The following is a 99,752-nucleotide window of genomic DNA, read 5'->3' as shown; positions in this document are numbered from 1 at the left end:
CCTGCATATGCCGGGCCGCCGGGACTTCCTAGTGAACCGTCTGCCGACTCGGTTCGGTTCACTCCTGGGCGGGCGCCGGTGGCGTCCCGCCCGGGCCGGGCGGTTGTTGCAGAACTGTCGAACAACCGGGCCGCTTCACGGCCCCGTCGACGCGCCGGGCGGCCCTCAGGCGTCGACGGTCTGCGGCTCCTCGGCCTCGGCCGGCGGGGTCGCCTTGACCGAGTCGAGCAGCAGCTGGGCGACGTCGACGACCTTCAGGTGCTCCTTGGCCGCGCCCTCGTTCTTCTTGCCGTTGACCGAGTCGGAGAGCATGACCAGGCAGAACGGGCAGGCGGTGGAGACGATGTCCGGGTTGAGGGACAGCGCCTCGTCGACGCGCTCGGTGTTGATCCGCTTGCCGATGCGCTCCTCCATCCACATCCGCGCGCCGCCGGCGCCGCAGCAGAAGCCGCGCTCCTTGTGGCGGTGCATCTCCTGCTGGCGCAGCCCCGGGACCTTGTCCATGATCTCGCGCGGCGGGCTGTAGACCTTGTTGTGGCGGCCCAGGTAGCAGGGGTCGTGGTAGGTGATGAGGCCCTCGACCGGGTTGACCGGCACGAGCTTGCCCTCGTCGATGAGGTGCTGCAGCAGCTGGGTGTGGTGGATGACCTCGAAGTGGCCGCCCAGCTGCGGGTACTCGTTGGCGATGGTGTTGAAGCAGTGCGGGCAGGTCGCCACGATCCGCTTGACCGGGGCGTCCTCCAGCGCCGCGTTCAGGGTCTCGACGTTCTGCGCGCCGAGCATCTGGAAGAGGAACTCGTTGCCCAGGCGGCGGGCGGAGTCACCGGTGCAGGACTCCTCCTTGCCGAGGATCGCGAACCGCACGCCGGCGGTGTGCAGCAGCTCGGCGAAGGCCTTGGTGGTCTTCTTCGCGCGGTCCTCCAGGGCACCGGCGCAGCCCACCCAGTACAGGTACTCGACCTCGGCGGGGTCGATGTCCTCGCCGATCACCGGCACCTCGATGCCGGTCTCCTTCTTGAGCTCCTTGACCCAGTCCAGGCGGGCCTTGGTGGCCATGCCCCAGGGGTTGCCCTTGTTCTCCAGGTTCTTGAGCATGGTGCCGGCCTCGGTGGGGAACGAGGACTCGATCATCACCTGGTAGCGGCGCATGTCGACGATGTGGTCGATGTGCTCGATGTCGACGGGGCACTGCTCGACGCAGGCGCCGCAGGTGGTGCAGGACCACAGCACGTCGGGGTCGATGACGCCGTTCTCCTCGGCGGTACCGATCAGCGGGCGCTCGGCCTCGGCCAGGGCGGCCGCGGGGACGTCCTTCAGCTGCTCGGCGGTGGCCCGCTCGGTGCCCTCCATGTCCTTGCCGCCGCCGGCGAGCAGGTAGGGGGCCTTGCCGAAGGCGTGCTCGCGCAGGCTCATGATCAGCAGCTTCGGGGAGAGCGGCTTGCCGGTGTTCCAGGCCGGGCACTGCGACTGGCAGCGGCCGCACTCGGTGCAGGTGGAGAAGTCGAGGATGCCCTTCCAGGAGAAGTGCTCGACCTGGGAGACGCCGAAGACGGCGTCGTCGGCCGGGTCCTCGAAGTCGATCGGCCGGCCGCCGCTGGTCATCGGGCGCAGTTCGCCGAGCGCGGTGGAGCCGTCCTCCTCGCGCTTGAAGTAGATGTTGAAGAAGCCCAGGAAGCGGTGCCAGGCGACACCCATCGAGGGGTTGACGCCGATGGTGATCGCCCACGCGAAGGAGATGCAGATCTTCAGCATCGCGAAGAGGTAGACCAGGTTCTCCAGGGTGCCGTGGGACAGCCCGCGGAAGGCCGCCACCAGCGGGTAGGAGATCAGGTACTTGGCCTCGTAGGAGCCGACGTGCTCCAGCGCGCCCTCCAGGCCGCGCAGGACCATGATGCAGAGGCCGATGCCGAGGATCGTGTACTCGACGTAGAAGGCCTGCCAGGCGATCGAGCCGGCGAAGCGGGACTTGCGGCCCGCCCGGCCGGGCAGGCTGAGCAGGCGGATCACGATCAGCGTCGCGATGCCCAGCGTGGTGAGGGTGCCGACCAGTTCGGTGAACAGCTCGTACGGCAGCCAGCCGCCGAGCACCGGCAGCACGAACTCGGCGTCGAACAGCTGGAAGAACGCGGTCAGCAGGGTCAGGCCCAGGGTGAAGAAGCCGACCGCGACGAACCAGTGGGCGATGCCGACGATCCCCCAGCGGTTCATCCGGGTGTGGCCGACGAACTCCACGGCCACGGTCTTCACCCGCTGCGCGGGCTGCCCGAAGCGGGTGGCGTCCGGCTGGCCGGTCCGCACCACCCGGTAGATGTACAGCGCCGCACGAGCGGCGAGCGCGGTGCCGACCACGAATGTGACCAGCGAGATGACGATCGCTGCTAGCTGCATCGGCTCTCCGTCTCCTGCGGCTTGCGTGTTGCGGGTGTTCAGTGTCCCCGGGGGCATTGTACTCGTCGGTAACTTCCAGGGCCGACGGCCCGGACATTACCGTTCGCCAACACTTCCCCTGAAGATGCTCAAGGTATGGCGGCAGTCACGCGCGTGCACGTCCGGCACGGCCCGGCCGTCGCGCCCCGGAGAACGGCTCAGCAAAGTTGAGCGACTCCGACTCATCCCTGTTGACGCCCTCCGCATCGTCATGCATCCTTGAGCCCGTAAAGCTCAACTCTTCCCTGGAGGTATCTACGATGGCACGCGCGGTCGGCATCGACCTCGGCACGACGAACTCGGTCGTCAGCGTTCTGGAGGGTGGCGAGCCCACCGTCATCACGAACGCCGAGGGCGCGCGGACCACGCCGTCCGTCGTCGCCTTCGCGAAGAACGGCGAGGTGCTCGTCGGCGAGGTGGCCAAGCGCCAGGCGGTCACCAACGTCGACCGCACCATCCGCTCGGTCAAGCGCCACATGGGCACCAGCTGGAAGATCGGGCTGGACGGCAAGGACTTCAACCCCCAGCAGATCAGCGCCTTCGTGCTGCAGAAGCTGAAGCGCGACGCCGAGGCCTACCTGGGCGAGCAGGTCACCGACGCCGTCATCACCGTCCCGGCGTACTTCTCCGACTCCGAGCGCCAGGCCACCAAGGAGGCCGGTGAGATCGCGGGCCTCAACGTCCTGCGCATCGTCAACGAGCCGACCGCGGCCGCCCTGGCCTACGGCCTGGACAAGGACGACCAGACCATCCTGGTCTTCGACCTCGGCGGCGGCACCTTCGACGTCTCCCTGCTGGAGATCGGCGACGGGGTCGTCGAGGTGAAGGCCACCAACGGTGACAACCACCTCGGCGGCGACGACTGGGACCAGAAGATCGTCGACCACCTGGTCAAGGTCTTCCAGGCCGGCCACGGCGTCGACCTGTCCAAGGACAAGATGGCCCTGCAGCGTCTGCGCGAGGCCGCCGAGAAGGCCAAGATCGAGCTGTCCTCGTCCTCCGAGACCTCGATCAACCTGCCCTACATCACGGCCTCCGCCGAGGGCCCGCTGCACCTGGACGAGAAGCTCACCCGCGCCCAGTTCCAGCAGCTCACCTCGGACCTGCTGGAGCGCTGCAAGATCCCGTTCCACAACGTGATCAAGGACGCCGGCATCGCGCTGTCCGAGATCGACCACGTGGTCCTCGTCGGCGGCTCCACCCGCATGCCGGCCGTCGCCGAGCTCGTCCGCGAGCTGACCGGCGGCAAGGACGCCAACAAGGGCGTCAACCCGGACGAGGTCGTCGCCATCGGCGCCGCGCTCCAGGCCGGTGTCCTCAAGGGCGAGGTCAAGGACGTCCTGCTGCTCGACGTCACCCCGCTGTCCCTCGGCATCGAGACCAAGGGCGGCATCATGACCAAGCTGATCGAGCGCAACACCACGATCCCGACCAAGCGCTCGGAGATCTTCACCACGGCCGAGGACAACCAGCCGTCCGTGCAGATCCAGGTCTACCAGGGCGAGCGCGAGATCGCGGCGTACAACAAGAAGCTCGGCATGTTCGAGCTGACCGGCCTGCCGCCGGCCCCGCGCGGCCTGCCCCAGATCGAGGTCACCTTCGACATCGACGCCAACGGCATCATGCACGTCGGCGCCAAGGACCTCGGCACCGGCAAGGAGCAGAAGATGACCGTCACCGGCGGCTCCGCGCTGCCGAAGGACGACATCGAGCGCATGATGCGCGAGGCCGAGCAGTACGCGGAGGAGGACCACAAGCGCCGCGAGGCCGTGGAGACCCGCAACCAGGCCGAGCAGCTCGTCTACTCCACCGAGAAGTTCATCGCCGACAACGCCGACAAGCTGCCGGCCGACGTCAAGACCGAGGTCGAGACCGCCATCGGCGAGCTCAAGGAGGCCCTGAAGGGCGAGGACATCGCGAAGATCCGCGAAGCCTCGGAGAAGGTCTCCACCACCGCCCAGAAGCTCGGCCAGGCGCTGTACGCCAACGCCGACGCCGCCGGTGCCGCCGGTGCGGCCGGTGCGGGTGCGGCCGGCGACGCCGGTGCCAAGGACGACGACGTCGTCGACGCCGAGATCGTGGACGACGAGAAGCCCAAGGGCGGTGCGGCATGACGGAGAAGCCGCAGGGTGCCGAGCCCGGCGACGACTCCGCCGCCGAGGAGGCCGTGATCAAGGCGGCCGAGGAGGCCGCCGCGGCCGGGGCCGAGGGCTCCGGCGCGGAGGGGGTCGCCGCGGCCAAGCGCGAGCTCGCCGAGCGCACCGCCGACCTCCAGCGCCTCCAGGCCGAGTACCAGAACTACCGCAAGCGGGTCGAGCGCGACCGGCTGACGGTCCGCGAGATCGCCGTCTCCAACATCCTGGAGTCGCTGATCCCGGTGCTGGACGACATCGGCCGCGCCCGCGACCACGGCGAGGTGACGGGCGGCTTCAAGTCCGTCGCGGAGTCGCTGGAGACGGTCGTCGCCAAGCTGGGCCTGCAGCAGTTCGGCAAGGAGGGCGAGCCCTTCGACCCGACCATGCACGAGGCGCTGATGCACAGCTACTCCTCGGAGGTCACCGAGGACACCTGCGTCCAGATCCTCCAGCCCGGCTACCGGATCGGCGAGCGGATCATCCGCCCGGCGATGGTCGCGGTCGCGGAGCCCCAGCCGGGCACCCAGACCACGTCCGGCCCGGACGCCGACGCCGCCAAGGGCGGGGAGAAGAAGGACCAGGCCGACGGTGGCTCGGACAGCTGACCACCGGTGACAGCTGACAACCCCTGCGCTGCGGAGTCGTACGCCGGCCAGTACGGCGGCCGGCTCCGCAGCGCGTTGTCGACGTGTCCGGGCACCGACGGCCGTGCCCGGACCGTTGACAGCACAGTGACGATGGACCTCGGGAGGTGGCGCCGGCCATGAGCGGCAAGGACTACGTGGAGAAGGACTACTACAAGGTCCTCGGCGTGCCCAAGGACGCCAGCGCCACGGAGATCAAGAAGACCTACCGCAAGCTGGCGCGCGAGTTCCACCCCGACGCCAACAAGGGCGACACCAAGGCCGAGGAGCGGTTCAAGGACATCTCCGAGGCGTACGACGTCCTCTCCGACGAGAAGCGCCGCAAGGAGTACGACGAGGCCCGCAGCCTCTTCGCCAACGGCGGCTTCCGGCCCGGCGGCCCGGGCGGCACCGGCAGCTACAGCTTCGACTTCGGCGACCTGTTCAGCGGCAGCCAGGGCGGCAACGCCGGCGGCGGCCTCGGCGACGTCTTCGGCGGCCTGTTCAACCGCGGCGGCCGGCAGGCCCAGCCGCGGCGCGGCGCCGACGTCGAGACCGAGGTGACGCTCTCCTTCGAGGAGGCCGTGGACGGCGCGACCGTCCCGCTGCGGATGACCAGTCAGGCCCCCTGCCGGCTCTGCAACGGCACCGGCGCCAAGTCGGGCACCACCCCGCGGGTCTGTCCGACCTGCGTCGGCTCCGGCACGGTCAGCCGCGGCCAGGGCGCCTTCGCGCTCTCCGAGCCCTGCCGGGACTGCCGCGGCCGCGGCATGATCGTCGACGACCCGTGCCCCGACTGCCACGGCAGCGGCCGCGCCAGCTCCGCCCGCACCATGCAGGTCCGGATCCCGGCCGGCGTCCAGGACGCCCAGCGGATCCGCCTCAAGGGCAAGGGCGCCCAGGGCGAGCGCGGCGGCCAGCCCGGCGACCTGTACGTCACCGTCCACGTCGACCCGCACCCGGTCTTCGGGCGCAAGGCCGACAACCTGACGGTGACCGTCCCGGTGACCTTCCCCGAGGCCGCGCTCGGCGGCACCATCGAGGTGCCGACCCTGAACGGCCCCTCGGTGAAGCTCAAGCTGCCCCCGGGCAGCGCCAACGGCCTCACCCTGCGGGCCCGCGGCAAGGGCGCCACCCGCAAGGACGGCACCCGTGGCGACCTCCTGGTCACCATGGAGGTCGTGGTTCCCCAGCACGTCACCGGCGACGCGCTGACCGCTCTGGAGCAGTACCGCGAGGCGACCGCCTCCGACGACCCACGAGCCGCCCTCTTCCGAGCGGCGAAGGGAGCGTGACGACCAGATGACCCCCGACGACCCCATCGGCCCCGGCCTGGGCGACGGCCTGCCCGGCGGCGCCCGCCGCACCACCCGCCGGACCGCCCCGCAGCCCCAGTACGTGCTCACCGAGGAGACCCCGGTCTACGTGATCTCGGTGGCCGCCGAGCTCTCCGGCCTGCACCCGCAGACCCTCCGTCAGTACGACCGGCTCGGCCTGGTCTGCCCGGACCGCACCGCCGGGCGCGGCCGCCGCTACTCCGCGCGCGACATCCAGCAGCTGCGCGAGGTCCAGCGGCTCTCCCAGGACGAGGGCATCAACCTGGCCGGCATCAAGCGGATCATCGAGCTGGAGAACCAGGTCGCCGCCCTGCAGTCCCGGATCGCCGAACTGGCCGACTCCCTGGAGGGGGCCGCCACCGCGCTCCAGCAGCGCGAGGCCACCATCCACGCCTCCTACCGGCGCGACCTCGTCCCCTACCAGCCGCCGACCCCGCACTCCAGCGCCCTCGTCGTCTGGCGCCCCAAGCGCTGACCCCCTGGGACCACCACGACCCGCCCGTGCCCGACCGTCGGCACCCCACCATCGGAGGGGTGCCGACAGCTACGGGTCATGCGTAGAGTGCTCCCCGGTGAACTCGCGCCCGACTGCGGCCATCGAACACAGGATCCTGGCGATCCCCTGCCACGGGGAATCGTCGCCGTCGGGCCGGGACGGTTGAAAGGTCGCAGATGAACGCTACGAGTGGGACGGAGCCGGGGGGAGCGTTTACCGGCATCCTCTCCGAGGAGGCACGGGCGCTCTACCTCAGAGCGGTGGCGAACGGCGGCCGGACGGCCTCGACCGGTCCCGGCGTCGCCCGACCATGCGCCGAGCTCCTCGAACTCGGTCTGCTCATTCCCGATGTCGACGACCCGTCGACGATGACGGTCGCCGATCCCTCCCGGATAGCGGGACGACTGGCCGGCCAGTGGCAGGAACAGGCCCTGAGCCTGCTGATGAAGTCCTCGTCCGCTCCGAAGGCGTTGCAGGATCTCTCGCACGCCTACGGCTCGATGAACCACAGAACCGAGCCGGGCGGCCTCATCGAATACGCGCTCGGTGTGCCGGAAATCAACCAGCAGATCGAATCCCTGGTGGAAGGCGCGGAAAAAGAGGTCCTCACCGCGCAGCCCGGCGGAAGCCGCCCGCTCGCCATCATCCAGCGGATCGTCGAACGCGACGTCCTCCTGCTGCGCAGAGGCGTCCAGCGGCGGACCATCTACCAGCCGAGCGCCCGCTACTCGGCCCCCACCCGCCAGTACGTCGAACGGATCACCGAGCACGGCGCGGAGGTCAGAACCCTCGCGGAGCCCTTCAAACGGCTCATCATCGTCGACCGGGAGGTCGCGGTGATCCCCGCACAGGACGACAACGCCAAGGCCGCCGTCGTCCGCGACCCCGCCGTGGTCAGTTACCTGATCGACTCCTTCGAAGGACTCTGGATACGCTCGATAGCCTTCCCGGGCGCCACCGAGGTCCCGCAGGAGGTCATCTCACGCCTGCGCACCAAGATCCTCCGCATGATGATCCAGGGCGTGGGACACCGCGTCATCGCCAGAAGTCTCGGAATCAGCGAGCGCACGCTCGCGCGGCACATCGCGGAGTTCCGGGAGGAGTACGAGTCCGAGACGCTGTTCCAGCTCGGCTGGCGGATGGCCCATCATCCGCCGCACCTCATCGCGGCGGACGACATGTCGGACGACGTGTCACTTCAGGAGCTGGAGGGGGGCGGCCCCGCTCACCAGCCCCAGTCCTGAGCGAGCAGCCGCGACTCGGCCGGCACCACCGCGGCCGTCACGTTCGGCGCGGGAGCGCTCCAGCCCCAGTCGTTGCTCAGGGTGGAGGAGGTCGCGACGGCACCGTGGGTGGAACCGTTCTCCCAGCCCCAGTCCACCGGAGACGACACCATCGGGACCGCCGCGATGATCGCGATCGCCGCCAAGGCACGGATCAAAGTGCGGTGTGCACGACGCATGTTGACGACTCCTTGTCATGAATCTGCTATAACCGACCATGCCGGCGAGTGGACCCGCGCGGTCCGGTGGCATTGCGAGCGCGGTGGGCGATGCGAAGACATCAAAGCCTGCACACCGCCGCACACGCAAACACTTGTCCACTCCGGAGAGTGTCATTCTCATGCCAGGCAGAAATATGACACTACCGATCGAAAACCCTGGCGTGAACCTGCCCGCTCAGAGCGGCCACGGTGTCATCTGTCTGCCAGACACGGAGATGACACCCTTCACACGTGGACTGCCGCCCGCTTCAGCCGAGACGATCAGTGCACACCCCATCAACCACGCGCCGGGCAGCACCAGCGTTTCCGAAATACGGCCGGGCCACTGATCAGATCGCACCGCCGTCAGCTCCAGTCGTGCGACCATCTCCACCAACACCACACCGGCCAGCGGGACTTGACTCTCCCTGGTCGGTCATTCCCCGGAGTCGACTATGACCGAGCCCTACCTGCGTCACCACGACAGCCAGGCCCACGAGGGCCGGCGTGCACGAGTCTTCCTGGCCGCGCCGCTGATGCGGTTGACCGGGCCGGCGGACAGTGTGGTGACCCTCGCCAGCCGGACGCGGCTGACGACCCTGCGCACCACCCTCCTCCGCAGTGGCGCCGCCGTGTACAGCGCCCATCACAGTGACGCCTGGACCGTCGCCGGGCGCGCCCCCGAGCCCCGGGTCCCGTCCGACTTCCGCGCGCTGCAGTCCGCGGACCTGGTCTTCGCCTACGTCGGCGCGCCGCTCTCCGCCGGCGTCAGCCTGGAGCTGGGCTGGGCGTCGGCGCTGCGCAAGCCGATCGTCCTGCTCGTGGACGAGGCCATCACCCACAACCCGCTGATCGCCACCATCGAGCAGGTCGCCCCCGTCCTGCCGCTGGTCTTCGACGACACCTGGTCCCAGGAGGCCCTCCACCACACCGTGGAGACCGCCCTCGACTGGGCCGGCATGGCGCTCTCCCTGCGCGAGGGCTTCTGGACCGCCCCCGGCGAGCAGTTCACCGTCCCCCGTCAGCAGCCCCCCGCCGTCGGCCCGTCCGGCTACTGGCCGACCGGCGCCGCCACCGGCTGACTCCGGCTCAGTCATCACGGGCTCCCCGCATCCGCCAGCCGAGCTGGAAGAGCGTCTCGGCGTCGTGCAACTCCCTCAGCCGTGCGATGTGCCCGGCCACCGACCGTTCGCTCAGGCCGAGGCGGGTGGCGATCGCGCGCTGGGTGAGGCCGCGGGCGAGCAGCCGGCCGATCCGGGTGGCCGTCGGGTGCGGGGCGCCGGCCGACCGGTCGAGCGCGCAGGCGCGGGCCCAGTCGCGCTCGAAGAGGGAGACCAGGAACGCGACGGTGGCCGGGTTGTGCACGAAGACGGCGCTGATCCCGTCGGCGGCGTCCGGAATGACGGCCACCGTACGGTCGAACACCAGCATCCGCGGGTACGGCTCGTGCAGCACCCTGATCTGCGAGCCGTACCCGGCCATCAGCGCGGCGTGCCCGGCGACCGCGCGGTCCGCCAGGGCGACCGGCTGGTAGAGCGTGCGGATCGCCCCGCCGCGGCGCAGCAGCGCGAGGTCCTGGACGGAGGCCATCCGCAGGCCCTCGATCGGCCGGCGGCCGGGCTGGGCGGCGAGCAGTTCGTCGCCGCAGTCGGAGATGAGCTCCGAGATGCGCTGCCGGATGCCGGCGCGCCCCTCGACCCGGCTGGACCCGTTGACGGCGGGAGCCGGGCGGTGGGCGTCGTCGTAGGCGGCGGTGAGCGGTGCGAGGACCTCCGGGAGGTGCTCGGCGCGGAGCAGCAGGCCGGTGGCCTCGGTGCACAGCTCGGCGGTGAGCCGGTCGCCGGCCGTACGCGGGTCGACGGCGGTGCAGCCGTTCGCGGTGCGGGCGAGCAGACCCCGGCCGACCAGGCCGGCCAGGGCCGCCGGGTCGGCGGTGGGCGGCGGGGCGAGGCGGCCGCCGCCGGCCAGGGCGCTCAGGTAGAGGTTCCGCTCGGCGGGGGTGGGCTCATCCGCCGTCACGGCCGCCCCTCATCAGCCAGCCGAGCTGGAACAGGGTCTGGGCGCCGTAGCGGTCGCGCAGCCGGGAGATGTGGGCGGCGACGGTGCGTTCGCTCAGGCCCAGGCGGGTGGCGACGGCGCGCTGGGTCAGGCCGCGGGCGAGCAGCCGGCCGACGCGTTCGGGGGCGCTGCTGTGGGCGGGGCCCTGGCTGAGGACGGCGGACCAGTCGGTGGCGTCGGCGCGGGCCCAGTCGCGTTCGAAGGCGTTGACGATGAAGGCGATCGCCGCCGAGTCGGTGATGAACGCGGCGGTGCTGTGGTCGTCGCTGGCGGGGATCACCGCCACCGAGCGGTCGAAGACCATCAGCCGCTCGAAGGGCTCGTCCAGGATCCGGATCAGCGAGCCGCGCCGGGTGACCTCCTCGACGTAGGCGAGGGCGGGCGGGTCGGCGATCGCGACCGGCTGGTAGAGGGTGCGCAGCGAGCAGCCGCGCTGGAGGAGCCGCACGTCCTGCTGGATGGCGATCTTGAGCGCGTCGGCGGGGCGGGCGCCCGGCTGGGCGGTGAGCACCTCGGTGCGGCAGTCGGCGACCAGCTGGGAGATCCGGTGCCGGATGTGGATGTGGCCCTCGATGTAGACCGCGCCGCCGGAGCGCTCCGGCGGGCGGGGCATCGCGTCGTAGGCGCGGGTGAGGGAGTCCAGGACGCCGGGGAGGTTCTCGGCGCGGACCAGCAGGCGGGTGGCCTCGCTGCGCAGTTCGGCGCCGAGGCGGTCGCTGACCGAGCGGGGGCTGACGGCGGTGTAGCAGGCGTCCATCGGATTGGTCATCAGCAGGCCGATGGCGACGAGCCGGCGCACCGGTTCCTGGTCGGCCTCGGGGACGTCGGCGATCCGTACCCGGCCGCCGTCGGCGAGGATCGCGAGGTAGAGCCGGCGCGCGGCCTCGTCGGGCTCGCCGGTGCCGGCGGCGGGGCCGACCGCGCCGCCGCCGCGGACGGCCGTCGGGTCCGCCGTCGCATCGAACGTCACGTGGAACGCTCCCTGCCGGTGCTCGCGGGTCGGTGGTGCTGCGCGCGCCGCGCGCGGGTGGGCTCGGCGGTGATCACGGTACTGGGGCCCGGCGGTCCCCCGGCCCCCGGGTGCCGTCGCACCCGGGTCCGGGGAGCCGCCGGTACGCAGGTCCCAGCGCTTCCGTCGAGGCGGAGCAGCAACGCCTCGCCGGCTCCGGTCCCGGGGGCCATCACCACACATGGCGTCCCGGCCGGCGCTCTCCCCCCCGATATGCGGGCACGTGCGGACGTACCGGTCGCATCCAGTATGAAGAGCAAGTCGCCGTCCTCGGGCTGCGGTTGCCCGGACGACCTGGCGTGGCTCCACCCTCACAGCGTGACGGCCGGTGAACAAGTGCCACCCTGCTGCATGTTCTCGCAATTGCAGGAACCTGCACCGGCGGTCCGGCGCGCCCGGTCGCGGGCCGCTTCCGGTTTCTGCGAACGTGCAGGTCAGCGAGGTGGGTTGGAGTTTATCCGACCGTCCGGCCGGTCGGCGGCGAAGTCGCGTGTTCCGGAATCCCGTCGGCCGCTCAGCGGGCCAGCAGCCGGCCGCCGGCCAGCGCGGCGGCCGTGCCGCCCGCCGCGAGCGCCCAGCCGGCCAGCAGCAGCGCGAACAGGCCGGCGGCGAGCGCGGTGAAGCCGGGGAACCCGGTGTGCCGGGCGAGCGCGGCCGCGCCGGTGACGCAGGTGCCGACCGGGAAGGTGAACGCCCACCAGGTCATCGCGAACCCCATCCCGGCGCGCCGGGCGCGCAGGTTGGCGGCGACGGCGAGCAGCAGCCAGAGCATCGCGACGCCGAGCACCGCCACCCCGAACAGCTCGGCGAGGGTGCGCAGCGCGGGCGCCGGGCCGGGGAACACCGGACCGGCGGCGTCGGCCAGCTGGTGGACGGCGGTGGTGGACTGGCCGAGCGGGCCGAGCACCAGGAAGAGCGTCGGGGTGAGCGCCAGGGCCGGCAGCTTGCTGTGCACCAGGCCGGTGAGCACCACCGGCAGCAGCGCCAGGGTGGCCAGCACGCCGATCCCGAACAGCGCGGCGCAGGCGTACAGCAGCGTCTCCCGGGCGGCGCCGGCGGGCAGGTGCGGGACCAGCGCCGGGCCGGTGGCGGAGGCGACCAGCGGGGCCACCACGGGCAGCAGCCAGGTCGGGTTGGCGGTGAGCGGGGAGACGGCGTGCCGGGTGATCATCAGGTACGGGATGCCGGCCGCGACGGCGAGCGCGAACAGGGTGCCGGCCGTCCAGAGCGCGAGGTCGATCGCGACGGCCGGGCCGGTGCCGATGACCCGGGAGCCGACGGTCAGGGTGCCGAGGCCGACCGAGAGCAGCGCCATCGGCGGGCAGCCGTAGAAGACGGCGGTGGCCGGGTCGTCCAGCAGGTGCGCGCGGGCGGCCGCGCGGTGCCGGGTGTGGTGGACGGCCCGGGCGGCGCCGAGCACCAGCAGGCCGGCCAGCGCGAGCGCCCACATCAGCTCGGCGAAGCCGGTCAGTCCGGGCCACCGGACGGGCAGGGCGGCCGCGCCGTTGGCGACGATGGCCGTTCCCATGACCGCCGCGTACCAGTTCGGGCCGAGCTGGGCGAGGTCGAGGCGGCGGGCGCGGGTGGACGCGCGGGGGCTGGGGGCGGGGCTGAGCAGGGTGGCCATGGCATCCACCGTCGCCCGGGGCGGCGGACGCCGGTAGCGCCGCGCGCTCTATGAGGGCATAGCCTGAACCTATGGCCCTCTCCCCGCGTGTCCCCGAACTCGGTGCACTGGAGCTGCTGCTCGCGGTGGCCCGGCTCGGCAGCGTCGGCCGGGCGGCCGCCGAACTCGGGGTGAGCCAGCCGACCGCCAGCGCCCGGATCAAGGGCATGGAGCGGCAGATCGGCGTCCCCCTGCTGGAGCGCTCCCCGCGCGGCTCCCGGCCCACCGAGGCGGGCCGGCTGGTGGTGGAGTGGGCGCGGCAGGTGGTGGAGGCGGCGCAGGCGCTGGACGCCGGGATCGACGCGCTGCGCGAGCGCCGGGACGCCCGGCTGACCGTGGTGGCCAGTCTGACCGTCGCCGAGTACCTGATGCCGGGCTGGCTGCTGGCGCTGCACGCGGTCAGTCCGGGCACGGCGGTGACGCTGCGCACCGCCAACTCGGCGGACGTGGCGGGCCATGTGCTGGCCGGGGACGCGGACCTCGGCTTCGTCGAGGGGCCGCTGCCCCCGGCGGGGCTGGCCGGCGCGGTGGTGGCGGCCGACCGGCTGGTGGTCGTGGTGGCGCCGGACCATCCGTGGGCGCGGCGCCGGGCGCCGCTGTCCGGCCGGGAGCTGGCGGCGACCCCGCTGGTGCTGCGCGAACCGGGGTCGGGGACCAGGGAGGTGCTGGAGATGGCGCTGGCGCCGTACGGGGGCACCGCGTCGCCGCGGCTGGAGCTGGCCTCCTCGACGGCGCTGAAGGCGGCCGCGATGACCGGGGCCGGGCCGGTCTGCCTGAGCGAGCTGGCGGTGGTGGAGGAGCTGGCGACCCGGCGGCTGGTGGCGGTGCGGCTGGTGGAGGAGCTGGACCTGCGGCGGCCGCTGCGGGCGGTCTGGCCGGCCGGGCAGCGTCCGACCGGGCCGGCCCGGGAGCTGCTGGCGCTGACCCGGCGGACGGCCGGGACCCACCAGGCGCGGATGGCGCAGGCCCGGACCCTGCCGCCGAAGACCGCCCGGGAGCCCGGCGGATCACCCGGGCGCCCCGCGCTGCGGGTCCGCCCCGACCGTTCATCCAAAAGTTGAGCGGAATAGACTCAACTTAGTGCATGCTGTAGACGTCAGACATCAGCACGACGAGGGAGGACCCCCCAGCAGTGGACGCCAGCAAGTTCACCACCAAGACGCAGGACGCCCTGTCCGCCGCGATCCGGCAGGCCGGGGCCGTCGGCAACCCGGACGTCAAGCCGGTGCACATCCTGATCGCCCTGCTGGAGCAGCCCGAGGGCATCGCCAGACCGCTGCTGGAGGCGGTCGGCGCGGACGTGTCCCGGGTCGACGCCGAGGCCCGCCGCCAGCTCACCGCGCTGCCCAGCGCGTCCGGCGCCACCGTCGCCGCGCCGCAGCTGGCCCGCGACACCCTGGCCGTGCTGACCGAGGCCGGCAAGCGCGCCGACGACCTCGACGACCAGTACGTCTCCACCGAGCACCTGCTGGTCGGCCTGGCCGCCGAGGGCGGCGCGGTCGCCGAACTGCTGGTGCGCCAGGGCGCCACCCCGAAGGCGCTGCTCGCCGCGTTCAAGGACGTCCGGGGCAGCGCCCGGGTCACCTCGCCGGACCCCGAGGGCACCTACAAGGCGCTGGAGAAGTACGGCACCGACCTCACCCAGGCCGCCCGGGACGGCAAGCTCGACCCGGTGATCGGCCGGGACCAGGAGATCCGCCGGGTGGTCCAGGTGCTCTCCCGCCGGACCAAGAACAACCCGGTGCTGATCGGCGAGCCCGGCGTCGGCAAGACCGCCGTCGTCGAGGGCCTGGCCCAGCGGATCGTGGCCGGCGACGTGCCGGAGTCGCTGCGCGGCAAGCGCCTGGTCGCCCTGGACCTCGGCGCGATGGTCGCCGGCGCCAAGTACCGCGGCGAGTTCGAGGAGCGGCTGAAGGCCGTCCTCAACGACATCAAGCAGAGCGACGGCCAGGTCGTCACCTTCATCGACGAGCTGCACACCATGGTCGGCGCGGGCGCCGGCGGCGACTCCGCGATGGACGCCGGCAACATGCTCAAGCCGATGCTGGCCCGTGGCGAGCTGCGGATGGTCGGCGCCACCACCCTGGACGAGTACCGCGAGCGGATCGAGAAGGACCCGGCCCTGGAGCGGCGCTTCCAGCAGGTGCTGGTCGGCGAGCCCAGCGTCGAGGACTCCATCGCCATCCTGCGCGGGCTCAAGGGCCGCTACGAGGCGCACCACAAGGTGCAGATCGCGGACGCCGCCCTGGTCGCCGCGGCCACCCTCTCCAACCGCTACATCACCTCCCGCTTCCTGCCCGACAAGGCGATCGACCTGGTCGACGAGGCGGCCTCCCGGCTGCGGATGGAGATCGACTCCTCCCCGGTCGAGATCGACGAACTCCAGCGCGCCGTCGACCGGCTGCGGATGGAGGAGCTGGCCCTGGAGAAGGAGTCGGACCCGGCCTCGGTCGACCGGCTGGCCCGGCTGCGCCGCGATCTCGCCGACAAGAACGAGCAGTTGAGCGTGCTCACGGCCCGCTGGGAGCAGGAGAAGAAGAGCCTGAACCGGGTCGGCGAGGTCAAGGAGCGGCTGGACGACCTGCACGGCGCGCTCGAACGCGCCCAGCGGGACGGCGACTTCGAGCGCGCGTCCAAGCTGATGTACGCCGAGATCCCGGCCGCCGAGAAGGAGCTCACCGACGCCCAGGAGCGCGCCGCCGGTGAGGACGCCTCCGCCTCGATGGTCAAGGAGGAGGTCGGCCCGGACGACGTGGCCGATGTGGTGGCCTCCTGGACGGGCATCCCGGCCGGCCGGCTGATGGAGGGCGAGAGCGCCAAACTCCTGCGCATGGAGGACGAGTTGGGCCGCCGACTGATCGGCCAGGCGGAGGCCGTGCAGGCCGTCTCGGACGCCGTGCGGCGCACCCGCTCGGGCATCGCCGACCCGGACCGCCCGACCGGCTCCTTCCTCTTCCTCGGCCCGACCGGCGTCGGCAAGACCGAACTCGCCAAGGCGCTGGCCGACTTCCTCTTCGACGACGAGCGGGCGATGGTCCGCATCGACATGAGCGAGTACGGCGAGAAGCACTCGGTCTCCCGCCTGGTCGGCGCCCCGCCCGGGTACGTCGGCTACGAGGAGGGCGGCCAGCTCACCGAGGCGGTCCGCCGGCGCCCGTACAGCGTGGTGCTGCTGGACGAGGTGGAGAAGGCCCACCCCGAGGTCTTCGACGTGCTGCTGCAGGTGCTCGACGACGGCCGGCTCACCGACGGCCAGGGCCGCACGGTGGACTTCCGCAACGCGATCCTGATCCTCACCTCCAACCTGGGCAGCCAGTTCCTGGTGGACCCGGCCACCCCGGAGGAGCGGAAGAAGGACCTCGTGCTGGAGTCGGTGCGGGCCGCCTTCAAGCCGGAGTTCCTCAACCGGCTCGACGACATCGTGGTCTTCGAGCCGCTGGGCACCGCCGAGCTGACCCGGATCGTCGACCTCCAGGTCGCCCGGCTGGGCGACCGGCTGCGCGAGCGCCGGCTCACCCTGGAGGTCTCCGAGGCCGCCCGGGACTGGCTGGCGCTCACCGGCTACGACCCGGCGTACGGCGCCCGGCCGCTGCGCCGGCTGGTGCAGTCCGCGATCGGCGACCAGCTGGCCCGGGCGATCCTGGCGGGCCAGGTGCACGACGGCGACACCGTGCTGGTCGAGCGGGACGAGGACGGCGACCGCCTCACCGTCCGTGCCCGCGGACCGCTGGAGAAGTAGCCCGCCGTCACAGCGGAAGGATCATGGTCCGGCCCCCGGCGTTTCCGGGGGGCGGACCATGATCCGGCCATGCCGGGCCGGCTTGCGGCCACCCCTGTGAGGTGGGCCCCGGATGAGGCAGGATGGACTCGGAAGGGCGGCCTCTCATTGCCGACCACCACGTGCACTGAGGAAGAGGACCCCATGAGCATCGACCCGTCGTCCATCCCGTCGTTCGGCATGCCCCAGGGTGGCCAGCCCGGAGGCCAGGGCGGGCGTCCGGCCGGCCCGCCGCCGATCATCGTCCCGGACCAGAACCTGGTGGGCCAGCTCCTCGACCAGATGCAGCTCAAGCACGGCGTCGACGAGGAGGGCGACCTCACCGCCCCCTGGGAGGGCTTCCGCGTCTACTACATGTTCCGCGGCGAGCAGAAGGAGCTCTTCGCGGTCCGGGCGTTCTACGACCGCTCGTACCCGCTGGAGAAGAAGGGCGAGGTCCTCGACCTGATCGACGAGTGGAACCGTGAGACCCTCTGGCCCAAGGTCTACACCCACACCCACGAGGACGGCGTGGTCCGCCTGATCGGCGAGGCCCAGATGATCGTCGGCACCGGCGTCAACCTGGACTACTTCGTGACCACCACCGCCAACTGGACCCAGGCCGCCGTCGGCTTCGAGCAGTGGATCGTCGAGCGCCTCGGCCTGCAGGACGACATCGAGGGCGAGGGCGGCGAGGGCAAGCCGTCCGACGGCACCGACGAGAGCTGATCACCGGGGACGCTCCCCCGTACGGCCCGCCACCGGCACCCGGTGGCGGGCCGTCTTGTCCCCGGACGCCCCCTGGCCCGAGGATGGGCCGACCACCGCCGACACGTACGAGGAGCCGTGATGGGTGCGAGGCCGCTGTTGAACCGCCGGCTGGCGGGCATGGGAACGACGATCTTCGCGGAGATGTCCGCCCTGGCCGCGGCCACCGGCTCGATCAACCTCGGCCAGGGGTTCCCGGACACCGACGGCCCCGAGGAGGTCCGCGAGGCCGCCGTCCGGGCCCTGCGCGAGGGGAACGGCAACCAGTACCCGCACGCCCTCGGCGTCCCCGAGCTGCGGACCGCGGTCGCCGCGCACCAGCGGCGCTTCTACGGGCTGTCGTACGACCCGGACACCGAGGTACTGGTCACCACCGGTGCCACCGAGGCCATCGCCGCCTCCCTGCTCGCCCTGCTGGAGCCCGGCGACGAGGTCATCGCCTTCGAGCCGTTCTACGACTCCTACGCCGCCTGCATCGCGCTGGCCGGCGCCGTCCGGGTCCCGCTCACCCTCCGCACCCCGGACTTCCGCCCGGACCTGGACGAACTGCGCGCACTGGTCACCCCGCGCACCCGGCTGCTGCTGATCAACTCCCCGCACAACCCGACCGGCCTCGTCCTCACCCCCGACGAGCTCACCGCCATCGCCGAACTCGCCGTCGAGCACGATCTGCTGGTGGTCGCCGACGAGGTCTACGAGCACCTCGTCTTCAACGGCGCCCACCACCCCGTCGCCGCCCTGCCCGGGATGCGCGAGCGCACCGTGACGATCTCCTCGGCCGGCAAGAGCTTCTCCTTCACCGGCTGGAAGATCGGCTGGGTGACCGGCGCCCCCGAACTGGTCGCCGCCGTCCGCGCCGCCAAGCAGTACCTCACCTTCGTCAGCGCCGGCCCCTTCCAGCACGCCGTCGCCGAGGCCCTGCACCTGCCCGACGGCTACTTCGAGGACTTCCGCGACGATCTGCGGCGCAAGCGCGACCTGCTCGCCGACGGCCTCGCCGCCACCGGCTTCCGGGTCTTCCGGCCCGAGGGCACCTACTTCATCACCGCCGACATCACCCCCCTGGGCGAGAAGGACGGCATCGCCTTCTGCCGCACCCTCCCCGAGCGCTGCGGCGTCGTCGCCATCCCCAACGCCGTCTTCTACGACGACGTCGAGGCCGGCCGCCCGCTGGTCCGCTTCGCCTTCTGCAAGCAGACCGCCGTCCTGGAGGAGGCGGTCGACCGCCTCTCCCGGCTGTCCCGGGTCTGACCCATCGCCGGGACCACTCGCACGCTCTGACGATTCGTCAATTCGCCCGACAGGCCGTGAGGTTGCTGCCTGTCGGGCAATTCGTTCCGGCTGCCGGACAGGGTCCGGGCGAGGAGGCGGGGCGGTGCGCCCGGGGTGAGAGGGTGGGGGCGTGCAGGACGTGCGGGCGGCGTGTGGGCAGCGCACACGGCGCGTGGACCGGGGCGAGGGGCGCGGGCTGTGCATAGTCGCACACCGGGTCGATCAGAGCAGGGAAGCAGATGTGCTCGAAACGGTGAATGCTTGACAAAGTTGGGTAAATCACCGACGGACCCGGCGTATTCGTGCTTCTCTGCTGCTGAATCTCCAGCCGGAATCCTTCCTTCCACGGTCGGCCGCGTCCTGGACCGCACAGCCACGAACAGCCTCGCCCTTGCCTAGGCCTCCTTCGCTGCTGCTCGGCGGGCGCGCACGGAGCTGAAACGCGGAGCCGAGCATGCTCACCACTTTGCAGACCTCCTACACGGACACCCGCGCGGGTGACCTGGCCTGGTGCCTGGGCGGCGATCCGCTGCCCGCCCTCGCGGTCCGCGACCTGAGACTCGACGGCCCCGGCCACCCCGGCCCGCCCGGCACCCTCCAGCTGCGCCTGCTGGGCGCCTCCCACCAGGTGGTGATCGCCGCCGGGCCGGGTCACTGCCTGGAGACCGTCGCCTGCCTGCCCGGCCGCCGCACGCCGCTGCCCGCCCGGGTGGCCAAGCAGGTGGACGGCTGGGAGTACGAGTTCGCCGCCCGGATCGAGGCCCTGCCGCCGCACGACTTCGCCGCCCGCGCCCAGGAGTTGCTGGCCCTGGTCGAGGGGCATCCGCGCGGCCTGGCCGGCGTCTTCCCCGGCGACCCCAGCGCCTTCACCGCGCTGGTCGCCCAGGGCGGCGCGGACCGGCTGCTCTGGCGCACCTGGCACGCCTATCCGCAGGAGGGGCAGCTGGTCTGCACCCGGTCCTCGCTGGTGGTCCCCCGATGAGCGACGCCGACGCCGACGAGCCGCCCATAGGCCGGCCCAGCAGCTTTCATTCGCACGCAGGAACGATTCGTCAACCTGCCATGTCACGCTGTCCGTCGAATGGGCGCAGCCGTCCGTCCCGCACGTCGCCTAGCGTTTGTTCGTGATCAATCATCCGGCCGGTCCGCCGCCCGCACAGCCGAGCCTCGACCTCGACGACGGCAGCCCGCCCCGGCCAGGACGGAACCTGGCCCCGCTGCCCGCCCGCCGCCGCTCCCGGCTGCGCGCCCACCCCGAGCTGGCCCGGCTGGTGGTCCTGCTGGCCGCGTTCGTCTGCGCGGCCTGCGGGCTCGTCTACGAGCTGGAACTCGTGGCCCTCGGCGACTATCTGCTCGGGGACTCGGTCACCCAAACCTCGGTCGTGCTCTCCGTCATGGTGTTCTCGATGGGCCTCGGCTCGCTGCTCGCCAAGCGGTTCACCCGCCGGCCGGCCACCGCCTTCGCCGTGGTCGAGTGCGCCCTCGCGCTCACCGGCGGCCTGTCCGTCCTGGCGGTCTACTCCGGCTGGGCCTGGATCGGCCACTACCAGGCCGCGATGGTCGCACTGACCGGCCTGATCGGCGTGCTCATCGGCGCCGAGATCCCGCTGCTGATGACCCTCGTCCAGCGGATCCGCCACGAGGACGCCGGACGCGCCGCCGCCGACCTGTTCGCCGCCGACTACGTGGGCGCGCTGATCGGCGGGCTCGCCTTCCCGTTCCTCATCCTGCCCGTGCTGGGCCCCGGCAGCGGCGCGCTGGTCACCGGCGCGGTCAACGCCGTCGCCGGGGCCGCCGTGGTGCTCTGGCTGTTCCGCGAGGAGCCCGCGCCCCGGGTGCGGCTGCTGCTCTGGGGCGGCTGCGGGCTCGTCCTGGCCCTGCTCGCCGCGGCCGCCGCCTGGTCCGACGCGGTCGAACGCGCCGCCCGGCAGGCCCTGTACGGCGGGCAGGTCCGCACCGTCAGCCAGAGCCGGCACCAGGAGATCGTGCTCACCGGCCCCGCCGAGGGCCCGCTGCGGCTCTACCTCGACGGCCGGCTCGCGGTCTGCGGACCCGACGAGTACCGGGGCAACGAGGGGCTCGTCCACCCCGCGATGGCCGCCGGGCCGGACGCCCGGGTGCTGCTGCTCGGCGGCGGGGACGGCCTGGCCCTGCGGGAGGTGCTGCGGCACCGCGGCGTGCGCTCCGTGCTGGTGGTCGACCGCGACCCGGCGCTCCCCCGGCTCGCCCGCACCGACCCCGGCCTCGCCGCGCTCTCCGGCCGCTCGCTGGACGACCCCCGGGTGCGCACCGCGCAGGCGGACCCGCTGGAGTGGCTGCGCACCGTCCGCCCCCGTCCCGGGGAGTCCTTCGACGTCGTCCTCGCCGACCTGCCGGCGCCCGCCGACGGCGGCCCGGTGACGTTCCACTCCCAGGAGTTCTACGGCCTCACCACCCGGCTGCTCGCGCCCGGCGGGCGGCTCGCCGTCCGCGGCGGTGACGAGCAGCACGGGTGGCAGGGCCTGTGGCAGGCGGAGTCGGGACTGCGGGCCGCCGGGCTGCGGACCGTTCCGTACGCCGTCGCGGGCAGTGCGACGGCCAGCTGCCGCCCGGGGCCGGAGGGCAGCCAGAGCTTCCTGCTCGCGGCGGCCGCCCAGCCACCGCTCACCCTCGCGCCGGACGCGCCCCCGCCGCGCGCCCTCACCCCGGACACCCTGCGCGCCTCCGCCGCCCGCCTCACCGCCCTCCGCCCCCTCCGTCCACCTGCCGCCCTCACCCTCCTCGGCCCGCACTGACGGGGGGAGAACCGGCCCCGCCGCCCGCCGGCGGGGCCGTCCCGGGGCGGGACGCGGGGGTCGGTGGGGGACAGGGCGGGGTCGGGAGGGGGTTCGGTCGGTAGGCTCCGTGGCATGGAGCATGAGGTTGTCGTCCCGATGCCGGCCGGGCAGGTCCGGCAGGCCCTGCAGGATCCCGCGCTGCTGGCGCGTTCCGTGCCGGGGCTGAGCACCGAACCGGCCGCCGTCGGCAGTGGCGCGGCGGAGGAGATCGGCGGGCGGCTGAAGCTGCGGATCGGCGCCTCCACCATCACGTTCAAGGGCGTGCTCTCGCTGATCGAGGGCCGCGAGGGCGTGCTGACCGCGTTCGCCGAGGGGCAGGAGGCGCGCGGCACCGGCGAGGCGACCGCGACCGTGCGGATCAGCGTCGCCGAGGGCGCCGGGGAGGGGACCTCGGTGGTCCGCTTCACCGGTGACCTGAGCGCCACCGGGCGGCTCGCCGAGTTCGACGACGAGACGCTCGACGCGGCCGGCCGCCGGCTGCTGGACCGCTTCACCGCCGCCCTGACCTCCCAGGACGACGCGGCCGGGGCCGCCGACGACGAGGCCGGGACCGAGGCCGACCTCGAAGGCACCGAGGGCGAGCAGGACGGCGCGGCCGCGGCGGAGGACACCGCCGAGGAGGCCACCGTGGTGTTCCTGGAGGACCGCCAGGAGGACCGCGAGGACGAGCCCGGCGACGACCTCGACGACGACCTGTCCGACCTCATCGCCTTCTCCGACGCCGACGCCGAGCGCTTCGGCCTCCCGCTCGGGAACGCCGACGCGGACGCCGACGACGTCGACGAGCCCGCCGGGGCGACCGGGTCGGCCGGGGCCGAGGAGCCCGCCGCCGAGGAGGAGGTCTCCGCCGAACTCCCCGCCGAGCTGCCGTTCGGCTACGAGCAGGAGCCGGTGCTCGGCGGCCCGGTGCGCCGCAGCATCGTCGGCCGCTCCGCCGAGGAGGTCGACCACGCCCCGCCGCGCGGCCCGTACGCACCGGCGCTGCCGGCCCGCAGCGCCCGGGCCCGGGCGGCCTCCCGCTGGGGCGGCGACGCCGGCGGCATCGTGGTGCCGGGCGTCGGCGGCCGCAACGCGGTGCCGTGGATGATCGGCGGCGGGGTCGCCCTGCTGGGCGGCGCGGTGGTGCTGGTCAGGGCCCTGCGGCGGCGCTAGCCGGCGGCACGGGGCCGGGAACAGGGCCTAGACTGGACGCTCATGAGCAACGACCGCGACGCCCTGCTGGCACAGATCAAGGACAAGGCCGTCGTCCACGGCAAGGTCACCCTTTCCTCCGGCAAGGAGGCCGACTACTACGTCGACCTGCGCCGGATCACGCTGGACGGCCAGGCCGCTCCGCTGGTCGGCCGGGTGATGCTGGACGCCACCGCCCACCTGGAGTACGACGCCGTCGGCGGGCTGACCCTGGGCGCCGACCCGGTCGCCGCCGCGATGCTGCACGCCGCCGCCGCGCGCGGCCGTGAGCTGGACGCGTTCGTGGTCCGCAAGGCCGGCAAGGCGCACGGCCTGCAGCGCCGGATCGAGGGCCCGGAGGTCAAGGGCCGCCGGGTGCTGGCCGTCGAGGACACCTCCACCACCGGCGGGTCGGTGCTGACCGCCGTCGAGGCGCTGCGCGAGGCGGGCGCCGAGGTGGTCGGCGTCGCGGTGATCGTCGAGCGCGGCGGCGCCGCCGCGGTCGAGGCCGAGGGCCTGCCGTACGTCACCGCGTACACCCTGGAGGACCTGGGCCTCTGAGCCCGCCCCCTCCCCCGCACGACGAACGGCCCGGGGCCGGTGTGTTTCACGTGAAACACACCGGCCCCGGGCCGTGGTACGAATCCGCGGGAGCGGGTCTCAGTCGCGCCGGTGCCGGCCGCCGGCCTGGACGGCCTCGCCGCCGTCGGCGGCCTGCGCACCGCCCGCCTTCTTCTTCTTGCGCTCGCGCAGCACCTCGACGATCATCGGCGAGATCGACAGCAGCACGATCAGCAGCACCGCCGGGATCAGGTACTTGTCGATCACCGGGGCGAGCGCGTCACCGAAGAAGTAGCCGATCAGCAGCATCGACTCGGTCCACAGGACGCCGCCGACCACGTTCCAGAGGAAGAAGGTCTTGGCCGGCATCTCCAGGGTGCCCGCGACCGGGTTCAGGAAGGTCCGGACGATCGGCATGAAGCGGGCGAGCACGACGGCCTTGCCGGGGCCGAAGCGGTTGAAGTACTCCTCGGCCTTCAGCACGTACTCGCGCTTGAAGATCTTCGACTCGGGCTTGTCGAACATCTTCGGTCCGACCTTCACGCCGATCTGGTGCCCGAGCTGGGCGCCGGCGATCGCCGCGATCGGGGCCCCGATCAGCAGGGTCGCGAGCGGCAGCTTCGCACCGTCGCCGAGGACCGACGAGGCGGCGCTCGACGAGGCCACACCGGCGATGATGAGCAGCGAGTCACCCGGGAAGAAGAACCCGACCAGGAGGCCGGTCTCCGCGAAGATGATCGCGATCAGCCCGATGGCACCGAGGGACGAGATCAGTGATTTGGCGTCGAGCAGATTGACGGCCAGCTGGTTGTAGTCCACACGGCGCAGGATAGCGGGCCCGTCTTCACGAGGGCTTCGCACCGGGGGTCGAGCGGGCGCTCATCCTTTCGTCGCACCCCGCCCCCCGCCTCGGGAGGACCCCGCTGGACCCCCCGGGAGGGCGCCCCGGCGGCGGCCGCGGGCCCGCCGTCCCGACTGGCGGGCCGCATGGTGGAGCCGACGGGCATTCTGGGAAGATGGCACCGGCGTCCGGCCCGCAGTGGCGAACACCCTCATCGCCGCACCGCGGCCGCTGCCTCGAACCTTGGTACCGGTCCGCCGCACCGCAGAGCCGCGCACCGGCCCCGGTACCCCGGAGTCGTCACAAGGCGTACACAGCGTCGGACAGCACCGTCCGTACGCCGCAAACCCGACAGGAGCGGATTCGCATGGCCATCGCAACTCCCGAGGTCTACAACGAGATGCTGGACCGGGCCAAGGCGGGCAAGTTCGCCTACCCGGCGATCAACGTGACCTCGTCGCAGACCCTGCACGCCGCGCTCCGCGGCTTCGCCGAGGCCGAGAGTGACGGCATCATCCAGATCTCGACCGGCGGCGCGGAGTTCCTGGGCGGCCAGCACAACAAGGACATGGTGACCGGCGCCGTCGCGCTCGCCGAGTTCGCGCACATCGTCGCCGCCAAGTACGACATCACCGTCGCGCTGCACACCGATCACTGCCCCAAGGACAAGCTGGACGGCTACGTCCGCCCGCTGCTGGCGGTCTCCGCCGAGCGCGTGGCCAAGGGGCAGAACCCGCTCTTCCAGTCGCACATGTGGGACGGCTCCGCCGAGACCCTGAGCGACAACCTGGCCATCGCCCAGGAGCTGCTCGCCCAGGCCGCCGCCGCGAAGATCATCCTTGAGGTCGAGATCACCCCGACCGGCGGCGAGGAGGACGGCGTCACCCACGAGATCAACGACGAGCTGTACACCACCGTCAACGACGCCGTCCGCACCGCCGAGGCGCTGGGCCTGGGCGAGAAGGGCCGCTACCTGCTGGCCGCCTCCTTCGGCAACGTGCACGGCGTCTACAAGCCGGGCAACGTCGTGCTGAAGCCGGAGCTGCTGCGCGAGCTGCAGGACGCGATCGGCAAGCAGTACGGCAAGACCGACCCGTTCGACTTCGTCTTCCACGGCGGCTCCGGCTCCAGCGCCGAGGAGATCGCCACCGCGCTGGAGAACGGCGTCGTGAAGATGAACCTGGACACCGACACCCAGTACGCCTTCACCCGCCCGGTCGCCGCGCACATGTTCCAGAACTACGACGGCGTGCTGAAGGTGGACGGCGAGGTCGGCCGCAAGAACACCTACGACCCGCGCACCTGGGGCAAGCTCGCCGAGGCCGGCATGGCCTCCCGCGTGGTCGAGGCCGCCCAGCAGCTGCGCTCGGCCGGCAACCGCCTGAAGTAAGGCCCGCACCGGCGCGATGCCGGCGCCCGGTACGAGGTCCTGCGTCCGTGCCCCCCGGTGGTTCACTGGGGGGCATGACCATTCACGAGAACCTCCTCGGGGGTCCGCCCCCCACGCACCTGCCCGCCGAGCCCGCTCCGCTGGAGCTGCTGGCCGGCGGTGCCTCCCCGGCCGAGGTCGCGGCGAAGTTCCCGACCTCCTCGTTGGCCTGGGCCCAGCTCGCCGACGACGCCTACGCGGCCGGCCGGGTCGTGGAGTCCTACGCCTACGCCCGCACCGGCTACCACCGCGGGCTGGACGCGCTGCGGCGCAGCGGCTGGAAGGGCCACGGTCCGGTGCCGTGGGAGCACGAGCCGAACCGCGGCTTCCTGCGGGCGCTGCACGCGCTCGGCCGGGCCGCCGCCGCGATCGAGGAGAAGGAGGAGGCGCAGCGCTGCCAGCAGTTCCTGCGGGACAGCTCGCCGACCGCCGCCGCCACCCTGGGCTGACCCTCCGGTCCCGGTGACCGGACCACCCGCCGACACCGCCCCCGCTGCCCGTCCGGGCACCGGGGGCGGTTTCCGTCCGCACCGTGCGCACGGGATCCGTGGACATCCACCGCCCCGCCGTGCCAGGGTGGGCGCGCGAGGGGGAGCGCACGTCAGTTCGAGGGTTCGCGGCCCCACCCGGTCGACAGAGAGCCCCAGCGTGCCCGCACCCAGCCCCGCCCGCCGATCCCGTACCGCAGCGCGTCCCGGGTCCGGCCCGGCACGCCGCGCGACGGGCGGAGCGGGCCGCCGGGCCCCCGCCCGCGCCCGGGCGGGCACCCGACGCCGTCGCCCGCCGCGCCGCCGGCTCGGGCCCGGCATGCTCACCGCCCTGATCGCCGCAGTGGCGATCCTGGGCGGCACGCTCTTCGTGTTGAACCGCCCCGACGCGCTGCCCGGCGCCGACCGGACCGCCCGGGCCCGGGTCGCCGCGTCCGAGGGCGCCCCGACGCCGACGGCCACCGCCCCGGCGCCGGCCACCACCGCGGCACCGCCGCCCGCCGAGACCCCGACTCCCCCGCCGGCCCCCACCCCGCAGCCGAGCGCACCGGAGAGCGCCCCCGCCCGGGGCACCGGCACCTTCACCATCGCCCCGGGCTCCGCCGACCCGGTCGGCCACGGCCGGGTCCGCCGCTACCGGGTGGAGGTCGAGGACGGCATCGGCATCGACGCGGCCGCCTCCGCCCAGCAGGTCCAGGCCGTCCTGGCCGACCGGCGCGGCTGGACCAACGACCGGAGGAACGGCTTCCAGCGGGTCTCCGAGGGCGCCTACGACTTCACCGTGAAGATCGCCTCCCCCGCCACCGTGGACCGGATCTGCGGCGCCGCCGGGCTCGACACCCGCGGCGAGGTGAACTGCAACGTCGGCAGCCAGGTACTGGTCAACGTCAAGCGCTGGACCACCGGTTCACCCCAGTTCGCCGGCCCGATCGACGAGTACCGGGCCCTGGTGATCAACCACGAGGTCGGCCACCGGATCGGCCACGGCCACGAGGGCTGCCCCGGCCCCGGCAAGCCGGCGCCCGCGATGATGCAGCAGATCTACGGGCTCAAGGGCTGCACGCCCAACGCCTGGCCCTACGGCACCGACGGCACATACCTCAGCGGACCGTCGGTCCCCTGAACCCGGCCCGGGCCGGGACGGAGTCGGGACACCTTCGGCCCCGGCCCGCGACACCGCCCGCCTACGCTGGCCGCCATGACCGCCTCGATCACCACCGCGCGCCGCCCGGAATCACACCGCCCGGCACCGGCCCGCCACCGCCGCGGGCTCGCCCTGGCCGGAGCCGCCGGGCTGCTGCTCGGGGCGGGTGCCTGCGCCGCCGACGGCGGCACCGGGACGGCCGGGACCGGCCGGATCTCCTACGAGCAGGTCCGCTCCACCGCCCGCGAACTGCCGGCGACCGGCCCCTGCCCGTTCTCGCTGGACCTCGCGGCGGCGCTCGGGGCGGCCGGCGTGGACCGCCCGGTCACCCCCGGCGCCAAGGACCGGCCGGTGGCCGAGGGCGAGGTCGGCGACGGCGTCCCCGCCCAGCCCTGGCCCACCGGCGCCACCCCGCCGCCCTCGCTGCCCTCGATGCCGGCCACGCCGCCGAGCGCCTGGGTGACCTGCCACTTCACCGTCGGGGACACCCCGGCCCGGATCGACCTGCTGGCCGTCCCCGAGAACGGCCCGGTGATCAGCATGCTGCTCCCGCACCTCCAGCGGTACGGCAACCTCGGCGTGGCCCAGCTCCAGCAGATCGGCGCCGACCAGCCGACCGCCGGGCAGACCCGGCTCACCCCGGGCGCGGGCCTGGTGGGCGTCGCCCGATCGCCGTCCGGGGCCGGGGCGACCTGGCGCTGACGCTCACCCAGGACCCCTACGAGAGCACCGTCGACCCGTCCCTGACCGGCGAGCCGCTGCGCCGGGCGACCGAGGAGCTGGCCGCCCGGCTGCGGCCGTAAGGGGTACGAGGCGCTCAGCGGAGCAGCGGCAGGTACGCCCGCAGGTCGCTGCGCTCGCCGCTGGCGGACACCGCGGCGGCGTCGACCGCCGCCGCCCAGTCGGTGCGGCCGGTGGCCAGCCGGATCCAGGTCAGCGGGTCGCTCTCGACCACGTTCGGCGGGGTGCCCCGGGTGTGCCGGGGCCCCTCGACGGCCTGCACCACCGCGTACGGCGGCACCCGCAGCTCGACCGCGCCGCCGGGGACGCGCTCGGCGAAGGCGTCGGCGAGCATCCGGGTGACGGCGGCCACCGCCTGCCGGTCGTGCGGGAACGGCTCAGGGCCGAGCGCGTCGGCCAGGTCGTCGGCGTGCACCACCGTCTCGACCAGCCGGGTCACCAGGAACTCGGTGAGCGGCATCGGGCCGAACCGCATGGCCACCGGCCGGGCGGGAGCGGCGTCCGCCACGGCGTCCAGCGCGGCCCGGGCGGCGTCCGCCGACCGGTCGAAACGGACGGCCACCGCCTCGGGCGGGCCGGCGTACTCCTCCGCCGCGAAGCCGGTCACCGAGGTGTCGACCGTCTCGGCGACCGTCCCGGTCAGCTCGGTGAACCGGGCCGGGGTGACCGGCGGCCCGTCCGGCACCGGGGCGTCCAGCTGCTCCGGCAGCCGGTCCAGCACCAGGCTCAGATGGGCCACCAGTTCGCGCACCCGCCACTCCCCCAGCCGGGTCGGCCGGTCCAGGTCGGCGGCGGTCAACCGGTGGACGGCCGCGCGCAGGGCCTCGATCTGTGCCCTCAGCGCGGCGTGCACCCTGGCGGGCTGGTACGTACGGGACTTGGCAGGCATGGGCCCCAACATACGCCCGGGGGCGGGCGGTTCCGGTCGGAACCGTCCGCCCCCGGGGCGCGCTCTGTGCGGGCTCAGCCCAGCAGGGCCTCGATGACGCCGGTGTGGGCGTCCTTCAGCTCCGCCAGCGAGACGGTGAACTGGCCCTGGACGTCCAGGGTGTCGCCGTCGACCACACCGATCCGGGTGGCCGGCAGGCCCCGCGCGGTGCACATGTCGTTGAACCGGAGCTCCTCGCTGCGCGGCACCGCCACCACGGCGCGGCCGGCCGACTCGGAGAACAGGAACACGAACGGGTCCAGGCCCTCGGGCACGACGATCCGCGCGCCGCGGCCGCCCTTGAGGCAGCTCTCCACCAGGGCCTGGCCCAGGCCGCCGTCGGAGAGGTCGTGCGCGGCGTCGATCATGCCGTCGCGCGAGCCGGAGATCAGGATCTCGCCGAGCAGCCGCTCGCGCTCCAGGTCGACCTTGGGCGGCAGGCCGCCCAGGTGCTCGTGGACCGCCTGCGACCAGGCCGAGCCGCCCAGCTCGTCCGCGGTGTCGCCGAGCAGGTAGAGCAGCTGCCCCTCCTCGGCGAAGGCCACCGGGGTGCGGCGGGTGACGTCGTCGATGACGCCGAGCACCGCGACCACCGGGGTCGGGTGGATGGCGACCTCGCCGGTCTGGTTGTACAGCGAGACGTTGCCGCCGGTCACCGGGGTGCCCAGGGTCAGGCAGGCGTCGGCCAGACCGCGGGTCGCCTCGGCGAACTGCCACATCACGTCCGGGTCCTCGGGGGAGCCGAAGTTGAGGCAGTCGGAGACGGCGAGCGGCTTGGCACCGCCGGCCGCGACGTTGCGGTACGCCTCGGCGAGGGCCAGCTGGGCGCCGGTGTACGGGTCCAGCTTGGTGAAGCGGCCGTTGCCGTCGGTGGCGACCGAGACGCCGAGGTTGGTCTCGTCGTCGATCCGGATCATGCCCGAGTCCTCGCCGTGCGAGAGCACGGTGTTGCCGAGCACGTAGCGGTCGTACTGGTCGGTGATCCAGGACTTGGAGGCCTGGTTCGGGTGCGAGGCGACCTTCAGCAGGTCGGCCTTGAGGCCCTCGCCGGTGGTCGGGCGGGCCAGCCGCTCGGCGGTCGGGGCGTCGGCCTGCAGCGCGTCCTGCCAGCTCGGGCGGGCGAACGGGCGCTGGTAGGTCGGGCCCTCGTGGGCGACGGTGCGCGGCGGCACGTCCACGACCAGCTCGCCGTGCCAGTAGATCTCCAGCCGCTCGCCGTCGGTGACCTCACCGATGACGTTGGCGATGACGTCCCACTTCTCGCAGATCTCCAGGAAGCGGGCGACCTTGTCGGGCTCGACGATGGCGCACATGCGCTCCTGCGACTCGCTCATGAGGATCTCCTCCGGCGAGAGCGTGTGGTCGCGCAGGTGCACGGTGTCGAGGTCGATCCGCATGCCGCCGGAGCCGGCCGAGGCCAGCTCGGAGGTGGCGCAGGACAGACCGGCGCCGCCGAGGTCCTGGATGCCCTTGACGAGCTTCTCGCCGAAGATCTCCAGGGTGCACTCGATGAGGAGCTTCTCCTGGAACGGGTCGCCGACCTGGACCGCCGGGCGCTTGGCCGGCTTGCTGTCGTCGAAGGTCTCGGAGGCGAGCACCGAGACGCCGCCGATGCCGTCGCCGCCGGTGCGGGCGCCGTACAGGATGACCTTGTTGCCGGCGCCGGAGGCCTGCGCGAGGTGGATGTCCTCGTGCTTCATGACACCCACGCACAGCGCGTTGACCAGCGGGTTGCCCTGGTAGCAGGAGTCGAAGACGACCTCGCCGCCGATGTTCGGCAGGCCCAGGCAGTTGCCGTAGCCGCCGATGCCCGCGACGATCCCGGGCAGCACGCGCCGGGTGTCCGGGTGGTCGGCCGCGCCGAACCGCAGCGGGTCCATCACGGCGACCGGGCGGGCGCCCATCGCCAGGATGTCGCGGACGATGCCGCCGATGCCGGTGGCCGCGCCCTGGTAGGGCTCGATGTACGACGGGTGGTTGTGCGACTCGACCTTGAAGGTGACCGCGTAACCCTGGCCGACGTCGACCACACCGGCGTTCTCGCCGATGCCGACGAGCATCGCGTCCGTCTCGGGCTTCTTCTCGCCGAACTGCTTCAGGTGGACCTTGGAGCTCTTGTACGAACAGTGCTCCGACCACATGACCGAGTACATCGCGAGTTCCGCGCCGGTCGGGCGGCGGCCGAGAATCTCCCGGATGCGCGCGTACTCGTCCTGCTTGAGGCCGAGCTCGGCCCACGGCTGGGCGGCGTCCGGGGTCTGCTCGGCGTTCTTGACGGTGTCGAGGCTCATCAGGCGTTCACCAGCTGCTTCAGGACGGAAGTGAAGAAGCCCAGGCCCTCGGTGGTGGGACCGGTGAGCGGCTCCACGGCGTGCTCGGGGTGCGGCATCAGGCCGACGACATTGCCGGCGGCGTTGGTGATCCCGGCGATGTCGCGGTACGAACCGTTGGGGTTGACGTCGAGGTAACGGGCGACCACCCGGCCCTCGGCCTCCAGCTCGTCCAGGACGCGCTCGTCGGCGACGAAGCGGCCCTCGCCGTTCTTCAGCGGGACGACGATTTCCTGGCCGGCCGCGTAATCACGGGTCCAGGCGGTGCCGTTGTTCTCGATCCGCAGCTTCTGGTCGCGGCAGATGAAGTGCAGCGAGTCGTTGCGGGTCAGCGCACCGGGCAGCAGGTGCGATTCGCACAGCACCTGGAAGCCGTTGCAGATACCGAGAACCGGCATTCCCGCCCTGGCCTGCTCGATGACGGTCTCCATCACCGGCGAGAAGCGCGAGATCGCGCCGCAGCGCAGATAGTCGCCGTAACTGAATCCGCCCGGCAGGACGACCGCGTCGACCTGGTGGAGATCCTTGTCACGGTGCCAGAGCGCGACCGGCTCGGCGCCGGCGAGGCGGACCGCGCGCCGGGCGTCGCGGTCGTCGAGGGAGCCGGGGAAAGTGACGACGCCGACGCGGGTGGTCACTTGCCCTCCTCCTCGACGCGGACCGTGAAGTCCTCGATCACGGTGTTGGCGAGAAAGGTCTCGGCGGCTTCGCGGATACGGGCGAGCGCGGCGTCGTCGACCGGGCCCTCCAGCTCCAGCTCGAAACGCTTGCCCTGGCGGACGTCGGCGATCCCGGTGAATCCGAGACGGGGCAGTGCGCGCTGCACCGCCTGTCCCTGGGGGTCGAGGATCTCCGGCTTGAGCATGACGTCGACTACGACGCGTGCCACTGGCACTCCCGGTGGTGTCTTCGTGAGGCGGGGGAACTCCAGACTACCGGGGGTTTGGGGCGGGATTGCTGGCCGGGCATGGTGACGCGCGTAGACCCACGACCCTTACCCCGCAAGGCCCCGATCCCCCCGGCACCCCCCGCCGTACGCCCCTTTTCGCCGGATTCCCCGGCCCCTCCCGGGAACGGCCGAAGAGCACCCGAATACCGGCACTCCGGACAGATCGGCCAGCCGAGTGCACCGGGTATCCGGCGTCCCGGCGAAGACACGTGAATATACGGAAAAGAAAGCCGGACTCTTCGATTTCTCCCCGCTTCGGGTGCAGAATAGGGCCACCTGCCGCGGCGAGTGCTGCGTATCCGGCACGGCCATCCGGCCTGCCCGCATGCACGTGCGCGATAGGTGCACATCAGGCCCGGGAGCGCACCCGCGCCCTTGTCGGCCGAATTGCCCGAGAGGATTGACACCCATGGCTCAGCGTGTAGTTGTCACGCTCTCCGACGACCTGGACGGCGGCGCCGCCGCGGAAACCGTCCACTTCGGCGTGGACGGGAAGTCGTACGAGATCGATTTGTCCGTGGACAACGCGGAAAAGCTGCGGGAGGCCCTCGCCCCGTTCGTCGCCGCCGGCCGCCGCCAGAGCCGCACCGGGAAGTCCTTCCGCCGCACCGCCCTCACCCCGGACCCGGCCGCCGTGCGCGCCTGGGCCCAGTCCCGCGGCATGGAGCTGCCGGCCCGCGGCCGGATCCCGAAGCACGTGTACGAGGCGTTCGCCGAGGCGAACTGAACGCCCGCAGGCACCGGTCGTCCCGCCCGCATCCGGCGGGCGGGACGACCACCCCTTCGGATGCTGTAGAGTATTCCTCGTCGCCGCAACGGAGAGATCCGGACCGGCGGCCGGTGCCCCACCAGGCACCGTGCGGACGTGGCTCAGTTGGTAGAGCATCACCTTGCCAAGGTGAGGGTCGCGAGTTCGAATCTCGTCGTCCGCTCGCAGTGCGCGAGCACAGCACAATTACATAGTTCCATCCTGCGGACGTGGCTCAGTTGGTAGAGCATCACCTTGCCAAGGTGAGGGTCGCGAGTTCGAATCTCGTCGTCCGCTCCAGTACGAAGGGTCCTCTCGGTCGAGAGGGCCCTTCGGCGTTTCCGGTTTCCGCGCCCGGTTTCCCACCCGGTTTCCCGCGCAACGCACCCATGACATTTGTCATCGCGGACTGGTGGATCCGCACCGGGTTCTCATGAGGCCGCGCACTGCCTCCGGCCCCCCGGCGACGGGAGGCTTGAGGCATGGAAACGAGCCAGCCCCACCGCCCCGGCGACCACGTGATCGAGGTCACCGACCTGCACCGCCACTACGGCGCCGGCAGCAGCCGGTACCACGCCGTCCGCGGCGTCGACCTGACCGTCGGCCGCGGCGAGCTCTTCGCGCTGCTGGGCACCAACGGGGCCGGCAAGACCTCCACCATGGAACTGATCGAGGGCCTCGCCGCCCCGACCGAGGGCCGGGTCCGGGTGCTCGGCCACGACCCGTACCGCGAGCGCGCCGCCGTCCGGCCCCGGATCGGCATCATGCTCCAGGAGGGCGGCTTCCCCGGCGACCTCACCGTCGCCGAGACCGGCCGGGCCTGGGCCGGCGCCACCAGCCACGCCCGCCCGCTGGACGAGGCGCTGGAGCTGGTCGACCTCCGCCACCGCCGCGACGTCCGGGTCAAGCAGCTCTCCGGCGGCGAGCGCCGCCGCCTCGACCTGGCGATGGCCCTGCTCGGCCGGCCCGAGGTGCTCTTCCTGGACGAGCCGAGCACCGGCCTCGACCCGGAGGCCCGCGCCGCCGTCTGGCGGCTGGTCCGCGAGCTGCGCGCCCAGGGCACCACGGTGCTGCTCACCACGCACTACCTGGAGGAGGCCGAGGAGCTCGCCGACCGGCTGGCGATCATGCACGGCGGCCGGATCGTCGCCGCCGGCACGGTGGCCGAGGTGATCGCCGGGCGGCCGTCGCAGATCTCCTTCGAGCTCCCCGAGTTCGCCGGCGCCTCGATCCCGCCGCTGGCCGGTGCCACCGTCACCGCCGACGGCCGCAAGGTCACCGTCCGCACGCCGCACCTCCAGGCGACGCTGACCGAGTTGCTCGGCTGGGCCGACCACCAGGGCATCGCCCTCGGCGCCCTCGACGCCCGCAGCGCCTCGCTGGAGCAGGCCTTCCTCGCCATCGCCGCCGAGGCCGCCCACCAGCCCCCGGCCGACTCCCCCGCCACTCCCCCCGCCCGCCGCAAGCTGATCGGACTCGCCCGATGACCACCGCCGTCACCACCGCCACCGCCACCGGGCCGAAGAGCACCTCCGTCCGCCGGCTGCTCGCCCTGGGGCGGGCCGAGGGCATCCTGCTGCTGCGCAACCGGACCGCCCTGTTCACCGCCGTGCTGCTGCCGCTCTTCCTGATCTTCGGGCTGCAGAGCGTGCTCGCCCAGCAGGCCGAGACCAACCCCGGCCTGGACGTCGACTCGCTGCTGGTCAACGGCGCGATCGGGATGGTGCTGGCCTTCGTCGTCTACTACAACCTCACCGCCGCCTACGTGGCCCGCCGTGGCGAGCTGGTGCTCAAGCGGCTGCGCACCGGCGAGGCCCGGGACCTGGAGATCCTGGCCGGCACCGCCGTCCCCTCGGTCGGCCTGGCCCTGGTGATGTGCGCCGTGATCGGTGTCGTCGGCGCCACCGCCCTGGACCTCACCGCCCCGGCCAACCCGATCCTGCTGGCCGTCGGGCTGGTCCTGGTCGTCGCGACCCTGATGGCGCTGGCCGCCGTCTCCAGCGCCTTCACCCGCACCGTGGAGAGCTCCGGCATCACCACCATGCCGGTCCTGCTGCTCACCCAGTTCGGCTCCGGCCTGTTCATCCCGCTGGAGGTCATGCCGGAGCGGCTCGCCGACATCTGCCGGCTGCTGCCCACCACCCCGGCCTTCCAGCTGGTCCGGGTCGGCTGGTTCGGCACCGACGGCTCCGCCGCCCCGACCGGCTTCGCCGGCACCTGGGCCACCGCCGCCCCGCACCTGGTCACCGGCGGCATCTGGCTCGCCCTGGCGGTCTGGGGCGCCGTCCGCTACTTCCGCTGGGAGCCGCGCCGCTGACCACCGCGCTTTTCGAACCGAAGGTCCCCTCCCCGCTCCACCTCTGATAGGAAGGCAGCAGCACGACCATGGTCGAACGGGGAGCAGAAGAGATGGGCATCGCCAATCCGGTGCGCGCGTGGAAGGGCTACTCCAAGCCCCAGCGCTCGGAGCTCTACCTCCGCTGGTCGCTCTACCTGATGGCGCTCGCCCCGCTGCCGGTCGCCCTGCTGGTCAACTCGTCCGACCCGGACTACCGCAGCCACCCGGCCGGCCGGGTCGCCCTGGTCCTCGGGCTCGCCCAGACCCTGATCACCCTGCGGGCCTACCGCACCTCGCTGGACCACTACCTGAGGCGGCCCACCGACCACCTGCGCTGGCTCGCCCTCAACGGCGGCGTCGCGGTGGCCGGTTCCTGGGCGGTGCTGCTGCTCGGCCCCCGGGTCGGCGCGGCCTCCGGCACCGAGGAGGTGGTCTTCACCCTCCCGGTCGCCAGCACCCTCCTGTTCTCCGCCTTCGGACCGGCCTCGGTCGGGCTGCCCCCTCGCCGGGCGGCGCTCGCCGGGGCCGCCGGCCTGCTGGCCGTCCTCCCCGCGATGCTGCTGACCGGCGCCACCCTGGCGACCTCCCTCGGGGTGCTGACCGGCAGCGCGCTGGTGATGCTCTGCGTCGGCTCCAGCTGCCGCAGCTTCGCCTGGCTCCAGTCGGTGGTCTGGGAGCTGGACGCCGCCCGCGAGGCCCAGTCCCGGCTGGCCGTCGCCGAGGAGCGGCTGCGGTTCTCCCGCGACCTGCACGACGTGATGGGCCGCAACCTCACCACCATCGCGCTCAAGAGCGAGCTGGCCGTCCAGCTGGCCCGGCGCGGCCGCCCGGAGGCCGCCGACCAGATGGCCGAGGTCCAGCAGATCGCCCAGGAGTCCCAGCGCGAGGTCCGCGACGTGGTCCGCGGCTACCGCACGGCGGACCTGCACGCGGAGGCGATCGGCGCCCGCGCGGTGCTCCGCTCCGCCGACGTGGCCTGCGAGATCGACCTCGGCGAGGACCCCGACCGGCTGCCGGCCCCGGTCCAGTCGGTGCTCGGCTGGGTGATCCGCGAGGCCACCACCAACGTCCTGCGGCACAGCGAGGCGGGCCGCTGCGCGATCCGGCTCCGCCAGGAGGGCGGCCGGGCCGTGCTGGAGCTGGAGAATGACGGGGTACCGGCCGTGCCGCTGCCCTCCCAGGGCAGCGGCACCGGCCTGCGCGGACTGCGTGAGCGGCTCGCCGCCCACGACGGCGAGCTGTCCCTGCCGGAGGCCGCACCCGGCAGCTTCCGGCTGCTCGCCAGCGTCCCGCTCTGAGAACCGCCGCCGCTCTGAGAACCGCCGCACGGAAGGCCCCGCCGATGACCGACACCGCGCCCGTCCGCGTCCTGCTCGCCGACGACGAGCACCTGATCCGCGGCGCGATGGCCGCGCTGCTCTCGCTGGAGGAGGACATCGCGGTGGTCGCCCAGGCCGCCTCCGGCCCGGAGGCGGTGGCGATGGCCCAGGCGCACCGGCCGGACATCGCGGTGCTCGACCTGCAGATGCCCGGGCTGGACGGCATCGAGGTGGCCACCAGCCTGCGCGCGCTGCTGCCGGACTGCCGCTGCATGATCGTCACCGGCCACGGCCGCCCGGGGTACCTCAAGCGGGCCCTGGAGGTCGGCGTCCGGGGCTTCCTGCCGAAGACCGTCTCGGCAGCCGACCTCGCCGGGATCATCCGGACCGTCCGGGCCGGCGGCCGGTACGTGGACCCGGAGCTGGCGGCGGACGCGATCGCCGCCGGGGAGAGCCCGCTGACCCCGCGCGAGACGGACGTGCTGGAGCTCGCCGCGGACGGCACCTCGATCGCCGAGATCGCCGAGCGGGCCTCGCTCTCCCAGGGCACCGTCCGCAACTACCTGTCCGCGGCCGCCGCCAAGCTGGGCGCGGAGAACCGGCACGCGGCGGTGCGGATCGCCCGCGAGCACGGCTGGATCTGACCGCCGGGCCCGCGGGCGCGCTCCGGCTCAGGCCCAGCTGAGGCCGGTCAGCCGCTCGTAGGCCTCCACGTACTTGGCGCGGACCTTCTCGACCACCTCGGCGGGCAGCTGCGGCGGCGGCTGCTCGCTACGGCGGTCCCAGCCGGAGGCCGGGGAGGTCAGCCAGTCGCGGACGATCTGCTTGTCGAACGAGGGCTGCGGGCGGCCCGGCGCCCACGCGTCGGCCGGCCAGAACCGCGAGGAGTCCGGGGTCAGCACCTCGTCGCCGATCACCAGCTCGCCGTCCAGCAGGCCGAACTCGAACTTGGTGTCGGCCAGGATGATGCCCCGCTCGCGGGCGATGTCCCGGGCCCGGGAGTAGACGGCCAGGGTGGTCTGGCGCAGCTGGGCGGCCAGATCGGCGCCGATCCGGCGGGCGGTCTCCTCGTAGGGGACGTTCTCGTCGTGCTCGCCGACCTCGGCCTTGAGCGCCGGGGTGTAGATCGGGGCGGGCAGCTCGGAGCCGTCGTCCAGGCCCTCGGGCAGCGCGATGCCGCAGACGGTGCGGGAGGCGCGGTACTCCTCCAGGCCGGAGCCGGCCAGGTAGCCGCGGGCCACGCACTCGACCGGGACCATGTCCAGGCTGCGGCAGACCAGGGTGCGGCCCTTCCAGTCGGCCGGGGCGCCGGCCGGGACCTCGGTGGAGATCACGTGGTTGGGCACGATGTCCGCGATCCGCTCGAACCACCACAGCGAGAGCTGGGTGAGGATGCGGCCCTTGTCCGGGATCTCGTTGGGCAGTACCCAGTCGTAGGCGGAGGTGCGGTCGCTGGCGACCATCACGAGGTCACCCGACTCGGCGCGGTACAGGTCGCGCACCTTGCCGGTGTGCAGGTGGACCAGGCCGGGTACCTGGACCGGCTCGGGCTTGGTGACAAATCCGCTCAAGGTCGTCTCAGTCCTCAGGGGTCGTTCGCGGTCGGTGCGGCGCGAAAGGGGAGGTCACTGGGGTCGAGTCTGTCATGACCACCCGTGCGGACCGGTCCGAGGGCCGGTCAGCCGTTCTTGCAGAGGCGGTCCAGCAGGTTGGCGGTGGCCCGCTGGATCCGCTCGTCGGTGAGGCCCGGGCGGTCCAGCGCGGGCGACCAGGCGAAGGTGCCGGAGGCGAACACGTACGCGCCGCTGGGCGCCCGGTAGAGCGAGGTCTCCTGGTAGCGGGTGCGCCCGGCCGGGTCCCGGTACGGGGAGTGGGCGAGCAGCACCCGTTCGGTGTGCCCGGGCAGGGGGACCTTGGGGTAGTAGCGGTCCGCCTCGCCGGCCACCAGCCCGGGCAGGCCGTCGCCCTCGTGGAGGCCGGTGCCGGCCCAGAACCAGTGCCCGGTGTGCCGGGCGACGAGCGGGACGGGGGTGGCGACCCGGCCGGAGTACTGGAGGCCGAGCAGCTGCTGCTCCGGCTCGCCGGCGTCGCGCCACAGCGCGCTGGCGGCGCCGGGCGCCCCGGCGGCCGGGTCGTCGGGGCGGACCTTCTGACGCTTGCGGCAGTTGAGCATCCGGTTGGGCTCGCCGGAGGGGCCGGGGCTCAGCTCGACCCGCCAGTACATGGTGTTGGCGGAGAGGAAGACCAGCGAGGTGCCGCCGTCCCGGGCCCCCTCGACGGCGCGGCGCATCGGCTCGGACCAGTACTCGTCGTGGCCGGGGAAGACCAGCGCCTTGTGCCGGGAGGCGTCGACCAGTCCGGCGTGCAGGTCGGTGGCGGTGGCGTAGGAGAGGTCGTAGCCGTAGCGCTCGGCCCAGCGGATGAAGTCGTAGGCGTGGCCGACGTGCAGGGGCAGCCCGGCGGTGGCGTGCGGGCGGTCGAAGGAGACGGTGACGGCCGCCTCGGTCTCGCCGACCAGCCGGCCGCCGTCCCAGGCGTGGTAGAGGCTGGCGCCGCTGCGGCCGTCCTCGGGGAAGAGGTTGTAGGCCTGCCAGGTGACGTCGGGGACGACCAGCAGCAGTTCGGCGGCCCGGGTCTGGTCCTCGAAGTCCCGGACGGTGAAGGGGATGTGGCTGCGGTGCAGCATGTCGGCGGTGGTGAGCACGGCGACGTAGGCGCCGGGCCGCCAGTGCTGCGGGATCTGCAGTCGCCAGGTGTGCCACCAGTGATGGCAGGAGACGGTCCGGCCGGCCACCATCGGGGCCGGCTGGACCATGCCGGCGATCAGCGGGCTGGAGGTCATGTGGTGGGCGCCGTCGCCCGCGTAGTGGCCGATCCGGTAGACGTCGACGGTGAACTCGCGGGGCGGGTTGACGGTGACCCGCAGGTCCACCGAGCCGCCGGGGCGGACCACGCCGGCCGAGGCGAAGCCCTTGATCTGCTGTTCCTCGTCGTTGGCGCTCAGCGGGGTGCCGACCGGGGGCTTGCCGCGCACCCCGGCCGCGGCGAGCGGGCGCTGTCCGGGGGCGTCCACCGAGACGTACCAGGGTACGTCGCCCTCGGCGCCGGCGAGGTACTGGTCCGGGCTGCGCAGCCAGGGCAGCGGGCCCTGGCCGAAGGGGTCGGAGACGCTGTGCGCGTGCGTCCCGGACTCCCAGCGGCGGTTGAGTTCGATCCCCACGCGCGCCCCTCCCAGGTGCACCTCCGCCGGTTGGCATGTGCCTCCCGGATGTGCGTGCGGACTAATACACCACACCGTGCTGGCGCTGCGTCACCCCACGGTAGCAACTAGTGGCGGGAATCTTGCGGTCCGTCGGAGGGAGGGCCTCCGGCCTGCGAAGACCCGGGGCGGCCGGTCCGGCCGGGGGCGCTCACGGAGGGGGTTCGCGCCCCTCCCCGGCGGTGCTCCGGCCGGACCGGTCAGAGCCGGACGGGTTTCTCCAGCCGGACGTCGGCGGCGTCCAGCCAGGCCCGCAGCGGTCCGTCCTGGCCCTGCTCGACCGCCTGGGCGACCGGTTCGGCGAGGTCGGTGCGGCGGACCCCGCCGAGCAGCAGCACCGGGCCGTCCAGCCAGTCCAGCCCGGGGACGGCGCCCGCGGTGTCCACGGCGGCGCAGCAGACCATCGCGGTGACGTGGTCGACCAGCACGTCCCGCCCGGTGCGGACGGGTTCGAGCAGCGGCGCGGGCGCGGTGGTGCGGACCGACTGGGCGGTGAGGGCGGCGGCCAGCCGCTCGCCGTCGCCGTCGGCGAGCCGGCCCAGCAGCCGGGTCAGCGTCGGGGCGCCGGGGCGGGCCTGCGGGGCGAGCAGGTCCAGGGCGGACTGCAGGGCGGCGGCGCGGGCCCGCCAGCCGGCGTCGACCACCTCGGCCGGGTAGTCGGCCCACTCCAGCTCGCGCCAGCCGCCGGAGGCGGGCGCGCCGAAGAACAGCTCGGCGGCGAGCCGGGAGACCGCGGCGTCCACCGTGCCGGGCTCCTCCAGCAGGTCGCAGGCCGGGCGGTCACCGAGCCGGCTGCCGTAGCCGTCGGCCAGCCGGTCGCGCCGGGACAGTTCGGTGAGCGCGGCGACCACGCCGGCGTTGAGGTGCGCGGGGTGCCGGCCGAGCCGCCAGGCGGGCAGCGCGACCCGGGTGAGCAGCCGGTCCCAGCCCGCGTAGGCGAGGCCGACCTGCTCCTGGGCGGCGATCCGCAGGCCGTAGTCGACGCTGCGGGCCTGTTCGGAGGCCCAGCCGGCGACGGACCGCTCCAGCTCGGCGGCGTGCTCGCGGCAGGCGCCGAGGAGGCGGCGGGTGATCCGCTCGGTGATCCGGTCGGTGATCCGGTCCGTCAGCGCGGCCGGGCCGCGCCGGGGCGGGCGCGGGGCGCCGGGGGCGCCGACCGGGCCGGGGGCGGCCCCGGCGATCGGGCCGGCGTCCAGGCTGGCGTCCAGGGAGCGCAGGAAGCGGCGGGCGGCGGCGATCTCGGGGTCGGCGGCGGCCGCGGTGCCGGCCACCACCGGGGCCAGCAGGGCGCGCAGCTCGCCGGCCCGCATCCACCAGAGGAAGGGCGAGCCGATCACCAGGACCGGCGCGGGCGGCTCCTCCCCGGCGGTGCGCACCCGCCGGCGGGGCCGGGCCGCGGGCACGTCCTCCAGCCAGCTGTCGCAGTCCGGGGTGAGCGCGACGGCGGACGGCGCGGGGACCTCCAGCCGGTCGGCCAGGTCGCCGATCAGCCGGTACAGCTCGGGGGCCTGGGCGCGCTCGAGCGGGACGGCCGGGGTCTGCGGCGGGACGGCCCGGCGGTACCGGCGGGCGGCCGCGGCGGCCACCAGCAGGGTGAGCGCGGCCACCGCGCAGACCGCCCAGCGGGCGATGTCCCAGCCGGCGGCGTCGGGGGAGCCGGGGGCGCCGATCCGGCCGGTGAACCGGCCGGCGAGCAGGACCACCGCGGCGGCGGCGGGCAGCGCGGCGGCGGCCAGGGCGAGTCCTCGGATCCGCAGGACCGCCTGGGCGTGAGCGCGCGCGGTGTCGACAGCGGCCATACGGTGCGGCACCCCCTTCGGAGCCCTCGGGTGCCCCGTCAGGGCCCCTGAGCCGATTCGAAACGATCAGTTCCGACCGGGAAACGGCGGCGGCCGAGCCCCGGTCGTCCATGCTGGTGGCGCTTCTGACATTTTCGACGCCGGTGTCCGGGTGGGTGTTCCGGATCGCCCCGGTTCCACTCGTCCCGGTGACGCCGCCCGGATTCCGGACGACCGCCCGGGGCGACGTCGGACGGCCCGGGCGTGTCCGGTCCGGCCGGACGCCGTCCAGCATCCCCCCGCGCGACCGCCGCTACCCGGCGGCGGGCGGAAGCGCCCCGAGCTGAGGCGCCGTGGTCCAGCGCACCATAAGGCCGGGCGCCCGGTTACGTCAGCCGGATGCGGCCGCTGTCACTCGATGGGCTGGATTCCGGCCGCCGAACGGTGCGCCGGGCCCGCGGACCGCTCCCGCCCCACCCGTCCCCGAAACACCGGGCGGGGCTGCGTCCATGGGGGTTGTCCACGGGGCTCGCGGGGCTCGCGGGGTGAGCCGGGGGGGGTCGCGCACCGGCCGGGGAACGCCCGGGCCCCCGGCGCGCGGATCGCTCGCCGGGGGCCCGGAGATGGAAAGGGGTGCGCGGCCGCTACTGCGCGGCCTTCAGCGCGATGTCGCCGCGGTGCTGGCCGCCGGCCAGCGAGATCCGCTCCACCGCCCGGTAGGCCCGCTCGCGCGCCTCGGCGAGCCCGGCGCCGGTCGCGGTGACCGACAGCACCCGGCCGCCGGCGCTCAGCACCCGGCCGTCCTCGTCCGCCTTCGTCCCGGCGTGCAGCACGTACGCGGTGCCGTCGGCGGCCTCCGCCTCGGCCAGGCCCCCGATCGGGTCGCCGGTGCGCGGCGCCGCCGGGTAGCCCTCGGCGGCGATCACCACGGTGACCGCGGCGCCCTCGTCCCAGCGCAGCGGCTCCAGCTGGTCCAGCGTGCCGGTCGCCGAGGCGTGCAGGACGCCGGCCAGCGGGGTGCGCAGCCGGGCCAGCACGACCTGGGTCTCCGGGTCGCCGAAGCGGGCGTTGAACTCGATCACCCGGGTACCGCGCGAGGTCAGCGCCAGGCCCGCGTAGAGCAGGCCGGAGAACGGGGTGCCGCGGCGCCGCAGCTCGTCCACGGTCGGCTGCAGGACGGTCTCCAGGACCTCCTCGACCAGGCCCTCGGGCGCCCAGGGCAGCGGCGAGTAGGCACCCATGCCGCCGGTGTTGGGACCCTGGTCGCCGTCCAGCGCGCGCTTGAAGTCCTGGGCCGGCTGGAGCGGCAGGACGGTGGCGCCGTCGGTGATCGCGAACAGCGAGACCTCGGGGCCGTCCAGGTACTCCTCGATCACCACCTGCCCGCAGGCGGCGGCGTGGGCCAGCGCCTCGTCGCGGTCCGAGGTGACCACGACGCCCTTGCCGGCGGCCAAGCCGTCGTCCTTGACCACGTACGGGGCGCCGAAGGCGTCCAGCGCCTCCGCGGCCTCCTCGGGGGTGGTGCAGACGTAGGAGCGGGCGGTGGGCACGCCGGCCGCGGCCATCACGTCCTTGGCGAAGGCCTTGGAGCCTTCGAGCCGGGCGGCTTCGGCGGACGGGCCGAACACCGCGACGCCGGCCGCGCGCAGGGCGTCGGCGACACCCGCGACCAGCGGGGCCTCCGGGCCGACCACGACCAGCTCGGCGCCGAGCCCGCGGGCGAGCGCGGTGACCTGCGCGCCGTCCAGCTGGTCGACCGGGTGGACCGTCGCCACCTGCGCGATCCCGGCGTTGCCCGGGGCACAGTGCAGCTCGGTCACGGCGGGATCTTGGGACAGAGAGCGGCACAGGGCGTGTTCGCGGGCGCCGCCGCCGATGACGAGGACCTTCACGCTGCGCAAGGGTAGCCGGTGGCCGGTTCCGGCCGCTCTCCGGTCCCGTAGGAAGAGACAGCCGGGGCGGTCCGCCACCCGAACGGCCTCGGAGGATCCTCCAGCTCGGGACGCCGATGATCATCGCGCGGTGTCCGGGTCAGGACAGCGGGTCACCGGACCCTCGCTCGGACGGGTGAAATCCCGCCGACCGCCGCAACCCTCCCACCTTGGGATCCGGTGGCCGAATCCGGTAACGATCATTGGCGAAGCGCCCACACGGTAAGCCATTTGGCGGTAAGAAGTGCTGTTGGACCACCACCGGCCGCCGCCGGTGACGCCGTCCCGGGGCATCCGAAGAACGCCCCGGACCGGCGGTGTGGCCGGCGCGTTGTCCGTCGTTCCACGGCCCGTCAGGCCGGGGAAAGGTCGGTCCGCGCAGAGTCGGAACCAGCCAGACCAGCAGTCCGCCCGCCACAGGGAGCCCCACAGGTGAGCCAGCCGGAAATGCAGCCCGAGGAGAGTGCCTGGGGCAAGGAGATCGGCGAGGAGGACCCGCCCGCCACGACCGTGGCGCGCCGCGCCTCGACCCGCCGCCGGTCCGATCTGAGCACCCGACAGTTCCCCCTCGGGGACTGGGGCGAGCCCGCCGAGCGGCTGGAGGAGCTGTACCGCTGGTCCGAGGAGCGGGCGGTCGAGGCCATCGAGTGGTACCGCAGGGACCGGGTCTGGAAGCGCCGCTGGGCCCGGCTGCTGCGGTTCGGCTCGGCCGGGTTCGCGGCCGGCGGGGTCGCCGCGCCGCTCGCCGACCTCACCGGGACCGTCGCCGACGCCACCAGCTGGGGCTACGTCGGCCTGGCGCTGGCCGCCGCCTGTTACGGCGCCGACCGGGTGTTCGGCCTGACCTCCGGCTGGATGCGCGACGTCTCCACCGCGCAGGCGCTGCAGCGCCGTCTGGAGGCCTTCCAGTTCGACTGGGCCTCGGAGTGCGTGCGGGAGGTGCTCGGCCCCACCGAGGGCACCGCGGGCGAGGCCGCCGAGCGGTGCCTCGGGGTGCTGCGGCGGTTCTGCGAGGACGTCTCGGACATGGTCCGCACCGAGACCTCGGAGTGGATGCTGGAGTTCCGGGCCGGGATGACCCAGCTGCCCACCCAGGTCGCCGGCAGCTGGGGCGGGCGCACCGAGCCGGGCGTCGGCGCCCAGGTGCGGGTGCTGCCGCCGCCGGGGACCAGGCCCACCATGCCGCGCCAGCGGCCGCCGGAGGGGCCGCTGCGCTAGCCGGGGCGGGGCGGGGCCCCGCCGGGCGCCCGGGGCCGTCGGAGGCGCCCGGGGCCCGCTCGGGCCGCCGGGTGCCCGCTCAGGCGAAGACGATCATCGAGCCCTGGTGCAGGCTCCGGGTGGCCGCCGCGTACAGGCCCGCCCAGGCGTGCCGCTCCCGGGCGAACGGGTGCAGGTCGTCCAGCGGCGGGCCGAAGGGCTGCTCCAGGCCGGTCGGGGCGAGCGGCCGGGTCGGCGCCGGCGGGTCGAGCGGGTCGATGCCCAGCGCCGGGGCCACGGCCTGCAGCTCGCGCAGCAGCCCGTGACTGGAGCCCAGCGGGCCGCCCGCGGCGAGCAGCGAGTCCTCCACCAGCGGGGCGGCGAACTCGATCGGCACGTACGCGCCGGCGTGGTCGAAGTGCCAGACCAGGTGCGACTGCTCGGCGTTGCTCTCGAACATCTCCAGCAGCTGCTCGTAGTCGCCGCCGAGCGCGTCCACCGGCGTGATGTCCAGGCCGGTCAGACCCAGCAGGTAGGCCCGGCGCAGGAAGTGCAGCGAGTCGTAGTCGAAGGCGGCTATCGGCTCGACCGCCCCGCTGAGCCCCGGCATGAACCGGTAGACCGGCATCTCCGGCAGGCCGCGGGAGGACAGCACCTGGTTGTAGAGCGCGAGGTCGTCCCGGAAGGGGTTGTCGGGGCTGTGGCTCAGCACGTCCACCAGCGGGACGAGCCAGAGGTCGCAGGCCATGGCCGGCTCTTCCTCTCCGGACGCGGTTGAACCGGCCGCGCGGCGGCGGACGGCGGATGGGCGGGTCGGTGCCCGGACCGCCGCCGGCTGGGGCGGCCGGGACGGACGACCGCCCACCCTACCGGCCCGGCGAGCGATGCGGATCGGACCGTCCCCCGGGCAGTTGGTCCGGCGGCGGATCGGGCAGCCGGCGGCCCAACCGCCCGTACGCCACCGCTCGCGGCTGCGGCACCAGGCCGAGTCCCAGGCCCAGTTCGCGGCCCAGCTCCCGGCCGAGTTCGCGTTCCCGGCCCCGGGCGCCGCCGGCCGCGCGGCCCGGTTCCGCGGGTCGGGCGGGCTCCCCCGGTCCGGACGCCCCGATGGCGCCGGGCCCGGTGCCCGCCCCGGTCTTCCCCGGCGCCGGGTCCCCCGGGGTGTCGGGCGGCGCGGCCGCGGCCTCCTGGCCGCCCGGCGCGGGGAGCGGGCGACCGGTCAGCAGCGGCAGCACCCCCACCGTCTCCACCGACTGGCCGGCCAGCTCGGCCAGCAGCCCGACGGTGAAGAGGTTGTACTCGCAGACGACCCGGTGGGCGCGCGGCACGTCACGCGCCTCGATCGCCTCCACCAGGTCGAGGTGGCCGTCCCAGCAGACCCCGGCCAGCTGGGGCATGGTCCGCAGGTAGCGCGCGGCGAACATCCACGACTGCACCCGCAGCCAGTCCAGGTACTCGGCGATCCGGCGGTTGCCCAGCAGCCCGCCGACCTCCTGCCAGAACCGGCGGTCGCAGCCCACCATCACGTCCAGGTTCCCCGCCCGGGCCGCCCGCAGCGCCGCGTCCGCCCGGCGGCGCAGCGAGGTCAGCCGGCTGTCGTCCCGCGGGCCGGGGTCGGCGGCCAGCCGGCGGAAGTAGCTGTCGGTGATCAGCACCCGGGACTCGAAGATCTCCCGGAAGTCGTCCCAGCCGAACTCGGGCACGGTGAAGCCGCGGTGGTGCTCCGCCCGGAGCAGTCCCTGCGCGGAGAGGTCGACCAGCGCCTCCCGGGCCGGGGTCGCCGAGACTCCGTACAGCTCGGCGATCTCCTTGACGGTGAAGTTCCGTCCGGCCGCCAGCCGGCCGGCCATCATCTCCTCGCGCAGCGCGCCGGCTATCTGCTCGCGCAGGCTGTTGCGCTGGATGACGGGACGGCTGTCGCCCGCGTCGGTGCCGAACATGCGCGCGACCTCCTCGGGCGGGCTGGACGGCCTGACGGGGACAGACCGGAGACGTACGGGCTGGTAACACGACGAAGGCTCATCTTCTCAAAAAGGACACCGACGTGTGTACAAGCCCCCCGTACGCCCCGGCGCGCCCCCGCGCCCCGGCCCGTCGGACCGGCCCGTCCCCCGTCAGCGCTGCACCGGCGCCGGAATGCCCAGCAGCCGGTCCCGGTGCACCGGGAAGTCGACCCGCGCCTTCGCCACCTCCGCCGGATCGAACTCCACGGTCAGCACCTCCTCCCCCGCCCCCGCCTGGGCCAGCACCCGGCCCCACGGGTCCACCGCGATGCTGTGGCCCGCCTGCTCGACCCCGCCGTGCGTGCCCGCCGTGTTGCAGGCCAGGACGTACGCCTGCTCCTCCACCGCGCGGGCCCGGGCCAGCAGCGTCCAGTGCTCGCGCCGCCGCTCCGGCCAGGCCGCCGGCACCACCAGCACCTGCGCGCCCGCGTCCAGCAGCGCCCGGAACAGCTCCGGGAACCGCAGGTCGTAGCAGGTCGCCAGGCCAAGCGTGCCGACGTCGGTGGCCGCGGTGACGATCTCCTGCCCGGCGCCCATCACCACCGCCTCGCCGCTGTCGAAGCCGAAGCGGTGGATCTTGCGGTAGGTGTGCACCAGCTCGCCGTCCGGGGCGAACAGCAGCGAGGTGTTGTAGATCGGCCCGTCCGGGTCCCGCTCGACGATCGAACCGGCGTGCAGCCAGACGCCCGCCGCTCTGGCGGCCGCCGCCATCGCGTCCGAGGTCGGCCCGTCCAGTGCCTCAGCGCCGTCCGACCAGAGGTCGTAGGCGAAGCCGCCGAGCGGCCACAGCTCCGGCAGAACGACCAGGTCGGAACCCCGCTGCGCCCGCACCAAGGCGGCCGCGCGGGCTCGCCGCTCGGCCGGAGGCTCGGCGTCGGAGACCGCGAGTTGGATCAATGAAGCGCGCACAGTACCACCGTCCACGGCAAGAGTCCTACGATCGTCACCCGAAAGCGCTGCCCTGCTCTCACCCGGCAGCGTAACGTGCGGTTAGCGTGTGCGTCCGGAAGCCGGACTTCCCGGCCGAACAGGAACCCGCGGGCACGCGTGGCAAGGCAGCTGACGGAGGGCCGGAGATTCCCGTGACGGACAACCAGACCGTGCAGGCTTACACCGAGGCGTGGACGCAGTCCATCGAGGCGATATCCGAACTGGTGACGCCCCTGCCCGAGGGCTCCTGGAACCGGGCCACCGAGTGCCCCGGCTGGTCGGTCCGCGACATCGTCTCGCACGTGATCGCGGTCGAGTCCGAGCTCCTCGGCGACCCCCGCCCGATCCACTCGCTCCCCCGCGACCTGCGCCATGTCACCACCGAGGCCGCCCGCTACCTCGAACTCCCCGTCGACAAGCGCCGCTGCCACACCGCCCTGGAGATGACCAGCGAGCTGGAGTACACGATCATCCGGCGCTGCCGGGCGCTGCGGAACGCCAAGCAGATGCCCAACGAGCCGGTCCGCCGGCCGGCCGGCCCGCAGAGCCGCGACATCCCGTACCACCAGTTGCTGCGGCTGCGCGCCTTCGACGTCTGGGTGCACGAGCAGGACCTCCGGCGCGCCCTCGGCGTGCCCGGCAACCTCGACTCCCCGGCGGCCCTGGTCGCCCGCGACGTCCTGCTGGAGGGCCTGCCGAAGGCGGTCGCCCACCAGGCCGGCGCCCCGGCCGGCACCGCGCTGGTCGTCGACGTCACCGGCCCCGTGGAGTTCCTGCGCACCGTGCGGGTCGACTCCGCCGGGCGCGGGAGCGTCGACGAGTCCATCAGCCTCGCCCCCGACGTCCAGCTCACCCTGGACTGGGAGACCTACGTCCGCCTCGCCTGCGGCCGCGGCCGCCCGGACGGGGTGACCGTCGAGGGGGACCGGGAGCTGGCCGACCGCGTCCTGGCCAACTTCTCCGTCACCCCGTAGCCCCCGCCGTCACCCGCCCGGCGTACACACACCGTGCACGCCGGGCGAGTGCGCCTCGCGCTCCCTTCGAGTGCCCGAGCGACGAGCGCGTCGGGATCCGGGGAAGCCGGGTGGTCCCGGGCTGCCCGAAGCTGCGGATCGTGGACCTGGTCCGGATGCGGGACCGAGGTGCACGGCGGCCGCGTCAGCCGGATCTGCGGCACGCCCCCTCGGCTCGCCGAGTTCATGCGCGAGTACGGGGGCTGATCGGCGCCCGGGCACCCCTTGTGCAGAACACGGGTCACCCCCGTTTCCGCAGGTCGGAAATCCTACGAAGCCGCCTCCGCGAGCTTCTTCCGGAGCCGCAGGATCATCAGGGTGCCCACCGCCAGGGGTGCGTACTGCCAGCAGAACGCCCAGCGGAAGGCGCTCGCCGAGTAGGTGCCGGTGCCGTCCGGGGTGAGGGTGTCCAGGAGGACGCCGATACCGAAGAGGGTGATCATCGTGCCGATGAAGCCGCCCATGTTGACGATGCCGGAGGCGGTGCCCAGGCGTTCGACGGGGTTGCGGGCGCGGGCGTAGTCGAGGCCGACGAGCGAGGCGGGGCCGTTGCTGCCCATCACCAGGACGACCGTGACCAGCAGCCAGAGCGGCGGGCGTCCGCCGGGCCAGGCGAGCGTCACCGCCCACAGCAGTGCGGTGGCGCCGATGACGGTGAACACGATGGGCATCCGGGCGCGGGAGGTGCGGGACAGGACCCGGCCGAAGAGGAAGCCGAAGCTCATGTTGGAGAGCACCAGCAGGGTGAGCAGCCCGCCGGCCGCGGCGCGGGTCATGCCCTGGGCCTCGACGAGGTAGGGCAGGCCCCACAGCAGGCCGAAGGCGTTGCCCGGGAACTGGGTGGTGAAGTGGATCCAGAGCCCCAGCCGGGTGCCCGGCTCCCGCCAGGTCTCCCGGATCTGCCGCCCGACGCCGAGCCGGGGCTGTGCGGCGGGCGGAGCCGTCGCGGCGGGACCGTCCGGCGCCTCCCGGAGGAAGAGCGCGACGAGGGCGAAGACGGCGACGCCGAGCAGGGCGATGGCGGTGAAGGTGGGCGTCCAGCCCTCGCTGTGCAGGGCCTGGGCGAGGACGACGGTGGTGACCAGGTTGCCGCTCATCCCGGCGAGGCCGGTGAGCTGGGCGACCATCGGGTTCTTGGCGGCGGGGAACCAGCGGGCGGCGATCCGCAGCACGCTGATGAAGGTCATCGCGTCGCCGCAGCCGAGCACGGCCCGGGAGGCGAGCGCGGGGCCGAAGGAGTCGGAGAAGGCGAAGGCGAGCTGGCCGGTACTGAGCAGCACGACGCCGAGCAGCAGCACCCGGCGCGGTCCGAACCGGTCGACCAGCAGGCCGACGGGTATCTGCATGGCCGCGTAGACGAGGACCTGGAGGATCGAGAAGGTGGAGAGCGCGGAGGCGCCGATGCCGAAGCGGTCGGCGGCGTCCAGGCCGGCGACGCCGAGACTGGTGCGGTGGATGACGGCCAGGACGTAGACGCTGACGCCGATGGACCAGGCGAACCAGGCGGCCCGCCCACCCGGAGGGTGGTGGGCGGCGATCGGGCCGGTGGTGGGGCCGGCGCCGGCACGGGGAGCGGGGACGGACAGGGGGCGGACTGAACTGGCGGGCTCCACGGTCATAGTGGCCCCAGATTAGTCATCCCATCATTGAACGCCTAGGGCGGGGCCGGGAGGACGGACACGAACCACCCCCTCCCCCCGGGGTCCACTCCCCCCGGGGGGGCGTCCGCCGGAGCCTCCGCCAAGGTGCTCAGCCGACCACGGTCCAGGAGACCGAGCGCGTCATGTAGCGGTCCCGGAAGGCCTCGTCGCGCACCCAGTCCGTGGTGTCCCGGACGGTCGCCGTGACGGTCGCGCTGTGCCCCGGCGCCAGCGGCAGCCGCGCGGTGTCCAGCCAGCCGCGGTCCGCCGCCTGGGGCTCGACCGGGACGCCGTCCACCGTCCAGTCCACCTTGAGCTGCCGGGCACCGGCCAGCCGGAGCGGCCGGACCTCCAGCCGGGGCCGGCCGGCGACCTCGCCGGGCGGCGGCACGGGGCTGTCGGTGGGTCTGACCCGCCGGTAGATCTCCTCGATGATCGCCTCCCGCGAGGGCAGGTTGTACGCCCCGCCGAGGGTGCGCATCACCGAGTCCCGGGTGGGCCGGTAGATGCCGTTGGCGCTGCGGTAGGCGCCGATCGTCCCGGCGCCGTCCGGGGACTCCGCGCCCAGCCAGCGCCACCACTTGGTCTGCTTGCGGCGCATCTCCTCGGCGTTGTCAGTGGCCAGGTTGGGGTAGTCGGCGTCGTCCGGCGCGCTGTCGTACTCGTCGCCGAGGTCCCCGACGGTGTGCCCTATCTCGTGCTGGATGATCCGCCCCGCATCCGCGCTGCCGCCGGCCAGGGTGGTCACCCCGGTGCCGCCGGCGCCGCCGTACTCGGTGGAGTTGGCGAGCGCGATGAGGTACTGCGGGCCCTCGCCGTGCCCGGCGAAGCGGGCGGTCGCCTCCTCGTCGGCGCAGAGCAGCCGGGCGGTGCCCTCGCACCAGAAGTGCATGCCGAGCGGGGTGGCGGGGCGCCGGCCGCGGTTCTCGCTCTCGGCGATGCCGGAGACCGGGGAGACCACCTCGACCCGCTTTATGTTGAAGAACCCCTGGTAGCTGCGGAACGGCTCGATGTCCATCAGCGCGTGCCAGGCCCGGTCCGCCTGCTCGCGGAACAGGTCCTGCTCCCCGGTGGTGTAGCCGTCGCCGAGCAGGACCAGCGTGATCCGGTTGGCCGGGTCCCCGGTGCGCCGTATGTCGACGGTCGGCGCCTCGCCGGCCGTGTGCAGGTCGGCGTGCTGCACCGCGGTGTGCGGCGGCACCGCGCGGTCGGCGGGGGCTCCGGGTCCGATCACCCCGAACGGCGGGGGCCCGGCCAGTTCGAGCGCGGCCGGGAGCACGGCGGTGGACACCAGCACGAGCGCGGCCAGACTCCGGATGATCCGGCCAGGGTTGCCAGGCGGCATACAGGTGTGTCCTCGACGTTCCGGTCACCCGGCGTCGCCCGGGCGGTGGACGCGAAGACGTACCCGGCCCGGCGTGTCGTCCTCACCGAAAAACGAAAAAGTCACCGGTCTGGACGAACGACAGGAATCTCACCAGTCATACCTATGAGTCTGATCATGTGCCTGGAAGCCGCCGACCGTGCCGCCGGCGGCGCCCGAAAACTTCCGAAAGAACTTCGGATCCACCGCAACCCTTCGGCCGCGATCCTTGTCTGTACGGACGAAGGAAGCGGAAAGCGAGACCGGCCGGGCCGGGGGGCGCGAGTGCTCCGCAGGAGCAGGCCGGTACACCTTCGTCATCCACTCACCCAGCACACGCGAACAGACCACGGGGGTCCTGTCATGAGCATGTCTGCTTTGCCCTCTTCCGTCACGGACCCCGGCTCCTCCGCCGTCCTCGGCGCCGGCACGGTCGTCGCCGTACGCCGCCCGCACGCCCGGGACTGACCCCGGATCCGCGCGACGGCGGCAACCCGGACCGAGCTCGAACGTCCCCTTCGTAGACGAAGAACCTTGGAGCCGCACCATGCCGGAGAGCACCACCGCCAGCACCGACGACGACACCGCCTGGTCCTGAGGTCCACCGGGATCCCGGGACCCCGCACCACCTGATCCACACCACCGCGGCCGGCCGCGGTGGGGACACCGAAGAGGGACCGGCCGAGCCGGGGGCACCGCTGGACAGCAGCGGGGCCGGCCCCCTTCAGCACGTTCAGCACGCACCAGCCGCGTCAACACACCAGACCTCGGGGGGTCACCTCATGCGCATGTCCGCCATGCCCGGTTTCGCGAAGAACTCCGGCACCACCCGCCGCCGGATCGCCACCGTCGCCGCCACCGTCCTGCTCGCCGGCTCCGTCCAGTTGCTGACCGCCGAATCCTCCTGGGCCTGCGCCGAGTCGAACGGCGCCGAGGTCCCGGCGTCGAGCACCGCCAAGGCGGCACCGACGGCGGACACCGACGACCGTTCGAACCTCGGAATCGGCTTCTTCATGTCCGCGGACCTGGCCATCAAGGCCGGTGGCCCCAAGGTCGAGATCGGGGTCGAGATCGGCAACCACGGCGGGGCGCCGCTGCGCAACGTGGTGCCCTCCCTCGTGCTCGCGGCCGAGTACTCCGGTGACGACGAGGGTGCTGTCCGGTACCTGTCCGGCAAGAACCTGACCGTCGAGTACCGCTCCACCGGCGGATGGCAGAAGCTCTCCCTGAAGGAGGGCTGCCAGGCGTCGCTCCTCGCCGCCCCGGCCAAGGGGGTGCCGATCGCGAACGACCGGGTCGAGCACGTCACCTTCCGCGTCGGCCTCTCCGCGGACGCCCCCGCCGGCCTGCGCACCATCCACGCCGGTCTCTCCGCCGTCGGTGAGGACGGGAAGCGCAGCAAGTGGTCGTTCCGGGACATGCCCGTCACGGTGCCGAAGCCTTCGAAGCCCACTCCCACCAAGCCCGCCGCCCCGAAGCCCACTCCCTCCAGGCCCACCGCCACCGCCAAGCCCGCGAACCCGGCCGGCGAGAAGACCGCGGCCACCCCGGCCACCCCGGCCGCGCCCGCCGCGCCGGCGAGCACCCCGACCGCCGCACCCGCCACCACCGCGCCGGCCGGCACCCCGGAGCTCGCCCGGACCGGCGCGGGCACCCCGAACGGCCTGCTCGCCGGCATCGCCGCCGCCCTCGCCGTCCTCGGCGCCGGAACGGTGGTCGCCGTCCGCCGCCTGCGCGCCCAGGGCTGACACCGGGAACGAAAGGGCCCCGCCCGCGCACGGCGGTGCGCGGGCAGGGCCCCTTCATCGTGGCCGGGGGCTGCTCAGCCCCAGGTGATCAGGCGCTTCGGGTGCTCCAGGATGCCGGCGATGTCGGCCAGCACCTTGGAGCCCAGCTCGCCGTCGACCAGCCGGTGGTCGAAGGACAGGGCCAGCGTGGTGACCTGGCGCGGGACGACCTTGCCCTTGTGCACCCACGGCAGCTCCCGGACCGCCCCGAAGGCGAGGATGGCCGCCTCGCCGGGGTTGAGGATCGGGGTGCCGCTGTCGACGCCGAAGACGCCGACGTTGGTGATCGTGACCGTGCCGCCCTGCATGTCGCCGGGCGCCGTCTTCCCCTGCCGGGCGGTGTCGATCAGCTCGCCGAGCGAGACCGCCAGGGCCGAGAGGGTCTTCGCGCCCGCGTCCTTGATGTTGGGGACGATCAGGCCGCGCGGGGTGGCCGCGGCGATGCCGAGGTTCACCTGCCCCTTGATCACGATCTCCTGGGCCGCCTCGTCCCACTGGGCGTTGATCCCGGGGTTGCGCTTGATCGCGGTGAGCAGCGCCTTGGCGACCAGCAGCAGCGGGCTGACCCGGACGTCCCGGCCCAGCTCGCCGCTCTCCTTGAGACGGCGGACGAACTTCATCGTCCGGGTGACGTCGACCTGGACGAACTCGGTGACGTGCGGGGCGGTGAAGGCCGAGGCCACCATCGCCTGCGCGGTCGCCTTGCGGACGCCCTTGATCGGCACCCGGACGTCGCCCGCGCCGGCGACGGCCACGGGGGCGGCCGGCTCGACGGCCGGCTCGACGACCTGGACCTCGGCCGGAGCCGGGGCGGCGGCGGCCGCCGCGTGGGCGTGCAGGTCCTCACGGGTGATCACACCGTCCGGACCGGTCGGGGTGACGGCCCGCAGGTCGATCCCGAGGTCCTTGGCGAGCTTGCGCACCGGCGGCTTGGCCAGCGGCCGGTCACCGCTCAGTGCGACGGCCGGAGCGGGCAGCGGAGCCGGGGCCGCGACCGGCGCGGGGGCCGGAACGGGCGCCGGGGCCGGAGCCGCGACGGGGACGGCGACGGGCGCCGGAGCGGCCGCCGTGGTGCGCCGGGCGCGGCGCTGGCTGCCGCCGGTCCGCGGACCGTAGCCGACCAGCACCTCGCGCCGCTCGGGCTCGGCGGCCTCCGCGGCAGCGGCGGCGGGAGCCGGAGCCGGGGCGGCGGCCGGGGCGGCGGGCGCCCCCGCCTCGCCGGCCACCGCGACCGAGATGATCACGGTGCCGACGTCGACCGTCGCGCCCTCCGGGAAGAACAGCTGCTCGACGACCCCGTTGAACGGGATCGGCAGCTCCACGGCGGCCTTGGCGGTCTCCACCTCGCAGACGACCTGCCCGTCGGTGACGGTGTCACCGGGCTTGACGTACCAGCTGAGGATCTCGGCCTCGGTGAGGCCCTCGCCCACATCGGGCATCTTGAACTCGCGGAGCGAGCGAACTTCGGTGGTCATCATCGCTCCCCGGGATCAGTACGCGAAGGCGCGGTCGACGGCGTCGAGCACGCGGTCAAGGTCCGGGAGGAAGGCCTCCTCGACCCGGGACGGCGGGTACGGCGCGTAGTAGCCGCCGACCCGCAGGATCGGCGCCTCCAGGTGGTAGAAGCACCGCTCGGTGAGCCGGGCGGCCAGCTCGGCGCCCATGCCCAGGAACACCGGCGCCTCGTGCACGACGATGCCGCGCCCGGTCCGCTTCACCGACTCCTCCAGGGCGGCGAAGTCGACCGGGGTGAGCGAGCGCAGGTCGACGACCTCCAGCCGGCGGCCGTCCTCCTCGGCGGCCGCGGCGGCCTCCTGGCAGACCTTGACCATCGGGCCGTAGGCGATCAGCGTGGCGTCCGTGCCGGGGCGCACGATCCGCGCGTCGTGCAGGCCCAGGTCCGCGGCGTCGCCGACCTCGCCCTTGTCCCAGTAGCGCCGCTTGGGCTCCAGGAAGATCACCGGGTCGTCCGACTCGATGGCCTGGCGCAGCATCCAGTGCGCGTCGTGCGCGTTGGACGGGCTGACCACCCGCAGACCGGCGGTGTGCGCGAAGTACGCCTCGTGCGACTCGCTGTGGTGCTCGACCGCGCCGATGCCGCCGGCGTAGGGGATGCGCACGGTGACCGGCATCTTCACGTGGCCGAGCGCGCGGGCGTGCATCTTGGCCAGCTGGGAGACGATCTGGTCGAAGGCCGGGTAGACGAAGCCGTCGAACTGGATCTCCACGACCGGGCGGTAGCCGCGCAGCGCCAGGCCGATCGCGGTGCCGACGATGCCGGACTCGGCGAGCGGGGTGTCGATCACCCGGTCCTCCCCGAAGTCCTTCTGCAGGCCGTCGGTGATCCGGAAGACGCCGCCGAGCTTGCCGATGTCCTCGCCCATCAGGACGGTCTTCGGGTCGTTCTCCAGCGACTTGCGCAGAGCGCCGTTGAGCGCCTTGGCGATGCTGAGCTGACCGGCCATCAGAGGTTCTCCCCCGCCTCGAAGGAGGCCGCGTACTCGACGTACCCGGCCCGTTCCTCATCGACCAGCGCGTGCGGCTCGGCGTAGACGTGGTCGAAGATCAGGGTGGGGTCCGGGTCCGGCATGCCGCGCACACCCTCGCGCACCCGCAGCCCGAGCTGCTCGCTCTCGGCGTCGATCGAGGCGAAGAAGGCCTCGTCGGCCAGGCCCTCCTTCTCCAGGAGGGCGCGCAGCCGGGTGATCGGGTCCTTGGCCTTCCAGGCCTCGGTCTCCTCGGCGAGCCGGTAGCGGGTCGGGTCGTCGGAGGTGGTGTGCGCGCCCATCCGGTAGGTGAACGCCTCGACCAGCACCGGGCCGTTGCCGCTGCGGGCGTGCTCCAGGGCCCAGCGGGTCACCGCGAGGCAGGCCAGCACGTCGTTGCCGTCGACCCGCACGCCCGGGAAGCCGAAGCCGGAGGCGCGGCGGTACAGCGGGATCCTGGTCTGGGTGGTGGTGGGCTCGGAGATCGCCCACTGGTTGTTCTGGCAGAAGAACACCACCGGGGCGTTGTAGACCGAGGCGAAGGTGAAGGCCTCGCTGACGTCGCCCTGGCTGGACGCGCCGTCGCCGAAGTACGCGATCACCGCGTCGTCGGTGCCGTCCTTGGTGATGCCCATCGCGTAGCCGGTGGCGTGCAGGGTCTGCGCGCCGATCACGATGGTGTAGAGGTGGAAGTTCTTCTCGTTCGGGTCCCAGCCGCCGTGGTTCACGCCGCGGAACATGCCGAGCAGGTTCAGCGGATCGACGTCGCGGCACCAGGCGACGCCGTGCTCGCGGTAGGTGGGGAAGGCGTAGTCGCCGGGCCGCAGCGCGCGGCCGGAGCCGACCTGGGCCGCCTCCTGGCCGAGCAGCGAGGCCCACAGGCCCAGCTCGCCCTGGCGCTGCAGGGAGGTGGCCTCCGCGTCGAACCGGCGCACCAGCACCAGGTCACGGTAGAGGGCTCGAAGCTCGTCCGGCTCCACCGTGAGCGGGAAGTCCGGGTGCTCGACCCGCTCGCCTTCCGGGGTGAGCAGCTGCACGAGCTCCGGCTGGGCGTCCTTACCCGTGGCGCGGAGGGTGTCACGGACGCCGGGGGCCGCCTTCTTGCGAGCCCTCGCCGTGCTTTTGACGGTCACGTTCACTCCTCGGTCTGTCCGGCCGCCCGGGGTCGCCGGTGACCGGTCCGGTCACCGCCTCGCGGGGCGCGCGTGGGTGTGCGCTGCCATCTGCGGGGCAGGTGGTGATCCTGTTCCGACGGCGTCCCTCACGAGAACGTTACCCAGCGTCCGCCCTTGGCGCGTCTGCGCTAGGACGTCCTACTTGTTCGGGATCCACAAATGCGGGTGTGGCGGAGCTCTCAATTCGGTCGCCTTCAGGACACCTGCGCACGTTATCCGGGCGACGGCTCCTGCGTAAGGGGGTTACCGGCATCGGTTTCTCCCGCTCTGGCCGGATCGTGACCCCGGTCCGGTGCGGGCGAGAGGTCTTTCGTAGGGTGATATGGGAGGCTTTGCGCGTGACTGATAAGGGACAAATCCGGGTATTCCTCCTCGACGACCACGAGGTGGTCCGCAGGGGCGTCCATGAACTCCTCTCGGTCGAGGACGACATCGAGGTGGTCGGGGAGGCCGGCACCGCCGCCGAGGCGCTGACCAGGATCCCGGCCGTCCACCCCGACGTCGCGGTCCTGGACGTCCGGCTGCCGGACGGCAACGGGGTCGAGGTCTGCCGGGAGATCCGTTCCCGGCTGCCGGAGATCAAGTGCCTGATGCTCACCTCGTTCTCGGACGACGAGGCGCTGTTCGACTCGATCATGGCGGGCGCCTCCGGCTACGTGCTGAAGGCCATCCGCGGCACCGACCTGATCACCGCCGTCCGGGACGTCGCGGCCGGCCGCTCGCTGCTCGACCCGGTCGCCACCAGCCGGGTGCTGGCCCGGCTGCGGGACGGCGGCGAGAAGGAGGACGAGCGGCTCGCCCAGCTCACCAAGCAGGAGCGCCGCATCCTGGACCTGATCGGCGAAGGGATGACCAATCGTCAGATCGGCAACGAGCTGCACCTCGCCGAAAAGACGGTGAAGAACTACGTCTCCAGTCTGCTCGCGAAGATGGGGATGGAGCGCCGGACCCAGGCGGCCGCGTTCGTCGCCCGGCACCAGGCGGACCACCAGCACGGATAGGGCGGATGCACAGAAGTGACGAACTGTCAAGGACCCCCGCCGAGAGGTCCTAACCTCTGGCTGTGACTTTCAGCCAGACCCTTGCCCTTGCACCAGCCCGTCCCGACCTCACCGCTCCCCCGATAGGAACCCTCAGCCCGCCCGTCCCCCACGCCGCGCTCGCCGAGGTCCTGCGCCGCTACCGGGTGGGTCGCCTGCTCACCGCCGAACCCGTCGCCGAAGGCCTGCTGAACCGCGGCTACCGGATCACCACCGAGGCCGGCGGATACTTCCTGAAGTGCTACGTCGACGCCGCGACCGCCAGCCGCGAGGCCGTCGGCGCCCACCACCGCGCGATGGACGCGCTCGCCGCCCTCGGCCTGCCCGTCGCGCCGCCGCTGGCCCTCTCCGGGCGGACCACCACGATCGCCGCGTTCGGCGGCCGGCTGTTCGCGCTCTTCCCCTGGGTGGACGGCCGGCACCGGCACGGCACCGAACTGGCCCTGTCGCGGTGCGCCGAGCTGGGCGCGCTGCTCGGCCGGCTGCACGGCGCGCTCGACGACGTCTGCGCGCCCGTCGCACAACCCTCCGGCTACCGCAGCGCCGACCCGCGCGACAGCTCCGCGCTCGCCCGCGAGCTGCGCCGCCGGGCCCGCGAGCACCAGCCGCACGGCGAGCTGGACGCCCTGGTCGAGCGTCGGCTGACCGAACGGCTGGAGCTGCTCGCCGAGCACGCCCACCGCCGGCCGCTCCCCCAGGCCGCCCCGCCCACCGGCTGGACCCACGGCGACTTCCACGGGCTCAACCTGCTGCACAGCGGCGAGCGGATCGCGGCCGTCCTGGACTGGGACAAGCTCGGGCCGCAGCCGCGCGCCGAGGAGGCGGTCCGCGCGGCCACCCTGCTCTTCAACGACCGGGTCACCGGGGTGCTGGACCTCGTCCGGGTCCGGCACTGGTCGCAGTCCTACCGGGCCACCGGCGCCGCCACCGCCGAGCACCTGGCCGCCGCCGCGCACCGGGTCTGGTGGGAGCGGCTGAACGACTTCTGGATGCTCCAGTGGCGCTACCAGCGGGCCGACCACCGGGCCGACCCGCTCTACCCCGCCTCGGCGGGCCAGCTGGCGTGGTGGTGCCAGGAGTACGAGCAGGTCCTGGACGCCTTCGCCAACTGACCCGGCGGATCAGCCCCCGGCCGCCGGCGGCTGGGTGGTCGGCTGCACCGGCGGCTTCGGCGAGTTGGCACCGCCGCCCGCCGGCTGCGTCGGCGAGGTGTTGCCGCCCCCGGTCGGCGGCGGGTTGTTGGTCGCCGGAGCCGTGGCCGGGGGCGTCGTCGCGCCGCCGCCCGTCCCCGTGGTCGGGGTGCCGGTCGACGGTGCGGTGGTCGCCCCGGACGCCGTCGAGGACGGCGTCGGCGCCTTGCTGCCGGTGGTGGTCGGCGTCGTCGTCGGACTCGGTGTGTTGTGCTTGCCGGTCTGCTGGCTCGGCTGCTGGTTCTGGTTGCCGCCGTTGTTGTTGCCGTTGTCGGTCGGCTGCTGCGGACGCCGGCTGTTCTGGCCGGTCGGGCCCGAGGTCGCGGTCGAACCGGAGCTGGGCGTGGTGGTCTCCGGCGCCGTCGACACCACCCCGGTCGACGGAGTGATGTCGCCCTGCTTCCCGTCCGGGCCGTCGTCGCCGCCGCTGAGCGCCAGCGCGATACCGGCACTGGCCGCGACGATCACCGCCACGATGCCGGCCACCAGGCGCCACGGCCCGCGCCGGGCGGGACCGCGCCCGTGGCCGTCGCCGTGCCCGTCACCGGAGTCGCCGCCGCCCCCGTACGGCCCGCCGGCCGCCGGGTAGGGCGAGGACGGCGTGTGCGGGCCGCCCGGCACCTGGTAGGGCAGCACCGTCGTCGGGTCGCCCGGGACCCCGGCCCCGAGCACCGCCGTCTCGTCCGTGCCGACCGCCGGCAGCGCACCGCTGTGGCCCGGCCCGCCGGCCGGCCCGACCGGGGCGCCGATGGCCCAGCCGCCGGTACCGCCGGTCAGCTCGCGCAGCGCGTGCTCGATGTGCGCGCGGAACTCGTCGGCGTCCTGGAACCGGTCGTCCGGGTTCTTCGCCAGCGAGCGCAGCACCAGCGGGTCCAGCCCGGCCGGCACCCGCGGATTGGCCTGCGAGGGCGGCACCGGGTTGTCCTGCACGTGCTGGTAGACCACCGACAGCGGGGTGTCACCGGTGAACGGCGGGCGCAGCGTCAGCAGTTCGTACAGCATGCAGCCGGCCGCGTACAGGTCGGAGCGGTGGTCGACCGGCTTGCCCAGCGCCTGCTCCGGCGAGAGGTACTGCGGGGTGCCCATGACCATGCCGGTCTGGGTCATCGTCGAGGCCGTGCCGGTGAGCGCCCGGGCGATGCCGAAGTCCATCACCTTGACCGCGCCGTTGTTCGTGATGATCACGTTGGCCGGCTTGATGTCGCGGTGCACGATGCCGTGCCGGTGGCTGTAGGACAGCGCCTCCAGCACCCCGGCGATGATGATCAGCGCCTGGTCGACCGGCGGCTCCGCCTCGTCCACCAGCAGCTCGCGGACGGTCCGGCCCTCGACCAGCTCCATCACGATGTACGGCGTCGACTCCTCGCCGACGTACTCCTCGCCGGTGTCGTACACCGAGACGATCGCGTGGTGGTTGAGCGCCGCGACGGCGTGCGCCTCCCTGGTGAAGCGCAGCCGGGCGATCTCGTCCTGCGCCAGCTCACCGCGGAGCAGCTTCACCGCCACGGTCCGGCCGAGCCGGACGTCCTGGGCGGCCAGCACCTCGGCCATGCCGCCCCGGCCGAGCCGGTGGGTCAGCCGGTAGCGGCCGTCGCCGACCGTGCCGAGCGGAGCCGCGGTGCCCCGGCCGGGCGTCTGCGGGCCCCCGTACGGCGGGAGGGCGGTCGTGGCGGCGTCGCTACCGGGCTCGGGCGTCCTGGAGGCCCCGCCGGCCGGACCGGTCGCCCAGGCCCCGTCGTCGTCCGGATGCTGCGTCTGTGCCATCGCTCCTCGCCCCGGGCCTTCGCTCGGATCGCGGTGCCCTGTCGCTCGTATCCCCGAACGCTACCGCCTCCGACCGACCCCCGTGCCACGCGCGATCCGGACGGAACGCGTCAGAGCAGGCCATTCCGGTCAGCCGGACCGTCCAGCCGCAGGACGGTGGCGACCTGGCCCGAGACGCGCGAGCTGGGACCGGACGTGGTGTCCCGCTCGGCCCGGTTGACCACGATCGCGATGATGATGACCGCCAGCACGATCACGCCGACGATGATGCCGACGATCACCAGCGCGGTCGAGCAGCCGCCGCTGTTCGACGCCGGGGCCGGCTGGAACGGCGGCGCCGGCATCGGGTGCGGCGGCGGGGTGTGCGCCTGCTGCGCCCCCTGCTGGTGGAGGAACTGCGGCTGCGGGGTGTGCGGGGGCTGGAAGGCCGGCGGCGTCTGGAACGGCTGCGGCTGCGGCGCGGCGAACGGCTGCGGGGTCCGCGGCGCCTGGAAGGCCGGCGGCGGGGTCTGGAACGGCTGGGGCTGGGGCTGGGGCTGCGGGAACGGCGTCGGCGTCTGCGGGGCCTGCGGCGCCGCGTGCACCGAGCGCGGCCCGTCGGTGATCACCAGCGGGTTGCTGGCCGCCAGCGGGCTGCCGCCGCCCTTGGCCGCGCCGATCAGCCGCTCCGCCTCCTCGCGCATCGCCGCCGCGCTCGGGAAGCGGTGCGCCGGGTCCTTGCGCAGCGCCGTGGCCACGAACTCGTCGACCGCCGGGCTGAGCCGCGGGTTGAGCGTGGAGGGCGCCGGCGGCTCCTCCTGGACGTGCTTGTAGGCGATCGAGAAGGCCGAGTCGCCGTCGAAGACCAGCCGGCCGGTGAGCATCTCGAAGAGCATCACGCCGACCGAGTAGAGGTCGGAGCGGGCGTCCACCGGCTTGCCCAGCGCCTGCTCGGGCGAGAGGTACTGCGGGGTGCCGACCACCATGCCGGTCTGGGTCATCGAGGTGACCCCGGTCTCCAGCGCGCGGGCGATGCCGAAGTCCATGACCTTGACGACGCCCTTGCGGTCGAACATGACGTTGCCGGGCTTGATGTCGCGGTGCACCAGACCGCGGTCGTGGGAGGCCTCCAGCGCGTTCAGCACCCCGACGGTGACCCGCAGCGCCTCCTCGGTCGGCATCGCGCCGTGCTGGGCGGCCGCCTCGTTGATCGCGTCCCGCAGGCCCTTGCCGTCGATCAGCTCCATCACGATGTACGGCGTGCTGGAGCCGTCGGGCGCGATGTCCTCGCCGCTGTCGTAGACCCGGACGATGTTGCCGTGCTCCAGCTTGGCCACGGCCTGCGCCTCACGGCGGAACCGCTCCTTGAACGAGGCGTCCCGGCCCAGCTCGGCGTGCATGCTCTTGAGCGCCACCGACCGGTCCAGCACGCTGTCGTACGCGAGGTGCACCGAGGCCATGCCGCCTTCGCCCAGCACCCGCTGCAGCACGTACCGCCCGTTTCCCAGGGAGTAGCCCTCGACCGCCGCGTTGCCGTGCTCGCTCATGGTCCTCTGCTCCCCCTCGGCGCGGCCCTGCCGCCGCGACCGTGACGTTCGGTCTCGTCCGTGCGTGTGCGGGCCCGGCCCGCTGGCCTGCCCGACCCCTGTCGCGGCGCTCGCCCGGCCTGCGACAGGGGCCCAGGGTATCGGCTCGCGACGACGCCGACCGGTCCAGGGCCGACACTGTGTCCAGGTCGCGACCGGGTACCGGCCGGTAGTGCGTACGGCACCGGGACGCCCCGTCGCGCCCGGTGCCCCACGGCCCCGACGGGACCGTGGAAGTGCGGATACGGCCTACAGGTACGGGCCGGAGCGGATGCCGCGGCCCTCGCCCGGCTCGTCGCCCTCCGGCTCGCCGCCGTGCAGGCCGGGCGGCAGCGCCCGGCGCATCTGCTCCAGCTGCGCCCTCGCCGCCATCTGCTGGGCGAACAGCGCGGTCTGGATGCCGTGGAACAGTCCCTCCAGCCAGCCCACCAACTGCGCCTGCGCGATCCGCAGCTCGGCCTCGGTCGGGATCGAGTCCTCGGTGAACGGCAGCGACAGCCGCTCCAGCTCGGCGACCAGCTCGGGGGCCAGCCCGAGTTCCAGCTCCTTGATGGAGCTGGCGTGGATGTCCTTCAGCCGGGCCCGGCTGGCCTCGTCGAGAGGAGCCGCCCGGACCTCCTCCAGCAGCTGCTTGATCATGCTGCCGATCCGCATGACCTTGGCCGGCTGCTCGACCATCTCGGTCACCGGCAGTTCACGCGGGCCGTCCCCGTCGTCGACCCCGCCCAGACCGACCGTCCCCTGGCCCACCGGCAGCCCGTCCGGTCCGACGATCAGCACCTTCTGGCCGTCCTGCGACTGCCCGCCCATGGCCTGGTGGAACTCCTGCGACGAGCGCTCGTTCATCGGATTCGTCATGAACCACATTCTCCCTCACTGGGGTTGCCGGGGTGGAGGCCCCCGGCCACCCGGGCACGACGCTACGCCCCCGGGGCGGGCGCCGGTATCCGTACGGATACTCAGTCCGCCCGGGTACCTGGGCGCTCCGCCTCCCCGGTGGCGGTGGACGCGGCGCCCGTCGCCTGCCGCCGCCCCCGCCCGGCCCGCGCGCGGGGGCGCGCGGTCAGCCGCGGCGCAGCCGGAGGCCGATCAGGCCCAGTCCGCAGCCGATCAGGCCGAGGCCGGCGCCGAGCGGGAGCTGGCGGGTGGAGGCGTCGTCCCACCGGGTGGGCAGGACGACGGGGACGGGGCCGGCGGCCACGCTCTGCGACCCGGGGCGGCCGAGCGCCAGCGTCCCGCCGTCCGCGCCGTCCGCGTCGTCGGCGGGTCCGGCCGGGGCCCGGGTGTCCGCGGCGGGGTCCGTCCCGGTGTCGGCGGGCTGCTCCGGCGTCCGCCCGGGCGGCTGTTCCGGGCTCTGCTCGGCGGCCTGCCCGGGGGCCTGCTCAGGTGCTCGCTCCGGTGCCTGCTCCGGCGTCTGCTCGGGTGCCGACGCGGGGCGGTGCCGCTGCCGGCGCTGCTCCCACCCGGCCCAGGAGACGCCGGGGCGCAGGTGCCCGGTCCGCTGCCACCCGGGCGCGCCGGGCGGCGCCGGCGCGGCGGCGGCCGTGCCGACGACGCCGGACATGCTGGACGTGGCGGACGTGGCGGAGGTGGCGGACGTGCTGGAGGCGGTGGACATGGTGGACTCAGTGGCCGTGCTGGAGGCGGCGGCCGAGGAGGACCCGGCGGACGCCTCCGGGGAAGGGGACGGCTCGGGCGGGGCGGACGGCCCGGCCGACGGAGCCGCCGGGACGACCGGCACCGGCGAGACCACCGGCACCGGAGCGGTACCGAGGGAACCGGCCGGGCCGGTCGACGCGGCCACCGCCGCCGGAGCGACGGCCAGCGGCACGGCGAGACCGAGCGCCGCCACCACCAGCAGCCGGCGCGCACACCGCCCGGCACGGCGGGAGGGGGACGGCGGCGGTGCTGCGGGCAGCGGCCCGAGGAACGCGAACGAAGGTGCGGGCACGGTCGAGGTCCTTCCGCGACGGCCGACCGCGCGGGGCGGGGTCGGCGGCGGGACAGCTCCCGTCCAGACTCACACAGTCCGACATTCCAGGCATGTCGGGCGGACCTGACCGGCGGAGCACGGATCCCACCGACCCGCCACCCCGCCACGCCGCCGCCACGCCTCCGCGCCGCCGCCCGCCGGCGGGCTCAGGCCCGCAGCACCACCTTGCCGACCTGCGCGCCGGACTCCAGTACCCGGTGCGCCTCGGCGGCCTCGGCCAGCGGCAGCACCCGGTCGACCACCGGCTTCACCACCCCGGAGGCGACCAGCGGCCAGACGTGCTCGCGCACCGCCGCCACGATCGCCGACTTCTCCGCCAGCGGCCGCCCGCGCAGATTGGTCGCGATCACCGCGCCGCGCTTGCGCAGCAGGGTGTTGAGGTTCAGCTCACCGTTCACCCCGCCCTGCAGCCCGATGATCACCAGCCGTCCGTTGACCGCCAGGGCGTCCACGTTCCGCTGCAGGTACTTGGCGCCCATGATGTCCAGGATCACGTCCGCCCCGGCGCCGCCGGTGGCCTCCCGGAGCACCTCGACGAAGTCCTGCGCCCGGTAGTCGATCAGCACGTCGGCGCCCAGCTCCGCGCAGCGGGCCAGCTTCTCCGGGCCGCCCGCGGTCACCGCCACCCGGGCGCCGACCGCCTTGGCCAGCTGGATCGCCATCGTCCCGATGCCGCTGGCCCCGCCGTGCACCAGCACCGTCTCGCCCGGCCGCAGGTGCGCGGTGAGGAAGACGTTGGACCACACCGTGCAGACCACCTCGGGCAGCGCGGCGGCCTGCTCCGGGGTCAGCCCCGCCGGCACCGGCAGCAGCTGGCCGACCGGCACCGCGACCCGCTCCGCGTAGCCGCCGCCGACCAGCAGCGCGCAGACCTCGTCGCCGACCGCCCAGCCGGACACCCCGGGGCCCAGCGCGGCGATCCGGCCCGCGCACTCCAGGCCGGGGTAGCGCGGGCTGCCGGGCGGCGGGTCGTAGAAGCCCTGCCGCTGCAGCAGGTCGGCGCGGTTGACGGCGGTGGCGGCTACCTCGACCAGGACCTCGCCCTCCCCGGGCACCGGGTCCGGCACCTCCGCCCAGACCAGCGCCTCGGGCCCGCCGGGTTCAGGAATCGTCATCGCATGCATGGCCCGACGCTACTGCGCGCCGCCCGCCCGGCGGGCGGGCGACCCGCCCCGTCAGCCGGCCAGGTCGGGGAGCAGGACGGCGCCGGGCAGCGCGGCCGCCACCCGGCCCGGCAGGATCAGCTTGCCCCGCCGCCGCCCGCTGCCGACCAGGACGAACGGGGCCGCGGCCACCGCCTCGTCGACCAGCAGCGGCCAGCCGGCCGGCAGGCCGACCGGGGTGATGCCGCCGTACTCCATGCCGGTCGCCTCGACGGCGGTGTCCATCGGCGCGAACGAGGCCTTGCGGGCCTCCAGGTGCTTGCGGACCGTCCGGTTGACGTCGACCCGGGTGGTGGCCAGCGCCAGGCAGGCGGCCAGGGTGGTCTCCCCACCGCGCTTGGCGGCGACCACCACGCAGTTCGCCGAGGCGTCGAGCGGCACGCCGTAGGTCTCGCAGAAGACCGCGGTGTCGGCCTTCTCCGGATCGGTCTCGACGTACAGCACGGACCGGGCGGCCTCCCGGTCGTCCCAGTTCTTCAGCGCGTCGGCCACCGGGGCGACCAGCCGGTCGGCCACCTCCAGCGCGGGGGCGGAGAAGTCGAACGTGCCGAACGGGAGCTGCGGTTGACCGGTCATGCCAGGAACCCTACGCGCCTTCCGCCGACTTGATGACGATCACCCGGTCGGTGAGCTGGAGCGTCTGCGCCTCCTCCTCGGTGTAGTTGATCACCCGCCGGCCGCGCACCACCGCCACCACCAGGTCGTCGAGTTCGCGCGGGTTGTGCCCGGCCTCGGCCCGGGTGACCGGGCGCTCGACCACGTCCAGGCCGTTGCCGTAGGTGAGCAGGTCCTCCATCACCGCGCCGGCGTGCGGGCTGAGCATCGACATGCCGAGCAGCCGGCCCGCCGAGCTGGAGCTGGTGACCACCACGTCGGCACCGCTCTGCCGCAGCAGCGGGGCGTTCTCGTCCTCCCGCACCGCCGCCACGATGGTCGCCGAGCGGGTCAGCTGGCGGGCGGTCAGGGTGATCAGCGCGGCGGTGTCGTCGCGCTCCGGCGCGACCACCACCCGGGCGGCGGTGGGCAGTCCGGCGCGCAGCAGGGTGTCGGTCCGGGTGGCGTCGCCGACCACGCCGACCAGACCCTGCTGGGCGGCCTGGTCGACCACCTTGCGCTGCGGGTCGACCACCACGATCTCGTCCTTGCGAGCCCCCTGCCCGAGCAGGGTGTCGATGGCGCTGCGGCCCTTGGTGCCGAAGCCGATCACGACGGTGTGCTCGCGCACGGTGGACCTCCAGCGGTTCAACCGCCACTGCTGACGGGTGCGTTCGGTGAGCACTTCGAGGGTGGTGCCGACCAGGATGATCAGGAAGAGCACCCGCAGCGGAGTGACCACGAAGATGTTGGTGAGCCGGGCGCTGTCGCTGAACGGGGTGATGTCCCCGTACCCGGTGGTGGAGAGCGTCACGGTGGCGTAGTACGCCGAGTCCAGGAAGCTGAGCCCGCCGCCGGCGTTGTCGTTGTAGCCGTCGCGGTCCAGCCAGACGATCACCGTGGTGGCCACCAGGACGGCCAGCGCCAGCAGCAGCCGGGAGCCGACCTGCCGCACCGCCGGGGCGGTGCGGCGGGCGGGCAGCACGATCCCGGAGTCGGCCCAGGGCTCGGTGCCGGGGGTGACCGGTCCGGACAGCCGCTCGCGGACGCGTCGGACACTCACGGGGCCTCCAGCAGTTCGATCTCGTCACCGGCCGCCGCGCCGCCCGGCGGCACCACCGCGAGCGCCTCGGCCAGGGCCAGGCCGCGGAGCATCGCCGGGCCGGCGTGGGGAAGCCGGACCACCCCGCGGGCGGTCCGGCGGACCGGCAGCAGCCGGGTGTCGGCCGGGTGGCCGGGCAGCGGTCGGTCGGCGACGGCCAGCACCGGCTCGCCGTCGCCCCGGCCGGCCAGCGCGTGCAGCAGCGGCAGGGCGAGCGTCACGGTGCCGGCGACCGCGGCCAGCGGGTTGCCGGGCAGGCCCACCAGGTGCCGCCCGTCGGGGAGTTCGGCCAGCAGCATCGGGTGGCCGGGGCGGACGGCGACCCCGTCCACCAGCAGCCGGGCGCCGGCTTCGGCGAGCGCCCGGTGCAGGAAGTCCACCGGGCCGGCCGCCGTTCCGCCGGTGGTGACCACCACCTCGGCGGCGGAGTGCCGCAGGGCGTCCAGGAGCAGGCCGAAGTCGTCGCGGACGGCGCGCGGTTCGCCGGTCTCGGCACCGGCCGCGCGCAGCCACGGCGGCAGCAGCGGGCCGAGCGCGTCCCGGACCAGGCCGGGCCCGGGCAGACCGGAGCCGAGCAGTTCGTCGCCGAGCACCAGCAGCTCCACCACCGGGGCGCGGCGGACGGCCAGCCGGTCGTGGCCACAGGCGGCGGCCAGGCCGAGCACCGCCGGGCCGACCACGGTGCCGGCCGGCAGCAGCGCCTCGCCGCGCCGGCACTCCTGGCCGCGCGGCCGGACGTCCTGGCCGGTGGTGAGCGCGCCGGGGGTGCGCTCGGACAGCAGCGCTCCGCCCGGCTCGCCGTGCTCCCGGCGGAGCACGGCGGTGGCGCCGGGCGGCAGTTGGGCGCCGGTGGCGATCTCGACGGCGGCGCCGTCGGCCAGCGGGCCGTCGGCGGGGCGCCCGGCGAGCAGCCGGCCGGTCACCCGCCACGGGCCGGGGCCGGCGACCGCCCAGCCGTCCATCGCCGAGGTGTCGAAGGCCGGCAGGTCGGTGAGCGCGGTGAGCGGTTCGGCCAGGGTGCGGCCGAGCGCGCCGTCCAGCGGCAGGCTCAGCGGCGGCAGCGCGGGGCGGCCGGCCCGGCGGGCGGCCTCCCGGGCCTCCGCCCAGCGGACCGGGCCGACCGGGGCGGGCGCGGCGCGCTCCGCCATCACCCTCACGGCTGCCCCGTGTCGTCGGCCCGGGCCGCCGCCCAGCGCTCGGCGAGCGCGGCGGTGCGCCGGGACGCCTCGGCGACCGCCTCCGGGCCGCCGCCGCGCCGCGCGGCGGCGTAGCCGATCAGGAAGGCGGTCAGCGGGGCGGCCGGCCGGTCCACCCCGTGCGCGACCACCCGGGCCAGGTCGAGCAGGCCTCGGACATCGACGTCCAGGTCGATGTCCAGCTCGGCACGGACCTCGGCGATCCAGTCATCCAGCGTGCGCTCCATGCGAACATGCTGCCCGATCGGCGGTTTCTCCGGGATGTTTGTCCGGTGAGCGGCGCGCGTCGTTTCGCTCACGTCGTGGTGCGGCCGCCGTGAGCGGGCCGGCCGGGCGCGGATTCAGTCCCGGGCGCCGTCGCGCTCGCGGGCCCGTTCCAGGTCCTCCCAGGTGTCGCAGTCGTGACCGACGTCGTCGGTGTCGGCCAGCCGGAGGGTCGGCAGGGAGCCGGTCAGCCGGCGCAGCGGGAGCCCGGCGGGGTCGCCGGCTGCGGCCAGGGCGGCACGCAGGGCGGCGGTGCGGTAGGCGGCGGCGAGCGGCTGGTCGTGGCCGGCGGCGTCGACCAGGACGGCCGCCGCGGTGTCCGGACCGGCCCCGTCGAGGGCGGTGACCAGTCGCCGCACGGTCCGCCGGTCGAGGAACGGCAGGTCGGCGGCGAACAGCAGCACCAGGTCGGCGGTCACCTCGGCGAGGCCGGCGGCGACGGCGGCCACCGGCCCGCCGCCGGGCGGGCGCTCGCGGGTCCACCGGATCCCGGTCCTGGCGGTGGGCCGGGCGGGTCCGACCACCACCGTGGTCCGGGCGCCCGCGCAGGCGGCGAGCACCCGGTCCAGCAGGGTGGTCCCACCGACGGTCAGGCCGGGCTTGTCGGCCCCGCCGAGCCGCCGGGCGGCGCCCCCGGCCGGGACGATCACGTCGTACGGCGTCATGCCGCCAAGTATCCGCCGCGGGAGTCAGGCGGTGGCCCCGCCCGCCCCGGGCTCCGGACCGGCGGCCGCCTCGTCGGCGGCGTTGTCCGCGTCGTCGGTGGCGTTGTCCGCGTCGGCCGGCCCCGCGTCCGATGCCTCGACGGTGTCGGTGGTGGCGGCGGCGGTGTTGGCGGCGGCGCTCAGCTCCAGCAAGGCCGGCAGCGTCAGCTCCCCGTACCGCTGGTTCACCGCCGCGACCAGCGCCTCCGCGTCGTCCGGGTGCTCGGCCAGCAGCCGGTCGAAGTCCTGCAGGTACTCCCCCGTGAACGCCAGCACCCGGCCCGCGTCGTGGCCCTGGTCGGGCGCCCGGTGCCCGGCGATCACCCGGTCCACGCCCAGCTCGGCGATCCGGCCCAGGTTGCGGACCCACTCGGTGCGCTGCTCCGGCGTCGTGTCGGCGGTCCAGACGTGGGTGCCGTTGTACGCGAAGTCGCCGGCCACCACGGTGCGGACGCTCGGTACGTGCACCACCGTGGAACCGCCGCAGTCGCCCTGCCCGAGCAGCAGCACCGGGATCACCTGGCGGTCGATCATCAGCGGCTGCGGCAGCAGCGGGGCCGGGACCAACGGGTGGTCCGGGATGTCGTCGCCGAACACCGGCTTCCACTGGGCGACCTTCGCGGCGGCGGTGCGCAGGATGCCGTCGACCACCGGCGGCGCGGCCAGCAGCTGCGCCTCGGGGAACAGCCGCAGCACCTCCTCGGCACCGAAGTAGTGGTCGGGGTGCTGGTGGGTGATCACGATGGCGAGCAGCCGGCGGCCCTTGCCCGCCACCCACTCGGCCAGCTCGCGGCCGGCGCTGCGGGTGAGCTGGGCGTCGACCAGGATCGCGGTGTGCTCGCCGAGGATCAGCGTGGAGGTGGCGAAGAAGGCCGACTCGGGGCCGGTGAAGACGTCGACCTCCAGCGGCCGGACCGGCGCCCCGGCGGCGGGCGCCGCGTCGACCGGGTCCGCGCCGGCGTGCTCCTCGGACTCCTCGGACGGCGACGACGTCACTGGCTGCTCCCTCTGGTTCGGCGGTTCCGCGCCCTACAGCATGGGAGCACGGCGCGCGGAAAACACGGAAGGCGCGCCCGGCGGGGGCGCGCCTTCCCGATCACGTGTCCGGGCGGTGACGCAGCGCGGTGGAGGTCAGCCCTTGCGGCCGGTCAGCTTGCCGACGCGGTCGGCGACGCCCCAGGCGGTGACCCGCCAGAGCGCCTCGGCGACGATGTTCTTGCTCATCTTGGACGCACCCAGCTCCCGCTCGACGAACGTGATCGGCACCTCGGCGACCTTGAAGCCGGCCTTCACCGTCCGCCAGGCCAGGTCGACCTGGAAGCAGTAGCCGGCCGAGGCGACCTGGTCCATGCCCAGGCCGAGCAGGGTCTCCTTGCGGAACGCCCGGTAGCCGCCGGTGACGTCCCGGATCGGCACGCCCAGCATCAGCCGCGAGTAGGTCGAGCCGCCGCGCGAGAGCAGCAGCCGGGACTTCGGCCAGTTCACCACCCGGCCGCCGGGGACCCAGCGCGAGCCCAGCACCAGGTCGGCGCCGCGCAGCGCGGTGAGCAGCCGGCCCAGCTCCTCGGGGCGGTGGGAGCCGTCGGCGTCCATCTCGACGAGCACGTCGTAGCCCTCGTCGATGCCCCAGCGGAAGCCGGCCAGGTAGGCCGCGCCCAGCCCCTCCTTGCCCTTGCGGTGCATCACGTGCACCTGGGGGTCCTCGGCGGCCAGCTTGTCGGCCAGCTCGCCGGTCCCGTCCGGGCTGTTGTCGTCGGCGACGAGGACGTGCACCTCGGGGACGGCGGTACGCACCCGGCCGACGATGCGCTCGACGTTCTCCGCCTCGTTGTAGGTGGGGATGATCACCAGCACCCGGCCGAGATCGGCAAAACCCTGCTGGTTGACGGTCACGTACTAACCTCTCGGCCGGTGGCGGGACGTGCCGGTCACCATTGCCCGCACTCATCGGAAGACACAGTCCCGGCCGGCACCCCGCCGGCCCGGACGACACCGTGGAAAACACTGGGTCCTGGCATCCTACTACCGCGCCCTCGGACCGACCTTCCTCCCGAGGCACTCCCGGCCGGCGCCCGCCGTTTCCCCGGCGGAGGTGCAGGTCGGCTAGGGTCGATGCCCGGCCTTTGCCCGGATGCCCGAACCCGTCCGCCCCCGCCCGCGGCCGCCTGACGGCGGCGAGGCCCACCAGCCACTGCAGCAAGGAGCAGGACAGCGCCCATGGACAAGCTCGTCAACACCGTCCGCCCGTACGCCTGGGGTTCGGTCACCGCGCTCCCCGCACTGCTCGGGCAGGAGCCGACCGGCGAACCGCAGGCCGAGCTGTGGATGGGCGCGCACCCCGGGGACCCCTCCCGGGCGGACCGGGGCGACGGGCCGCGCCGGCTGGACGAGCTGATCGCCGCCGACCCCGAGGGCGAGCTGGGCGCCGCCTCGGTGGCCCGGTTCGGCCCCGCCCTGCCCTTCCTGCTCAAGATCCTCGCCCCGGGCATCCCGATCTCCATCCAGGCGCATCCCTCGCTCGACCAGGCCCGCGCCGGGTACGCCGCCGAGAACGCCCTGGGGATCCCGCTGGACGCCCCGCACCGGAACTACCGGGACGCCAACCACAAGCCCGAACTCATCTGCGCGCTGGGCGACTTCGACGGCCTCTGCGGCTTCCGCCGGCCCGCCGAGGCGGCCGCGCTGCTGGCCGGTCTCGGGGTGCCCGCGCTGGAGCCGGTGATCGTCCTGCTGGGCGCCGAGGACGAGTCCGAGGCGCTCAGCCGCGCGCTGGCCGCCGTCCTCACGCTGTCCGGCCCCGAGGCCGCGGCGGCCGTCCGGGACACCGCCGAGGCGGTCGGCAAGGCCGCCGCCGAGGACCCGGACGGGCCGTACGCGCCGTACACCCGGATCGCCCGGGACTTCCCCGGGGACGTCGGGCTGATCGCCGGGCTGCTGCTCAACCACGTCCTGCTGCGCGCCGGCGAGGCGCTCTACCTGGGCGCCGGCGTCCCGCACGCCTATCTGCACGGCCTCTGCGTCGAGCTCCAGGCCAACTCGGACAACGTGCTGCGGGCGGGCCTCACCCCCAAGCACATCGACGTGCCCGAACTGCTCAGGGTGGTGGAGTTCGCCGCCTGCTCGCCGGAGCCGCTGCTGCCGGTCACCGTCGAGGGGACGCCCGGCGAGGAGCTGTACCCCGTGCCGATCGACGAGTTCCGGCTCTCCCGGTTCGTCCTGGACGGCCGGGAGCGCGGGCTGGACGGCCGCGCGCCGCAGATCGTGCTCTGCACCGCCGGCGCGGCCCGGCTGACCGCCGCCGACGGCACCGTCCTGGACCTCGCCCGCGGCGAGTCCGTCTTCCTGCCCGCCACCGGTACGCCGACCCGCCTGGCCGGCCCCGGCGCCACCGTCTTCCGGGCGACCGTCACGCTCTGACGGCCGCGCGGAAGCGGCGGACCCTAGTCCCGGGTCATGTCGACGAAGCGGGAGTAGTGGCCCTGGAAGGCCACGGTGATGGTGGCGGTGGGGCCGTTACGGTGCTTGGCGACGATGAGGTCGGCCTCGCCCGCGCGCGGGGACTCCTTCTCGTAGGCGTCCTCGCGGTGGAGCAGGATGACCATGTCGGCGTCCTGCTCGATCGAGCCGGACTCACGCAGGTCGGAGACCATCGGGCGCTTGTCGGTGCGCTGCTCGGGACCACGGTTCAGCTGGGAGAGCGCGATCACCGGCACCTCCAGCTCCTTGGCCAGCAGCTTCAGGTTTCGCGACATGTCGGAGACCTCCTGCTGGCGGTTCTCGGCCCGGCGGGAGCCGCCGGACTGCATCAGCTGGAGGTAGTCGATGACGATCAGCTTGATGTCGTTGCGCTGCTTGAGCCGGCGGCACTTGGCGCGGATCTCCATCATCGACAGGTTCGGGGAGTCGTCGATGAACAGCGGCGCCTCGCTGACGTCCGGCATCCGGCGGGCCACCCGGGTCCAGTCGTCGTCCGTCATGGAGCCGGAGCGCATGTGGTGCAGCGCCACCCGGGCCTCGGCGGAGAGCAGGCGCATGGCGATCTCGTTGCGGCCCATTTCGAGCGAGAAGATCACGCTCGGCAGCTTGTTGTGGATCGAGCAGGCCCGGGCGAAGTCCAGCGCCAGAGTGGACTTGCCCATCGCGGGACGGGCCGCGATGACGATCATCTGGCCGGGGTGCAGGCCGTTGGTGAGCGCGTCGAAGTCGGCGAAGCCGGTCGGGACTCCGGACATCTGGCCGTTGCGGGAGCCGATCGACTCGATCTCGTCGAGGGCGCCCTCCATGATGTCGGCGAGCGGCGCGTAGTCCTCGTTGGTGCGCTGCTCGGTGACGGCGTAGATCTCCGCCTGGGCCGCGTTGACGATCTCGTCGACGTCGCCCTCGGCGGCGTAGCCCATGCCGGCGATCCGGGTGCCGGCCTCGACCAGCCGGCGCAGCACCGCGCGCTCGTGCACGATCTGCGCGTAGTACTCGGCGTTGGCGGCGGTGGGGACGGAGTTGACCAGGGTGTGCAGGTAGCCGGGGCCGCCGACGCGCTGGAGCTCGCCGCGCTTGGTCAGCTCGCCGGCCACGGTGATCGGGTCGGCGGGCTCGCCGCGCGCGTACAGGTCGAGGATCGCGCCGTGGATCAGCTCGTGCGCGGGCCGGTAGTAGTCGGCCGGCTTGAGCACCTCGACCACGTCGGCGATGGCGTCCTTGGAGAGCAGCATGCCGCCGAGGACGGACTGCTCGGCCGCGAGGTCCTGCGGGGGGACGCGCTCGAAGCCGTCCAGGCCGCCCTCGCCGCGCTCGTCGTCGCCGCCCTGGCGCCGCTTGCCGCCGTCCCGCTGGAAGCCGCCGGAACCGCCCTGGCCGCCCTTGCCGCCCTTCTGGAAGCCGCCGCCCTGGCCCTGGCCGCCACCGCGGCCGCGGGAGACCGGCAGCCGGTCGCCGGGGCCGTCCGGGAACGGGGCGTCGGCGAAGGCGCCGACCGGGAAGGGGTCGTCGGCGCCCTGCCAGTCGTCCTCCGGCGGCGGAGCGTCGTGGTCGTCGTACTGGGGGCCGGTCACGCGTGTTCCCCGATCAGCGAGTGGTGCGAGTTGGAGCGGGCCTTGCCGGTGGCTGGGACGGTGCGGAACCCGACTCCGCGCCATCGCATTTTCTATGCCACCGCACCGACAAATCGGACGCCGAGGCGGGTGGGAGTGTCGGACGGAGGGCCCACGCTAAGGCGCCGGACGGCCTTCAGCCAAGGCGGTTATCCACAGGGGGTGTGGACGAGCGGCCCACGACTGTGGAGAACTGCCGCAAACCTGTGGACGCCCCTGTGGAAAGCCCTGTGGATAACCAGACCATCGATCCACCGTCAACCCGCTGACCTGCGCTTCCCCCGTCCCGGGCCTGTGCATGAGAAATTCTTCACACGGAGCCGGGTGGCGGTGGACACACACATGGACGGCCCGGTCGTTCGCTCGTGCGAGTAAGTGGTGTCATGGCATGGCATCACTTACCTGTGGATGAGTAGCCTGGTTCCCATGACCCTCACCACCGACCGCCGCCGGCACGACCGGGAGATCCTCGCCCTCGCCGTCCCCGCCTTCGGCGCCCTGGTCGCCGAGCCGCTCTTCCTGATGGCCGACTCGGCGATCGTGGGCCACCTCGGCACCGCCCAGCTGGCCGGCGTCGGCGTCGCCTCGGCGGCGCTCACCACCGCGACCGGGGTCTTCGTCTTCCTCGCCTACGCCACCACCGCCGCGGTCGCCCGCCGGATCGGCGCCGGGGACCGCCGGGCCGCGATCCAGCAGGGCATCGACGGCATCTGGCTGGCGCTGGCGCTCTCCGTCGGGGTGGTCGCGCTGACCCTGCTGCTCGCCCCGTGGCTGGCCGACGCGCTCGGCGCCTCGCCGACGGCCGCCCCGTACGCCGTGACGTACCTGCGGATCAGCGCGCTCGGCATCCCGGCGATCCTCATGGTGATGGCCGCCACCGGTGTGCTGCGCGGCCTCCAGGACACCCGGACGCCGCTGTACGTGGCCGTCGCCGGGTTCGCCGCCAACCTCGGGCTGAACCTCGGCCTGGTGTACGGCGCCGGGCTCGGGGTGGCCGGCTCGGCCTGGGGCACCGTCATCGCCCAGACCGGCATGGCCGCCGTCTACGTGTACGTGGTGGTCCGCGGCGCCCGCCGGGAGCGGGCCTCGCTGCGGCCGGACCCGGCCGGGATACGGGCGAGTGCCCGGGCCGGCGGGCCGCTGATGGTCCGCACCCTGAGCCTGCGCGGTGTGCTGATGATCGCCACCGCGGTGGCCGCCGGGCTCGGCGACGACGAGATCGCCGCGCACCAGATCGCCATGACGGTCTTCATGTTCATCGCCTTCGCCCTGGACGCCATCGCGATCGCCGGCCAGGCCATCATCGGCCGCTACCTGGGCGCCGGGGACGTCCCGGGCACCAGGGCCGCCACCCGGCGGATGATCGAGTGGGGCATCGGCGCCGGGGTGGTGCTGGGCGCGCTGGTGGTGGTCGCCCGGCCGCTGTACGTGCCGCTGTTCACCCCGGACCCGGTGGTGCAGCACCAGCTGAACACCGTCCTGCTGCTGCTCGCGCTCTGCCAGCCGGTCTCCGGCCTGGTCTACGTCCTGGACGGCGTGCTGATGGGCGCCGGGGACGGCCCGTTCCTGGCCTGGGCGATGCTCGCCACCCTGGCGGTCTTCGCCCCCGCCGCGCTCGCCGTGCCGGCCAGCGGCACCGGGCTGGCCGGGCTCTGGTGGGCGATGAACCTCTTCATGCTGGTCCGCGGCGGCTTCCTGGCCTGGCGGGCCCGCGGCGGCCGGTGGCTGGTCACCGGCGCCGTACGGAGCTGAGCGGGGGCCGAGCGGGACTGAGCGGGACTGAGCGGGGCTGAGCGGCGCCGCCCGAGCACGCCCGAGGGCCGGCCCCCCGGGAAGGGGGACCGGCCCTCGGGCCACTGCTACGGAGCTGACGCTACCGAGGCGTGGTCGTGGCTCAGGCGGCGACGACGGCGATGTCCAGGTTGGCCTGGACGTCCGAGTGCAGCTTGACCGAGACCTTGTGGGTGCCCACGGTCTTGATCGGCGAGGCGATCGCGACGGCGCGCTTGTCGACCGACGGGCCGCCGGCGGCCTTGATGGCCTCGACGACGTCGGCCTGGGTCACCGAGCCGAACAGACGGCCGGCGTCACCGGAGCGAACGGCCAGCTTGACCTGGACGCCCTCCAGCTTGCCCTTGACCTCGTTGGCGGCCTCGAGGGTCTGGATCTCGTGGATCTTGCGGGCGCGACGGATGGCGTCGACGTCCTTCTGGCCGCCCTTGGTCCAGCGGATGGCGTAGCCACGCGGGACCAGGTAGTTGCGGGCGTAGCCGTCCTTGACCTCGACGACCTCGCCGGCCGAGCCCAGGCCCGGCACCTCGTGGGTGAGGATGATCTTCATTGTTCGGTCACCCTCTCTTAGCGCGCGGTGCTGGTGTAGGGCAGCAGCGCCATCTCACGGCTGTTCTTCACGGCCGTGGCGACGTCACGCTGGTGCTGGGTGCAGTTGCCGGTGACCCGGCGGGCACGGATCTTGCCGCGGTCGGAGATGAACTTCCGCAGCAGGTTCGTGTCCTTGTAGTCAACGTAGTTGACCTTGTCCTTGCAGAAGACGCAAACCTTCTTCTTCGGCTTGCGAGCAGGCGGCTTCGCCATTGTGTGCTCCATTGGGGTTCACGGCCGGGCGGGCGTCTCGCGACGCCCGCGGCCAGGCCGCACGAAATCTGTCAGCTCTTAGAACGGAGGCTCTTCCGAGAAGCCGCCACCGGACGGGGCACCCCAGCCGCCGCCACCCTGGTTGCCACCAGAGGGAGCGCTGGACGCCCAGGGGTCGTCGGAGGGGCCGGACTGGCCGCCGGAGTTTCCACCCCAGCCGCCGCCCTGCTGGCCGCCACTGCCGCCGCCCCAGCCACCGCCCTGGCCGCCACCCTGCGGGCCGCCGCCGAAGCCGCCGCCCTGGGGGCCGCCGGACCGGTTGGCCCGGGTGACCTTCGCGGTCGCCGAGCGCAGGCTCGGACCGACCTCGTCGACCTCGACCTCGAAGACCGTCCGCTTCTCGCCTTCCTTGGTCTCGTAAGACCGCTGGCGCAGTCGGCCCTGCACGATGACGCGCATGCCGCGCTGGAGCGACTCGGCGACGTTCTCCGCCGGCTGCCGCCAGACGTTGCACGTGAGGAAGAGGCTCTCGCCGTCCTTCCACTCGTTGGTCTGGCGGTCGAAGGTGCGGGGAGTGGACGCGATGCGGAACTTCGCGACCGCCGCCCCCGACGGGGTGAAGCGCAGCTCGGGGTCGTCGACGAGATTGCCGACGAGGGTGATGACGGTCTCGCCTGCCATGGTGGTGATGACCTCTCGGGAAGATGTCCGTTCACCGCTGTTTCACGTGAAACAGCGGTCGCGAGCTACCCGAGACCCGAAGGCCTCAGAGGTGGCTCAGTGGGTGTCCGGGCGCAGGACCTTGGTCCGCAGAACCGACTCGCTCAGGCCCATCTGGCGGTCGAGCTCCTTGACGACCTCAGGCGTGGCCTGCAGGTCGATGACCGAGTAGATGCCCTCGGACTGCTTGTTGATCTCGTAGGCCAGACGGCGGCGACCCCAGGTGTCGATCTTCTCGACCTTGCCACCCGCGTTGCGGACGACAGCCATGAAGCTCTCGATCAGGGGGGAAACGGCGCGCTCCTCGACCGAGGGGTCGAGGATCACCATCACCTCGTAGTGACGCATGAGTAACCCACCTCCTTTGGACTCAGCGGCCACGGTCTCTCCGTGGCAGGAGGGTTGTGCAGCGTCGGCACCGGAGCAGTGACGACACGGCCACCGTAGCGGCCGGGTCCGACAGTGCCCGTCCCCGTTCACCTCGGAAGAGGGCAGAGGGGGGCACAACTACACCAGTGCAGACGACACACCCTACCCGCACCCGGACGGACGAACAAAACGCATAGGGGTTGTGAGACCCGCCCAACCGCCGCAATCTGGACGGAACGGGTTTCCCGCCCGTTCGTCTCCACTCCGGAGGTGGGACTCATGGCCCAGACCGTCCACCGCATGCCCGCCCTCACCCTGAACACCGACGGACACCCGCACCCGCGGGAGAACACCCTGGTCGGCCTCACCGCCGTCCTGGGCGCGATCTCCTTCATCACGTCGTTCTTCCACAACCTGCATCTGCTGACCTCGTGGACCGGCCTGTTCGGGATCGTCACCGGCCTGCTCGGGATGTACGTCTCCGTCACCACGGCCGAGCGCTTCGTCCTGATGATCACGCTCGGTGCCTCGGCGATCGGCTTCTACCTCGGCATCGCACGCGGCGGACTGTGGGGTTAGCCCCACACCTCCCGAGGAACCCCGGGCGCCCCCGTGGCGTACTTGTCTTCAGACGGACGGGTACGCGGCGGGGGCGCCGCCGTGCCCGAGGCCGACGGGACCCCGGACGATAGGGTCACCCCGAGAAGACGGGGCCCACCGCAGCCCGACCGACGAGGAGCACCGAGCATGAGCCTGCGCCTGAGGACGATCACCCGCGAGGAGCACCTCGCCTTCATCAGGAGCCGCGCCTCGGCGAGCCACATGCAGGTGCCGTCCTGGGGCGACGTGAAGGCCGAGTGGCGCTCCGAGTCGATCGGCTGGTTCGACGAGGCCAACCAGCTCGTCGGCGCCGGCCTGGTGCTCTACCGGCAGCTGCCCAAGCTCAAGCGCTACCTGGCCTACCTGCCCGAGGGCCCGGTGATCGACTGGTTCGACCGCGACCTCGACCGCTGGCTGCAGCCGATGCTGGCGCACCTGAAGTCCCAGGGCGCCTTCTCGGTGAAGATGGGCCCGCCGGTGGTCATCCGCCGCTGGAACGCCCCGACCATCAAGGAGGCCATCGCCGCCAAGCAGGCCAAGCGCCTGCGCGACGTCGAGGCCGACTGGTACGAGCCGCGCGCCTTCGAGGTCGCCGACCGGCTGCGCAAGGCCGGCTGGCTGCAGGGCGAGGACGGCGGCGCCGGCTTCGGCGACGTCCAGCCGCGCTACGTCTTCCAGGTGCCGCTGGCCAACCGCTCGCTGGACGACATCCAGAAGGGCTTCAACCAGCTCTGGCGCCGCAACATCAAGAAGGCCGAGAAGAGCGGCGTCGAGGTGGTCCAGGGCGGCTACGACGAGCTGCCGGTCTTCCACCAGCTCTACCTGGTGACCGCCGAGCGCGACAAGTTCACCCCGCGTCCGCTGGCCTACTTCCAGCGCATGTGGAAGGCGCTCACCGCCGAGGACCCGAACCGGATGCGGCTGTACATCGCCTACCACGAGGGCGAGCCGCTGGCCGCGACCACGATGCTGGTCGTCGGCGAGCACGTCTGGTACTCCTACGGCGCCTCGGCCAACCACAAGCGCGAGGTCAAGCCGTCGAACGCGATCCAGTGGCGGATGATGCGCGACTCCTACGCCCTGGGCGGCGGGGTCTACGACCTGCGCGGCATCTCCGACACGCTGGACGAGAACGACCACCTGTTCGGCCTGATCCAGTTCAAGGTCGGCACCGGCGGCCAGGCCGCCGAGTACCTCGGCGAGTGGGACTTCCCGCTCAACAAGCTGCTGCACAAGGCCCTCGACCTCTACATGTCGCGCCGCTGAGCAGCCCGCTCCGAGCCACCGAGCAGCCGTGCCCAACACCCCCTGGGAGATGACCCGATGACGCTGTCGCTCTACCTCGACACCGAACGCTGGCGCACCCACCAGCGCTCCGTCCTGGCCGAGTTCCCCGGCCTGGTGCCGGTGGCGAAGGGCAACGGCTACGGCTTGGGCAACCACCGGCTGGCCGAGGAGGCGACCCTCCTCGGCACCGGGGTGCTGGCGGTGGGCACCGCCTACGAGGCCGCCGACGCGGCCGAGTGGTACGGCGGCGAACTGCTGGTGCTCACCCCCTACCGGGTGGGCGAGGAGGCACTGCCGCTGCCGCACGCCCGGGTGATCCGGACGGTGGCGAGCGTGGACGGCCTGCGGGCGCTGCACGGCGCCCGGGTGGTGGTGGAGTGCATGACCACCATGCGCCGGCACGGCGTCTCGGCGGCCGACCTCACGACGGTCGCCGCCGAGCTGGAGGGCGTCGCCTTCGAGGGCCTCGCGCTGCACCTGCCGATGGACCGCCCGGACGGCTCCAGCCCGGTCGAGGAGGTCGCGTACTGGGTGGAGACCGCCCGGGCCGCCGGCGTCCCGGTGCACACCGTGTTCGTCAGCCACCTCGGCGCGGCGGGCATGGAGCAGCTGGCCCAGCGCTTCCCGGACACCGTCTTCCGGGCCCGGATCGGCACCCGGCTCTGGCTGGGCGACCACGGTGCGCTGGAGGTCCGGGCGACGGTGCTGGACGTCACCCCGGTGCGCAAGGGCGACCGCTACGGCTACCGCCAGCACCCGGCGCCGTCCGACGGCCACCTGCTGGTGGTCGCCGGCGGCACCGCGCACGGCATCGGCCTGGAGGCGCCCAAGTACGTGCAGGGCATGTCCTCGCGCGCCAAGGGCATCGCCCGGGCCGGCCTGGCGACCGTCAACAAGACGAAGTCGCCGTACCACTGGGCCGGCAAGCAGCTCTGGTTCGCCGAGCCGCCGCACATGCAGGTCTCGCTGCTCTTCCTGGACAACGAGGCCGAGCCGCCGGCGGTCGGCGACGAGCTCGGCCTGCAGGTGCGGCACACCACCACGCACTTCGACCGCGTGGTGGACCGCTAGCGGCCGGGTCCGGTCAGTCCTTCACGGCCGGTTCCGCGGCGGGCGGCTCGTCGAGCCACGCCTCGGGGCCGGCCGGCGCGTACCCGGCGTAGCTCTCCTCCTCGCGCAGCCGGCGGGCGCCGCCGAGCACGAAGACGTCCGGGGCGCCGTCGAGCACCCCGCCGGACGGGTCGTCGCTGCCGTCCCAGCGCACCGGGTCGCGGTCCGGCAGCAGGATGTCCCGGACCACCATGCCGACCAGGTAGAGCGTGCCGAGCAGGTGCAGCACGATCGCGAAGTGGTACCAGGACTCGCCGATGCCGTGCTGCTTGGCCCCGGTGACGAAGCCCAGGTGGGACCAGATGCCCAGGGTGTAGAGCACCTCGCAGGCCTGCCAGATCAGGAAGTCCCGCCAGCGCGGCCGGGCCAGCACCGCGAGCGGCAGCAGCCAGAGCACGTACTGCGGCGAGTACACCTTGTTGAACACCACGAACGCGGCCACCACCAGGAAGGCCAGCTGGGCCACCCGGGGCCGGCGGGGCGCCGCGAGGCCGAGCCACGCTATCCCCGCGCAGCTCAGCAGCATCAGGACGGCGATGAAGGTGTCGAGGTTCGCCAGCCCCACGCCCCGGTTCTGCATGAGGACCAGCCACAGCGAGCCGTAGTCCTCGGTGCGGTGCTTGCTGAAGACGTAGAAGGTCGACCAGCCCTGCCAGTTGGCCATCATGATCGGCAGGTTGACCAGCAGCCAGGCCCCGACGGCGCCGCCGAGCAGCGCGCGCAGGTCGCGCCGGCGGCCGGCCCGCCAGCAGAGCACCAGCAGCGGGCCGAGCAGCAGCACCGGGTAGAGCTTGGCCGCGGTGGCCAGGCCGATGAACACCCCGGCCCAGACCGGTCGCGAGCCGGACCACCAGGCCAGCGCGACGGCGGCCAGCGCGACGGCCAGCAGGTCCCAGTTGACGGTGGCGTTGAGCAGCAGGGCCGGCGCCAGGGCGAACATCAGCGCGTCCCAGGGGCGCCGCCGGTGGGTGCGGGAGAGCGCGACCACGGCGACCACCGCGCAGGCCATCAGCAGGCCCGCGTTGATCGTCCAGAACCACCGCTCCTGGTCCTGCAGGGCGCCGCCGCCGGGCGTCAGCCAGGCCGCGATCTGCATGAACAGGCCGGTCAGCACCGGGTACTCGAGGAACTGGAGGTCCCCGGTGGAGCCCGGGATCCGGTCCACGTACGGGTGCAGGCCGGCCGCGAAGCCGCGCCCGGAGAAGAGGTGCGGGATGTCGCTGTAGCAGGCGTGCACGTACTGCGGCGAACCGGGCTGGAACCAGGCGGCGTTGTAGCAGGGCAGCTTCTGCGCCATGCCCAGCACCGAGACCACGATCACCAGCAGCGCCAGGAAGCGCGCCGGGATCCACCAGGAGACGCCGAGCAGCGCGCGCCGTCCGGGCGGACCGCCGATCAGCTCGCTGCCGGCCGCCGCGACCGGATCCTCGTCCGCCGGCACCACCACGGTGTTGGCCTGCGGACCGGCGGCCGGTGCGGCAGGGGCCTCTTCGTCACGAACGCTGGACGTCATGGCGGACATCCTGCCGCACCCCGGCCGCCCGTACGAGGAGGCCCCTGCCCCTTTTCCCCGGCCCGACGGCACCGCCCGGCCCGACGGGCGGCGGGGTACCGGCACGAATCGCTCCGAATACGGCGAAACGGCGGACGCACCCGCCGGCCCCGCGCCGGCACCGGCCGGGCGACCCCCGTCTCCCGCTCCTCGGCCGCCCCGGTCCGGTCGAGCGCCCCGGCGTTCCGGGCGATCAGGACACGCCGGTGCTCGGCCTCCGCGGCGGGCATGCCCGCGATCGGAAGGCGTCCGCCCGGACACCCGGACGCCCGGACGCCCGGGAGCCCCGGCCGGTGATTCGGCCGGGGCTCCCGGATGTCCTGCGTGCTCGGTCGGACCGGCAGATCGTGGCAGATCCGTGCGGCCGCTCCTGGAAGCGGGCCGTCCGGTGGTGGACCGCCGGTTACGGCGCCGCCGCGCCCCCGGGACCGCCGTTGGTCGCCGGTGGCGAGGTGGCCGGCTTCGTCGGCTTGGGGGTCGAGCCGCCCGTTCCACCGCCGGCCCCGCCGCCCGGTTCGCCGGTCGCCGGGGGCGGAGTCTGGGTGGCGCAGCCGATCGGGCCGAGCAGACAGGTCGGGGAGGGGGTGGTGCCGCCCGAGCCGCCGGTGCCGCCGCCGCCGGTGCCTCCGCCGCCGGTACCGCCGCCGGTGTCGCCACCGCCGGTACCACCGCCGGTACCACCGCCACCGGTGCCTCCGCCGCTGCCGCCGCCGGTGTTCGGGTTGGTCTTGGTCGGCACCGGTGCGGTGGGCACGGTGCCCGGGCAGTCGACGCCGGGGACGCAGGCCGGCTGGGTGGCCACGGGCTCGGTCGGCTGCCCGGCGTTCGGGTCCGCCGGGGCGGTGGGCGCGGTCTCGGTCGCGGTGGGCGTCGGCACGGCGCTCGCCGTGCTGGGCGCGCCCGAGGAGTCGACCTGCGAGCCGATCGGCTGCGGGGTCGGGAAGTCCAGCTTCTTCTCGTTGGCGAGCGCGAGCTTCATGTACCGGGTGAAGATGTCCGCCGGGACGTCACCACCGTGCAGCGCGTCCTTGCCGCTGGTGCCCTTCAGCGTGAGCCGCCCCGGGTGGGCCGGGTCCTCACGCCACATCGCCACGCTGGTGGCCAGCTGCGGGGTGTAGCCGACCCACCAGGCCGACATGCTCTCGTCGGTGGTACCGGTCTTGCCGGCCACCGGGCGGCCCAGGGTGTTGGTCTTCTTACCGGTACCGTTCTTCGCCACGTTCACCAGCACGTCGGTGATGTTGTCGGCGACGGCCGGCTCCAGCGCCTGCTTGGTCTCGTGCTTGCCGAAGCCGGGCCGCTCCTTGCCGTCCAGCAGGACCTTGGTGACCGAGTACGGGTCGGCCTGCTTGCCGCTGGCGGCGAAGGTCGCGTAGGCGTCGGCCATCCGGATCGGGCTGATGGTGGAGACGCCGAGCGGGAAGGTGGTGGTCTTCGCCTCCTTCTCGATGTTCTCCTTGCGGATGCCCACCGCCTCGGCGATCTGCATGACGTTCTGCCCGCCGACATCCTGGTTCAGCTGGACGAAGGGCACGTTGTAGGAGTACTGCATGGCCATCCGCAACGAGACGTAGCCGCGCTTGCCCTTCTCCTCGTTCGGCTGGCGGTAGGGCTTGCCGTCGTCGCCGATCACCAGGGAGCCGTCCGGCTTGCGGATCTCCGCCATGTCGTCGGAGAGGTAGCGGCTGTCGGCGTTGATCCGCTTCGGCTTGCCCTTGTCGTCGGTCGCGGTCTGCACGCCGAGCTGCATGGCGGCGGCCAGCACGAACGGCTTGAAGGTCGAGCCGACCTGGACGCCCTGGGCGTTGGCGTTGTTGTCGTGGTGGCCGTTCTCCACGCCGTCACCGCCGTAGATGGCGACGATCGCACCGTCGTTGGGGACCACGCTGGCCGCGCCGAACTGGACGAAGTTGTCGGTCTCCGGGCGCTTCTGCGGGTTGAGCTGCTCGGCCCTGATCTCGTCCACGGACTTCTTCAGGGCCTCGACCTTGTCCTTCTGGAAGGTCGTGTAGATCTTGAAGCCGCCCTTGTCGATCGCCCGCTGGTCGATCGACGGGTCCGTGGCCATGACGTACTTGTTGGCGGTCTCCACCAGGTAGCTGATCTGGCCGTTCATGTTGGCCGGCGGGATCTGCTTGATCGGCTGGGGGAAGGTGGTGCACTTCGCCCGTTCCTCGGGGGTGGTGTTCTTGGTCTCCACCATCCGGTCGAGGATCCACGCCCAGCGCTCCTCGGCGCGGGCCTGGTTGGCCTTGATCGTCGGGTCGTAGTACGACGCGCCCTTGAGCAGGCCGGCCAGCATGGCGCTCTGGCACAGGTCGAGGTCCTTGGCGTTGACGCCGTAGTACGCCTGGGCGGCGGCCTGGGCGCCGGTCGCGCCGCGGCCGAACCAGCTGGTGTTCAGGTAGCCCTTGAGGATCTCCTCCTTCTTGAACTCCTGATTCACCTTCAGGGTGATGAAGAACTCCTTCACCTTGCGGGAGAGGGTCTGCTCCTGCGTCAGGTAGGCGTTCTTCACGTACTGCTGGGTGATCGTCGAGGCGCCCTGGGTCTCGCCGCCCTTGGCCATGTTGACGACGGCGCGCATCATGCCCTTGGGGTCGATGCCGCTGTCGGTGCGGAAGGTCGCGTTCTCCGCCGCGATGACCGCGTTCTGCAGGTTGGGCGAGATGTCGGCGAGCTCGACGATCTGCCGGTTGGTCTCGCCCTTGCGGACCATCTCGGTGTTGTCGGCCCAGTAGTAGATGTTGTTCTGGTCGTCCACCAGGGCGTTCAGCTTGGGGATCTCGGTCGTCTGGTAGACGAAGAAGATCCCGCCGACGCAGGCCGCGACGAAGAGCAGCACCGCGCTCAGCCACTGCCGCCAGGACGGCAGCCAGCGGCGGAGGCCCTGCTTGCCGAAGCGCGGGTAGTCGATGAACCGCTTCTTGCCCGGACCGGCGCTCCGGCCGGCCGCCGCGGCGCCACCGGCCGCCGCCCCGCCGCGCCGGCCGCCCTTCTGGGCCGCCTTGCGCATCTCGGCGCGGGTCATCCGGGGCTGCTGCGCGGTGTCCCGCCCGCCCTGGGGTCTGCGCCGGCCGAGGCCCTCCGAACCGATTTCGTCGCGCCCGGCACCCGCCGGCCGCCCGCTGTCTCCGCCCGGGGGACGACCGTCGCCACCTGGCGACCTGCGCCGTCGTTCGCTCATGTTCCAGCTACTCCTCGCCAGGCCGGTCGAGCCTGAAGGCAGGGTCCACGTCCGATGCCCGCAACCGCCCTAACCCCGGAGGTGGTCCTCGTGCACACGCGACAGCGTACGCAGCCGGGAAACCGAACTAATCGGGCATCAATCGCCAATAACCGCAAAACGGCAGCAGATCATTACACGCCCGTTGCCAAGCACACCCGCGCGTCGCCTTGTGATCACATTCACGCGTGCCCCTCTTGCCCGTTCGAGGACCCAGGCTTATCGTTCTCGATATATCGAGCCGATACATCGGAACGGCATACCGCCGAGCGAGGCGGGTCGCGGACCGGCCGGGGAAAGGAGGACGACGGCAGTGGGCAGGCGCTCAGGAGTGCTGGAGTTCGCCGTTCTCGGACTGCTCCACGACGCCCCGATGCACGGCTACGAGCTGCGCAAGCGGCTCAACGTCCTGCTCGGCTCGTTCCGCGCGTTCTCCTACGGGACGCTCTATCCCTGCCTGAAGAGCCTGGTGGCCCAGGGCTTCCTGGTCGAGGACAACCCGGACGTCGAGTACGTCCCGGCCACCGCGCTCAACGGCAAGCGGTCCAAGATCGTCTACCGGCTCTCCGCCGAGGGCAAGCAGCGGTTCGAGGAACTGCTCGCCGACTCCGGCCCGGACGCCTGGGAGGACGAGCACTTCGGCGTGCACTTCGCCTTCTTCGGCCAGACCGACCGGGCCGTGCGGATGCGCGTGCTGGAAGGCCGCCGCAGCCGGCTGGAGGAGCGCCTGGAGCGGATGCGCAACTCGCTCGCCCGCGCCCGCGAGCGGTTCGACGACTACACCGTCGAGCTGCAGCGGCACGGACTGGAGTCGGTGGAGCGCGAGGTCCGCTGGCTCAACGAGCTGATCGAGACCGAGCGGGCCAACCGCACCGGCCGGACCGGCCCGTCGGCCGGCGCGACCGGCCCCGCAACACCCAAGACTTCGGACGGCCGAGGCCAGGAGGACGGGTCCGCGGACCCGCCCGGGCCACCGTACGACCGCCCGGGGCGCTCCTCCCAGGAGCGCTGACACCGCGTCAGCCCTGTGCCGCGCGGCAGGAGTGGGCGCGTCACGCGCCCGTCAGCAGTCATCGAAGAAGCAGGACGAGTCCCGCCGACCCCCGGCGGCGCTCATGAGATCACAGGGAGCAACCGGAATGGGTTCGGTTCGCGTAGCCATCGTGGGTGTGGGCAACTGCGCCACGTCGCTGGTGCAGGGTGTCGAGTACTACAAGGACGCCGACCCGGCCGGCAAGGTCCCCGGGCTGATGCACGTCCAGTTCGGTGACTACCACGTCCGTGACGTGGAGTTCGTCGCCGCCTTCGACGTCGACGCCAAGAAGGTCGGCCAGGACCTCGCGCACGCCATCACGGCGTCCGAGAACAACACCATCAAGATCTGCGACGTGCCGCCGACCGGCGTCACCGTCCAGCGCGGCCACACCTTCGACGGTCTCGGCAAGTACTACCGGGAGACCATCGAGGAGTCCGACGAGGCCCCGGTCGACGTCGTCCAGGCCCTCAAGGACGCCCAGGTCGACGTCCTGGTCTGCTACCTGCCGGTCGGTTCCGAGCAGGCCGCCAAGTTCTACGCCCAGTGCGCCATCGACGCCAAGGTCGCCTTCGTGAACGCCCTCCCGGTGTTCATCGCCGGCACCAAGGAGTGGGCGGACAAGTTCACCGAGGCCGGCGTGCCGATCGTCGGTGACGACATCAAGTCCCAGGTCGGCGCCACCATCACGCACCGCGTGATGGCCAAGCTGTTCGAGGACCGCGGTGTCATCCTCGAGCGCACCATGCAGCTGAACGTCGGCGGCAACATGGACTTCAAGAACATGCTCGAGCGCGAGCGCCTGGAGTCCAAGAAGATCTCCAAGACCCAGGCCGTCACCTCGCAGATCCGCGACCGCGAGCTGGGCTCCAACAACGTCCACATCGGCCCGTCGGACTACGTGGCCTGGCTGGACGACCGCAAGTGGGCCTACGTCCGCCTCGAGGGCCGCGCGTTCGGCGACGTCCCGCTGAACCTGGAGTACAAGCTCGAGGTCTGGGACTCCCCGAACTCCGCCGGTGTCATCATCGACGCCGTGCGCGCCGCGAAGATCGCCAAGGACCGCGGCATCGGCGGCCCGATCCTCTCCGCCTCCTCGTACTTCATGAAGTCCCCGCCGGTCCAGTACTTCGACGACGAGGCCCGCGAGAACGTCGAGAAGTTCATCCGCGGCGAGGTCGAGCGCTGAACCTGAGCACCTTCGGGCACTGAGCCCGATCCCGCTCGGGCACCGGACGGGCCCACGGTCGACGACCGTGGGCCCGTTCCCGCACCGGCCGGATGTTTCACGTGAAACACCGGCCGGTTCCATGGCACTCTGGGCACGTGGCGATCACCGAGAACGGCAGTACCCACCGGGCCGCGCACCGCGCCACGCTCCTCGACCTGCTCCGCGGCCGCGACTTCCGCCGGCTGCTGACCGCCCGGGTGCTGTCCCAGCTCTCCGACGGCGTCTTCCAGGTCTCCCTCGCCGCCTACGTCGTCTTCTCCCCGGAGAAGCAGTCCTCGCCCGCCGACATCGCCTCGGTGCTGGCCGTGATGCTGCTGCCGTTCTCCGTGATCGGCCCCTTCGCCGGCGTCCTGCTGGACCGCTGGCGCCGCCGCCAGGTGCTCTACCTGGGCAACCTGGCCCGCTTCGGACTCGGCCTGGTCACCGGCGCCCTCCTCCTGCTCCAGGCGCCGACCTGGCTCTTCTTCGCCTCCGCGCTGCTGGTCACCGCGCTCAACCGGTTCATCCTGGCCGGACTGTCGGCGGCCCTGCCCCGGGTGGTCCGCGGTGAGCAACTGGTCACCGCCAACGCCCTCTCCCCCACCCTGGGCACCGTCGCGGCCGCCTGCGGCGGCGGGCTGGGCTTCCTGCTGCACCAGTTGATGTCCCCCGGCCCGGAGGCCGACGCCGCCCTGGTCTCGCTCGCGGCGCTGCTCTACCTCTCCGCCGCGCTGGCGGCGCTGCGGATGGACCGCGACCTGCTCGGCCCCGCGCACCACCCGGACCGCCCCGCGCTCGGCCAGGCGCTGGCCCAGGCCGCCCGCGAACTGCGGGCGGCCGTCACCCACCTGGTGCGCGACCGCCGCCCGGCGGCGCACGCGCTGGCCGCCGTGACCGCGGCCCGGTTCTGCTACGGCGTGCTGATCGTGGTCGTGGTGATGCTCGCCCGGTACACCTTCAACGACCCCGCCGACAGCGCGGGAGGCCTGGCCACCCTGGGACAGGCGGTCGGCCTCTCCGCCGCCGGGTTCTTCATCGCCGCGGTGATCAGCCCCTGGTGCAGCCGACGGCTCGGGCTGGCCGGCTGGATGACGCTCTGCCTGGCCGCTCCGGTGCTCTTCGTGCCCGCGCTCGGCCTCACCTTCAGCCTGGTGCCCTGCCTGATCGCCGCGCTGCTGCTCGGCGTGGTCACCCAGGGCACCAAGATCTGCGCCGACACCGTGGTGCAGGAGTCGGTCGAGGACGACTACCGCGGCCGGATCTTCGCCATCTACGACGTGCTCTTCAACGTCGCCTTCGTGGCCGCCGCGCTGGTGACCGCGCTGGTGCTGCCGCTCTCCGGGCGCTCGGTGCCGGTCGTCCTGGGCGTGGCCGTGGTGTACGCGGCGTCGGCCGTGCTGTACCTGCGCGCCGCCCGCCGCACCGGCCCGCTGCCCGGCGACCGCACCCACTGACCTCCGCCGGGCCGGGCGGCGGCCCCTGCGCCCCGGAGGCGTCGGCGCGAGTCGCTAAGGTACGTCAGATCTGTCGCAGCGACAGCATCCTGTATCGGGGGACGATCTGATGAGCACACCACCGAATCCCTACGGACCGCCGCCCGGGTACGGGCCCGCGCCGGGGCCGCAGCCCTACGGCGCACCCGTGCCCCAGCCGTACGGAGCGCCCCAGCCGGCGCCCGCGGGGTACGGCGCACCGCCGCCGCCCCCGCCCGGCTACGGCTACCCGGCCGCCCAGGCCGCACCGCAGCCGGCTCCCCCGTACCCGCAGCAGCCGTACGCCCAGCAGCCGTATCCGCAGCAGCCCCACCCGCAGGCCCCCTACGGCCACCCCTCGCCGCACGGCTACCCGCCGGCCGCCCCGCCCCCGGCCGGTGCGCCGGCCGCGAAGGGCCGCGGCAAGGCCCGGCTGAAGGCGGCCGGCCTGGTCCTGGGCGTGATCGCCCTGATCGTCGGCTACTTCGCCTCCGGCCCGAGCGTCAGCAGCGCCAAGGCCGGCGACTGCGTCAAGACCTCCGGCTCGCGCGACGTCTCGGTGGTCAAGTGCACCGACAGCAAGGCGAAGTACAAGGTGCTGGCCAAGTTCGACTCCACCACCGACACCGCCCGCTGCCGCGGCACCGACGGCACCACCAGCACCGTCTCGGGCAAGAGCGGCCGCCGCTGGAACAAGAAGCGGTACGTGCTCTGCCTCGGCCCGCTCACCGGTGTACCGCCGGTCAAGAAGTCCTGACCGCCCGCCACCCGACCTCTCCTCCCGGGGGATCCCCTTGTCCGTTCCGCCGCCCCAGATGCCGTACGGCTCGACGCCACCCGCCGACGCCAACCCGTACGCCGCCGGCAACCCGTACGCCGGTGCGCCGGCCCCGCAGCCGCCGGCCGCCCCCGCGCCGCCCGGCTACGGCTACCCGGCCGCCCCGCCGCCGGCCGCCCCGCCCGGGTACGGCGTGCCCGCCCAGGCTCCGCCGCCCGGCGGCTACGCCTACCCGCCGCAGGCCGGGGGCTACCCGGCGCCGGCCGGCTACGCCCACCAGGGCGGACCGGTCTGCCGGTTCTGCGGCGGCTTCCCGGCCGTCGACACCACGGTCCGGGGCCACCAGGGCATCATCATCATCATGCGGTTCCTGAAGCAGCCGGGACCGTTCTGCCGCACCTGCGGCACCGCGGTGGTCCGCGACATGTCGGCCCGCACCCTGGTCCAGGGCTGGTGGAGCTACCTCTCCGGGATCTTCACCGTGGTCACCCTGCTGCGGAACCTCGCCGCCCACAACCGGATCAAGGACCTGCCGCCGCCGGCGCCCGGCACCCACGGACCGCAGCTCGACCCGGGCGTGCCGCTCACCAAGCGCCCGCACATCTTCATGCTGCTGCTGCCGGTGCTCGGGATCGGCTCGACGATCGTCCTGATCGCGACCGGCGCCTTCCTCGGCGCCCGGCACGCCGACGACCCGTACCGGCCGCTGGTGCTGCCCACACCGACCACGGTGACCATCCCCGCGCCGACCTTCTCGCCGAGCTTCTCGCTGCCGCCGGTACCGGCCCCGACGGTCACCCTGCCGACGCCGTCCGCCACCTCCAAGGTGCCCAGCGACATCGACTACGCCAAGGCCGGGGACTGCCTGCGCAACGAGAACGGCACCACGGCCACCCACGACGCCCATCCGCGGATCACCATGCTGCCCTGCACCGACACCCGGGCCCAGTACAAGGTGATCAAGAAGGTCTACGCGACCAGCGACGACGAGAAGGCCTGCGAGGGCGTGGCGGGCACCGAGAGCACTTACACCCGCGACGCCAGCACCGAGGCGCTCAGCTTCGTCCTCTGCCTGAAGAAGCTCTGAGCCCCGAGGAGCCCCCGAGCCCCGCGGACGGCACGGGGGCGGCCCCGGGTTCTCCCCGGGACCGCCCCCGCCGAACGGTCCGCGCCCTACTGCTGGGACTGCTGGGCGTCCCACCAGGAGCGCAGCGCGGCCACCGCCGCGTCGTGCTCCATCGGGCCGTACTCCAGCCGCAGCTCCAGCATGTGCTTGTACGCCTTGCCGACCATCGGGCCGGGCTTGATGCCGAGCAGCTCCATGATCTGGTTGCCGTCCAGCGCCGGGCGGACGGCGTCCAGCTCCTCCCGCGCCTTGAGCTCGGAGATCCGCTCCTCCAGCCCGTCGTAGGTGCGGGAGAGCGCGGCCGCCTTCTTCTTGTTCCGGGTGGTGCAGTCCGAGCGGGTCAGCTTGTGCAGCCGCTCCAGCAGCGGGCCGGCGTCGGTGACGTAGCGGCGCACCGCCGAGTCGGTCCACTCGCCGCCGCCGTAACCGTGGAAGCGCAGGTGCAGCTCGACCAGCCGCGAGACGTCCTCGGTGAGCTCCTTCGAGTACTTCAGCTCACGCATCCGCTTGCGGGTCATCTTGGCGCCGACCACCTCGTGGTGGTGGAAGGAGACCCGGCCGTCCGACTCGAAGCGGCGGGTGCGCGGCTTGCCGATGTCGTGCAGCAGCGCGGCCAGTCGCAGGGTGAGGTCGGGGCCGTCCTGCTCCAGGTCGACGGCCTGCTGCAGGACGGTCAGCGAGTGCTCGTAGACGTCCTTGTGCCGGTGGTGCTCGTCGCGCTCCAGGCGCAGCGCGGGCAGCTCGGGCAGCACGTGGTCGGCCAGCCCGGTGTCGACCAGCAGCCGCAGGCCCTTGACCGGGTGCTTGGCCAGCAGCAGCTTGTTGAGCTCGGCCTGGACCCGCTCGGCGGAGACGATGGCGATCCGGTCGGCCATCGCGGTCATCGCCGCGACCACCTCGGGGGCCGGCTCGAAGTCCAGCTGGGCGGCGAACCGGGCGGCCCGCATCATCCGCAGCGGGTCGTCGGAGAAGGACTCCTCGGGGGTGGCGGGGGTACGCAGCACCCGGGCCTCCAGGTCCTCCAGGCCGTGGTGCGGGTCGACGAAGCCGCGGCCGGGCAGGTCGACGGCCATCGCGTTGACCGTGAAGTCGCGGCGGACCAGGTCCTCCTCGATGGTGTCGCCGTAGGTCACCTCGGGCTTGCGGGAGGTGCGGTCGTACGCCTCGGAGCGGTAGGTGGTGATCTCGATCAGGAAGGAGCCCTGCGGGGTGTCCTTGCGCGCGCCGACCGTGCCGAAGGCGATGCCGACGTCCCAGACCGCGTCCGCCCAGCCGCGCACGAGCTTGAGCACCTGCTCGGGACGGGCGTCGGTGGTGAAGTCCAGGTCGTTGCCGAGCCGGCCCAGCAGGGCGTCCCGGACCGAGCCGCCGACCAGCGCGAGCCGGTGACCGGCCGCCTGGAAGCGGCGGGCGATCTCGTCGGCGACCGGGGACACCCGCAGCAGTTCCTGCAGCCCCAGGGTCTGGGCCTCGCTCAGGCCGGGGACGACCTGGACGGCGGAACTGGAATGATGGGTGCCGGTCGGGTGGGCGGTGGGCTCATTGGCAGTGGACACGGCTCACAAGGGTACGTGGCCCGGCGGCCCGGTCGCCCGCGCGTTTCCACCGGCTCACTCCCCGGCCCGCAACACCGCACCCCTCACCACATCGTTACCATGCCGGTGGGACGAGTCCGGGGCACCGACGGCGGGCCGCGGTGCCGTGCGCCGTCACGGCCGCCCGGGCGACGGACGACCACATTTTCTTCACGGCTGATCCTCACGGCATCCCCCAGGGCCGGCGGAACATCCGCAGCAGCACGGCACCAGCAGCAGCGATCGAGAACGGCGAGGGCGAACCCGTGAGCGAGGGCGGACCGCGTGAGTGAGCCGGCACGGTACCCGGGACAGCAGGCGGGTCGCCCCGGGCGGGTCCTGCGACGAACCGCCCGGCGGCTGGCCGGGGCGCTCGGCGCCGCGCTGGTGCTCGCCTCGGCGCTGCCGGGCCCGCCGTCGGCCGCGGCGGCCCCGGCCAGGACGGCCGACGAGGCCCGCCCGGCCGCCGGGTCGACGGTCAGCGCCGAGTACCCGGTGACGATGACCATCGAGTCGGTGAACAAGCCGGTGGCCGTCCCGAACGGCATCGTGACCATCTCCGGGCACGTCACCAACGGCGGCAAGTCCGTCCTCAAGTCCGCGCACGCGACGGTCCGCAAGCCCTGGGCGGGCAAGCCGCTCACCAACCGCAGCGACGTCGCCGGGGTGCTCACCCGGAGCACCCCGCAGGGGTCGGACGGCATCTCGCTGGACAGCCCGCAGTACGCGCTGAACGAGCTCGGCCCCGGCCAGAGCCAGCCGTACACGCTGAGCGTCGCCGTCGCCGACCTGCAGCTCACCACCGAGGGCGTGTACGAGCTGGCGGTGGACGTCTGGGGCTCGACCGCCGACAACCAGCGCGACCGCCCGCTGGGCATCGCCCGCACCTTCCTGCCGTACAACCCGACCTCCCCGCCCGAGGCGCAGCCGTCCAAGGTCACCACCCTGTGGCCGCTGGTGCACGCCCCCGTGCTGGCCGCGCAGACCCTCTCCGACAACGACCAGACCGTCCCGGTGCTGCGCGACGACAGCCTGGCCGCCGAGTTCGCGCCTGGCGGCCGGCTGTACGCGCTGGTCGAGACCGGCGCCTCGCTGACCGGGCTGACCTGGGTGGTCGACCCGGACCTGCTGGACACCGCGTTCGCGATGACCAAGGACTACCGGGTGCAGAAGCCCGGCACCGAGGGCAACGCGGCCAAGGAGGAGAACACCGTCCGCGGCACCGGCACGGCCGCCGCCACCGCCTGGCTGGAGAAGCTGCGGGCCGCCGTCGCCAAGCCGGGCAGCCAGGTGGTGGCGCTGCCCTACGCCGACCCTGACCTCGCCTCGATCGCGCACAACGCCCCCGAGTTGGAGGGCATCGACACCGCGCTCGGCAAGGCGGCCACCGCGGGCCGGCTGACCGTCGAGGGCCGGCTCTCGGTGGACACCCGCTCCGACGTCGCCTGGCCCTACCAGGGCTACCTGGACCAGCGGATCGCCTCGGTCGCCCAGCGCGCGGGCGCCGGCCTGGTGTTGGTGAACGGCGCGAGCATGCCCGAGTCGGACGCGCTGAAGTACACCCCCTCGGCCACCCGGCCGATCGGCAACGGCCAGACCGCGCTGGTCGCCGACCAGGTGGTCTCCTCGCTGTTCGAGCAGGACCTGGCGACCGCGCAGGACCAGACCCTGGCGACGCAGCGGTTCCTGGCCGAGACCTTCGTGATCTCCCGGCAGGAGCCGCAGCACTCGCGCGGCCTGCTCGTCATGCCGCCGCGCGACCTCACCGCGAGCACCGCCAAGGTGCTGGCCGGCGCGTTGCAGGCGGCCCAGGACGGCAAGTGGGTGGAGCCGGCCAAGCTGGACGCGCTCGCCCAGACGGCGCCCGACCCGAAGGCCGGCACGGCCGTCCCGGCGGCCACCGACTACCCGGCCCGGGTCCGCGACTCCGAGCTGCCCGCCGCCGACCTGACCGCCACCACCAGGATCCAGAACGACCTGGACACGCTGATGCAGGTGCTGACGCTGCCGCAGCGGGTGCGCGGGCCGTTCAGCGCGGCGATGGTCCGCTCGCTGTCCACCGAGTGGCGCAACCGGGCCGCCGAGGGCGGCGTCTACCGCGACGGCGTGCAGAGCTACCTCGACGAACTCACCAGGGCGGTGAAGGTGCCGCCGAAGCGGGTCATCACCTTCGCCGGGGACACCGGCGTGCTCCAGGTCAGCGTGCGCAACGACCTGACCCAGACGGTCACCAACCTCAAGCTGGTGCTGAGCCCGAGCCAGCCCAACCGGCTGCGGGTCGAGCTGCCGTCGGAGGAGCTGGTGCTGCCCGCCTCGCAGAGCGTGACCCTGCGCTTCCCGGCCGAGGCGAAGAACAACGGGACGGTGAACATGACCGCCCAGCTGTACACCACCGGGCCCGACCCGAAGCCGTACGGCGCCCCGGTGGTCTTCAGGGTCGAGGTCACCTCGGTCACCAACGGCGTGCTGTACGTCTTCGGCGGCGGCCTGGTGCTGCTGCTGCTCGCCGCCCTGCGGTTCCTGCGCCAGCGCAAGCGGCGGGTGGCGCACGACGACGAGGGCGACGCGCCGCTGGCCCCGGCGGACGGTCCCGAGGAGGGCCCGGACGGCGGGGACGGCCCGGACGGCGGCCCCGCCGGCGGCCCGGCGCAGGGTTCGACGGACGGCACCGCGCACGGACCGGACGACCACGACGGGGCCGGCGGTACCCCGGACCGGGCCGCGGAAGCGGCACGGACACCGCACGACAGCAGCGCGGATGGCCGGGATCGGGCCACCAGTGATGAGAAGGTTGGTCCTTGACACCGCCGACACCGCCCGACCCCGGGGCGGCCTCCCCCACGACAGCGAAGAGGTGACATGACCGGGCGCAGCGAGGAGCGGCCTCCGGGCCGCGGAGAGGTCCGTCCGGGTGCCGAGTCGCCGTCCGGCGACTGGTACGTGGCCGACACCTACGCCCAGGACCCGTACGCGGCCGACGCGTACCAGGGCGGTCCGGGCGAGCAGGACCCGTACGGCCTGCGGGCCGCCCGGCCCGCCGCGCCGCAGCAGCCGGCGGCCGCGTACGACGTGCCGCCGCAGCTGCCGCCGCAGGGCGGTGACTACCCGGCACCGGTGCCGCCGACGCCGTTCTCCCCGCCGGTGCCGCCGGTGCAGCCCGGCTGGGACACCCCGCCGCGAGCCTGGCGGGAGGGCCCGCCGCCGCAGGCCGCCGCCCCGGCCGGTCCGCCCGCGCCCGCAGGCCCGGCGACCCCGGCGGCCGCTCCGGCCCAGGGCTGGGGCGGTCAGCAGCAGTGGCAGCCCGGCCCGGCGCACTCCGCCTGGGACTCCGAGTCCACCGAGTACGTCGGGGTGGACGCGCTGTTCGGCGGGAACCAGGCGACCGCCGAGGCGCCCCGCCCGCCGGCCCAGCACTCCCCCGTCCAGCAGCCGGCGGCGGCCCAGCCGCCCGCCGCGCCGGTCCCGCCCGCCCCGCCCGCGCCGTTCCCCCCGGCCGGCGGTTACCCGGGGCAGCACGCCCCGCAGCCCGGGTACGGTCCCGCCCCCGGCGGCCACGGCCCGGACGGGCACCGCCCCTTCGTGCCGCCGATCGAGTTCGACCCGCCGCTCGCCGAGGACGAGGCCACCATGCAGGTGGCCGCGGTGCAGCTGCCGCCCGCGGTGGAGCCGCTCGCCGACCTCGCGGCCGAGGAGCAGTCCGCCCCCGCGGCCCCCCGGGAGAGCGCCGGGAAGTCCGGCGGCAAGGTCGCCTCGCTGCTGAACTCCAGTGCGATCATGGCGGCCGGCACCTTGGTCTCCCGCGGCACCGGCTTCCTGCGCACCATGGTGATCGCCGGCGCGATCGGCATCGCCGTGATGGGTGACTCCTACAACGCGGCCAACACCCTGCCGACGCTGCTCTACATCCTGATCGGCGGCGGCGCGCTGAACTCCGTCTTCGTGCCGCAGCTGGTCCGCAGCATGAAGAACGACGCCGACGGCGGCATCGCCTACGCCAACCGGCTGCTCACCCTGGTGATGGTCGGTCTGGCCGGCGTGGTCTTCCTGGCCGTGCTCGGCGCACCCCTGCTCGTCCAGCTGATCGCCCATCCGATGATGGAGAACGCGGCCCGCGCCGACACCACCGTGGCCCTGGCCCGGTACTGCCTGCCGACCATCTTCTTCATGGGCATCCATGTGGTGATGGGACAGATCCTCAACGCCCGCGGCCGGTTCGGCGCGATGATGTGGACCCCGGTCCTCAACAACATCGTGGTGATCTTCACCTTCGGCGCCTACATCTGGGTCTACGGCGGCTTCGACGGCACCCATGTCACCCCGGAGACCATCACCCCCGAGGGCGTCCGGCTGCTCGGCATCGGCACCCTGGTGGGCCTCGCCGTGCAGGCGCTGGCGATGATCCCGTACCTGCGGGCGGCCGGCTTCTCCTACCGGCCGCGCTTCGACTGGCGCGGCCACGGCCTGGGCAAGGCGGCCCGGCTGGCCAAGTGGACGTTCTTCTTCGTACTCGCCAACCAGGCCGGCTACCTGGTCATCACCCAGCTGGCCACCGCCGCCGGCAGCAACGCGGAGGCGGGCGGCCACGGCGGTGTCGGCCTGGCGGCCTTCTCCAACGCCCTGCTGATCTGGCAGCTCCCGCAGGCCGTCATCACCGTCTCGATCATGAGCGCGGTGCTGCCCCGGCTCTCCCGCGCGGCCGCCGACGAGGACGCCGGCGCCGTCCGTGACGACCTCTCCTACGGGCTGCGCACCACCGCCGTCGCGGTCGTCCCCGCGGCGTTCCTCTTCCTCTCGCTCGGCCCGGCCATCGGCCAGTCCATCTACGCGGTGGGCGGCGGCGACCTCGCCCTGGACAACGCCCGCAACGTCGGCCTGATGCTCTCCGCCTTCGCCCTGGGCCTGATCCCCTACTCGGCGCAGTACGTGATGCTCCGCGGCTTCTACGCCTACGAGGACACCCGTACGCCGTTCTCCAACACCGTCTGGGTGGCCGCCTGCCAGGCCGGCTTCTCGCTGCTCTGCTGGGTGCTGCTGCCCGCCGAGTGGACGGTCACCGGAATGGCGCTCGGCTACGGCGTCGCGTACGCCGTCGGAGTGACGGTCGCGCTGCCCAAGCTGAAGAAGAGGATCGGCGGCCTGGACACCAAGCGGATCGGCAAGACGTACTCCCGGCTGGCCACGGCCTCCGTCCCCGCCGCCCTGGTGGGCCTGGGCGCCGGCCTGGCGATCACCCAGGTCGTCGGCGGCTGGGCCGGGGCCGTACTGACCGTCGTGGTGGCCGGCGGACTGCAGCTGGCCGTCTTCGTGCTCATCGCCAAGCGGCTGCGGATCGAGGAGCTGAACGCCATGCTGGGTATGGTGCGCGGCCGACTGGGCCGCTGATCCCGGCATCGGGCCGCCGCGCGCCCCGGACCGTCCCGGGCCGGGACCCGGCGGCCCGATGCCGATCTGCACCACATCTCTCCACCGTCGGGCAACCGCTCGGACCTCTCGGCGGTCGTACCCGGTGGAGAACAGTGGGCACAATTGTCCTGGAGCACCGGGGCCACCGGCCGAAGCGCTCCAACGACTCTCTCTCAGGCCCGGGGCGACACAAGGGGAGGCTGGACCACGGTGGCTGATGGCACCAAGGCGGTCGTCGACACGTCAGCAGCTGACGGAGCGGCGGACGAGGCCGCGCTGGCCGAGGCGATCGACGCGCTCGCCGACGGCGCGGCCCGGCCCACCGCGGCCGGCGGGAAGGACACCGGAAAGGCCGCCGGGAAGAACGCGGGGAAGAACGCCGGGAAGCCCGCCGGGAAGGACACCGCCCCCGCCGAGGACGTCGGTGCCGGCACCGACGCCGGCACGGCCCGGAACGCGCCGGCCGGGAGCGAGGAGACCTCGGAGATCACCGCCCCGCTGTCGGCCTCCGAGATCGCCGCGGAACTCGCCGCCGGCGACGCCGCCCGCCGGGCCGCCGCCGAAGCAGCCGACCGCCCCTCCTCCGACCGTCCCGCCGCCAAGCGCCCGCCCCGGGACCCGCAGCCCACCCACGACCCCC

Annotated in this window: 81 protein-coding genes, 2 tRNA genes and 1 pseudogene (1 of these 84 cut by a window edge); 43 read left to right on the top strand and 41 right to left on the bottom strand. The window is 73.4% G+C overall.

Annotated features, from left to right (window positions below; genetic code table 11):
- Positions 1 to 165: 165 nt before the first annotated feature.
- Entirely contained in the window at positions 166 to 2,388 is a 2,223-nt protein-coding gene (locus ABTX81_RS11495; RefSeq protein WP_350543249.1) for a (Fe-S)-binding protein, read from the bottom strand.
- Between the two features lie 299 nt (positions 2,389 to 2,687).
- On the opposite strand from ABTX81_RS11495, the gene dnaK reads away from it, so the two are divergent.
- The 5 genes from dnaK (at position 2,688) to ABTX81_RS11470 (ending at position 8,262) form a co-directional block, all read left to right on the top strand.
- Positions 2,688 to 4,541, top strand: a complete 1,854-nt coding sequence (dnaK, locus tag ABTX81_RS11490) for a molecular chaperone DnaK (protein ID WP_350543247.1) — start codon at positions 2,688 to 2,690, stop codon at positions 4,539 to 4,541.
- Positions 4,538 to 5,167: a nucleotide exchange factor GrpE gene (gene grpE / locus ABTX81_RS11485; RefSeq protein ID WP_350543245.1), complete on the top strand. Its 630-nt coding sequence runs from the start codon at positions 4,538 to 4,540 to the stop codon at positions 5,165 to 5,167. The genes dnaK and grpE overlap by 4 nt, the downstream gene beginning before the upstream one ends.
- 158 nt (positions 5,168 to 5,325) lie before the next feature.
- Positions 5,326 to 6,480 (top strand): molecular chaperone DnaJ, encoded by a 1,155-nt coding sequence (gene dnaJ / locus ABTX81_RS11480; RefSeq protein ID WP_350543243.1) that lies wholly within the window; start codon positions 5,326 to 5,328, stop codon positions 6,478 to 6,480.
- 7 nt (positions 6,481 to 6,487) lie between these two features.
- Positions 6,488 to 6,997 carry a heat shock protein transcriptional repressor HspR gene (locus tag ABTX81_RS11475; protein ID WP_350543241.1) on the top strand — a complete coding sequence of 170 codons (510 nt, stop codon included), beginning with the start codon at positions 6,488 to 6,490 and terminating at the stop codon, positions 6,995 to 6,997.
- 197 nt (positions 6,998 to 7,194) lie between these two features.
- Entirely contained in the window at positions 7,195 to 8,262 is a 1,068-nt protein-coding gene (locus tag ABTX81_RS11470; RefSeq protein ID WP_350543239.1) for a helix-turn-helix domain-containing protein, read from the top strand.
- Here the strand turns inward: ABTX81_RS11470 and ABTX81_RS11465 are convergent.
- Positions 8,244 to 8,480, bottom strand: coding sequence for a hypothetical protein (locus tag ABTX81_RS11465; RefSeq protein WP_350543237.1), 237 nt, complete (start codon positions 8,478 to 8,480; stop codon positions 8,244 to 8,246). The two genes, ABTX81_RS11470 and ABTX81_RS11465, sit on opposite strands and share 19 nt — an antisense overlap.
- Before the next feature lie 476 nt (positions 8,481 to 8,956).
- Here ABTX81_RS11465 and ABTX81_RS11460 point away from each other — a divergent pair, with 476 nt between their 5' ends.
- The gene (locus tag ABTX81_RS11460) at positions 8,957 to 9,583 is read left to right on the top strand and encodes a hypothetical protein (protein WP_344335757.1); all 627 of its coding nucleotides are present in this window, start codon (positions 8,957 to 8,959) and stop codon (positions 9,581 to 9,583) included.
- 7 nt (positions 9,584 to 9,590) lie between these two features.
- On the opposite strand, the gene ABTX81_RS11455 is transcribed toward ABTX81_RS11460, so the two are convergent.
- The 3 genes from ABTX81_RS11455 to ABTX81_RS11445 form a co-directional block, all read right to left on the bottom strand.
- Entirely contained in the window at positions 9,591 to 10,520 is a 930-nt protein-coding gene (locus tag ABTX81_RS11455) for a LuxR family transcriptional regulator (protein WP_350543235.1), read from the bottom strand.
- Positions 10,507 to 11,529 (bottom strand): LuxR C-terminal-related transcriptional regulator, encoded by a 1,023-nt coding sequence (locus ABTX81_RS11450; RefSeq protein WP_350543233.1) that lies wholly within the window; start codon positions 11,527 to 11,529, stop codon positions 10,507 to 10,509. The genes ABTX81_RS11455 and ABTX81_RS11450 overlap by 14 nt, the downstream gene beginning before the upstream one ends.
- 553 nt (positions 11,530 to 12,082) lie before the next feature.
- On the bottom strand, positions 12,083 to 13,195 hold the full coding sequence (locus ABTX81_RS11445; protein ID WP_350543231.1) for a TDT family transporter: 1,113 nt from the start codon (positions 13,193 to 13,195) through the stop codon (positions 12,083 to 12,085).
- Positions 13,196 to 13,266: 71 nt separating this feature from the next.
- Here ABTX81_RS11445 and ABTX81_RS11440 point away from each other — a divergent pair, with 71 nt between their 5' ends.
- The 8 genes from ABTX81_RS11440 to pyrE all read left to right on the top strand — a co-directional run bounded on the left by ABTX81_RS11440 (position 13,267) and on the right by pyrE (position 23,578).
- Positions 13,267 to 14,295, top strand: coding sequence for a LysR family transcriptional regulator (locus ABTX81_RS11440; protein ID WP_350543229.1), 1,029 nt, complete (start codon positions 13,267 to 13,269; stop codon positions 14,293 to 14,295).
- A 71-nt stretch (positions 14,296 to 14,366) separates the two neighbouring features.
- A complete protein-coding gene (gene clpB / locus ABTX81_RS11435) occupies positions 14,367 to 16,973 on the top strand; it encodes an ATP-dependent chaperone ClpB (RefSeq protein ID WP_350543227.1) in 2,607 nt (868 codons plus the stop codon).
- Between the two features lie 183 nt (positions 16,974 to 17,156).
- Positions 17,157 to 17,720, top strand: coding sequence for a type III secretion system chaperone family protein (locus ABTX81_RS11430; RefSeq protein WP_350543225.1), 564 nt, complete (start codon positions 17,157 to 17,159; stop codon positions 17,718 to 17,720).
- A gap of 120 nt (positions 17,721 to 17,840) precedes the next feature.
- Positions 17,841 to 19,010, top strand: coding sequence for a pyridoxal phosphate-dependent aminotransferase (locus tag ABTX81_RS11425; RefSeq protein ID WP_350543223.1), 1,170 nt, complete (start codon positions 17,841 to 17,843; stop codon positions 19,008 to 19,010).
- Positions 19,011 to 19,485: 475 nt separating this feature from the next.
- A complete protein-coding gene (locus ABTX81_RS11420) occupies positions 19,486 to 20,013 on the top strand; it encodes a DUF2617 family protein (protein ID WP_350543221.1) in 528 nt (175 codons plus the stop codon).
- A 142-nt stretch (positions 20,014 to 20,155) separates the two neighbouring features.
- Complete coding sequence (locus ABTX81_RS11415; RefSeq protein ID WP_350543219.1) at positions 20,156 to 21,805, top strand: polyamine aminopropyltransferase; 1,650 nt, start codon at positions 20,156 to 20,158, stop codon at positions 21,803 to 21,805.
- A gap of 114 nt (positions 21,806 to 21,919) precedes the next feature.
- Complete coding sequence (locus ABTX81_RS11410) at positions 21,920 to 22,999, top strand: SRPBCC family protein (RefSeq protein WP_350543217.1); 1,080 nt, start codon at positions 21,920 to 21,922, stop codon at positions 22,997 to 22,999.
- Between the two features lie 42 nt (positions 23,000 to 23,041).
- A complete protein-coding gene (gene pyrE / locus ABTX81_RS11405; RefSeq protein WP_030304482.1) occupies positions 23,042 to 23,578 on the top strand; it encodes an orotate phosphoribosyltransferase in 537 nt (178 codons plus the stop codon).
- A 99-nt stretch (positions 23,579 to 23,677) separates the two neighbouring features.
- Here pyrE and ABTX81_RS11400 read toward each other — a convergent pair whose 3' ends face one another.
- Complete coding sequence (locus ABTX81_RS11400; RefSeq protein WP_350543215.1) at positions 23,678 to 24,397, bottom strand: DedA family protein; 720 nt, start codon at positions 24,395 to 24,397, stop codon at positions 23,678 to 23,680.
- Between the two features lie 389 nt (positions 24,398 to 24,786).
- Here ABTX81_RS11400 and fbaA point away from each other — a divergent pair, with 389 nt between their 5' ends.
- The 4 genes from fbaA to ABTX81_RS11380 all read left to right on the top strand — a co-directional run bounded on the left by fbaA (position 24,787) and on the right by ABTX81_RS11380 (position 28,182).
- The gene (gene fbaA, locus ABTX81_RS11395; RefSeq protein ID WP_350543213.1) at positions 24,787 to 25,809 is read left to right on the top strand and encodes a class II fructose-bisphosphate aldolase; all 1,023 of its coding nucleotides are present in this window, start codon (positions 24,787 to 24,789) and stop codon (positions 25,807 to 25,809) included.
- A gap of 74 nt (positions 25,810 to 25,883) precedes the next feature.
- A complete protein-coding gene (locus ABTX81_RS11390) occupies positions 25,884 to 26,297 on the top strand; it encodes a DUF3151 domain-containing protein (RefSeq protein WP_350543211.1) in 414 nt (137 codons plus the stop codon).
- 358 nt (positions 26,298 to 26,655) lie between these two features.
- Positions 26,656 to 27,459 carry a DUF3152 domain-containing protein gene (locus tag ABTX81_RS11385; RefSeq protein ID WP_350543209.1) on the top strand — a complete coding sequence of 268 codons (804 nt, stop codon included), beginning with the start codon at positions 26,656 to 26,658 and terminating at the stop codon, positions 27,457 to 27,459.
- A gap of 75 nt (positions 27,460 to 27,534) precedes the next feature.
- On the top strand, positions 27,535 to 28,182 hold the full coding sequence (locus ABTX81_RS11380; protein ID WP_350543207.1) for a hypothetical protein: 648 nt from the start codon (positions 27,535 to 27,537) through the stop codon (positions 28,180 to 28,182).
- A gap of 115 nt (positions 28,183 to 28,297) precedes the next feature.
- Here ABTX81_RS11380 and ABTX81_RS11375 read toward each other — a convergent pair whose 3' ends face one another.
- The 4 genes from ABTX81_RS11375 to purS all read right to left on the bottom strand — a co-directional run bounded on the left by ABTX81_RS11375 (position 28,298) and on the right by purS (position 32,368).
- A complete protein-coding gene (locus tag ABTX81_RS11375; RefSeq protein WP_350543205.1) occupies positions 28,298 to 29,110 on the bottom strand; it encodes a maleylpyruvate isomerase family mycothiol-dependent enzyme in 813 nt (270 codons plus the stop codon).
- A 74-nt stretch (positions 29,111 to 29,184) separates the two neighbouring features.
- A complete protein-coding gene (gene purL, locus ABTX81_RS11370) occupies positions 29,185 to 31,440 on the bottom strand; it encodes a phosphoribosylformylglycinamidine synthase subunit PurL (protein ID WP_350543203.1) in 2,256 nt (751 codons plus the stop codon).
- The gene (gene purQ, locus ABTX81_RS11365; protein WP_344330343.1) at positions 31,440 to 32,117 is read right to left on the bottom strand and encodes a phosphoribosylformylglycinamidine synthase subunit PurQ; all 678 of its coding nucleotides are present in this window, start codon (positions 32,115 to 32,117) and stop codon (positions 31,440 to 31,442) included. Before purQ ends, purL begins: the two co-directional genes overlap by 1 nt.
- Complete coding sequence (purS, locus tag ABTX81_RS11360) at positions 32,114 to 32,368, bottom strand: phosphoribosylformylglycinamidine synthase subunit PurS (RefSeq protein WP_030304493.1); 255 nt, start codon at positions 32,366 to 32,368, stop codon at positions 32,114 to 32,116. Before purS ends, purQ begins: the two co-directional genes overlap by 4 nt.
- A gap of 469 nt (positions 32,369 to 32,837) precedes the next feature.
- On the opposite strand from purS, the gene ABTX81_RS11355 reads away from it, so the two are divergent.
- From ABTX81_RS11355 to ABTX81_RS11325, 7 genes are all read left to right on the top strand, one after another.
- Positions 32,838 to 33,155, top strand: a complete 318-nt coding sequence (locus ABTX81_RS11355) for a histone-like nucleoid-structuring protein Lsr2 (RefSeq protein WP_030304494.1) — start codon at positions 32,838 to 32,840, stop codon at positions 33,153 to 33,155.
- Between the two features lie 132 nt (positions 33,156 to 33,287).
- Positions 33,288 to 33,360: transfer RNA gene (locus tag ABTX81_RS11350), tRNA-Gly, on the top strand.
- A gap of 40 nt (positions 33,361 to 33,400) precedes the next feature.
- Positions 33,401 to 33,476, top strand: a tRNA-Gly gene (locus ABTX81_RS11345).
- Between the two features lie 182 nt (positions 33,477 to 33,658).
- On the top strand, positions 33,659 to 34,663 hold the full coding sequence (locus ABTX81_RS11340) for an ATP-binding cassette domain-containing protein (protein ID WP_350543200.1): 1,005 nt from the start codon (positions 33,659 to 33,661) through the stop codon (positions 34,661 to 34,663).
- Positions 34,660 to 35,493, top strand: a complete 834-nt coding sequence (locus ABTX81_RS11335) for an ABC transporter permease (RefSeq protein WP_350543198.1) — start codon at positions 34,660 to 34,662, stop codon at positions 35,491 to 35,493. The genes ABTX81_RS11340 and ABTX81_RS11335 overlap by 4 nt, the downstream gene beginning before the upstream one ends.
- Before the next feature lie 92 nt (positions 35,494 to 35,585).
- Positions 35,586 to 36,812, top strand: a complete 1,227-nt coding sequence (locus tag ABTX81_RS11330) for a sensor histidine kinase (RefSeq protein ID WP_350543196.1) — start codon at positions 35,586 to 35,588, stop codon at positions 36,810 to 36,812.
- A gap of 44 nt (positions 36,813 to 36,856) precedes the next feature.
- Positions 36,857 to 37,477 (top strand): response regulator, encoded by a 621-nt coding sequence (locus tag ABTX81_RS11325; protein ID WP_350543194.1) that lies wholly within the window; start codon positions 36,857 to 36,859, stop codon positions 37,475 to 37,477.
- Positions 37,478 to 37,504: 27 nt separating this feature from the next.
- Here the strand turns inward: ABTX81_RS11325 and ABTX81_RS11320 are convergent, their stop codons facing one another.
- From ABTX81_RS11320 to purD, 4 genes are all read right to left on the bottom strand, one after another.
- The gene (locus ABTX81_RS11320) at positions 37,505 to 38,404 is read right to left on the bottom strand and encodes a phosphoribosylaminoimidazolesuccinocarboxamide synthase (RefSeq protein WP_350543192.1); all 900 of its coding nucleotides are present in this window, start codon (positions 38,402 to 38,404) and stop codon (positions 37,505 to 37,507) included.
- A gap of 107 nt (positions 38,405 to 38,511) precedes the next feature.
- Entirely contained in the window at positions 38,512 to 40,053 is a 1,542-nt protein-coding gene (locus tag ABTX81_RS11315) for a N,N-dimethylformamidase beta subunit family domain-containing protein (protein ID WP_350543190.1), read from the bottom strand.
- Positions 40,054 to 40,292: 239 nt separating this feature from the next.
- On the bottom strand, positions 40,293 to 41,891 hold the full coding sequence (locus ABTX81_RS11310; protein ID WP_350543188.1) for a hypothetical protein: 1,599 nt from the start codon (positions 41,889 to 41,891) through the stop codon (positions 40,293 to 40,295).
- 623 nt (positions 41,892 to 42,514) lie between these two features.
- Positions 42,515 to 43,762 carry a phosphoribosylamine--glycine ligase gene (purD, locus tag ABTX81_RS11305; RefSeq protein WP_350543186.1) on the bottom strand — a complete coding sequence of 416 codons (1,248 nt, stop codon included), beginning with the start codon at positions 43,760 to 43,762 and terminating at the stop codon, positions 42,515 to 42,517.
- A 471-nt stretch (positions 43,763 to 44,233) separates the two neighbouring features.
- On the opposite strand from purD, the gene ABTX81_RS11300 reads away from it, so the two are divergent.
- The gene (locus tag ABTX81_RS11300; protein ID WP_350543184.1) at positions 44,234 to 45,019 is read left to right on the top strand and encodes an SLATT domain-containing protein; all 786 of its coding nucleotides are present in this window, start codon (positions 44,234 to 44,236) and stop codon (positions 45,017 to 45,019) included.
- Between the two features lie 79 nt (positions 45,020 to 45,098).
- Here the strand turns inward: ABTX81_RS11300 and ABTX81_RS11295 are convergent, their stop codons facing one another.
- From ABTX81_RS11295 to ABTX81_RS11285, 3 genes are all read right to left on the bottom strand, one after another.
- Positions 45,099 to 45,746 (bottom strand): putative DNA-mimic protein, encoded by a 648-nt coding sequence (locus ABTX81_RS11295; protein WP_350543182.1) that lies wholly within the window; start codon positions 45,744 to 45,746, stop codon positions 45,099 to 45,101.
- Positions 45,747 to 45,864: 118 nt separating this feature from the next.
- Positions 45,865 to 46,938, bottom strand: a complete 1,074-nt coding sequence (locus ABTX81_RS11290; RefSeq protein ID WP_350543180.1) for a GntR family transcriptional regulator — start codon at positions 46,936 to 46,938, stop codon at positions 45,865 to 45,867.
- A 174-nt stretch (positions 46,939 to 47,112) separates the two neighbouring features.
- On the bottom strand, positions 47,113 to 47,910 hold the full coding sequence (locus ABTX81_RS11285) for a carbon-nitrogen family hydrolase (RefSeq protein ID WP_350543178.1): 798 nt from the start codon (positions 47,908 to 47,910) through the stop codon (positions 47,113 to 47,115).
- A 173-nt stretch (positions 47,911 to 48,083) separates the two neighbouring features.
- Between ABTX81_RS11285 and ABTX81_RS11280 the strand changes: the two genes are divergently transcribed.
- Positions 48,084 to 48,905 carry a maleylpyruvate isomerase family mycothiol-dependent enzyme gene (locus ABTX81_RS11280; protein ID WP_350543176.1) on the top strand — a complete coding sequence of 274 codons (822 nt, stop codon included), beginning with the start codon at positions 48,084 to 48,086 and terminating at the stop codon, positions 48,903 to 48,905.
- 308 nt (positions 48,906 to 49,213) lie between these two features.
- Here the strand turns inward: ABTX81_RS11280 and ABTX81_RS11275 are convergent, their stop codons facing one another.
- Together ABTX81_RS11275 and ABTX81_RS11270 are read right to left on the bottom strand one after the other, a co-directional pair.
- The gene (locus tag ABTX81_RS11275) at positions 49,214 to 50,563 is read right to left on the bottom strand and encodes an MFS transporter (RefSeq protein WP_350543174.1); all 1,350 of its coding nucleotides are present in this window, start codon (positions 50,561 to 50,563) and stop codon (positions 49,214 to 49,216) included.
- Between the two features lie 130 nt (positions 50,564 to 50,693).
- The gene (locus ABTX81_RS11270; protein ID WP_350543172.1) at positions 50,694 to 51,929 is read right to left on the bottom strand and encodes a M64 family metallopeptidase; all 1,236 of its coding nucleotides are present in this window, start codon (positions 51,927 to 51,929) and stop codon (positions 50,694 to 50,696) included.
- Positions 51,930 to 52,735: 806 nt separating this feature from the next.
- Here ABTX81_RS11270 and ABTX81_RS11265 point away from each other — a divergent pair.
- Positions 52,736 to 53,695 (top strand): hypothetical protein, encoded by a 960-nt coding sequence (locus ABTX81_RS11265; RefSeq protein ID WP_350543170.1) that lies wholly within the window; start codon positions 52,736 to 52,738, stop codon positions 53,693 to 53,695.
- Positions 53,696 to 53,769: 74 nt separating this feature from the next.
- Here the strand turns inward: ABTX81_RS11265 and ABTX81_RS11260 are convergent, their stop codons facing one another.
- Genes ABTX81_RS11260 through pdhA form a run of 3 tightly spaced genes read right to left on the bottom strand, consistent with a single transcriptional unit; the run spans position 53,770 to position 57,353 of the window.
- On the bottom strand, positions 53,770 to 55,209 hold the full coding sequence (locus ABTX81_RS11260) for a dihydrolipoamide acetyltransferase family protein (protein WP_350543168.1): 1,440 nt from the start codon (positions 55,207 to 55,209) through the stop codon (positions 53,770 to 53,772).
- Between the two features lie 15 nt (positions 55,210 to 55,224).
- Complete coding sequence (locus ABTX81_RS11255) at positions 55,225 to 56,199, bottom strand: alpha-ketoacid dehydrogenase subunit beta (protein WP_502892749.1); 975 nt, start codon at positions 56,197 to 56,199, stop codon at positions 55,225 to 55,227.
- On the bottom strand, positions 56,199 to 57,353 hold the full coding sequence (pdhA, locus tag ABTX81_RS11250; protein ID WP_350543166.1) for a pyruvate dehydrogenase (acetyl-transferring) E1 component subunit alpha: 1,155 nt from the start codon (positions 57,351 to 57,353) through the stop codon (positions 56,199 to 56,201). The genes ABTX81_RS11255 and pdhA overlap by 1 nt, the downstream gene beginning before the upstream one ends.
- 380 nt (positions 57,354 to 57,733) lie before the next feature.
- On the opposite strand from pdhA, the gene ABTX81_RS11245 reads away from it, so the two are divergent.
- The gene (locus tag ABTX81_RS11245) at positions 57,734 to 58,396 is read left to right on the top strand and encodes a response regulator (RefSeq protein ID WP_350543164.1); all 663 of its coding nucleotides are present in this window, start codon (positions 57,734 to 57,736) and stop codon (positions 58,394 to 58,396) included.
- A gap of 62 nt (positions 58,397 to 58,458) precedes the next feature.
- Positions 58,459 to 59,547, top strand: a complete 1,089-nt coding sequence (locus tag ABTX81_RS11240) for a phosphotransferase enzyme family protein (RefSeq protein ID WP_350543162.1) — start codon at positions 58,459 to 58,461, stop codon at positions 59,545 to 59,547.
- A 9-nt stretch (positions 59,548 to 59,556) separates the two neighbouring features.
- Here the strand turns inward: ABTX81_RS11240 and ABTX81_RS11235 are convergent, their stop codons facing one another.
- The 11 genes and pseudogenes from ABTX81_RS11235 to ABTX81_RS11185 all read right to left on the bottom strand — a co-directional run bounded on the left by ABTX81_RS11235 (position 59,557) and on the right by ABTX81_RS11185 (position 71,863).
- A complete protein-coding gene (locus ABTX81_RS11235) occupies positions 59,557 to 61,389 on the bottom strand; it encodes a protein kinase domain-containing protein (RefSeq protein WP_350543160.1) in 1,833 nt (610 codons plus the stop codon).
- Between the two features lie 110 nt (positions 61,390 to 61,499).
- Positions 61,500 to 62,915, bottom strand: coding sequence for a protein kinase domain-containing protein (locus tag ABTX81_RS11230; protein WP_350543158.1), 1,416 nt, complete (start codon positions 62,913 to 62,915; stop codon positions 61,500 to 61,502).
- A gap of 288 nt (positions 62,916 to 63,203) precedes the next feature.
- A complete protein-coding gene (locus ABTX81_RS11225) occupies positions 63,204 to 63,812 on the bottom strand; it encodes a bacterial proteasome activator family protein (RefSeq protein ID WP_502892748.1) in 609 nt (202 codons plus the stop codon).
- A gap of 205 nt (positions 63,813 to 64,017) precedes the next feature.
- Complete coding sequence (locus ABTX81_RS11220; RefSeq protein ID WP_350543156.1) at positions 64,018 to 64,905, bottom strand: hypothetical protein; 888 nt, start codon at positions 64,903 to 64,905, stop codon at positions 64,018 to 64,020.
- 188 nt (positions 64,906 to 65,093) lie between these two features.
- Positions 65,094 to 66,071 carry an NAD(P)H-quinone oxidoreductase gene (locus ABTX81_RS11215; protein ID WP_350543154.1) on the bottom strand — a complete coding sequence of 326 codons (978 nt, stop codon included), beginning with the start codon at positions 66,069 to 66,071 and terminating at the stop codon, positions 65,094 to 65,096.
- Between the two features lie 51 nt (positions 66,072 to 66,122).
- The gene (locus tag ABTX81_RS11210) at positions 66,123 to 66,686 is read right to left on the bottom strand and encodes a YbaK/EbsC family protein (RefSeq protein WP_350543152.1); all 564 of its coding nucleotides are present in this window, start codon (positions 66,684 to 66,686) and stop codon (positions 66,123 to 66,125) included.
- 10 nt (positions 66,687 to 66,696) lie between these two features.
- Positions 66,697 to 67,740, bottom strand: coding sequence for a potassium channel family protein (locus tag ABTX81_RS11205; protein ID WP_502892751.1), 1,044 nt, complete (start codon positions 67,738 to 67,740; stop codon positions 66,697 to 66,699).
- Between the two features lie 23 nt (positions 67,741 to 67,763).
- Positions 67,764 to 68,954, bottom strand: coding sequence for a molybdopterin molybdotransferase MoeA (locus ABTX81_RS11200; RefSeq protein WP_350543150.1), 1,191 nt, complete (start codon positions 68,952 to 68,954; stop codon positions 67,764 to 67,766).
- Between the two features lie 5 nt (positions 68,955 to 68,959).
- A pseudogene (locus ABTX81_RS11195) lies at positions 68,960 to 69,931 on the bottom strand (NTP transferase domain-containing protein).
- A gap of 24 nt (positions 69,932 to 69,955) precedes the next feature.
- Entirely contained in the window at positions 69,956 to 70,966 is a 1,011-nt protein-coding gene (locus ABTX81_RS11190; protein ID WP_350543148.1) for an MBL fold metallo-hydrolase, read from the bottom strand.
- A gap of 135 nt (positions 70,967 to 71,101) precedes the next feature.
- Entirely contained in the window at positions 71,102 to 71,863 is a 762-nt protein-coding gene (locus ABTX81_RS11185) for a polyprenol monophosphomannose synthase (protein ID WP_350543146.1), read from the bottom strand.
- Positions 71,864 to 72,187: 324 nt separating this feature from the next.
- Between ABTX81_RS11185 and manA the strand changes: the two genes are divergently transcribed.
- Entirely contained in the window at positions 72,188 to 73,387 is a 1,200-nt protein-coding gene (gene manA / locus ABTX81_RS11180) for a mannose-6-phosphate isomerase, class I (protein WP_350543144.1), read from the top strand.
- Between the two features lie 23 nt (positions 73,388 to 73,410).
- Here manA and dnaB read toward each other — a convergent pair whose 3' ends face one another.
- Positions 73,411 to 74,892: a replicative DNA helicase gene (dnaB, locus tag ABTX81_RS11175; protein WP_350543271.1), complete on the bottom strand. Its 1,482-nt coding sequence runs from the start codon at positions 74,890 to 74,892 to the stop codon at positions 73,411 to 73,413.
- Positions 74,893 to 75,483: 591 nt separating this feature from the next.
- On the opposite strand from dnaB, the gene ABTX81_RS11170 reads away from it, so the two are divergent.
- Positions 75,484 to 76,809 carry an MATE family efflux transporter gene (locus tag ABTX81_RS11170; RefSeq protein WP_350543142.1) on the top strand — a complete coding sequence of 442 codons (1,326 nt, stop codon included), beginning with the start codon at positions 75,484 to 75,486 and terminating at the stop codon, positions 76,807 to 76,809.
- Positions 76,810 to 76,951: 142 nt separating this feature from the next.
- Here the strand turns inward: ABTX81_RS11170 and rplI are convergent, their stop codons facing one another.
- The 4 genes from rplI to rpsF form a co-directional block, all read right to left on the bottom strand.
- A complete protein-coding gene (gene rplI, locus ABTX81_RS11165; RefSeq protein ID WP_350543140.1) occupies positions 76,952 to 77,398 on the bottom strand; it encodes a 50S ribosomal protein L9 in 447 nt (148 codons plus the stop codon).
- 17 nt (positions 77,399 to 77,415) lie between these two features.
- Positions 77,416 to 77,652 (bottom strand): 30S ribosomal protein S18, encoded by a 237-nt coding sequence (rpsR, locus tag ABTX81_RS11160; protein WP_030304537.1) that lies wholly within the window; start codon positions 77,650 to 77,652, stop codon positions 77,416 to 77,418.
- Positions 77,653 to 77,730: 78 nt separating this feature from the next.
- Complete coding sequence (locus tag ABTX81_RS11155; protein WP_350543138.1) at positions 77,731 to 78,333, bottom strand: single-stranded DNA-binding protein; 603 nt, start codon at positions 78,331 to 78,333, stop codon at positions 77,731 to 77,733.
- Between the two features lie 96 nt (positions 78,334 to 78,429).
- Positions 78,430 to 78,720: a 30S ribosomal protein S6 gene (gene rpsF, locus ABTX81_RS11150; protein ID WP_344329953.1), complete on the bottom strand. Its 291-nt coding sequence runs from the start codon at positions 78,718 to 78,720 to the stop codon at positions 78,430 to 78,432.
- Positions 78,721 to 79,020: 300 nt separating this feature from the next.
- On the opposite strand from rpsF, the gene ABTX81_RS11145 reads away from it, so the two are divergent.
- From ABTX81_RS11145 to ABTX81_RS11135, 3 genes are all read left to right on the top strand, one after another.
- Complete coding sequence (locus ABTX81_RS11145; RefSeq protein WP_350543136.1) at positions 79,021 to 79,320, top strand: hypothetical protein; 300 nt, start codon at positions 79,021 to 79,023, stop codon at positions 79,318 to 79,320.
- Positions 79,321 to 79,488: 168 nt separating this feature from the next.
- Positions 79,489 to 80,607 (top strand): lipid II:glycine glycyltransferase FemX, encoded by a 1,119-nt coding sequence (locus ABTX81_RS11140; RefSeq protein ID WP_344329973.1) that lies wholly within the window; start codon positions 79,489 to 79,491, stop codon positions 80,605 to 80,607.
- 57 nt (positions 80,608 to 80,664) lie between these two features.
- Entirely contained in the window at positions 80,665 to 81,699 is a 1,035-nt protein-coding gene (locus tag ABTX81_RS11135) for an alanine racemase (protein ID WP_350543134.1), read from the top strand.
- 13 nt (positions 81,700 to 81,712) lie between these two features.
- Here the strand turns inward: ABTX81_RS11135 and ABTX81_RS11130 are convergent, their stop codons facing one another.
- The gene (locus ABTX81_RS11130) at positions 81,713 to 83,251 is read right to left on the bottom strand and encodes a glycosyltransferase family 87 protein (RefSeq protein ID WP_350543132.1); all 1,539 of its coding nucleotides are present in this window, start codon (positions 83,249 to 83,251) and stop codon (positions 81,713 to 81,715) included.
- 442 nt (positions 83,252 to 83,693) lie between these two features.
- Positions 83,694 to 86,321 (bottom strand): transglycosylase domain-containing protein, encoded by a 2,628-nt coding sequence (locus ABTX81_RS11125; RefSeq protein ID WP_350543130.1) that lies wholly within the window; start codon positions 86,319 to 86,321, stop codon positions 83,694 to 83,696.
- 508 nt (positions 86,322 to 86,829) lie between these two features.
- On the opposite strand from ABTX81_RS11125, the gene ABTX81_RS11120 reads away from it, so the two are divergent.
- The 5 genes from ABTX81_RS11120 (at position 86,830) to ABTX81_RS11100 (ending at position 92,096) form a co-directional block, all read left to right on the top strand.
- Positions 86,830 to 87,528, top strand: coding sequence for a PadR family transcriptional regulator (locus ABTX81_RS11120; protein ID WP_350543128.1), 699 nt, complete (start codon positions 86,830 to 86,832; stop codon positions 87,526 to 87,528).
- A gap of 127 nt (positions 87,529 to 87,655) precedes the next feature.
- Positions 87,656 to 88,738 carry an inositol-3-phosphate synthase gene (locus ABTX81_RS11115; protein ID WP_350543126.1) on the top strand — a complete coding sequence of 361 codons (1,083 nt, stop codon included), beginning with the start codon at positions 87,656 to 87,658 and terminating at the stop codon, positions 88,736 to 88,738.
- Positions 88,739 to 88,875: 137 nt separating this feature from the next.
- A complete protein-coding gene (locus tag ABTX81_RS11110; RefSeq protein ID WP_350543124.1) occupies positions 88,876 to 90,213 on the top strand; it encodes an MFS transporter in 1,338 nt (445 codons plus the stop codon).
- 109 nt (positions 90,214 to 90,322) lie between these two features.
- Complete coding sequence (locus ABTX81_RS11105) at positions 90,323 to 90,988, top strand: LppU/SCO3897 family protein (RefSeq protein WP_350543122.1); 666 nt, start codon at positions 90,323 to 90,325, stop codon at positions 90,986 to 90,988.
- Positions 90,989 to 91,025: 37 nt separating this feature from the next.
- A complete protein-coding gene (locus ABTX81_RS11100; RefSeq protein WP_350543120.1) occupies positions 91,026 to 92,096 on the top strand; it encodes an LppU/SCO3897 family protein in 1,071 nt (356 codons plus the stop codon).
- 86 nt (positions 92,097 to 92,182) lie between these two features.
- Here ABTX81_RS11100 and ABTX81_RS11095 read toward each other — a convergent pair whose 3' ends face one another.
- On the bottom strand, positions 92,183 to 93,613 hold the full coding sequence (locus ABTX81_RS11095) for a CCA tRNA nucleotidyltransferase (RefSeq protein WP_350543269.1): 1,431 nt from the start codon (positions 93,611 to 93,613) through the stop codon (positions 92,183 to 92,185).
- 381 nt (positions 93,614 to 93,994) lie between these two features.
- Between ABTX81_RS11095 and ABTX81_RS11090 the strand changes: the two genes are divergently transcribed.
- From ABTX81_RS11090 to ABTX81_RS11080, 3 genes are all read left to right on the top strand, one after another.
- Positions 93,995 to 96,511 carry a DUF6049 family protein gene (locus ABTX81_RS11090; RefSeq protein WP_350543118.1) on the top strand — a complete coding sequence of 839 codons (2,517 nt, stop codon included), beginning with the start codon at positions 93,995 to 93,997 and terminating at the stop codon, positions 96,509 to 96,511.
- A gap of 57 nt (positions 96,512 to 96,568) precedes the next feature.
- A complete protein-coding gene (murJ, locus tag ABTX81_RS11085) occupies positions 96,569 to 99,091 on the top strand; it encodes a murein biosynthesis integral membrane protein MurJ (protein ID WP_350543116.1) in 2,523 nt (840 codons plus the stop codon).
- Between the two features lie 231 nt (positions 99,092 to 99,322).
- Positions 99,323 to 99,752 carry the 5' portion of a protein kinase family protein gene (locus ABTX81_RS11080; RefSeq protein WP_350543114.1) on the top strand. Its footprint extends 1,583 nt past the window's final position, so 430 of the gene's 2,013 nt are visible here — the first part of the coding sequence; it begins with the start codon at positions 99,323 to 99,325; the stop codon falls past the right edge of the window.

It is taken from the genome of Kitasatospora sp. NPDC097605 (assembly GCF_040302725.1).
GTDB lineage: Bacteria > Actinomycetota > Actinomycetes > Streptomycetales > Streptomycetaceae > Kitasatospora.
This window is presented reverse-complemented; position numbering and strand designations above follow the sequence as displayed.

Excerpts from the sequence above, each read along its gene's own strand:
- ABTX81_RS11440 (WP_350543229.1), top strand. The coding sequence starts at position 13,267 with ATGGCCCTCTCCCCGCGTGTCCCCGAACTCGGTGCACTGGAGCTGCTG.
- ABTX81_RS11470 (WP_350543239.1), top strand. The coding sequence starts at position 7,195 with ATGAACGCTACGAGTGGGACGGAGCCGGGGGGAGCGTTTACCGGCATC.
- ABTX81_RS11275 (WP_350543174.1), bottom strand. The coding sequence starts at position 50,563 with ATGACCGTGGAGCCCGCCAGTTCAGTCCGCCCCCTGTCCGTCCCCGCT.
- ABTX81_RS11265 (WP_350543170.1), top strand. The coding sequence starts at position 52,736 with ATGTCCGCCATGCCCGGTTTCGCGAAGAACTCCGGCACCACCCGCCGC.
- ABTX81_RS11130 (WP_350543132.1), bottom strand. The coding sequence starts at position 83,251 with ATGACGTCCAGCGTTCGTGACGAAGAGGCCCCTGCCGCACCGGCCGCC.
- fbaA (WP_350543213.1), top strand. The coding sequence starts at position 24,787 with ATGGCCATCGCAACTCCCGAGGTCTACAACGAGATGCTGGACCGGGCC.
- ABTX81_RS11115 (WP_350543126.1), top strand. The coding sequence starts at position 87,656 with ATGGGTTCGGTTCGCGTAGCCATCGTGGGTGTGGGCAACTGCGCCACG.
- dnaJ (WP_350543243.1), top strand. The coding sequence starts at position 5,326 with ATGAGCGGCAAGGACTACGTGGAGAAGGACTACTACAAGGTCCTCGGC.
- ABTX81_RS11495 (WP_350543249.1), bottom strand. The coding sequence starts at position 2,388 with ATGCAGCTAGCAGCGATCGTCATCTCGCTGGTCACATTCGTGGTCGGC.
- dnaK (WP_350543247.1), top strand. The coding sequence starts at position 2,688 with ATGGCACGCGCGGTCGGCATCGACCTCGGCACGACGAACTCGGTCGTC.
- ABTX81_RS11270 (WP_350543172.1), bottom strand. The coding sequence starts at position 51,929 with ATGCCGCCTGGCAACCCTGGCCGGATCATCCGGAGTCTGGCCGCGCTC.
- rplI (WP_350543140.1), bottom strand. The coding sequence starts at position 77,398 with ATGAAGATCATCCTCACCCACGAGGTGCCGGGCCTGGGCTCGGCCGGC.
- ABTX81_RS11410 (WP_350543217.1), top strand. The coding sequence starts at position 21,920 with ATGGAGCATGAGGTTGTCGTCCCGATGCCGGCCGGGCAGGTCCGGCAG.
- ABTX81_RS11430 (WP_350543225.1), top strand. The coding sequence starts at position 17,157 with ATGAGCATCGACCCGTCGTCCATCCCGTCGTTCGGCATGCCCCAGGGT.
- ABTX81_RS11390 (WP_350543211.1), top strand. The coding sequence starts at position 25,884 with ATGACCATTCACGAGAACCTCCTCGGGGGTCCGCCCCCCACGCACCTG.
- ABTX81_RS11310 (WP_350543188.1), bottom strand. The coding sequence starts at position 41,891 with ATGGCCGCTGTCGACACCGCGCGCGCTCACGCCCAGGCGGTCCTGCGG.
- ABTX81_RS11290 (WP_350543180.1), bottom strand. The coding sequence starts at position 46,938 with ATGTTCGGCACCGACGCGGGCGACAGCCGTCCCGTCATCCAGCGCAAC.
- murJ (WP_350543116.1), top strand. The coding sequence starts at position 96,569 with ATGACCGGGCGCAGCGAGGAGCGGCCTCCGGGCCGCGGAGAGGTCCGT.
- ABTX81_RS11420 (WP_350543221.1), top strand. The coding sequence starts at position 19,486 with ATGCTCACCACTTTGCAGACCTCCTACACGGACACCCGCGCGGGTGAC.
- ABTX81_RS11335 (WP_350543198.1), top strand. The coding sequence starts at position 34,660 with ATGACCACCGCCGTCACCACCGCCACCGCCACCGGGCCGAAGAGCACC.
- ABTX81_RS11170 (WP_350543142.1), top strand. The coding sequence starts at position 75,484 with ATGACCCTCACCACCGACCGCCGCCGGCACGACCGGGAGATCCTCGCC.
- ABTX81_RS11295 (WP_350543182.1), bottom strand. The coding sequence starts at position 45,746 with ATGGCCTGCGACCTCTGGCTCGTCCCGCTGGTGGACGTGCTGAGCCAC.
- ABTX81_RS11375 (WP_350543205.1), bottom strand. The coding sequence starts at position 29,110 with ATGCCTGCCAAGTCCCGTACGTACCAGCCCGCCAGGGTGCACGCCGCG.
- ABTX81_RS11465 (WP_350543237.1), bottom strand. The coding sequence starts at position 8,480 with ATGCGTCGTGCACACCGCACTTTGATCCGTGCCTTGGCGGCGATCGCG.
- ABTX81_RS11385 (WP_350543209.1), top strand. The coding sequence starts at position 26,656 with ATGCTCACCGCCCTGATCGCCGCAGTGGCGATCCTGGGCGGCACGCTC.
- pyrE (WP_030304482.1), top strand. The coding sequence starts at position 23,042 with ATGAGCAACGACCGCGACGCCCTGCTGGCACAGATCAAGGACAAGGCC.
- grpE (WP_350543245.1), top strand. The coding sequence starts at position 4,538 with ATGACGGAGAAGCCGCAGGGTGCCGAGCCCGGCGACGACTCCGCCGCC.
- ABTX81_RS11125 (WP_350543130.1), bottom strand. The coding sequence starts at position 86,321 with ATGACCCGCGCCGAGATGCGCAAGGCGGCCCAGAAGGGCGGCCGGCGC.
- ABTX81_RS11230 (WP_350543158.1), bottom strand. The coding sequence starts at position 62,915 with ATGAGCGAGCACGGCAACGCGGCGGTCGAGGGCTACTCCCTGGGAAAC.
- ABTX81_RS11260 (WP_350543168.1), bottom strand. The coding sequence starts at position 55,209 with ATGACCACCGAAGTTCGCTCGCTCCGCGAGTTCAAGATGCCCGATGTG.
- ABTX81_RS11215 (WP_350543154.1), bottom strand. The coding sequence starts at position 66,071 with ATGCATGCGATGACGATTCCTGAACCCGGCGGGCCCGAGGCGCTGGTC.
- ABTX81_RS11340 (WP_350543200.1), top strand. The coding sequence starts at position 33,659 with ATGGAAACGAGCCAGCCCCACCGCCCCGGCGACCACGTGATCGAGGTC.
- ABTX81_RS11460 (WP_344335757.1), top strand. The coding sequence starts at position 8,957 with ATGACCGAGCCCTACCTGCGTCACCACGACAGCCAGGCCCACGAGGGC.
- ABTX81_RS11155 (WP_350543138.1), bottom strand. The coding sequence starts at position 78,333 with ATGGCAGGCGAGACCGTCATCACCCTCGTCGGCAATCTCGTCGACGAC.
- ABTX81_RS11425 (WP_350543223.1), top strand. The coding sequence starts at position 17,841 with ATGGGTGCGAGGCCGCTGTTGAACCGCCGGCTGGCGGGCATGGGAACG.
- ABTX81_RS11210 (WP_350543152.1), bottom strand. The coding sequence starts at position 66,686 with ATGACCGGTCAACCGCAGCTCCCGTTCGGCACGTTCGACTTCTCCGCC.
- ABTX81_RS11235 (WP_350543160.1), bottom strand. The coding sequence starts at position 61,389 with ATGGCACAGACGCAGCATCCGGACGACGACGGGGCCTGGGCGACCGGT.
- ABTX81_RS11140 (WP_344329973.1), top strand. The coding sequence starts at position 79,489 with ATGAGCCTGCGCCTGAGGACGATCACCCGCGAGGAGCACCTCGCCTTC.
- rpsR (WP_030304537.1), bottom strand. The coding sequence starts at position 77,652 with ATGGCGAAGCCGCCTGCTCGCAAGCCGAAGAAGAAGGTTTGCGTCTTC.
- ABTX81_RS11325 (WP_350543194.1), top strand. The coding sequence starts at position 36,857 with ATGACCGACACCGCGCCCGTCCGCGTCCTGCTCGCCGACGACGAGCAC.
- ABTX81_RS11355 (WP_030304494.1), top strand. The coding sequence starts at position 32,838 with ATGGCTCAGCGTGTAGTTGTCACGCTCTCCGACGACCTGGACGGCGGC.
- rpsF (WP_344329953.1), bottom strand. The coding sequence starts at position 78,720 with ATGCGTCACTACGAGGTGATGGTGATCCTCGACCCCTCGGTCGAGGAG.
- ABTX81_RS11380 (WP_350543207.1), top strand. The coding sequence starts at position 27,535 with ATGACCGCCTCGATCACCACCGCGCGCCGCCCGGAATCACACCGCCCG.
- ABTX81_RS11225 (WP_502892748.1), bottom strand. The coding sequence starts at position 63,812 with ATGACGAATCCGATGAACGAGCGCTCGTCGCAGGAGTTCCACCAGGCC.
- ABTX81_RS11200 (WP_350543150.1), bottom strand. The coding sequence starts at position 68,954 with ATGGCGGAGCGCGCCGCGCCCGCCCCGGTCGGCCCGGTCCGCTGGGCG.
- ABTX81_RS11135 (WP_350543134.1), top strand. The coding sequence starts at position 80,665 with ATGACGCTGTCGCTCTACCTCGACACCGAACGCTGGCGCACCCACCAG.
- purL (WP_350543203.1), bottom strand. The coding sequence starts at position 31,440 with ATGAGCCTCGACACCGTCAAGAACGCCGAGCAGACCCCGGACGCCGCC.
- ABTX81_RS11255 (WP_502892749.1), bottom strand. The coding sequence starts at position 56,199 with ATGGCCGGTCAGCTCAGCATCGCCAAGGCGCTCAACGGCGCTCTGCGC.
- ABTX81_RS11105 (WP_350543122.1), top strand. The coding sequence starts at position 90,323 with ATGAGCACACCACCGAATCCCTACGGACCGCCGCCCGGGTACGGGCCC.
- ABTX81_RS11445 (WP_350543231.1), bottom strand. The coding sequence starts at position 13,195 with ATGGCCACCCTGCTCAGCCCCGCCCCCAGCCCCCGCGCGTCCACCCGC.
- ABTX81_RS11475 (WP_350543241.1), top strand. The coding sequence starts at position 6,488 with ATGACCCCCGACGACCCCATCGGCCCCGGCCTGGGCGACGGCCTGCCC.
- manA (WP_350543144.1), top strand. The coding sequence starts at position 72,188 with ATGGACAAGCTCGTCAACACCGTCCGCCCGTACGCCTGGGGTTCGGTC.
- ABTX81_RS11330 (WP_350543196.1), top strand. The coding sequence starts at position 35,586 with ATGGGCATCGCCAATCCGGTGCGCGCGTGGAAGGGCTACTCCAAGCCC.
- ABTX81_RS11145 (WP_350543136.1), top strand. The coding sequence starts at position 79,021 with ATGGCCCAGACCGTCCACCGCATGCCCGCCCTCACCCTGAACACCGAC.